Source organism: Streptococcus sp. F2 (assembly GCF_056500955.1).
On the sequence record NZ_JBWKAI010000004.1, the window covers coordinates 1 to 104790 of the forward strand.

Consider the following 104790-nt stretch of genomic DNA (forward strand, 5'->3'; position numbering starts at 1 on the left):
ATATTGCTCTTTATTTTAGTGATGTCAACTTATTGGAAGAACTCCAAGAAAATGGACAGTATTATCAGACTGTTGAAAAATCTAGGGGACAGATTGAAGTTAGAGAATACTGGGTGTCTTCCGAGATTAAATGGTTGTGTTCAAATCATCCCAAATGGCATAAGTTACGTGGTATTGGGATGACTCGTAACACGATTGATAAGGATGGACAGCTGAGTCAAGAGAATCGTTATTTTATCTTTAGCTTTAAGCCGGATGTCCTCACATTTGCCAATTGTGTACGAGGTCATTGGCAGATAGAGAGTATGCACTGGTTATTGGACGTTGTTTATCATGAAGATCATCATCAGACATTGGATAAAAGAGCCGCATTTAACCTAAATCTTATCCGAAAAATGTGCTTATATTTTCTCAAAGTGATGGTATTTCCTAAAAAAGACCTCAGTTATCGTCGCAAACAACGGTATATTTCTGTCCATTTGAAAGATTATTTAGTCCAATTATTTGGAGAAAGAGGCTAAGCAGATGATTGATTTAAAAAGGAATCTTTTCAAAATTGATGTCCGGGCACAAAAGGATGAAGAGAAAGTTTTCATGCGTACGGCGTGAGAAAATCAGATATTTTCATTAACAAGCGGGCGCTTTCATGGTATAATAAAGTGCTAGGACGCAATTCTAATATAAGGGGGAATCATGGAAGCACTCAAAAAAATTGCTGGGGTTACTGCTGCCCAATACGTCACAGATGGTATGACCATTGGATTGGGAACAGGATCAACCGCTTACTATTTTGTTGAAGAAATTGGCCGTCGTGTAAAGGAAGAAGGACTGCAAGTGGTCGGGGTTACGACATCAAGTGTAACCAGTAAACAAGCAGAAAGTCTAGGTATTCCTTTAAAATCAGTAGATGACATTGATAGCATCGACCTCACCGTCGATGGTGCTGATGAAGTTGATAAAGACTTCAACGGTATCAAGGGAGGTGGTGCAGCGTTATTGATGGAGAAGATTGTTGCCACACCAACAAAAGAATATATCTGGGTTGTTGATGATTCTAAAATGGTAGAGCATTTGGGTGCCTTTAAATTACCAGTCGAAGTGGTTCAATATGGTGCTGACCGATTGCTCCGTGTCTTTGAAAAAGCTGGTTACAAACCTTCTTTCCGGATGAAAGGTGACGGTCGTTTGGTGACCGATATGCAAAACTATATTATTGACCTTGATTTGGGTTGCATTGAGGATCCCGTTGCCTTTGGTCACTTATTAGATGGGACAGTTGGTGTTGTGGAACACGGTCTCTTTAACGGTATGGTCGATAAGGTGATTGTCGCGAGCAAATCCGGTGTTACTGTTTTAGAAGCGCCTAAAGTAGGTTAGTCTTAGCATAGTAACTGTGTTAAAAATATTTTATAGGTTTTAGGGAGCCAACCGTAACCTCCCTTAGATTGGAGACTTATGTCAAAATTTAATCGTATTCACTTAGTTGTTTTAGACTCTGTTGGTATTGGCGCAGCGCCTGATTCTGACAAATTCTTTAATGCAGGTGTAGCTGATACAGATTCTGACACCCTCGGCCATATCTCAGAGACAGCAGGCTTAACTGTTCCGAATATGGCAAAAATTGGACTTGGTAATATTCCTCGCCCAGTGCCACTAAAAACCATTCCAGCAGAAGACAATCCTACTGGTTACGTGACCAAATTGGAAGAAGTATCTCTTGGAAAAGATACCATGACAGGCCACTGGGAAATTATGGGCTTGAACATTACAGAACCTTTTGACACTTTCTGGAATGGTTTCCCAGAAGAGATTTTAACTAAGATTGAGGAGTTTTCTGGCCGCAAAATCATTCGCGAGGCCAACAAACCTTATTCAGGAACTGCGGTTATTGATGATTTTGGTCCACGTCAAATGGAAACAGGTGAGTTGATCGTTTACACGTCAGCAGACCCAGTACTTCAAATTGCAGCTCATGAAGACATTATTCCTGTGGAAGAGCTTTACAAGATTTGTGAGTACGCTCGCTCTATTACTCTTGAGCGCCCTGCTCTTTTAGGTCGAATTATTGCACGCCCTTATGTAGGGGAGCCAGGAAACTTTACTCGTACAGCTAACCGTCATGACTATGCAGTGTCTCCTTTCCAAGATACCGTTTTGAATAAACTGGCTGACGCAGATGTCCCAACTTATGCCGTTGGTAAGATTAATGATATCTTCAACGGTTCAGGTGTTACAAATGACATGGGACATAACAAATCAAACAGTCATGGTATTGACACGCTTATTAAGACCCTTCAATTACCTGAGTTCACTAAAGGCTTCTCTTTTACTAACCTTGTTGATTTTGATGCCAACTTTGGTCACCGTCGTGATCCAGAAGGCTATCGTGACTGCTTGCATGAATTTGACAATCGCCTACCTGAAATCATTGCAAATATGAAAGAAGACGATTTGCTTCTCATCACTGCTGACCATGGTAATGACCCAACCTATGCAGGCACCGACCACACTCGTGAATACATTCCATTGCTTGCCTACTCTGCATCCTTTACTGGAAATGGTCTTATTCCACAAGGGCATTTTGCGGATATTTCAGCAACTGTTGCAGAAAATTTTGGAGTTGATACAGCCATGATTGGTGAATCATTCCTCGGTCACTTAAAATAAGAAAGTTAGTAATTGATAATGGAAGAAATCACGATTTATCATAATCCAAACTGTGGCACTTCACGTAATGTTCTTGCCATGCTTCGCCATGCAGGTATTGAGCCTACTATTATTGAGTATTTGCAGACGCCACCTAATCAGGAGACTTTAATTGAGCTCTTACAATCGATGAGAATCTCTGCGCGAGAACTCTTGCGAACCAATGTTCCTGAATTTAAGGCTCATGGATTAGCAAATCAAGCAGTAGCTGAGAAAGACATTATTAATGCCATGTTGGCGGATCCAATTTTGATCAATCGTCCTATTGTTGTGACTCGCAAAGGAGTAAAACTTTGCCGTCCTTCTGAGACCTTACTGGATATTCTTCCTGTTCCCCTGCCTAGTCCTTATATTAAAGAGGATGGCGAGATTGTGAACCCTATTGAGGTAAAAGGAGAAAAAGATGTCATTGATGACTAAAATTAACGAAACAAAAGACTTTTTAGTTGCTAAAGGAATTGAAGCTCCAGAATTTGGATTAATTCTGGGTTCAGGACTTGGTGAACTTGCTGAAGAAGTAGAGAATCCTGTTGTAATTGATTATTCAGATATTCCAAACTGGGGCAAATCAACAGTTGTTGGCCATGCTGGAAAACTAGTCTACGGTGATTTAGCTGGTCGTAAAGTACTTGCCCTACAAGGTCGTTTCCATTTTTACGAAGGAAACCCGCTTGAAGTGGTGACTTTCCCTGTTCGTGTCATGAAAGCTCTGGGATGTGAAGGCGTTCTTGTCACAAATGCTGCTGGAGGTATTGGCTACGGCCCAGGTACCTTGATGGCAATCACAGATCATATTAACATGACTGGAAATAACCCACTAATTGGTGAAAACTTGGACGAGTTTGGTCCACGCTTCCCTGATATGTCCGATGCCTATACTAAGGTTTATCGCGATAAGGCACATGAAGTGGCTGAAAAAATGAACATCAAGCTAGAAGATGGTGTTTATATGGGCTTAACTGGTCCAACTTATGAGACACCAGCAGAAATCCGTGCTTTCAAAGTATTAGGAGCAGATGCTGTCGGCATGTCAACTGTGCCAGAAGTTATTGTGGCTGCTCATTCTGGACTTAAAGTACTTGGTATTTCAGCCATCACTAACTTTGCAGCTGGTTTCCAATCAGAATTGAACCACGAAGAAGTTGTTGAAGTGACTGAACATATTAAAGAAGATTTCAAAGGTCTTGTTAAAGCTATTTTAGCTGAGTTGTAGGATAAAAAAGAGAGTACTCACTGGATTTATCTTTTTAGTGGACTCGCTATAGAATCTACAATTTAGCATCTGAAAATGAAATATTAGCTATCATATTTTTAGGTGCGGGGTTACCCTTCATGCTACTTGCTTTTTCAGAAGAAGAAAATTAGGAAAATATGATAAGTAGGTATCATATTAAACTAAGAAGAATATTCTTTGTTTTATGTATTTTTCTCAGTTTAATTGGTATCGTGTTTGCCATTAAAGGTCTCGTAAAATGTGCTCTTTCCTTTATTATTCTAGGATTAGCATGCAATTTTCTGGGATTATTAATTAACAAAAAATAATAAATGAATAAATGTGCGATGGATTCCATATTCTATATAAGGGAATGTGGGCATCTTTCCCATCCACTTAATTTAAAAATAAGAAAGGAAAGAGAGTTAGTTCTTTCTGATTTGAACTCAAGCGAAAAAACTCGGAAAAAAGGAGAAACTGCCTAAGAAAATGGTGTTTCTTCTCAGTCTTCTATTTTTCAGTCATTTTCTGGTCGCTCTCTGTATCATAACTGATGTCTATTCATATTTCTGCCAAACAAGGCGATATTGCTGATAAAATTCTTCTACCTGGAGACCCTCTACGTGCGAAATTTATCGCGGAAAACTTCTTTGAAGATGCTGTTTGCTTCAATGAGGTCCGTAACATGTTTGGCTACACAGGAACTTACAAAGGCCACCGTGTCTCTGTTATGGGAACGGGGATGGGAATGCCTTCCATTTCCATCTATGCTCGTGAGTTAATTGTTGACTACGGCGTGAAAACATTGATTCGTGTTGGGACTGCTGGTGCCATCGACCCTGATGTTCATGTGCGTGAACTGGTACTTGCTCAAGCAGCTGCGACCAACTCAAACATTATTCGTAACGATTTTCCAGAATTTGATTTCCCGCAAATTGCTGATTTTGGTTTGCTTGATAAGGCTTACCATATTGCCAAAGAAATGGGTGTGACAACTCACGTTGGGAATGTACTCTCTTCTGATGTTTTTTACTCTAACATGCCTGAACGCAACATGGCTCTTGGTAAATTGGGTGTTAAAGCCATTGAAATGGAAGCAGCAGCTCTTTATTACTTAGCGGCTCAACACCAGGTTAAAGCCCTTGGAATCATGACCATCTCAGATAACTTGAATGATCCAACCGAAGATACTACAGCTGAAGAGCGTCAAACCACTTTCACTGATATGATGAAAGTTGGTTTGGAAACTTTAATTGCCAATGATTAATACTCAAACAATAGACATCCTTTTGGATGTCTATGCTTATAATCACGCCTTTAAGATTGCACAAACATTATCGGATTTTCCAGAACCTGCTCTCTATTTATTAGAAATGCTCAAAGAACGGCGAGAATTAAACCTCAATTTCTTGTCAGAGCATCAAGCAGAGAATCAGACTATTGAAAAAACCTATGGTCTGTCAGTATGGCTAAACCAAACACTTGAAGAAGAACAAATTGCCAACTATATTTTAGATTTGGAAGTTAAGGTGAAGAATGGTGCTATCATTGACTTTGTCAGGTCTGTATCACCTATTCTTTATCGGCTTTTTCTCAGATTAATAGAGGCAGAAATTCCAAATATTAAACGTTATATTTTTGACACAAAGAATGACCAATATGATACTTGGCATTTTCAGGCCATGTTGGAATCTGATCACGAGGTTTTCAAAACTTATTTATCTCAAAGACAATCTCGTAACGTTACTACCAAAAGTTTGGCCGATTTATTGGCTTTGACCCATTTACCTCAAGAAATCAAGGATCTTGTTCTTTCTTTGAGAACCTTTGAAAAATCGGTTCGTAATCCCTTAGCACATTTGATTAAGCCCTTTGATGAAGAAGAATTACATCGGACAACTCATTTTTCTTCTCAGACTTTTCTGGAAAATATTATCGCCTTAGCGACTTTTTCAGGTGTGAATTATCAAAGTGAACCATTTTACTTTGATCAAATGAATGCCATTATTAAAACGGAACTGGGTCTTTAAAGATAGCTTAGACTTCATGGCTAACAAAAACACGGTAACTCAACCCTAAAAGGTTTTGCTACCGTGTTTTTTGTGATCTATTAAAAAAGCGGCTGACTAAAAGAGACTTCCTCAATTAGGTATTTAATAAACCGTTCCCCCATTTTAGAAAGATTAGCTTTTTCGTGTTTGATAAAGACAATATCAATAACATCAGGGACATCTAGTGGAATAGCCACAATCTGATCTCCATTGAGGTTACTATTTAAGATACCACTAGCAACTGTGTAACCATCTAAACCAATCATGAGATTAAAGAGAGTAGCACGGTCGCTGACCACGATGGATTTACGATGAGGCATTTGAGCCATCATCTCCTCTGAAAAGTAAAAGGAATTGTGAATGCCTTGATCATAACTCAGATAAGGAAAATCGCTCAAATCATCCAAGCTTAAAAGACTTTTCTTAGCTAAAGGGTTTGACTTGCTGACAAAAATATGAGGATGAGCCTTGAAGAGAGAGGTTACCGTCAAGTGATTATCATCAAAGAGTTTCGTCAAAACATCCCTGTTATAATCATTGATAAACAGAACCCCGATTTCAGAACGAAAGTTTTTAACGTCATCAATAATCTCCCAGGTCCTCGTCTCACGCAAAAATAGCTCGTATTGGGTCATGTCTGTTCGCTTGAGGAGCGACACAAAAGCATTAACCACAAAGGCATAGTGTTGAGAAGAGACACTAAATAATTCTCGGCTGGTGTTCTGATTTTTATAGCGGTCTTCTAAAAGCGAGGTTTGCTCAATGATTTGACGTGCATAAGATAAAAATTCCACCCCGTCTTTTGTTAAGGTAATCCCTTTCGGATTTCTGATAAAAATAGTAATCCCCATTTCAGTTTCCAAGTCCTTGACCGCGTTGGAAAGGCTTGGCTGTGTAATAAATAATTGTTTGGCCGCCTCGTTCATAGAGCCGCATTCGACAATTTTGATAATGTAATGTAATTGTTGGATTCTCATAGATACAGTCTATCTCAAAAAAAATAAAGACGCAAGCACAAATGTTTCGAAAGTATGCCTTAACTGGTGTTGGCTATTTAGTGAGTTTCCCAGCAAATTAGGACTTTAATGTCCCAAGATTTTAAAAATCACTTTCAGCAATTTCGTTGCCCTTTTATTTTTCTTGTGTTATATTAATAGTATTAACAAATCAGTTTTTTTCTAATCAAAGGGTGGTGATCGTGTGAATATGACTCAACAAACTAGTCATCAAAACTTAATCCAAAAATTATTAGTCAGTATCCACTATTTGACCCTTTTTCGTGATGAATTGAAGCTTGTTGAGCGAACACCGTCCATACTTGGAGGTGAATTTCCAACTCATTTGGTTCAATCTGAATTGGGGGACATTGTTGCTGCCATCGATACTTTAGACAAGCAACAACGCTTAATTGAATCGACCTTTTGGTATGAGGAATCAGCGTTTAAACTAATGAATAAAACGCTGGATATTGTTGACAATTGGATCAAGGGGGTAGACCACCTCATTGATTTGTGTCAATCAAAGGAAGTTTTTCAAGCTATTATTGGTGATAAGCGTATTCGAGTTTTTGGTGTATTGATTGATGTCTTCTCATCCTTAAAAATTATTGCCATATCCCTCAAAGAAGAGCCTATTCCAGAGGTGCTTTATGACCACATTAAATTGGTCAACTTAGAAGAAGAAGCCTTTATCAAACATTATCAAAGCCCTAAAGTGGTTGTTGCAGAACATCATCAAGCAATGGATTAAAGCTGATAACGACAGTTGACTTCTGTGACCAAAAAAGATACAATAACTAAAATAATATAAAAACCTTTAAATGACGTCCAGAGAGGCGAACAAGGAATACAGGAGAAAAAGAGGGTGAACTTTCCCTCTTACTTTGGTGTAGCCTCGCTTCTTTGGAAGCGAGGTTTTTTGCTAGTCTAACCCTGTTAAGTGCGCTTAGAAAGGATGAGTTATGCGAGAAGAACGACCGATTATTGCCCTAGATTTTGCAACAGTTGAGGAGGTGACAGCGTTTCTTTCACTTTTTCCAAAAGAAGAAAAACTCTATGTGAAGATTGGTATGGAGTTATATTACGCTCAAGGTCCAGAGATTGTTCGATATGTCAAAAGTTTAGGACATAGTGTGTTCTTGGATTTGAAATTACATGATATTCCCAATACCGTGTATTCTGCAATGAGAGTCTTGAAACAATTGGAAATTGATATGGCAACTGTTCAAGCAGCAGGGGGTGTTGAGATGCTAAAAGAAGCTAGAGAAGGTTTAGGAGAAGGTCCAATCTTGCTAGCAGTAACTCAGCTAACCTCTACCAGTGAGCAACAAATGCGAGAGGACCAAAACATTCAGTCTAGTCTTTTGGAATCCGTTTTACATTATGCCAAGGGAGCAGCTAAAGCTCAACTTGATGGCGTGGTTTGTTCAGCTCATGAAGTAGAACGCATCAAAGCTGAAACCCCTAACGGATTTGTGTGTTTAACCCCTGGAATTCGACCAAAAGGTAGTGCTGTTGGGGATCAAAAACGTGTCATGACTCCCGCTCAAGCAAGAATTATTGGAAGTGACTATATTGTGGTTGGGCGTCCTATTACTCAGGCAGAAGACCCAGTAGCTGCTTACCAAGCCATAAAAGCTGAATGGACAAGTTAAGCCAACACATAATGATGAGTTGACATGGAAAAAACGAACGCATAACAAGGAGATGAAAAGATGACATTAGCAAGCCGAATTGCAGCAGATTTACTTGATATTCAAGCTGTTTATTTAAAACCCGAGAATCCTTTTACTTGGGCCTCTGGGATCAATTCCCCTATTTACACTGATAATCGTATCACCCTATCTTATCCTGAGACACGCAACCTTATTGAAAATGGTTTTGTGGACACTATTAAGGCCCATTTCCCAGAAGTTGAGGTCATCGCTGGTACAGCCACAGCAGGAATTCCCCACGGAGCTATTATTGCTGATAAGATGTCACTTCCTTTTGCTTACATCCGCAGCAAACCTAAAGATCATGGTGCTGGGAACCAGGTTGAAGGGCGAGTCTTGAAAGGTCAAAAAATGGTTATTATTGAAGATTTGATTTCAACAGGTGGGTCGGTACTAGATGCAGTTGCAGCCGCTAAACGTGAGGGAGCAGACGTTTTGGGAGTGGTTGCAATTTTCACTTATGAGTTACCAAAAGCTAGTCAGAATTTTGAAGAAGCAGGGGTGCAACTGATTACCTTGTCAACTTACAGTGACTTAATCCAAGTAGCAAAAGAAAAAGGCTACATTACTGCTGATGGCCTGCAGCTACTTCAAAAATTCAAAGAAGACCAGGAAAATTGGCAAGGGTAAACTATCGTTAATCTCCCTGCTTTACAGAAAGGAATGCACTATGTCTTATAAAGCTCTACTGGAAGCGGGAGAACCTGTTTATCAGAAAACAGAACGCTTCCACCATTATAAAAATCCCACTACCTCAGAACGTTATTTTTCAAATTACCTTAGTTACTATCGTATGCCTACTGTTGTAGAATTAAAAGAGGATTTAGCTTATTTAGCCAAGGAACAGGAAGATTATGACAGTGACTATGCTTTTGTCTTTTTTGCAGAAAATCAGGAACTGCCTGCTGACCTAAAAGCTTTTTTAGAAGAAAAAGGCTTTGACTTTGAGAAACACCTCATCTTTACTAATAGACGTGATCATTTAAATCTAACTTGGCATGATAGTGATTCTATTAGCATTGAGCCACTCTCAGAGGCCACTTTCTCAGATTATCTGGCTTATAAATATGAGGGATACCTTGACTATGGCGAAACCTATGCTAATCAAATGCAAGTTTACAATGAAAGTTACCTAAGGGCTGAGGGCTCTGCTATTTACCTTGCTCTTGATAAAGGTAGTATTGTAGGGGACATCACAGCTTGGGAATGTGGCGATTATATTGAAATGGATGACTTTTATGTGAAAGAAACCTATCGAGGACGCGGTATTGGAACAAATCTGCAGTACCGAGCTAGTCAGGATTATCAGAAGGTGATTTTGATTTCCGAAGAAGAAAATCGTGCCATGTATGAACATCAAGGTTACCAAGAGGTGGCCTACTATTGGACCGTTTTAAAATCGCCTCGAGAAAGATAGTCAAAAAGGAGTGCCGTATGGCAGTCCTTTTTGAGTTGTAATGAATTAGCTGATATCAGGTAAGAAGGACTGCTCCTAGCCTTTTAATGGTGGTTTGATGAGATTTGTGTTTTAATAAAAAAGGATGTTTTAATAAGACAATGTCAGAAAGGAAGAGTTACCATGACTTATCATGATGCAACGGCTATGGCTATGGCAGTTCAAACTGGGGAAATCACCCCCCTAGAGCTGGTCAGTCAAGCCATTCACAAAGCAAAAGAATTAAATCCTACCTTAAATGCTATTACCTCAGAATGCTTTGAAGCAGCTCTAGAAGAGGCCAAACAAAGGGATTTTTCAGGTAAGCCTTTTGCAGGAGTTCCCATTTTTTTGAAAGATTTGGGCCAAGAATTGAAGGGAGACTTATCAACATCAGGTTCTAAGCTATTCAAGGACTATCATGCGACTAAAACGGATTTATTCGTGAATAGGTTAGAAGACTTGGGATTTATTATTTTAGGACGGTCCAACACACCTGAATTTGGTTTTAAAAATATTAGTGATAGTCGGCTCAATGGACCGGTCTCATTACCTCATGACAAAACGCGCAATGCTGGTGGTTCGTCAGGTGGGGCAGCAGCTTTGGTCTCATCTGGGATTAGTCCACTAGCACCGGCCAGTGATGGGGGTGGCTCTATTCGGATTCCAGCCTCGTTTAATGGTTTAATTGGATTGAAGCCTAGTCGTGGACGCATACCTGTTGGGCCTGGTTCTTATCGAGGCTGGCAAGGAGCATCTGTTCATTTCGCCTTGACCAAATCAGTTAGAGATACACGACGCTTGCTTTACCATTTACAGATGGAACAAATGGAAAGTCCATTTCCTCTTGCAAAGTTAGCCAAAGAAACGATTGAGGAGCCGCTAAAGCGTCCTTTAAAAATTGCGTTTTACCAACGGCTAATTGACGGTAGGCCCGTATCAGCAGATACTTCCGAGGCTTTAAGACAAGCTGTAGCTTGGCTAACTGAACAAGGACATCAGCTAGTTGAATTGGAAGAGTTTCCTGTAAACATGACAGAAGTGATTCGTCATTATTACATTATGAATAGTGTGGAAACGGCTGCTATGTTTGCTGGTATAGAAACTGCTTTTGGACGCCCGATGACCAAAGACGATATGGAAACCATGACCTGGGCTATTTACCAATCAGGTAAAGACATCCCTGCTTGGCGTTACTCACAGGTCCTTCAAAAATGGGACGCTTACAGTGCAACCATGGCAACCTTTCATGAGACCTACGACCTATTGCTGACCTTCACCACCAATACACCAGCCCCTAAACACGGGGAACTTGTGCCAGATTCGCAACTCATGGCTAGATTGGCTCAAGCTGAAACCTTCAGTAGTGAAGAGCAATTCAATTTGGTAGAAACCATGTTTGAGAAGAGTTTGGCCATTAACCCCTACACAGCTCTCCCTAATTTAACGGGTCAGCCAGCGATCAGTTTGCCCACTTACGAAACAAAAGAAGGTCTCCCAATGGGCATTCAAATGCTTGCTGCTAAAGGTAGAGAGGACCTATTATTAGGAATTGCAGAGCAGTTTGAGGTGGCGGGTTTATTGAAGACTCCTCAATAATAATCTTATAAAACAGTTGACCTATTATAGAGTACTTTTTGTAACCTTGTGAGCGTTACCAATAACTATCAAATAGTTTGAGTGTTATACTATAGTTTATCTTACTAAAGGAGTTATTATGAAGAAATCAGTTACCTTATTGTCTATCGGACTTGCCAGCCTTTTATTGACTGCCTGTGCGTCACATCAATCTCAAGAATCAAGTTGGGACGCTATCAAAGAAAAAGGTGTGCTCAAAGTAGCCACTCCTGGAACCTATCAACCTACTTCTTTTTATAATGACGACAATGAATTAGTGGGTTATGAAGTAGATATGGTCAAAGAAATCGGTAAACGTCTTGATGTTAAAGTTAAGTTTGTTGAAACTGGTTTTGATCAAGCCTTTACTTCAGTTGATAGTGGCCGCGTGGATATTTCCCTTAATAACTTTGACATTACCCCAAAACGCCAGAAAAAATATAATATTTCGACGCCGTATAAATATGGAGTAGGAGGCATGATTGTGCGTGCTGATGGCAGCTCAAATATGTCTAAAAAAGATCTTAGCGACTGGAAAGGTAAAAAAGCAGCTGGTGCTTCTGGAACAGAATACATGAAAGTAGCGCAAAAGCAGGGAGCCAAACTCGTAACCTATGATAATGTTACAGGAGATGTTTACCTCAACGATGTGGCCAATGGTCGAACAGATTTCATTCCAAATGACTACCCAGCTCAAAAACTATTTGTAGATTATATGCTCTCTCAAAATCCAAACTTAAACGTCAAAATGAGTGATGTTCAGTACAACCCAACCGAACAAGGCATTATCATGAGCAAAAAAGATGACAGCCTTAAGAAAAAAATCGATGCTGTTATTAAAGACATGAAAAAAGATGGTAGCTTGCAGAAAATCTCTGAAACCTACTATGCTGGTCAAGATCTGACAAAACCTTTTGGCAAAGACATGAAAATTCCCGTCATTGATACGAAAGACGTTAACTAATGCTTGAAGTTAAAGGAGTCCTAACCACATGATTAATATCCAGTTAATGAAAGATAGTTTAGGATTTGTGTTATCGGGATTACCTTATACCCTTGGCATATCGTTGCTTAGCTTTTTAACGGGGCTGGTCTTTGGTTTGCTCCTTGCCCTACTAGGAAGGTCACGTCAGCCACTGCTACACTATCTTGTTAGGGCCTACATTTCTATCATGCGGGGTGTGCCGATGATCGTGGTGCTCTTTGTTCTTTATTTCGGGTTGCCTTATTATGGTTTAGAATTACCAGCCTTACTTTGCGCTTACCTTGGTTTTTCTATGGTCAGTGCTGCCTACATTTCTGAAGTTTTTCGCTCTTCTATAGAAGCTATTGACAAGGGACAGTGGGAAGCAGCTAAGGCTTTGGGGTTACCATATTCTCTTATGATTAAAAAAATCATTCTTCCTCAAGCCTTTCGAATTGCAGTTCCTCCTCTAGGCAATGTCATTATTGATATGGTTAAAAGTTCGTCGCTAGCTGCCATGATTACCGTACCAGATATTTTTCAAAATGCCAAAATTATTGGCGGTAGAGAGTGGGATTACATGTCCATGTATATTTTAGTGGCTTTTATTTATTGGCTCATCGCTTTTTTGTTAGAACGTTACCAAGAATTCTTAGAAAATAAGCTAGCACTTGTTTAATATCCTGTAAAAAACGAATATTAACCCTGGAGATATCATATTTTCAGGGTTTTTCTATTTAAAATGTGGTAAACTAGATAGAAAAGGACATCGTATTTAACTTAGAAGCTAACATGATTAGAAAGGAATCTTATGGCTCATTCAATTTGGCATGAGAAAATCAAATCATTTTTGCCGGAGCATTACTATGGTCGCATCAATCACTTTTTAGATGAAGCCTATGCTTCCGGTCTTGTCTATCCTCCACGAGAAAATGTTTTTAAAGCCTTACAAGTCACTCCTTTGGAAAAAACCAAGGTTTTAATTTTAGGACAAGACCCTTATCATGGTCCCAAACAGGCCCAGGGCTTATCATTTTCAGTTCCAGAAGAGATTCCTGCTCCACCATCCCTTATTAATATTTTAAAAGAATTAGCAGATGATATTGGTCCTCGTGACCATCATGATTTAAGCACTTGGGCTAGTCAAGGGGTTCTGCTTTTGAATGCTTGCTTAACAGTGCCAGCAGGTCAGGCTAATGGGCATGCAGGCTTAATATGGGAGCCATTTACAGATGCTGTTATTAAAGTGCTGAATGAGAAAGACAGCCCTGTAGTTTTCATTTTGTGGGGAGCTTATGCAAGGAAGAAAAAAGCCTTCATTACTAATCCAAAGCACCACATCATCGAGAGCCCCCATCCAAGCCCTTTGTCATCTTATCGTGGCTTTTTTGGCAGCAAACCCTTTTCAAGAACAAATGCTATTTTAGAAAAAGAAGGTATGATTGGCATTGATTGGTTGCAATAGGAAGAAGTATTAGTGATTATCAGACAGATGGTTTGAGGTAAACTGCCTATGGGCAAAGTTTCAATATTATTGGCAGACAGGTCTGTCTATCAGTTTTTTTTGTGACAGAGGACTAAAGTCTTGTGAGTAAAACAGATAAGTGAGAAGAAGGAGAGAGCATGTTACTCATTAAAAATGGACGCCTTATGGATCCAAAATCGCAGCGAGATCAAGTGGTAGATGTCTTGATTGAAGGCAAACAGATTGTGAAGATAGCCCCAGCTATTGATTGCCCAGAAGCTCAAGTGATTGATGCTACTGGCCTCATTGTAGCCCCGGGTTTAGTAGATATTCATGTGCATTTTAGGGAACCGGGTCAAACACACAAGGAAGATATTCACACAGGAGCCTTGGCAGCAGCAGCAGGTGGCGTGACGACAGTTGTCATGATGGCTAATACCAATCCTGTCATTTCAGATGTCGAAACTATACAGGAAGTGCTAGCTAGCGCAGCTAAAGAAAAGATTCATATTTACACCAATGCCAGTGTCACCCAAGCCTTTAATGGGAAATCATTAACAGATTTTAAGGCTCTCTTGGCAGCAGGAGCAGTCAGTTTCTCGGACGATGGTATTCCTTTAGAAAGTTCAAAGGTTTTAAAAGAGGCTTTTGACTTGGCTAATACCAACAAGACCTTCATTTCTTTGCATGAGGAAGATCCTCAGTTAAACGGAATTTTAGGATTTAATGAAGGCATCGCTGAGGACCACTTTCGTTTTTGCGGGGCAACTGGTGTGGCGGAATACAGCATGATTGCGAGAGATGTCATGATTGCTTATGATAGGCAGGCACGTGTTCATATCCAGCATTTGTCTAAAGCAGAATCTGTGCAGGTTGTTGCTTTTGCTCAGCAATTAGGAGCCAAGGTGACGGCTGAAGTAGCCCCACAACATTTTTCAACGACAGAGGATCTCTTATTGACCGCAGGCACTAGCGCCAAGATGAATCCTCCCCTACGTACAGAAAGAGATCGTTTAGCCGTCATAGAAGGTTTGAAATCCGGTGTCATCACCGTCATTGCTACTGATCATGCTCCCCATCACAAGGATGAAAAAGCCGTTGAGGACATGACTAAAGCGCCATCTGGTATGACAGGACTTGAAACCTCTTTGTCATTAGGTTTGACACATTTGGTTGAACCAGGTCACCTGTCCCTCATGTCTCTATTGGAAAAAATGACTATAAATCCTGCTTCTCTCTATGAGTTTGAAGCAGGCTATTTAGCTGAAAATGGCCCAGCTGATGTGATAATTTTCTCAGACAAGGAAGAACGTGTCATTACAGACCAATTTGCTTCTAAAGCAAGTAACTCTCCTTTTATTGGCAATCAGCTCAAAGGAGTTGTGAAGTACACCATTGCAAGTGGAGAGATTGTTTATCAAAATACTTAGTAGACAAAGATAGAAAAAAGCCTGACTTTTTCAAGTTAGGCTTTTTAGTTGCTCTTAATCATTTTCTAGGCACTTGTCTGCTTAAATTCAATCCCCAAGGGACTAGATTTTCAGTACGACGTTTAATACGGCGCATATTATCCTGATGTCGGATAATGATAATAGCTGCTAATAGTATTACAATAAATGTCAAAAACCAATCGTAGTGGGGCAGAAGGAAATGAAGGGCTGGAAAAATCAAAACAGTTAGGACAGCTACAACCGCAGAAGTGATGCTAGCCAAAGAAATCATACTAAATAAATAAAGCACTAGTAAGAAAACAAAAGCTAAAAAGACCAGATACAAAGGTGCAAAACCTAGCAGTACACCAGCACTTGTCGCGACAGCCTTCCCGCCTTTGAATTTGGCAAAAATAGGAAAAGTATGCCCTAAAACTGCAAAAAAACCGATGACAATAGGTGATACCGTGGTCAAGCCAAAGAGAACTGGTAGGATGGTTGCCACCGTTCCTTTCAAAATATCAATCGCCAATGTCGTTAAACCAGCCTTGATACCTAAGATACGAAAAGTATTGGTAGTACCAGTATTTCCAGACCCATGTTCCCGAAGATTAATATGATAGAACCGTTGACCAATCCACAAACCCGTTGGAATCGAACCAAGTAAATAAGCTATTAAAATAAAATTTATCAATTTCATACTCCATATTATACCATATTCAGTGATTGAAGAACTAGCGTCTCAAAAGAATTCAGAAAAAATTAGCAAATTACTTTGCAAAATTGGTAAAAAACTTGTAAGATAAAAAAGATGAAAATGTCTGGAGGTCAGTGTTGACTAAGAAAGAAATAACAATTAATAACTATAATGACGATGCTATCCAAGTCTTAGAAGGGTTAGATGCCGTTCGCAAACGTCCAGGGATGTATATCGGCTCAACAGATGCTACGGGATTGCACCATTTAATCTGGGAAATCGTTGATAATGCTGTCGATGAGGCCTTGTCTGGTTTTGGAGATGACATTCGAGTTGTCATTAATAAAGATGGGTCAGTTAGCGTGGCAGACAGTGGACGCGGGATGCCAACTGGTCAACATGCTATGGGGATTCCGACGGTTCAAGTTATTTTTACAATTCTCCACGCAGGTGGTAAATTTGGTCAGGGTGGCTACAAAACGTCAGGTGGTTTGCACGGTGTTGGCTCCTCTGTTGTCAATGCTTTGTCTGCCTGGTTAGAAGTTGAAATCACAAGAGACGGGGCAGTGTACCGTCAACGCTTTGAAAATGGTGGGAAACCTGTCACTACCCTTAAAAAGGTTGGTACAGCTCCTAAGTCTAAATCAGGAACTGTCGTCACCTTTATGCCTGATGATAAGATTTTTTCAACCATTGACTTTAAGTTCAATACCATTGCAGAAAGGCTTAAAGAATCTGCATTTCTTTTGAAAAACGTTAAGATGAGCTTGACAGATCTTCGTGGAGACGAACCGATTGTTGAAGAGTTTCATTATGAAAATGGGGTTCAAGATTTCGTCGAATACCTCAATGAAGATAAGGAAACCTTGACACCTGTTATTTACATGGAAGGTCAAGACCAAGACTTTCAAGTCGAAGTTGCTTTGCAGTATAACGATGGTTTCTCCGACAATATCTTATCCTTTGTAAACAATGTGCGCACCAAAGATGGTGGAAGCCATGAAACGGGACTGAAGTCAGCTATTACCAAAGCGATGAATGACTATGCTCGTAAAACCAATCTCTTAAAAGAAAAGGATAAAAATCTAGAGGGCTCAGATTATCGAGAAGGGCTATCAGCAGTACTGTCTATCTTAGTTCCTGAGCAGCACTTGCAATTTGAAGGACAGACCAAAGACAAATTGGGAAGTCCCTTAGCGAGACCGATTGTCGATAGTATCGTTTCTGAAAAATTAACCTTCTTTTTACTCGAAAATGGAGAACTGGCCTCTAACTTAGTGCGTAAGGCCATTAAAGCAAGGGATGCGCGTGAGGCTGCTCGAAAAGCTCGCGATGACTCACGTAATGGTAAGAAAAATAAAAAAGACAAGGGCCTACTATCCGGGAAATTGACTCCTGCCCAGTCCAAAAATGCCAAGAAAAATGAATTGTATCTCGTCGAAGGAGATTCGGCGGGAGGCTCAGCAAAACAAGGCAGAGATCGTAAATTCCAAGCTATTTTGCCATTGCGAGGCAAGGTGTTAAATACTGAAAAAGCTAAGATGGCTGACATCTTGAAAAATGAAGAAATTAACACTATGGTTTATACCATTGGAGCTGGAGTGGGAGCTGACTTTAACCTCGAGGATATCAACTATGATAAGATTATTATCATGACCGATGCTGATACCGATGGGGCTCATATTCAGACTCTTTTACTGACTTTCTTTTACCGTTATATGCGACCGTTGGTGGAAGCAGGTCACGTTTATATTGCGCTTCCTCCGCTTTACAAAATGTCAAAAGGTAAAGGTAAAACAGAGAAAGTATCCTATGCTTGGACAGATGGTGAATTAGAAGATTTACGTAAGGAATTTGGTAAAGGAGCCATTCTTCAACGCTATAAAGGGTTAGGTGAAATGAACGCCAACCAATTGTGGGAAACCACCATGGATCCTGAAACCAGAACCCTTATTCGTGTTACTATTGATGATTTAGCAAGAGCAGAACGACGCGTTTCTGTTTTAATGGGTGACAAAGCCGCTCCACGCCGTCAGTGGATCGAGGACAACGTCAAGTTTACCCTAGAAGAAAATACGGTGTTTTAGTCGTTTTGTCTCTGAGAATCTCGATGTGAAACTAGTAATCATGTCCTTGTGAAAAGGGGGCCTTTTATGGAATTGGTGATTTGGCAAAACACATACAGTCTTCAGTGGGATGGGACCTATCATTTTGCTTTGGAATCTTACCCGATGATCCAGGATTGGGAATTAGAAAAAATAGCTGCTTTTTGTCATTATGAGAGGATGAATCACCGGCAACCTCAGATCATTTGTAAAGATCAAGTGATAGTAACAAAAATTAATCAGTATTTAAAACATAATAATAGAAAGCCGCCATTTACTCCAAGCCATAAGAAGGTTGCCTCAACCTATGATGTTTCTGGAAAAGCTGTCTATGGTGACTGGCTTAGTCATATATGTACGGTGAAAACGGCAATAGCAGTCTTTAAGTCAGGGAAAACTCCTATCAGCAGTTAAGGCTTTTAACCGTCCGGCTGAGGAACTAGTGAAAGATAGTAGAAATGCTGGAGGAGATCCCGCGGACTACTTTAACTATGTGATGTTGGGGTGGTCAAATACTACCTCAGGTTATCGTTTGGCTATGGAAAGGCTCATTGGCCATTTACCAAATGATAGGGAATTAAATGAGTTATTTATCCCTGGTGTTAGTTTCCATTTTTCTTATGAGGAGGTCTTGGCACAAGATCATTATTTATTTGATGGTTATCACCCTGCCAAAGTTAAAAATCACCTATCACTGGATGCTCTAAAGGCGTGTATTATTCCTCTAGATCAAGCTTCTTTGTTTGAAGCTATTATTCCAGAGGTACTTAAAGCACGATGTTTTTATTTACCTTACCATCAGGAAGGATTGATAGAGTGGACTGATACTGTTTATCACTTTTTAGTAAACCTTGAGATGGCCGACTAGTTTTCCCGATGGCTTACGTTATCGAAGACATCTCTTTTTCCTAAAATCTTGGTTTTCGAGTGATTTTCACGTTCCTCTTGCTTCAACTTTTAAGAAAGGATTTGAACTCAGGTTAACATAATAAAAGACATCAGCGGTTAAGTTGTTTTTGAACGATCGTAGTTGTCCTTCTTGATAGCCTGTGCATCATGAACTTATGTCAAACATTCAGAATATGTCCCTTGAGGACATTATGGGGGAGCGTTTTGGACGTTACTCCAAGTACATTATTCAAGAACGGGCGCTTCCAGATATTAGAGATGGGTTAAAACCTGTTCAGCGCCGCATTCTTTATTCAATGAATAAGGATGGTAATACTTTTGAAAAAGGTTACCGTAAATCAGCCAAATCAGTTGGTAATATTATGGGGAATTTCCACCCACATGGGGATTCCTCTATTTATGATGCCATGGTACGGATGAGTCAAAATTGGAAAAACCGTGAAATTCTTGTGGAAATGCACGGAAATAATGGTTCAATGGATGGTGATCCGCCTGCGGCTATGCGTTATACAGAAGCTCGCTTGTCTGAAATTGCGGGATATCTTCTTCAAGACATTGAAAAAAATACGGTTCCCTTTGCTTGGAACTTTGATGACACAGAAAAAGAACCGACGGTTTTACCAGCAGCATTTCCTAACTTACTTGTCAATGGGTCTTCTGGTATTTCCGCAGGTTATGCGACAGATATTCCACCACACAATTTGTCTGAAGTGATGGATGCCGTTGTTTACATGATTGACCATCCCAAGGCTAGCTTAGAGAAATTAATGGAGTTTTTGCCAGGACCAGATTTCCCAACAGGAGGTATTATCCAAGGAGCTGACGAAATCAAAAAAGCTTACGAAACAGGTAAGGGACGTGTCGTCGTTCGCTCTCGGACGGAAATTGAGGAACTTAAAGGTGGTAAACAACAAATTATTGTCACTGAGATTCCTTATGAAGTTAACAAAGCAGTCTTGGTCAAAAAGATTGACGATGTTCGTGTTAACAATAAAGTCCCAGGCATCGTAGAAGTACGTGATGAATCTGATCGCACAGGTCTTCGCATAGCTATTGAGTTGAAAAAAGATGCAGATAGCCAAACCATTCTAAATTATTTGTTGAAATACACAGACCTTCAAGTTAATTATAATTTTAACATGGTTGCCATTGATCACTTCACACCACGTCAAGTAGGGCTTCAAAAAATACTATCAAGCTATATCAGTCACCGTAAAGATATTATTATCGAACGCTCCAAATTTGATAAAGCCAAAGCTGAAAAACGACTTCACATTGTTGAAGGATTGATTCGTGTTTTGTCCATCTTAGATGAGATTATCGCTCTAATTAGAGCGTCTGATAATAAAGCTGATGCTAAAGAAAATCTGAAAGTTAGCTATGATTTCTCCGAGGAACAAGCAGAGGCCATTGTGACCTTGCAGCTTTATCGCTTAACCAATACCGATATTGTCACGCTTCAGAACGAAGAAAATGATTTGAGAGAATTAATCACGACTCTTTCCGCTATTATTGGTGATGAAGCAACCATGTATAACGTCATGAAACGTGAATTAAGAGAGGTAAAAAAGAAATTCGCCAACCCTCGCTTATCAGAGCTGCAAGCGGAAAGTCAAACGATTGAGATTGATACTGCCAGCTTGATTGCTGAGGAAGAAACTTTTGTCAGTGTGACACGGGGTGGTTACCTCAAGAGAACCAGCCCACGATCTTTTAATGCGTCTAGTTTGGAAGAAGTTGGCAAGAGAGATGATGACGACCTCATCTTCGTTAAACAGGCAAAAACCACAGAACACCTCTTGTTATTTACAACATTAGGCAATGTCATTTACCGACCCATCCATGAATTAACCGATTTACGTTGGAAGGATATCGGTGAGCATCTATCGCAAACCATTTCAAACTTTGCGACAGATGAAGAGATTCTCTACGCAGATATTGTGACTTCCTTTGACCAAGGTCTATACCTTGCTGTCACACAAAATGGTTTTACCAAGCGTTTTGAACGTCAAGAATTGACGCCTTGGCGGACCTATAAATCTAAATCAACCAAGTATGTGAAATTAAAAGATGCTAAAGATCGTGTAGTGACCTTGACACCGATTGTTATGGAAGACCTTTTATTAGTCACCTATAATGGTTATGCTTTGCGATTCTCTAGTCAAGACGTTCCGATTCAAGGATTGAAATCATCTGGTGTTAAAGGGATTAACTTGAAAAATGAGGATAAACTTGTTTCCGCTTTTTCGGTGACAAGTAACTCTTTCTTTGTCTTAACTCAGAGGGGGTCCCTCAAACGTATGGCTGTAGATGATATTCCTCAGACAAGTCGTGCTAATCGTGGGCTATTAGTTCTACGAGAGCTAAAAGCAAAACCTCATAGAGTTTTTCTGGCCGGAGGCGTTCAATCAGATATTTCAGCTGAGCAGTTTGATTTGTTCACTGATATACCTGAAGAAGAAACTAATCAACAAAGGCTTGAAGTCATTAGTAAGACTGGTCAAACCTACGAGATTGCTTTAGAAACGCTTTCGTTATCGGAAAGAACCAGCAATGGCTCCTTTATTTCAGATACTATTTCGGATCAAGAAGTACTGGTAGCTAGAACACGTTAAAAAGAGTGAAAACTCTTTTTAATTTTATGGTAAATTAAGAACATTAAAGTAAAAGAATAAAATAGACTTGAAAATTATTGAAAAAAAGTTACAATAGAAAAAAGTAGAAAAGAGGTACGATGATGACAATAGCAATTGATTGGGACAACCTGGGATTTGAATATCATAAGTTGCCGTTCCGTTACATTTCTTATTACAAAAATGGTCAATGGGACAAAGGTCAATTAACAGAAGATGCCACCTTACATATCTCAGAAAGCGCTCCAGCACTTCACTATGGACAACAAGCATTTGAAGGTTTAAAAGCTTATCGAACTAAAGATGGTTCAATCCAATTGTTCCGTCCAGACCGTAATGCAGCCCGTTTGCAAGCGACAGCAGATCGTCTCTTGATGCCCCAAGTATCAACCGAGCAATTTATCGATGCTGCTAAGCAAGTAGTTAAAGCCAATGAAGACTTTGTACCACCTTACGGAACAGGTGCAACCCTTTATCTCAGACCACTATTGATTGGGGTTGGAGATATTATTGGGGTTAAACCTGCGGAAGAATATATTTTCACTATTTTTGCCATGCCAGTAGGAAACTATTTCAAGGGAGGACTTGCTCCTACAAACTTTATTGTTTCTGAAGAATTTGACCGTGCTGCTCCTTACGGAACAGGTGCTGCCAAGGTGGGAGGAAACTATGCAGGAAGTTTGTTACCAGGTAAAGCTGCTAAAGCAGCTGGCTTCTCTGATGTGATTTACCTAGATCCAGCGACTCATACCAAAATTGAAGAAGTAGGGGCAGCAAACTTTTTTGGCATTACCGCAAATAATGAGTTTATTACGCCACTTAGCCCATCCATCTTGCCATCTATTACGAAGTACTCACTCTTACAATTAGCTGAAGAAAGACTTGGTATGACAGCAATTGAGGGAGATGTTCCAATCGCAGAATTGGATAAATTTGTGGAAGCCGGTGCCTGTGGGACAGCAGCGGTCATTTCTCCAATTGGTGGTATCCAGTACAAGGATCAATTGCATGTCTTTTACAGTGAAACAGAAGTTGGACCAGTAACGCGCCGTTTGTATGACGAGTTAGTTGGTATCCAATTTGGTGACATTGAAGCCCCAGAAGGTTGGATTGTAAAAGTTGATTAAAATGAAGCTTGCTCTTGCAAGCTTTTTTGATTTTGTGTAAAATAGACAAAGTGAGGTAAAGTGATGAGTAAAAAAGATAAAAAGATTGAAATTCAATTAATTGATCATAAAGTAATAGTCAATCAAACTAAAATTGACGGTTATCAGTTGCAGATTGGAAAACGTGTTGTTGGAGAAATTGCAGAGCTTGATGAGAAATTTGCGGTATTAAAAAATGACACTGTGGATAGCTTCTTTAAAACCCTTGAGCAAGCGGTTGAAAATATCATTGAAAACTACAATTTGAATCATTAAAAGTAGGTAAAAACACTTGCCAGCTTACAAAAACTATGATAGAATAGTTTTTGTTGTTACGGAAAGATAGCGAAGAGGCTAAACGCGGCGGACTGTAAATCCGCTCCTTCGGGTTCGGGGGTTCGAATCCCTCTCTTTCCATCTCAGAAAGATGATTTATTAAAAGATTAGATTTCTGTGAAAGACATTTTGGGGTATAGCCAAGCGGTAAGGCAAGGGACTTTGACTCCCTCATGCGTTGGTTCGAATCCAGCTACCCCAGTCAGAGGTATCAGATGTTGTCTGAGACCGTCAAAGATAAGAGTTGTTGTCGTTGCGGGTTACCTTGAGAAAATATATTGTTATCAAAAGCTAGCATTGGCTAGCTTTTGTTGGAGGATTTTTTAGAATGAATGAATTTGAAGATTTGCTAAACAGTGTTAGCGAAGTGAACCCTGGTGATGTTGTCACTGCGGAAGTTTTAACTGTTGATAACGGTCAAGCAAACGTTGTTATCGAAGGAACAGGTGTTGAAGGTGTCTTGACACTTCGTGAATTGACTAACGACCGCGATGCTGATATTAACGACTTTGTTAAAGCTGGCGACACAGTTGAAGTACTTGTTCTTCGTCAAGTAGTAGGTAAAGATACTGATACAGTTACTTTCCTAGTATCTAAAAAACGTTTGGAAGCTCGTAAAGCCTGGGACAAACTTGTTGGTCGTGAAGGCGAAGTTGTCACTGTTAAAGGTACCCGTGCTGTTAAAGGTGGCCTTTCAGTTGAATTTGAAGGACTTCGTGGATTTATCCCTGCTTCAATGATTGACACTCGTTTTGTTCGCAACACAGAAAAATTTGTTGGTCAAGAATTTGATGCTAAAATCAAAGAAGTTGATGCAGCAGAAAACCGTTTCATCCTATCACGTCGTGAAGTGATTGAAGAAGCAGCTAAAGAAGCTCGTACTGAAGTATTTTCTAAACTTTCAGAAGGTGCAGTTGTTACTGGTACAGTTGCTCGTTTGACAAGCTTTGGTGCTTTCATTGACCTTGGTGGTGTTGACGGACTTGTTCACGTGACTGAATTGTCTCACGAACGTAACGTGTCACCTAAATCAGTTGTTTCTGTTGGTGAAGAAGTTGAAGTTAAAGTTCTTTCAATCGATGAAGAAGCTGGTCGTGTATCACTTTCACTTAAAGCAACAACACCTGGACCATGGGATGGTGTTGAACAAAAACTTGCTCAAGGTGATGTTGTTGAAGGTAAAGTTAAACGCTTGACTGACTTCGGTGCTTTTGTTGAAGTATTACCAGGTATCGATGGACTTGTTCACATTTCACAAATTTCACACAAACGTGTTGAAAATCCAAAAGATGTTCTTTCAGTAGGACAAGAAGTGACTGTTAAAGTCCTTGAAGTGAATGCTGCTGATGAGCGTGTATCACTTTCAATCAAAGCTCTTGAAGAACGTCCAGCTCAAGCTGAAGGCGAAAACAAAGAAGAAAAACGTCAATCACGTCCACGTCGTCCAAAACGTGAAGCAAAACGTGACTACGAACTTCCAGAAACTCAAACTGGATTCTCAATGGCTGATCTTTTCGGTGATATTGAATTATAATAAATCTAAAAAGTTGAGGGAAACCTCAACTTTTTTACATATTCTCGTCAGAAAAGTCATTCCCCATTTCATAAATTTATGATATACTATAAAGGTATTGACCACCTTTAGTGTAATGGATATCACGTAAGATTCCGGTTCTTGAGATGGGGGTTCGATTCCCTCAAGGTGGAGTAAAACATATAAAAAAGCCTATTACAATAGGCTTTTTTGTTAGATGTCCAAAATGATTGAGAAGGGTTGACGAACTTTTTCAGAATTTCTCTTTCTCTGACTTTGGTAAAGTCGAGTCTGTTTGTTTAAGGTTCAAGACCTGTCTGAGACATTTCTGTCAGTTGGTTGTTTTCAAAGGCAAGAGAAATATTGGCACCATTTGTTTCGGTTTTTAAGCCGCTAATCCAAATGGCCTGTAAACTTTGATTGTCACTCGAAGAAGCTTGGCTGTAATTATCTGGTTCAGTCAGGATTTGTTTGACTGCTTCATAGGACATACCTTTTTTTAATTTTTGATAATCTTTTTGTGAAAGGTTTAAGTCCCTCACAAAAGCAAAGTTTGATATCGTTTTAACGATGCTACTATTATCATAGAGATTAACATTCAGCGTCACTTGGTCAAATTTCCAAGTATAGGAATCAAGTGTCACACTTCCTGCGGGCCATTTTTCATGTTGAGTAGGTTGTCCAAAAAGTGCTATGAGCTCTTCAAGACTGGTACCACCCTTAAATTCAGCAGCAGCAGTAGCTAGTTTTATTTTTTCAACATTAGCGCGAACATCTTGATGATCTGCCTTTTGGACCTCTGCTGTAGTGGTTGTTTTACTGCTTGGAGGAGTGGTTTTGTCTTTACTGGTGGAACAAGCTGATAAAGATGCCACAAGTAAAGGAAGCATCAAGAAACTAAGCACAGTGTGTTTTTTCATAATCATTTCCTAACTCTTTTCTTTTAACCCATTATAACATATTTTAAACCGAAAAAGAGGAGTTTGAGGAGAAATGGAAACCTCTTTCAAAAAGTCTTTGCTTAAAGTATAACCTGCTAGGAGGCCTCGAAAATGATATCTCAGTTAGATGATAACAGTAACAAAAAGTTTTTAAAGGATGTCAGGTATTCCTTTTTGTTCTTCCTTTTATAGAAAGTTACGGTAACTTATGAACAAGATAAAAAGAAAAAACCTTGATATAACAAGGTTTTAATAAGTTATGGTTACTTACGGTAAGTATTGATGGAGCTGGTGGGAGTCGAACCCACGTCCAAACACCTGCCAACATATTTGTCTACGTCCATAGGTTATGTCTTCATTTAACAAACTAAGGACACATAACTCAAGCCATTAGTTTGCGAGTCTATCAATCTCTTGCCACGAAATTAGACAATTTCGTAACCGTAGCTTGCTATTTTGAGACTTCTAACAGGACACAAGCAATCTTGTAGAAGTCACGCTAACTGGTTTTTAGGCAGCTAAAGCGTAAGAGTTTGTATTTTTTGCAGTTATATTTAACTGGCAATTTACATCTGCCGATGGGACGCAAAACATGCCTCATAATGCCTGTCGAATCCGTAACAACCCCTAATATAAGGTTTATTAATAACTTACTTTATTTATTATATCAAAACTCTTTAGAAATAGCAAAAAATCATAGCTTATGGTATGATTAAGCTATGAAGAATCGACAAAGAAAAGCCTATGAGACTTGGCAAAAAATCATTAAACTTTTAGGAATCCTCGCTTTAATTGGATCCTTTGTCCTTGCCTTTTGGCTTTACAAGTTAGGTATTTTAAATGATAGTAATGCACTAAAAGATTTAGTCCAACAGTATAAGGTATGGGGACCACTTATTTTTATTGTGGTTCAGATTATTCAAATCGTTTTTCCTGTCATCCCTGGGGGACTTACAACTGTAGCAGGCTTTTTGATTTTTGGCCCAATAGCAGGTTTTATTTACAATTATGTTGGTATTATAATTGGCAGTGTGATTCTCTTTTTGTTAGTAAAAACGTATGGCCGCAAGTTTATTTTGCTTTTTATGGATGAAAAGACTTTTTATAAGTACGAGCGTCGTTTAGAAACGCCTGGTTATGAAAAGTTATTTATTGCTTGTATGGCTTCGCCAATTTCTCCGGCGGATATTATGGTGATGATTACAGGCCTAACAGATATGTCTTTAAAGCGGTTCACAACCATTATCTTAGTCACTAAACCTATTTCCATTATTGGTTATAGCTATCTCTTTATCTTTGGTAAAGATTTGGTGTCATGGCTACTACATCGTTAATAAATGTTGTCTCAGTGCTAAACTACCTCGCTTCATGATGGGGTAGTTTTTTAATAGCTTTGACGGAAGTTAGGCATTAATAGCAAATACAAAACCTTCCCTTTAAGTAGCTATCTAAAGGGAAGGTTTGAGTGATTATTGAATATTGAGTTTGTTCTTAATAATAAAATGAGTGCCTAGGTAGCAAATCAGCATCTCAACAAATTCTTCTACAATGATAACATAAAGGTATACATGTTCTTTGTAGGGGAGGACTTCTGAAGTTGATTCAAAGCCAAAAACTTTTAAGTTGAGATAAGTGGTTGCTACGCTAAAGAGGATCATCAAGGCAAAGTAAGCGATAAAAGCCATTAATCCACGACGATTAGAAAAAAGTTGTCCAATTGAAATAGCGAAGTAAAGAAGTAGAATACTTGCTAGGGATGATACAAGTAGATAACTTAAAATGAAAGCATTATCGAGAATATATTCGGCCTTGATAACTTTTGATAGAGTTTCCACAACATCCTTAAAATCAACCATTGGCACGATCAAGATGGCAATTCCAAAAATCAAAATGATCAGATTAAAAAGGCTACAGATGAAAGAAGCCACCAATTTTGAAAGAATAATCTGGTGAGAAGTCACAGGTAGTGTTAAGGTTAAATACCCTTCACGACCAAAAATATTTTTACTAAAGCGATTAATGATAATCAGTAAGGTCGACAAGAGGGAACCTGCAATTAAAGCACCAAAAGTTAATGATAAGGTCAATGGGAGCATTTTATCAATGACTGTTCCAAATGCACCAGCATTATCAGCCTGTTGTGTAAATTGTTTAATGGTAAATGATAAAATGGCAGCAATAGCAATAACAGCTGCGTTGAGAGCAAAGTACCATTTACCGATAGATTTGAATTCGTATTTTAATAATTTTCCAAACATGCTAACCTCCTAGACCTTGTAAGTTTCCCTAAAGAGAGAGTCAATAGACTGCTGATGTTCTTGTCTCAAATCATCAGCGTTTCCACATAGGCAAAGTTTTCCTTTTTTCAAGAAAATCACTTCGTCAAGGATAGGTTCAATGTCTGAAATCAAATGGGTTGAAATAATAACCGATGCGTCTTCAGAGTAGTTATTAATAATGGTTTTAAGGATATAATCTCTAGCAGCAGGATCAACACCACCGATAGGCTCATCTAGAATATAAAGTTTTGCTTTACGGCTCATGACAAGAATCAATTGAGCTTTTTCTTTATTTCCTTTTGAAAGATTTTTAAATCGGTCTTCAGGGTCCAATTCCAAATCCCTTAAAAGGCTAGTGGCTTTGGCTTTATCAAAATCCTTGTAAAAATCACTAAAGAAATCTAACATGTCCTTGATTTTCATGTTTTCATTCAGGTAAGTGGTATCAGGTAAGTAAGAGATAATTTCTTTGGTATTGACAGATGGGCGATAACCATCAATGACGATATCACCTTTGTTTGGTTGTAAAAGACCATTTATTAGTTTGATAAGGGTTGTTTTGCCGCTTCCATTTGGTCCCAATAAGCCAATGATTTTACCGCTTGGAATCGCAACAGTCAAATCGTCAATCGCTTTTTTTCCTCGGTAAGATTTTGAGACATGGTGCAGTTGCAATAGTTGTGCCATTATTCTGAAGCCTCCTCTAAAAAGGTTGTTAAAACTGGAATAATTTCGGTGCGATCAAATCCCATTTTAGTCATGTTATTGACAAATGATTCTAACTCACTAATTGCTAATTCGCGTCTTTTATGGGCAATTAGCTTTTGGTCGTCAGTTACAAAACGGCCAGCAGTACGTTGCGAATAAACCATTCCTTCACGTTCAAGCTCAGTAAATGCCCTTTGCATGGTATTAGGATTGACACCAGCAATTTCAGCATATTCACGAACAGTTGGGAGTTGGTCTCCACTCTTGATTTCTTGGCTGATAATTTGCATCATCACGTGCTGAGCTATCTGCGCATAAATAGGAGATTTTTCATCAAATTTCCAAGACATGTGGTCTCCTCTCTAAATATTATAGATAATTGTACTAAATAAATGGTACAGGAAAAACGCTAAAATGTCAAGTTTTATGCTGTTTTCTTCATATTATAATAGTAAGTTAATAGGCATAAAGAAAAATAGAAGCAGTAAAAGCTTTTTCATAGTATAATAGGTAATATGACAAGTAAAGGAGAAGTTCATGTTTGCTCAATTAGATACCAAAACCGTTTATTCATTTATGGATAGTTTGATTGATTTAAGTCACTATTTTGAACAAGCAAAACAACTTGGCTACCAAACTATAGGAATTATGGATAGAGATAATCTTTACGGAGCTTATCATTTTATTAGAGGTTGCCAAAAACATGGACTTCGACCTGTTTTAGGTTTGGAAGTAGAGGTTGTCTATCAAGAGCAGCAGGTGCTCCTTAACTTAATCGCCCAGAATACACAAGGCTATCATCAGCTTTTAAAAATTTCCACGGCAAAAATGTCGGGCAAGCTTCAGATGGACTATCTCTGCCAACATTTGGAAGGATTAGCGGTTATTATTCCTAGTAGGGTTTGGACTGATACATTAGCGGTTCCCTTTGATTATTATATCGGTGTTGATCAGTATACTGATTTTTCTCGTATGGATTCTAAGAGGCAGTTTATTCCCCTAAAGACAGCTCGTTATTTTGCACAAGATGATATGGAAACCCTACACATGCTGCATGCTATTCGAGATAACCTCAGTCTGGCGGAGACCCCTGTGGTAGAAAGTGATCAAGAGTTAGGAGATTGTCAACAATTAACTGCCTTCTATCAAGCACACTGCCCCCAAGCTTTACAGAATTTAGAAGACTTAGTGTCAGGAATCCACTATGACTTTGATACAGACTTAAAATTGCCTCGTTTTAATCGTGATAAGTCCGCTAAACAAGAACTACAAGAACTGACTCAAGCAGGTTTAGTGGCTAAAGGCTTATGGCACGAGCCTTATCAGACACGGTTGGCTCATGAATTAACTGTTATTTCTGACATGGGCTTTGATGATTATTTCCTTATTGTGTGGGATTTACTTCGTTTTGGACGCAGTAAGGGCTATTATATGGGAATGGGGCGTGGCTCAGCCGCAGGAAGTTTAGTTGCCTATGCTCTGGAAATTACAGGGATTGATCCGGTGCGACATGATTTGCTTTTTGAACGCTTTTTAAACAAAGAACGTTATAGCATGCCTGATATTGATATTGACCTCCCTGATATCTACCGTTCAGAATTTCTTCGCTATGTGCGTAATCGGTATGGCAGTGATCATTCTGCCCAGATTGTCACCTTTTCGACCTTCGGTCCTAAACAAGCGATTCGTGATGTTTTTAAGCGGTTTGGTGTTCCAGAATATGAATTAACTAATCTCACTAAAAAGATTGGTTTTAAAGATAGTTTAGCCACAGTGTATGAAAAGAATATTTCCTTTAGACAAACCATTAATAGTCGAGTTGAATTTCAAAAGGCTTTTACTATAGCTCAACGGATTGAGGGGAATCCAAGACAGACCTCTATTCACGCGGCTGGTATTGTGATGAGTGATGATAACCTAACAAATCATATCCCGCTAAAAGCAGGTGATGAGATGATGGTTACCCAGTATGATGCTAATGCTGTTGAAGCAAATGGTCTTTTAAAAATGGATTTCTTGGGGCTTAGAAATTTAACGTTTGTTCAAAAAATGCAAGAGAAGGTTGCTAAAGAGTATGGTCAACAAATTGACATTGCAGCAATTGACTTAGAAGATTCCCAAACATTAGCCCTGTTTGCTAAAGGAGATACCAGAGGAATTTTCCAATTCGAACAAAATGGGGCTATCAATCTTTTAAAACGCATTAAACCTCAACGTTTTGAAGAAATTGTGGCGACAACCAGTTTAAATAGACCGGGCGCCAGTGATTACACTGTGAATTTTATTAAGCGACGCCAGGGACAAGAAAAGATAGATTTAATTGATCCTGTTATTGCGCCTATTTTAGAGTCTACTTATGGGATTATGCTCTATCAAGAACAGGTTATGCAGATTGCTCAGACCTATGCAGGTTTTACGCTTGGAAAAGCCGACTTGTTACGCCGTGCTATGTCTAAGAAAAATCTCCTTGAAATGCAGAAAATGGAAGAGGCTTTTGTTGCAGGTGCTAAGCAATTAGGGAGATCCGAAGAAACAGCTAAGTTACTTTTTAAGCGGATGGAAAAATTTGCGGGTTATGGCTTTAACCGTAGTCATGCCTTTGCTTACTCAGCCTTAGCTTTTCAATTAGCATATTTCAAGGTTCACTACCCTGCGGTTTTTTACGATATCATGATGAATTACTCTAGTAGCGATTACATTACAGACGCTCTAGAATCGAACTTTCAAGTGGCACAAGTTACTATTAATAGTATCCCATACACTGATAAAATTGAGTCTAATAGTATCTACATGGGACTAAAAAACATCAAGGGATTACCAAGAGATTTTGCTTATTGGATTATTGAACAGAGACCCTTTAGCAGTGTAGAAGATTTCTTGACCCGAGTACCTGAAAAGTACCAAAAGATAGCCTTTTTGGAACCCCTAATTAAAATAGGATTATTTGACTGCTTTGACCCTAATCGAAAAAAGATTTTAGAAAATTTAGAGGGGTTATTAGTGTTTGTCAATGAACTGGGGTCTTTATTTGCGGACTCTTCCTTTAACTGGGTTGACACAGAAGATTACTCAACAACTGAAAAATATTCTTTTGAACAGGAACTCATTGGGGTTGGTATGAGTAAGCATCCCTTAATTGACATTGCGGAGAAAAGTACTCAAGCTTTTACTCCCATTTCACAGTTAGTCAAGGATAAGGAAGCAACCATACTGGTTCAAGTAGATAGCATCAGAACGATTAGGACAAAAACAAGCGGGCAGCAAATGGCGTTCCTATCAGTTAATGACACTAAGAAAAAGCTTGATGTCACCCTTTTTCCAGAAGAATATGCCATTTATAAAGACCAACTGAAAGAAGGAGAACTCTATTACCTAAAAGGTAGAATTAAAGAAAGAGATCACCGGCTGCAGATGGTGTGTCAGCAAGTGCAAATGGCTATTAGCCGAAAATATTGGTTATTAGTTGAAAACCATCAGTTTGATTCACAGATTTCACAAGTTTTGGCAGCTTTCCCCGGAAATACTCCAGTTGTCATTCACTATCAAGAAAATAAGGAAACAATTGAATTAACTAATCTCCAAGTTCAACTGAACCCGACCTTGGAAGAAAAGCTTCATAGCTACGTTTTGAAAACGGTTTTTCGATAAAAATAGTCGAATAGTGAAGTAATTTGCAAACGAATGTGCTATAATAAAAACGTTAAATTAATTAAAGGAGTACCAAAAAATGAAACGTATTGCTGTTTTAACCAGTGGCGGTGACGCTCCTGGTATGAATGCTGCTATTCGTGCAGTCGTTCGTAAAGCAATCTCAGAAGGAATGGAAGTTTATGGTATTAACCGTGGCTACGCAGGCATGGTTGACGGTGATATTTTCCCATTAGGTTCAAAAGAAGTGGGAGATAAAATTTCACGTGGTGGGACTTTCTTATACTCAGCTCGTTATCCAGAGTTTGCTCAACTTGAAGGTCAATTGGCTGGTATTGAGCAACTTAAAAAACATGGTATTGAAGGTGTTGTTGTTATCGGTGGAGATGGTTCTTACCATGGTGCTATGCGCTTGACAGAGCACGGTTTCCCAGCGGTAGGTATCCCAGGAACAATCGATAACGATATTGCGGGAACTGACTACACTATCGGATTTGATACAGCAGTTAACACAGCAGTCGAAGCTATTGATAAACTTCGTGACACCTCATCAAGTCACGGACGTACTTTTGTGGTTGAAGTGATGGGTCGCAATGCGGGTGATATTGCTCTTTGGGCAGGTATTGCTAGTGGTGCTGATCAAATCATCGTTCCAGAAGAAGAGTTTGATATTGAAAAAGTAGTATCAACAATCCAATATGATTTTGAACACAAAGGTAAAAATCACCACATCATCGTCTTAGCTGAAGGTGTTATGAGTGGTGAAGCTTTTGCTCAAAAACTTAAAGAAGCTGGTGATAAGAGTGACCTTCGTGTGACAAATCTTGGCCACATTCTTCGTGGGGGTTCACCAACTGCTCGTGACCGTGTCATTGCTTCTTGGATGGGTTCACATGCCGTTGAGCTACTTAAAGAAGGCAAAGGTGGTTTGGCTGTTGGTATTCACAATGAAGAACTTGTTGAAAGCCCAATCCTTGGTACTGCAGAAGAAGGTGCTTTGTTCAGCTTGACTGAAGAAGGCAAGATTATTGTTAATAATCCACACAAAGCTCGTTTAGACTTTGCAGCTTTGAACCGTTCATTGTCACAATAAGTTTAGTTAAAATTGTTAAATCGTCAATTATTGACAAAAAAATAAGGGAGTTTCAGAGTAAAATGAATAAACGCGTAAAAATCGTTGCAACACTTGGTCCTGCGGTTGAAATCCGTGGTGGTAAAAAATACGGAGAAGATGGCTACTGGGCTGGTCAACTTGATGTTGAAGAATCAGCAAAAAAAATCGCTGAATTAATTGAAGCTGGTGCGAATGTTTTCCGTTTCAATTTCTCACACGGTGACCACAAAGAACAAGGTGACCGTATGGCAACTGTTCGCCTTGCAGAAGAAATTGCTCGTCAAAAAGTTGGTTTCCTTTTGGATACTAAAGGTCCTGAAATGCGTACTGAATTATTTGCAGACGATGCTAAAGAGTTCAGCTATGTTACTGGAGAAAAAATCCGTGTAGCGACTACACAAGGTATTCAATCAACTCGCGATGTTATTGCTTTGAACGTTGCTGGTAGCCTTGACATCTACGATGAAGTAGAAGTAGGTCATACTATTCTTATCGATGATGGTAAGCTTGGTTTGAAAGTGATCGACAAAGATATCGCAACACGTCAATTTATCGTTGAAGTAGAAAACGACGGTATTATTGCTAAACAAAAAGGTGTTAATATCCCTAACACTAAAATTCCTTTCCCAGCACTTGCGGAACGCGACAATGCTGATATCCGTTTTGGTCTTGAACAAGGACTTAACTTTATTGCAATCTCATTTGTTCGTACAGCCAAAGACGTTGAGGAAGTTCGTGAAATCTGTCGCGAAACTGGTAACGACCATGTTCAATTATTTGCTAAGATTGAAAACCAACAAGGTATCGATAATCTTGATGAAATCATCGAAGCTGCTGATGGTATCATGATTGCACGTGGCGACATGGGTATCGAAGTACCATTTGAAATGGTTCCAGTTTTCCAAAAAATGATTATCACTAAAGTGAATGCAGCTGGTAAAGCAGTTATCACAGCAACAAACATGCTTGAAACAATGACTGAAAAACCACGTGCGACACGTTCTGAAGTATCTGACGTCTTCAATGCTGTTATCGATGGTACTGATGCAACAATGCTTTCAGGAGAGTCAGCTAATGGTAAATACCCAGTTGAATCTGTTCGTACAATGGCGACTATTGATCGTAATGCACAAACTCTTCTTAACGAATATGGTCGTTTAGATTCATCTGCATTCCCACGTACAAACAAAACTGATGTGATTGCTTCAGCGGTTAAAGATGCAACTCATTCAATGGACATCAAACTTGTGGTTACAATTACCGAAACTGGTAATACTGCACGTGCGATTTCTAAATTCCGTCCAGATGCGGACATCTTAGCTGTAACATTTGATGAAAAAGTACAACGTGCATTGATGATTAACTGGGGTGTTATTCCAGTTCTTGCTGAAAAACCTGCATCTACTGACGACATGTTTGAAGTAGCAGAACGTGTGGCTCTTGAAACTGGTTTGGTTCAATCTGGTGATAACATTGTTATCGTTGCAGGTGTTCCAGTTGGTACTGGTGGAACAAACACAATGCGTGTTCGTACTGTAAAATAAGTTTATTAAAGTAACTGATCGAGGATTAGAAGAGTTTTCTTCTAACCTCTTTTTTATAGGAAGAGAAATGTTACCCTAACAATGCATACTCTTTTATCTTAGAAATTGTCTGCTTTTTTTCTGATCTATAACATGGTATAATAAGAGAATAGACTAGGAGTTAATATGGTAAAGCGAGATTTTATAAGAAATATATTATTGTTATTAATTGTGATTATTGGCGCCATTTTGTTGAGAATTTTTGTTTTCTCAACCTTTAAGGTGACCCCAGCAACGGCCAATGCTTATTTGAAGAATGGTGATTTAATCACTATTAAGAAAAACATTCAACCTAAATACAAAGATTTTGTGGTTTACAGGGTTGATAAAAAAGATTATGTGAGTCGTGTTGTTGCTGTCGAGGGAGATAGTGTCACCTATATGGATGATATTTTTTACCTCAATAATATGGTGGAATCACAAGCCTATCTTGAAAAGATGAAGACACGTTACTTGAATAACGCTCCTCTTGGAACTTTATACACTGAAGATTTTACAATTTCAACTATTACTGGTGATAAGTATCAAAAGGTTCCTAAAGGAAAATATCTTCTTCTAAATGATAACCGGAAAAATACGAATGACAGTCGTCGCTTTGGGTTAATAGATGCCTCACAGATTAAAGGCTTAGTGACCTTTAGAGTTTTGCCTCTCAGCGATTTTGGATTTGTAGAAGTAGAGTAGTTAACTAACTGCTCTCTTTTTTAATTCATAATCTGTCGATTAGACTATACCAATTTTGTGTTTGACAAGTAGTTAATGATGTTATATACTGTAAACATAATATTTTTATTGGTATCTAAGGACTATACCAATTAATTGAATTTTGAAAGAAAGTAGTAAGGGAACTTACTAAGGTAACTAGAATGTGTGGAATTGTTGGAGTTATTGGGAACCGTAACGCAACAGATATTTTAATGCAAGGTCTTGAGAAGCTTGAATACCGTGGCTACGATTCAGCAGGTATTTTTGTGGCTAATGACAATCAAACAAACTTAATTAAATCAGTTGGGCGCATCGCGGATTTGCGTGCTAAGATTGGCATAGATGTTGCTGGTTCAACAGGGATTGGTCACACACGTTGGGCAACTCATGGTCAATCAACAGAAGACAATGCCCATCCTCACACGTCACAAACAGGACGTTTTGTCCTTGTTCACAATGGTGTGATCGAAAATTATCTCCACATCAAAACAACGTACTTGGCTGGCCATGATTTCAAGGGTCAAACAGATACTGAGATTGCGGTACATCTAATCGGAAAGTTTGTAGAAGAAGAGCAATTATCAGTGTTAGAAGCCTTTAAAAAAGCTCTAGGAATTATCGAAGGTTCCTATGCCTTTGCCTTAATGGATAGCCAGAATACAGATACTATCTATGTGGCTAAGAACAAGTCACCATTGTTGATTGGTCTTGGTGAAGGTTACAATATGGTTTGTTCGGATGCTATGGCCATGATTCGTGAAACCAGTGAATTTATGGAAATTCATGATAAGGAGCTGGTTATTTTAACCAAAGATAAGGTAACTGTTACAGACTACGATGGTAAAGAGCTGGTACGAGATTCGTACACTGCTGAATTAGACTTATCTGATATTGGTAAAGGGACTTATCCCTTCTATATGCTAAAAGAAATTGATGAGCAACCAACTGTAATGCGTAAATTAATTTCAACTTATGCAGATGAAATGGGTAACGTGCAAGTTGATCCAGCTATCATTGCCTCTATCCAAGAGGCTGACCGCCTTTATATTTTAGCTGCAGGGACTTCATACCATGCCGGTTTTGCAACTAAAATGATGCTTGAGCAATTGACAGATACACCAGTTGAGTTAGGAGTGGCTTCTGAATGGGGTTATCACATGCCTTTACTGAGCGAGAAACCGATGTTTATCCTACTAAGCCAATCAGGAGAAACAGCAGATAGTCGTCAAGTTTTGGTTAAGGCAAATGCTATGGGCATTCCGAGTTTGACAGTAACTAACGTTCCAGGATCAACCTTGTCACGTGAAGCAACATACACCATGTTGATTCATGCTGGACCTGAAATTGCTGTTGCGTCTACAAAAGCTTACACTGCACAAATTGCTGCTCTTGCCTTTTTAGCTAAGGCAGTTGGTGAGGCGAATGGTAAGTCAGAAGCTCTTGACTTTGATTTGGTTCATGAGTTGTCATTAGTAGCTCAATCTATCGAAGCGACTTTGACAGAAAAAGACGTTGTGGCAGAAAAAGTAGAAGCTTTGTTAGCTACTACTCGTAATGCTTTTTACATCGGGCGTGGCAATGATTATTACGTTGCGATGGAAGCTGCTTTGAAATTAAAAGAGATTTCTTATATTCAATGTGAGGGCTTTGCGGCTGGTGAATTGAAACATGGCACCATTTCTTTAATTGAAGAGGGAACTCCAGTCATTGGTTTAATTTCATCTAGTGAGTTGGTTGCTTCTCATACGCGTGGTAATATTCAAGAAGTTGCTGCTCGTGGGGCTCATGTTTTAACAATTGTGGAAGAAGGGCTTGACCGTGAGGGAGATGACATTATTGTCAATAAGGTTCATCCTTTCTTGGCGCCAATTGCTATGGTAATTCCAACTCAACTGATTGCTTACTACGCTTCATTACAACGTGGACTTGATGTTGATAAACCGCGTAATCTAGCTAAGGCTGTTACAGTGGAGTAATGAGGGTTAACCATGATAAGGTAGTCACTAGCTAGTGATTGCCTTATTTTTTACCTAATCATCATCAAGGCAGTAAAAAGGGAAATGAAACCTTATTTGAGGACAGAAAAAGCAAATATGATAACGTATTCAACTTGTCAAAACCAGCATTCTAAAGTAAAATGATACCATTAAGAAATTTTTTAGGAGAGTAAGATGTCATTACCAAATTGTTTGCAATGCCAATCCGAATACGTTTATGAAGATGGCCATTTATTAATCTGCCCTATGTGTGCTTTTGAGTGGACACCAGGTGAGGAAGCGACTGAAGAAGAAGGACTTGTTGTTTTAGATAGCAATGGTGTTCGATTATCTGATGGCGATACTATTACTGTTATTAAAGATTTAAAAGTTAAAGGTGCTCCAAAAGACCTGAAACAAGGGACTCGTGTTAAAAATATTCGCCTGGTGGAAGGTGATCATAACATTGATTGTAAGATTGATGGGTTTGGTGCGATGAAATTGAAATCAGAATTTGTCAAGAAAATCTAATAATAATACGCAACCAGCTGATCTGGTTGTATTTTTATAAAAAAATCTCTCCCCAAATACGTTCAAATTTGGTATAATAGTAAAATATTCAGTTTTAGGAGGCAAAATGACCTATATTCAGCAAGTTTTACCCAGCTTATTAGATGGTGCCTTGGTGACCTTACAAGTATTCTTTATTGTTATCATTCTTTCTATCCCCTTAGGGGCTATTTTAGCTTTCTTGATGAAGATTCCCTTTAAACCGCTACAGTGGTTTTTGACCCTATACGTGTGGATGATGCGAGGGACACCATTACTGCTTCAATTGATTTTTTTCTATTATGTTTTGCCAAGTGTTGGGATTAGTTTTGATCGAATGCCAGCTGCTATTTTGGCGTTTACTTTGAATTATGCTGCCTACTTTGCTGAAATTTTTAGAGGTGGGATTGAGGCTATTCCAAAAGGTCAATATGAAGCAGCTAAAGTATTAAAGTTAAAACCTCTTCAAACCATTCGTTATATTATTTTGCCTCAAGTGTTTAAAATTGTGTTACCAAGTGTTTTCAATGAAGTCATTAATTTGGTCAAAGATTCTTCCCTTGTCTATGTACTCGGTGTAGGAGATCTTTTATTAGCAAGTAAGACGGCAGCCAATAGGGATGCAACCTTAGCCCCTATGTTTATTGCTGGTCTTATCTATTTGCTTTTAATTGGACTGGTCACGATTATTTCAAAACAAGTTGAAAAACGGTTTAATTATTATCAGTAAGGAGGCTTCATGTTAGAACTCAAAAATATTTCCAAACAGTTTGGTCAAAAAACCATTTTTGATGGCTTTAATCTAACCGTTCAAGACGGAGAAGTGCTCTCTTTGGTAGGTCCATCAGGTGGCGGTAAGACAACACTCTTACGGATGTTGGCTGGTCTTGAATCTATTGATTCAGGTCAAGTCTTTTACAATGGAGAAGATGTCGGTATTGATCATTTGGAAAATCGTAACTTGCTTGGATTTGTTTTCCAAGATTTTCAATTGTTTCCTCATCTTACCGTTTTAGACAACCTAACGCTGTCTCCAACAATTACAATGGGCAAGCAAAAGGCTGACGCTAAAGAAAAGGCTTTGGATTTACTGGCACGTTTAGGATTAAAAGAACATGCCCAAGTTTATCCCTATTCGTTATCTGGAGGTCAAAAACAACGGGTTGCTTTGGCAAGAGCCATGATGATTGATCCTCAAATTATCGGTTACGATGAACCGACCAGTGCTCTAGATCCAGAATTACGTCAGACGGTAGAAGCCTTGATTATTCAAAACCGTGAAATGGGAATAACTCAAATTGTAGTCACTCACGATCTTGTTTTTGCCGAAGCTATCTCAGATCGTATTATTAGGGTTAATCCTAAATAGAAGAGGAGCGATATGATGACCATGAGAAGAAGTATAAGAATCGTTTTCTTAGCAGCTATTAGTTTACTGTTAGTAGCTTGCGGAACAGCTAATAAAACCGCAAAATCAGGAGATGCTTGGAAAACATACCAAAAAGAAAAAGCCATTACTTTAGGTTTCGACAATACCTTTGTTCCGATGGGGTATAAAGATGAGAGTGGAGACAATAAGGGGTTTGATATCGATTTAGCTAAGGCAGTTTTTAAGCAATATGGCATTACCGTTAATTTTCAAGCTATTAATTGGGATTTGAAAGAAGCCGAGTTAAAAAATGGTAAAATCGATATGATTTGGAATGGCTATTCTATGACGAAGGAACGTCAGGCTAAAGTAGCTTTTACTATTCCTTATATGAAAAATGAGCAAGTGATTGTGGTTAAAAAAACATCTGGAATTACTGACACTTCTGATATGAAAAATAAGGTTCTAGGAGCCCAATCCGGATCGTCTGGTTATGATGCCTTGACAAGACATCCTAAAGTCTTAAAAGATTTGGTTAAAGACCAAGATGCGACTCAGTATGAAACGTTTACGCAAGCTTTTATTGATCTGAAAACGAATCGTATTGATGGTTTACTCATTGATAAAGTTTACGCTAACTACTACCTAAAGCAAGAAAATCAGTTAGATGATTACCAACTGGTCTCGACCGGATTTGACAATGAACAGTTTGCGGTAGGGCTTAGAAAAGAAGACAAGACCTTGCAGAAGAAAATTAATGAAGCCTTGAAAAAAATGTATCAAGATGGTGAGTTCCAAGCCGTTTCTCAAAAATGGTTTGGAGAAGACGTTGCTACAACTCAAATCCAAAACTAAAAGAGACGATAATATCTTTTTGTGTTTCTACAAATGGTCGATTAGAAATTATATGATTCCTTCCTTTGTTAGTCGTATTAGCAAGAAGCCATACAAGGTAACTGAAAAAAAACACTAATCACCAGATTAGTGTTTTTTTATCTGTTTATCCTTTTACAATTCGATAATGGCGTTTTAGGCGCTGCTCTTGTTGAATAGGAGTGATTTGATGGAAGAGTAGACACCAAACTTCATGACGTCTCCAGATGCTAGTATGGCAATTGCCATTTAACTGGTAGGTCACCAACATCGTTTTTTGACTAATGGATTCAATCTGAAAATGCTTGAAGTTACTTGGATAATAAATTTCTTGGTTCAAAAATTGTTCATAGTTAACTGTTTGGCCATTCGCATCAATCAGTTGGAAAGACTTAGCAATGTAGTGGTCATAGTCAGGAACCTTACTCAAAATTAATTTTTCGTAGCGGTAGAGCTTTTTGGCGACATTATCAAAAATCTCGTCTTCGGGAATCATGGCTGGTTCCACATGGATATCAATATCATAGATAGCGAATTGATCACTGAGTAATTGCTCAACCTGTTCGGTGATGGCGTGACTTTCGTAAACAGAAAGGTCAGGATTCATTTCAAGAACAATGTCAAGGTAAACATTGCTCCCATAGGTTCGGCCTCGTTGAGATTTTACAGCAACAATTTTAGGAATTTCTAGAATAGCTTTTTCGTATTTCTTTAAATGACGGCTGTCAAAGCCATCAGATAGGCTAAAAGCACTTTCCATGAAAATATCAAAAGCGGTTTTAAGAATGAAAAAAGTAATAATCAAAGCAGCCAGACGATCAATAATAGGAAGTTTTAATGAAGCTGCTACAATGGCAACAGAAGTTCCAAGAGAAGTCACTGCATCAGACAGATTGTCTTTGGAGGCAGCAACAAGGGCGCTTGATTTAACACGCTTGGAAAGCCGTTTATTGAAAGTATATACCCCAAGCATAATGAGAGCAGAGAGGATACCAACAATAGCACCGATAGGATCAATCGGTGTCTGCTCACCACTAAAAATACTTTGTATGGTTTGGATAAGGACCTGAAAACCAACAATAAACATAATGAAAGAGGTGATAAGGCTTGAGAGATCCTCAATTTTCCAGTGGCCAAATTTGTGATTGGAATCAGCAGGCTGACTAGCTAGGTGAAGCCCGATGAGAAGAGCTACATTTCCTACAATATCTGATAAATTATTAAAGCCATCAGCAATCAGCGAGCTAGCGTTGAGCAGATAGCCAGCTAATAACTTAGCAATGCTTAGCAACAGATAGGCCATAATGCTGACAATTGGTCCTCTTTTGGCCAATTTTAAGTTTTCAATGGGGTCTTGTGTCATGGTTACTCCTTTGATATCAATACCGTATTATACCATAAAAACTAGCTGAACTAAAAAGCCTAGCCCCTTTGAAATAGATGAAAGAAGGCTAGGCAGGTTTGGGTGTTACTGATTGAATTGATGCTTGAGAAAGTAATGTTTTGTTTCATGGATGACTACAGGAGATAAGGCTAAAAGGGCGATAAGATTAGGGAGTGCCATTAAACCATTCACGATATCAGCTAAAATCCAAATAAGCTCTAATTTGAGGAATCCACCAAGACCTACCATTAACACAAAAGCAATACGGAAGTAAGTTAGGTGAGTAATACCAAAGAGAAATTCAAAGCAGCGTTCACCATAGTAGCTCCAACCTAAGATTGTTGTAAAAGCAAAAAGAACAAGGGAAAAGGTCAGTCCAAAAGTTCCTAAATTTCCAAAAACTGAAGCAAAGGCAGATTGCGTTAAAGGTGCTCCCTCTAAAGGACCAGTCCATTGCCCAGTGACTAGGATTGACAATCCTGTTAAAGTGCAAAGAATAATGGTATCGATAAAGGTTCCTGTCATCGAAATTAATCCTTGTTCAACTGGTTCGTTGGTTTTAGCTGCCGCTGCTGCAATAGGAGCAGAGCCTAGTCCAGATTCATTTGAAAAAACCCCGCGTGCAATCCCTTTTTGGATAGCATCTTTAACCATACTACCTGCAAATCCTCCAATAGCAGCAGTTGGTGTAAAGGCGGATTGGAGCACTAAACGAATAACGGGAACAATGTGCTGATAATGTATAAAAATAACAGCCAAACTTGAAAGAATATAGAAAATAGCCATGAAAGGAACGACTTTTTCAGCTACTTTGGAGATAGAATGGATACCTCCGAAAATAATGGCAGCAACAAATATAGCCAAAATAATACTAACAACCTGTGGTGATAAGCCAAAGCTGTGCCCTAGAGAGGAAGTAATGGAATTGACTTGAGCAAAGGTACCAATGCCAAAGAGGGCTACCAGAATACCTGACACAGCAAAAAGAATAGCTAACGGTTTCCATTTTTGTCCCATACCGTTAACGATATAGTACATAGGTCCACCAGAAATATGACCATTGGCATCTCTCGTACGATATTTGATAGCTAATACTCCTTCGGCATATTTAGTCGCCATTCCAAAAAAAGCAGCTACCCACATCCAAAAGAGCGCTCCAGGGCCGCCTGATTTGATAGCAGTGGCGACTCCGACAATATTTCCTGTACCAACGGTAGCGGCAAGTGCGGTTGCAAGGGCAGCAAAGGATGAAATATCTCCGTGACCATCATCATCTGAAAAAATAAGTTTAAAAGCTCTCGGTAGTTTTAAGATTTGGATGAGGCCTAAACGACTCGTAAGGTAAATACCAGTACCAACCAGTAAGATTAACAAGGGCGGTCCCCATACAAAATCATCCATTAGTTTAGCGATTGTAATCATTTGTTTCTCCTAAATTATCGAAGTTGGCAAAAGAAAAAAGCTATCTCTGAGAGACAACTTCTGAAGCAATGATAATATAGCAAACGCAAAAAGACTAAGTGTTGACTTAATGGTTTTTCTATCTTATCTTCTGTCCTTTTGCCTGAGAGATTGAGCAGTTTGCCTTGCCCCTTCGGCGCCTAATAAGGTCTCTCCAGAAGTCCGTCCATCAAACAGTCCCGTCCAATAGGTGGACACCTGAGAGTATAACTCCTTCGGCGAAATAACTTTCTTCTCCTGCATGACATCATTCGGTTTATTAAATTATGTCTATCATACCGGAAAATACGAATGAAGTCAATCAAAATAGAGGAATAATAAGGAATTTTTTGAGAAACCGTTATCATTATGAGCCGCTTATCGCTAAAAAGGGACAAATCTTCTCAGAGGTATTTGAGATCTCCTTTGCTATTTTACAAAGAAACGTGATATAATTTTAGGGTTACTAAAAGAGATGTTAAGGAAAAAATTGAGGAGAAAACATGAATCCTTTATTAAATGGAATGAATGATCGACAGGCTCAGGCGGTTCAAACAACCGAAGGTCCCTTACTCATTATGGCAGGAGCGGGATCCGGTAAGACACGGGTTTTAACCCACAGAATGGCTTACCTCATTGATGAAAAATTCGTGAACCCATGGAATATATTAGCCATCACCTTTACCAATAAAGCTGCGCATGAAATGAAAGAAAGGGCCTTGGCTTTAAATCCAGCTACTAAGGACACATTGATTGCAACTTTCCACTCCATGTGTGTACGGATTTTACGGCGTGAAGCGGATCATATAGGCTACAATCGTAATTTTACCATCATTGATCCAGGTGAGCAACGAACCTTGATGAAACGCATTTTGAAGCAACTTAATCTGGATCCTAAAAAGTGGAATGAACGTTCTATTTTAGGAACCATTTCAAATGCTAAAAATGATTTACTTGATGAGAAGGGATACGAGGCGCAGGCTGCTGATATGTATAGTCAAATAGTAGCGAGATGTTACAAAGCTTATCAGGAAGAATTACGACGTAGTGAAGCATTGGACTTTGATGATTTAATCATGATGACTCTACACCTTTTTGATAGTAATCCTGACGTATTAGCTTATTACCAGCAGCGCTACCAATACATTCATGTGGACGAGTATCAAGATACCAACCATGCCCAATATCAATTAGTCAAGTTGCTAGCCTCTCGCTTTAAAAATATTTGCGTTGTTGGAGATGCTGATCAGTCTATCTATGGTTGGCGGGGAGCTGACATGCAAAATATTCTTGATTTTGAAAAAGATTACCCAGATGCTAAGGTAGTGCTTTTAGAAGAAAACTATCGCTCTACCAAGAAAATTCTGCAAGCAGCTAACGACGTGATTAACAATAACCGTAATCGCCGTCCTAAGAAACTTTGGACACAAAATGCAGACGGGGAACAACTGGTTTATTATAGGGCAAATGATGAGCGAGATGAGGCAGTATTTGTCGCTTCTACCATTAGCAACATGGCTCAAGAGCTCGGGAAAAACTTCAAAGATTTCGCTGTTTTATATCGTACCAATGCCCAATCCCGTACGATTGAAGAAGCGCTCTTAAAATCCAACATTCCTTACACCATGGTTGGCGGAACTAAGTTCTATAGCCGTAAAGAAATTCGCGACTTAATTGCCTACTTAACGATTGTCGCTAACCCAGCTGATAATATTTCCTTTGAGCGGATTGTGAATGAACCTAAACGAGGTGTTGGTCCAGGAACGCTTGATAAACTGCGTCAGTTTGCTTATGAAAGCAATCAATCTTTATTAGAAGCTGCTTCAAACCTCTTCATGTCACCTTTAAAAGGAAAAGCTGCGCAGGCCATGATGGATTTGGCAGGCATCTTAAATCAATTACGACAAGATTTAGAGACCATGAGTATCACTGACTTAGCAGAAGCTTTGTTAGAAAAAACAGGCTATTTAGATAGCTTACGCCTGCAAAATACTTTGGAAAGTCAGGCTCGCATTGAGAATATCGAAGAGTTCTTATCTGTTACCAAAAATTTTGACGAGTCAAGTGCCTCTCAAGAAGACGAAACCGGTGTTGATCGCTTGGGACGTTTTTTAAATGATTTAGCACTGATTGCTGATACAGATGATTCCCAAGCAGAAGCTGCTGAAGTAACCTTAATGACCCTACATGCTGCCAAAGGTTTGGAGTTTCCTGTTGTTTTCTTAATTGGTATGGAAGAAGGTGTCTTCCCCTTATCACGGGCTTCGGAAGATCCTGATGAATTAGAGGAAGAAAGACGCTTGGCCTATGTGGGGATAACAAGGGCAGAAGAAGTTCTCTTTATGACTAATGCCAATACCAGAACCCTCTTTGGAAAAAGTAGTTATAACCGTCCAACACGGTTCTTAAAAGAAATTTCAGAAGAATTACTCTCTTATCAAGGGTTGGCAAGACCAGCACAATCTTCATTTGGTGTGCGTTTCTCTACTGACAAACACACACAGTTTGGACAAGGGATGAGTCTATCAGAAGCTCTCCAAGCTCGAAAGGCTCAGGCTCAAGTAAGACAATCACCACAGCCAATGCAGGCACGTATGATATCATCAGCTTCAACTAGCTCAGGTTTACCGTTTGGTTCTAATCGCTCTTTAGAAGAGGTCACTTGGCAGATAGGCGATATCGCTCACCATAAAAAATGGGGAGATGGCACTGTGCTGGAGGTTTCAGGATCTGGAAAAACGATGGAATTGAAAATCAAATTCCCAGAAGTTGGGTTAAAGAAATTACTAGCAAGTGTTGCTCCTATTGAGAAAAAATAAGAAAAATGAGTTTCCTACTATATAAGTACGTAGGGAGCTTGTTTTTTTATTTTCTTTATAAGAGACGTTCTCAAATAAAAATTAAAAAAATTTTAAGTTTTAGGAGCATATCAGTTGCATTTCACATCTAAAGGTGTATAATAACAATATAAATTAAATAACGAGTGGTCACTTTACAAAAACTCTGTGATAAAGGATTTGTATTCGTTTTATAAGTATCTTTATTCTGACGAATAAAAGAACTAACACTTCATAATTTGGTTTATATAGTCACTTGAAAAGTGATTATTGTTGACAATAACTCGAAGCATGATTACGGTCATGTTTCATCGGACAATAGATACGGGAGTATCTGAAAAGGAGAATTATTATGGGACTTATTTGGACATTACTCGTTGGTGCACTTATTGGTGTTATTGCTGGAGCTCTTACTAAAAGAGGTGGATCAATGGGCTGGATTGCTAACATTGCAGCTGGTTTAATTGGTTCTTACGTTGGTCAAGCCCTACTTGGTGCATGGGGACCTTCATTAGCTGGTATGGCTTTGATTCCATCTATCATTGGTGCAGTTATCGTCGTGATTATCACTTCTTTTGTACTAAGTAAAACTAACAACTAGTTCCTCTACTTTACTTGTAAATAATGACAATAAAGTCGATTAAGTAGGAAAGAGGTTCGTATGTCAAAATTTTTAAAAATAACATATAGTCTCATCGGCCTCGTCCTATTATCCATCCTCGGATGGGTAATAGGGACGACCGGAGATTATGTTAGCTTACCTTATAGCTATCGCTGGTTAAGTTGGGACATTGATAGACTTCCCAATTTCCTAGATCCAGCTTTATACTATTATTATTTCTGGGCGGCGATTGTGATGTTTGTGCTCGTCTTAATCATCCTTTTAGCCGTTATTTTTTACCCTCGTACTTATACTGAAATTCAATTGCGTAACAAGAATGGAAAACTCTTGTTGAAAAAATCTGCTATTGAAAATTATGTTGCAACTGCTATTAAAGTAGCGGGGCTCATGCCTAATCCTAACGTTAATGCTAAACTCTATAAGCGTAAATTTAAAATTGATGTTAGCGGGCAATTAGCGTCACGAGTAGGCGTAACTGACCAAGTTAACGGGATTAAAGAAGGTATTGAGACAGGTTTGAAAGAATTCTTTGGACTTGATCGCCCGGTCAATTTCAAGGTTTATGTGAAAGAAATTGCTGATTCTGACCGCAAGCATGTTGCAAGGAAACGTGTAGAATAGGAGATGTCTGATGGAATTTTATGAAAGATTCAAGTATCCCATTATTGGGGGGCTGGTAGGGTTAATCATTGCCATATTGCTCATGTCTTTTGGCCTATTTAAAACACTGCTAGCAATCATTTTTATTCTCTTAGGAGTATATGGCGGCCTGTATGCCAAGAAAACGGGAATCATCGATCAATTTCTTGGTCGTAAGTAAATAATCAACAAAGGAGACATATCATGACTGAAACATATATTAAGAATACAACTAAAGATTTAGCACCGTCTATTCGTGGTGAATTGACTTATGAAGACAAAGTAATTGAAAAAATTGTCGGTTTGGCTCTTGAAAACGTTGATGGTTTACTAGGTGTTAACGGTGGCTTCTTAGCTAATTTAAAAGATAAATTGGTTAATACAGAATCTGTTCGTGACGGCGTGAATGTTGAAGTTGGTAAAAAACAAGTTGCCGTTGATTTGGATATTGTGGCAGAGTACCAAAAACATGTTCCAACTATTTATGACGCTATTAAATCTATCGTTGAAAAAGAAGTTAAGAAAATGACAGATTTGGACGTTATTGAAGTTAACGTCAAGGTAGTTGATATTAAAACAAAAGCACAATTTGATGCTGAAAAAGTAAGTTTACAGGATAAAGTGACTGATATGGCACGTTCAACCTCTGAATTTACAAGTCACCAAGTTGAAAATGTGAAAACATCAGTTGGGGCAGGAGTTGAAAAACTTCAAGATCAACAAGCTGAACCACGTGTTCAGTAATAGTAATACTTGAACGAAATACTTTGAAGGAGGATTTGCTATGTCAGATGAAAAATGGAATGCAAAATTGGACCAAGCTGGTGGTAAACTAAAAGAAGGTCTTGGTAAAGTTTCTGGAGATAAATCTTTGGAGACCGAGGGCAAGGTTGACCAGGTAGCTGGAAAAGTGAAAGAAGTCGCGGCAGATGCCAAAGATTCCTTAAAAGGGCTCAAGAAGGGCTTAGACGATAACAAATAGACAACAAATAACAATAAAGGAGACACGATGGAAACAAATCAGATTAAAAGTACACTTACCTATGACGACAAAGTGATTGAAAAAATTGTCGGCCATGCCTTAGAAAATGTCGGCGGTTTGCTGGCTGTGACAGGTGGATTTTTCTCAAATATCAAAAATAATTTGGTGAATTCTGATTCTGTTACAGACGGTGTTTCGGTTGAGGTCGGAACTAAGGAAGTTGCCGTAGATCTCGCCATTGTCGTAGAGTATGGCAAAGATATCCCAGCTATTGTTGAATCTATCAAAGCTATTGTTGCCCAAAATGTAGCTAGCATGACACATCTTAAGGTTATTGAGGTAAATGTGAATGTTGTTGATATTCGTACCAAAGCTGAGCATGAGGAAGCTAGTGTTACCGTTCAAGATCGTGTGACTAGTGCCGCTTCATCGACCTCACAATTTGTATCTGAACAAGCTGGAAAACTAAAAGATACTGTTTCTAATACTGTTACTAGTGATGAAGCAGCTAAATAAGTAAACTTGCATAGCAAAATTGCTAAGTGTTAACATTATGGGGCTGGTTATCAACCAGCTTCTTTTTGTTACGGTAAGAAAATGATGATTGTTTTATAAGGAGAAATGTGTTTTAATTAATAGGAACATGAAAGAATGTTAAGTTAAGGAGTATAATGATGCCAAACCGTAAAAAGGAGATAAAAAGCTCAAAGTATCAAAAAATTGCTATTTCAGTAGCTGAACGTATTGCAAAAGGAGAATATGAAGTAGGAGAAAAATTAAAGTCAAGAACGACAATAGCATCTACCTTTAATGTATCTCCGGAAACAGCTCGCAAAGGGTTAAATATCTTAGCAGACTTAAAGATTCTTACCCTAAAGCATGGGAGTGGAGCAATTGTCTTATCAAAAGAAAAAGCTATTGACTTTATTAATCAGTATGAGTCAACACATTCCATCGCTATGATCAAAGAAAAGATTCGAGACACTATTCATGAGCAAGAGAGAGCTATGGAAAAAATGGCTATCTTGGTTAATGATTTCTTAATGCAAAGTCAATCCATTAGTAAGCAGTATCCGCTAGCGCCTTATGAGATTATTTGTAACAATGACTCAGAACACTTTGGAAAATCCATTGGTGCCCTCAATATTTGGCATCAGACAGGTGCAACTATTGTTGCTATTGAACACAATGGTACCTTTGTTATTTCACCTGGCCCTTATTCAGTTATCGAAAAAGGGGATCATATTTATTTTGTAGGAGATGAGTCAGTGATTTCACGAATGAAGACCTTCTTCAATTTACGAAAAGGCTTATGAGTTTGAGGATATCCTCAAACTTTTTGATTTTTAGAAATGAAAAAAGCATCATCTATCTTACTCAAACTTGTGATGTCACACATACATGAGGAAAGAAAAGATTTGGATGCTTTTTTAGGATGGTAGTGAATCAAGAGCAACTGTTTTGAGAATAATATCAGTAACATCTTGAGGAGATTCCTGATAGCCGTTATTAATCCAGTAGGTAATAATGCTTTCAATACTTGCTAAATAAACTTCTAAGGCATAAGGGTAAGGAATATGATATTGATTCACAACAATGATCTGGAACTCCTCGATAGTGGTCAAAAATTGATAACAGAAATCTTTAATCAATTGAGGAAAATTTAAATAAGACGTTGTTGCTAGTGCAGTTACAAACTCTCGATGCAAGAGAAGGTAAGATAAAGTCTGTATCAGAACGGCTCTTGTATCGGTATAAATGCCTGTTTGGTTTAACAGACAATACAAGTCATCTAAGGTCTCGTTTTTCAACTGATTCATCATGTCAAATTTATCTTTGTAATGAAGGTAAAAAGTGCCACGGTTAATACCAGCCTTTTGAGTAAGGTCAGAAACCGTGATGTCTTCGAAATGTTTTTCAGCTAGTAAAGCCGTGAGTGCAGCTTTTAAATAAGTTTTGGTTTCAGTTTTTCTTTGTGTCATGTAGAAGAGCTCCTTAAATCAACAGTTGCTTAGGATTTGTCCTTGTTAAATAGTTGAGGCCATTATATAATAAGTTTGTACTTAAATCAACACTATGTTCATATAAAGGAGAGAACCTCATGGCATTCATTGAAATGAAAAAAGTGTCAAAATCCTATAGGGTTGGAGAATCCCTTGTACATGCTAATCGTGACGTTTCTTTTGACATTAACCAAGGGGAATTAGTGGTCATCCTAGGAGCATCTGGTGCAGGTAAGTCCACAGTGTTAAACATCTTAGGAGGAATGGATACTGCAGATAATGGTCATGTTTTCATCGATGGTAAGGACATTGTAAGTTATAACTCTCGTGCCTTAACAGAGTATCGCCGTAATGATATTGGTTTTGTTTTTCAATTTTACAATTTGGTCCCTAATTTAACAGCCAAAGAAAATGTAGAGTTGGCTGTTGATATTGTATCGGATGCTTTAGATCCTGTAACGATGTTAAAGGAAGTTGGACTTGGTCATCGCCTAAATCATTTTCCAGCACAGTTATCAGGTGGAGAGCAGCAGCGTGTTTCTATTGCGCGAGCTCTAGCAAAAAATCCTAAGCTGTTACTTTGCGATGAGCCAACAGGTGCCTTGGATTATCAGACTGGAAAACAAATTCTAAACCTTTTGCAACAGATGGCACATAATAAGGGAACTACTGTTCTTATTGTCACTCATAATGCTGCGATTGCTCCCATTGCTAATCGTGTAATCCATCTTCATGATGCACAGGTTACTAAGATCACTGTCAATGAAGTACCTGCTAGCATTGACACGATTGATTATTAAGAGGCTTTTATGATGATAACGAAAACTTTATGGAAAGATATGATAAGAGCTATTAAAAAGAGTAAGGGGCGTTTCTTTTCCTTAATGTGTTTAATGGCTTTAGGATCTTTTGCTCTGGTTGGGCTGAAAGTTACAGGTCCAGATATGGAACGCACAGCTAGTCATTATCTTGAAAAGCAACAGGTTATGGATATGGCAGTCCTAGCTTCTCATCAATTTTCTCAAGAAGATCGCAAAGAGCTGAATATCCTAAAGGATGTGGTTTTAGAATACGGTCACCTCGTAGATCTTAATATAACAAACGACCAGCAAGCTCTTAGGTTATACAGTCTTCCAAATAAGCTGTCAAAACCACTTTTGGTTGAGGGGCATTGGCCAAAGCAAGACACAGAAATTGTCTTATCGACTGCACTTGAAAAAAGCTATCAGCTAGGAGACACGATAAGGGTAACACCGCCTAGTAAAGGGCTACTGACTTCAGAGCGGTTTCGAGTTGTCGGCTTTGCCCATTCTTCTGAACTTTGGTCCAAAAGCAATTTAGGGGGGGCTTCGGCAGGTGATGGTAGCCTCTATGCTTATGCTTTTAGTCGGCCCAACGTTTTTAAAGGAGATGCCAATATTCTACGTCTCCGATTTAATAATCTTCGTTTTGCGAACGCCTTTTCTAAACAATACCGTCAAACTGTAACTCAAAACCAGACGACGTGGGATCAGCTACTCCAAGACAATAGCCAACGCCGTTACGAGGAACTACAAGGTCAATATAAACTTGCTTTAACGAATGGCAAAGCAAAACTACAGTCTGAGCAAGCAACCTTAGCGGCTAGAGAACAGGAATTAGGTTTTCTTAAGGGTAGTGCTTTGCAAGAAGCTAAGAACCAACTAGAACAAGCTCATAAGGTATTGGAACAGGAAAAAAGTCGTTTAAGACAGGTTGAACTGGCTCAAAGTAAGCTAGAAAGACCACATTATACCACCTACAATCGATCAACACTGCCAGGTGCAGAAGGTTATCGCACTTATGCGACTTCCATAAGTTCTATTTCAAATGTGGGAAATATTTTTCCCTTAGTTCTCTATTTAGTAGCTGCGCTAGTGGCTTTTACCACCATGACGCGTTATGTGGATGAAGAAAGAACAACCTCAGGTCTTTTAAAGGCTCTCGGTTATTCTAATAGGGAGATCAGCTTAAAATTTTTAGGTTATGGTCTACTAGCTAGTTTTTTAGGAACCAGCTTAGGGATTCTTGGAGGGACTTATGTTTTACCAGCCTTGATTTCAGACATTTTGACGGCACCACTGACTATCGGAAAAACGCACCTTTATTTTTATGATGCTTATAGCGCCTTAGCTTATTTACTGGCCCTATTGTCGACTGTCTTACCAGCTTACCTTGTTGTGAAGAAAGAGTTATTCCTCAATGCGGCTCAGCTGTTACTTCCTAAGCCTCCAAGCAAAGGCGCTAACATATGGTTAGAGCATATCACTATTATTTGGAAACGTCTCTCGTTTAGTCATAAAGTTACTATTCGCAATATATTTCGCTATAAACAAAGGATGCTAATGACCATTATTGGTGTTGCAGGCTCGGTTGCTCTCTTGTTTGCAGGATTAGGCATTCAATCGTCTTTAGCAAAGGTTATTGACCATCAATTTGGAGAATTAACGACCTATGATATTTTAGCAGTAGGTGCAAGCAAGTCAACACTAGCAGAAGAGGCTTCTTTACAAAAGGTTCTCACCGGAAAGGAAATAGCAAGACAAAAAAAGATTTCTTATGCTCAGCTAACTCTTCCTATAAAAGGTATTACTGATAAGCAAACGATTTCTATTCTCTCAACCCCAGCTAAAACACTCTCTCCCTATGTTAATTTGTTAGATAGTCAAAAGCAAAAAGCCGTTGCTATTCCAAAGTCTGGGGTCTTGATTTCTGAGAAATTAGCCTCTTATTACCATGTAAAAGCAGGGGATGAACTGTGGCTTCAGGATAATGGTCTCGAAAACGATAAGATAAAGCTTAAAGTTAAGCAGGTTATTGATATGACTGTTGGGCATTATCTGATCATGTCGGATACTTATTATGCTAAACAGTTTAATAATTTAGAGACTAGCCCTGCTTATTTTATTAATCTAAAAGACTCATCCCACAAGAAGGTCAAACAGCTTGCTAGTAAAATGCTGAGCTTAAAAGCCATTACAGTGGTGTCACAAAATGCTAACCAGATCCAAGCAGTTCAGCTGATGGTTGCTTCTTTGGACCAGGTTATGTCTCTCCTAGTTATCGTGTCTGTTTTATTAGCTATTGTTATTCTTTACAATTTAACCAGTATTAATATTGCTGAGCGTATTAGAGAATTATCAACCGTTAAGGTGCTTGGTTTTTATGATAAAGAAGTGACCTTCTACATTTACCGGGAAACTATTTCCTTATCGCTGATAGGCATTTTGATAGGAATTCTTCTAGGGAAAGCACTACATACCTATATCATGAGAATAATTTCTACAGGGGATATTCAGTTCGGCAATAAGGTTGATGGCTATGTCTACTTGGTTCCTATTGTCATTATTTTGAGTTTATTGCTAGTATTAGGGATTTGGGTTCATCAGCATCTTAAGAAGGTGGACATGTTAGAAGCTTTAAAATTAATTGACTAGGTGGTTAAAATGGTGGTTAAAAAATAGCTCTTGAAATGTAGGATAGAATATGATAGTATCTAAATACTATATTCTAATAGAAAGATACTAAACATGAACAATAACATTGAGGCCTACTTAACAAATGGCAAAGAAAAGGTAGCGTTAGGCGAGGCTGTAGACTGCTTTAAAGGAAAAGCAGTGTCGAGTAAGGCAGAGCCCGGTGATGTGGGATTGATTAATTTATCGGACATGGGAACCTTAGGGATTCAATATCACCAATTAAGAACTTTCCAGATGGATCGTCGACAACTCTTGCGTTACCTTTTGGAAGACGGAGATGTCTTAATCGCCTCTAAGGGAACCCTAAAAAAAGTCTGTGTTTTTCATAAGCAAAATCGAGATGTGGTGGCATCATCAAATATCACTGTCTTACGCCCTCAAAAACTGTTAAGGGGCTACTATATCAAGTTCTTTTTGGACTCACCTATTGGTCAAGCGCTCTTGGACGCAGCGGACCATGGCAAAGATGTGATCAATCTCTCAACGAAAGAATTGTTGGATATTCCAATTCCCGTTATTCCCTTAGTGAAACAGGATTACTTGATTAATCACTACTTGAGAGGATTAACAGATTATCATCGTAAACTCAAGCGAGCAGAACAGGAATGGGAATATATTCAGAATGAAATCCAAAAAGGATTAGGTTAGGAGTCTTGTCATGGGTTCAGTTGAACGTACATTAAAAATGACCTTGGCTACCGTTGTTGCTATTTTAATTGCCTACCAACTTCATTTGGATTATGCGATTTCAGCAGGGATCATTGCCTTATTAAGTGTTTTAGATACCCGTAAGTCCAGTTTGGTAGTCGCTAGGAATCGCTTGCTATCTTTTTTCCTGGCTTTCGGGATTGCGATGATTTGCTTTAGCCTTTTTGGCTACACAACGCTAGCCTTAGCTCTCTATCTAGTGGTTACTATCCCCTTACTTTATCGTTTTGGAATTGAAGCAGGGCTGGTGCCTATTACTGTCCTAGTCACTCACTTAATTGCTGAGAAAAGTATTCAGTTGCCAGTCTTATGGAATGAATGTTTACTTTTCTTTATAGGAACTGGAGTTGCCCTACTTTTCAATACTTACATGAGTTCTCAGGATAAAGAGATTCGACGTTACCATCAAATAGTTGAGGATGATTTAAAGGCTATCTTGTATCGTTTTGAAGAGTTTTTATTGGAAGGACAAGGGCAAAATGATGGGGTGATGGTTAAGGGACTAGATAAGACTTTAGAGGAAGCACTTCAGTTAGTTTACCGTGAGCGTCACAACAGACTGTTCCATCAAACAAACTATCAAGTGCATTATTTTGAAATGCGACGCCAGCAAAATAGATTATTAGGACAAATGGCTATTAATGTTGATAAGATTACTAGTCAGAGTCGAGAAAGTATTCTCCTATCACATCTTTTTCATGAAACAGCTTGTCAGTTAAGTGAAGAAAATTCGGCTTTAACCTTGATTGATGATATCGAACAATTACTTGAAACCTTTCGTCAACGGGACCTTCCTCAAACTCGGGAGGAATTTGAGCGACGTGCGGTTTTATTTCAGCTCTTACAAGACTTAGAGCGTTTTATATTATTAAAGGTAGAGTTTTATCAGGATTATCAAAATGAGTAAATCTCTCTATATATATAGATTGGACACCTCTATCTATGACGGCTTGGGACTTAACTTCCTGAGCTTTTTTGCTATAATAAAAAGAAGAATCTCAGAATGGAGACAAGATGAACGAAATTAAATGCCCTCATTGTCATACCCTATTTACTATCAATGAATCAGAGTATAGTCAATTATTGGAACAAGTCAGAGGGCAAGCCTTTGATGAAGAATTGCAAAAACGGTTAACCAATGAGATAGCCTTGCTGGAAGAAAAAGCGAAACATCAGTTGCACGAGGTTGTCGCAAAAAAAGAAACAGCTATTACCAGCTTGACAAACCAATTAGAGCAAATTGAAAAAGAACAAGCCTATCTCAGACAAGAAGAATTGGCGAAGAAAGACCAAGAAATCGCAGCCTTAGTAGCAAAATTAGATAAATTAGCCTCACAAAATGCTTTGGAACTGGCCAATCAATTAGCTGAGAAGGATAAAGAAGTGGTTAGTTTGACCAATCAGCTGGACAAATTAGCACTTGAAAAAGATGCCACGTTCCAGTCAAAGCTTGCTACAATCGAAAAAGAACGCGATGGGATCAAGAACCAATTGGCGCTTCAAGCTAAAGAAAGTGAATTGTCGTTGGCTTCGGTGCGCAGCGATTACGAAGCCCAGCTAAAAGCTGCTAACGAGCAAGTTGAATTTTATAAAAATTTCAAAGCTCAGCAATCTACCAAAGCAATAGGAGAGAGTCTAGAACTCTATGCTGAAACTGAGTTCAATAAAGTAAGAAGTTATGCTTTTCCCAATGCTAGCTTTGCTAAAGATAATCAATTGTCTAGTCGTGGGTCAAAAGGGGACTATATTTACCGTGAGGTTGATGCCAACGGTGTAGAAATCCTCTCTATCATGTTTGAAATGAAAAACGAGGCAGACACCACCAAAACAAAACATAAAAATAGGGATTTTTTCAAGGAGTTAGATAAAGACCGTCGCGAAAAAGATTGTGAGTATGCTGTCTTGGTAAGCATGTTAGAAGCTGATAATGATTACTACAATACAGGAATTGTTGATGTCAGTCATGAGTATCAAAAGATGTATGTGGTTCGTCCTCAACTCTTTATCCAGTTGATAGGGATTCTGCGAAATGCGGCCATGAATAGTTTACATTATAAGCAAGAGTTGGCCTTGGTTAAGGAACAAAATATTGACATCACTCACTTCGAAGAGGATTTGGAACAATTTAAGAATGCCTTTGCTAAGAACTATCAGTCTGCCAGCAATAACTTTAAAAAGGCTATTGACGAGATTGATAAATCGATTAAACGCATGGAGGAAGTGAAACGCTTTTTAACCACTAGTGAAAATCAGTTACGCTTAGCTAATAATAAATTAGATGATGTTTCAGTTAAAAAACTGACCCGCCAAAACCCAACCATGCGAGAGAAATTTGAAGCCCTCAAGGACCAGTAAGCCTGAAAGTGAGTCTTTCCCTGCTAAAATTGGTTAAGCGTTTATTTTGGCAAAATTGATGATAAAGCGGTAGAATAGAATCAGTAACAATTACTAATTAGAGAGAAAAATAGACATGATAAATGGAATCATTAATTTAAAAAAAGAGGCCGGCATGACCTCTCATGACGCAGTTTTTAAATTACGAAAGTTATTACAAGAGAAAAAGATTGGACATGGAGGGACCTTAGATCCTGATGTGGTCGGTGTTCTACCAATTGCAGTTGGTAAGGCTACTCGTGTGATTGAATACATGACAGAAGCTGGTAAAGTTTATGAAGGGCAAGTTACTCTCGGTTACTCAACAACGACTGAGGATGCTAGTGGAGAGGTAGTTGCGAGGTCCTCTTTGCCAGCGACGCTAACAGAAGAACTCGTTGATCAAACGATGACGACTTTCCTTGGAAAAATCACACAGACCCCACCTATGTATTCAGCCGTAAAGGTTAATGGCCGTAAATTATACGAGTATGCGCGTGCTGGTGAAAGTGTCGAACGTCCTAGAAGAGAAGTGACCATTTCCCAATTTGAACGCACCAGCCCTTTAAATTTTACTGAAGACGGTCTCTGCCGATTCTCTTTTAAAGTTGCTTGTAGCAAGGGAACTTATGTGCGGACCTTAGCAGTTGATTTAGGTCGAGCTCTAGGGGTAGAGAGTCACATGTCCTTCTTGCAGCGATCAGCTTCAGCAGGATTAACCCTGGAGACTGCCTATACTTTGGGAGAAATTGCTGAGTTATTGTCTCAGAATGACATGCGCTTTTTATTGCCGATTGAATACGGAGTCAATGACTTACCTAGAATGGTGATTGACGAACACGAGATGACGGAAATTTCATATGGCCGACGACTTGCCTTGCCTAGTCAGGAACCGTTATTAGCAGTCTTTCATGTCGAAAAATTAATTGCCATTTTAGAAAAACGTGATTCAGATTATAAACCACGAAAAGTTCTCATTTAAAACTATCAATATGTAGAATGGAAAATTATGGACATTGAATATATTAAAGGCTATCAGGATATTCATCAAGAAGAAGACACCATATTAGTGTTGGGGTACTTTGATGGCTTACATCGAGGGCATAAGGCCTTATTTGATAAAGCTCAAGAAATTGCAAGAGCGGAAAACTTAGCAGTCGTGACCTTAACGTTTAACGAATCTCCTAGACTAGCGTTTTCTCGATTTTTACCTGATTTGCTACTTCATATTACTTATCCAGAAAAACGGCATGAAAAATTTGCAGAGTACGGTGTTGATCGGTTGTATCTGATTGATTTCACGTCTGCCTTTTCAATGGTATCTTCGGATGATTTTATCGCCCATTATATCAAACGTCTCAAAGCTAAACATATAGTTGTTGGGTTTGATTATAAATTTGGTCATAATCGTACGGATAGTGATTATTTAGAGCGAAACTTTGAAGGTAATGTTTACACGATTCCAGAAGTCACCGAGGATCAGGAAAAGATTTCCTCAACACGTATTAGGAAATTAATCTTAGAAGGTGAAGTGGCAAAAGCGAATCAATTGTTAGGCTATGAGCTATCTACTCGGGGAATGGTTGTACACGGTGACGCGCGCGGTCGAACCATTGGTTTTCCAACAGCTAATTTGGCTCCTATTGATAGGACCTACTTACCAGCTGATGGTGTTTATGTAACAGACGTACTTGTTAATGGGAAAAAACACCGTTCCATGACGAGTATTGGAAAAAATGTTACTTTTGGCGGAAAGGAGTTGCGTTTAGAAGCTAATATTTTCGGTTTTGAAGGAGATATTTACGGCGAATCCATCGAGATTATTTGGTTAGACAAGATTAGGGACATGGCTAAATTTGATGGCATTGAAGATTTAGTAGAGCGGTTAGAACTTGATAAAGAAACTGCACTAAATTGGAAAAAAGATAGCCAACTGATTTAATTTTTTGTATAATAAGGTAAGTAAAATTGACAGAGGAAAAATATGGTTACCTTATTTTTATCACCCAGTTGCACGAGTTGCCGCAAAGCAAGAGCGTGGCTAGTAAAACACGAAGTTGACTTTCAAGAACATAATATTATCACAAGCCCATTGAGCCGTGACGAACTCATGTCCATTCTTTCTTTTACAGAAAACGGGACGGAAGATATTATTTCCACGCGTTCGAAAGTCTTTCAAAAACTTGATATTGATGTGGAAGAACTGTCGATTTCAGATTTAATCGACTTAATTGCTAAAAACCCAAGCCTTCTTCGCCGTCCTATCATTATGGATAAAAAACGCATGCAAATCGGATTTAACGAAGACGAAATTAGAGCCTTTTTACCAAGAGATTACCGTAAACAGGAATTACGTCAAGCGACTATAAAAGCAGAGATTGAGGGATAATATGTCAGGTAATTATCATTATCCACTTGACTTGAGTTGGAGCACTGAAGAAATTTCCTCAGTGCTTCATTTTTTGACCAGAGTGGAATTAGCTTACGAGGACAAGGTTAAGGCAGAAGACCTTTTAGAGAGTTACAAAGCCTATAAAGAGATTGTCAGAAGCAAAGCGCAAGAAAAGCAAATCGACCGTGATTTCCAAAAAGCAAGTGGTTATTCCACTTATCAAGCGGTTAAAAAAGCAAGGGCTATAGAGAAAGGATTCTTTTCACTTGGAAACTAAATACGCATTTGCCAAGCAAATCATTAGAGAAGCTGGGCAATTTATCAAAAGTAAGATGACGCAACAGTTAGACATACAAGTGAAAGCGCAATCTGATGATTTGGTGACAAATGTGGATCAAGACACTCAACAATTCTTGATTGACCGTATCAAGTCGTCTTATCCTGATGATGCTATTTTAGCTGAAGAAAATGATGTCCGTCATCCAATTAATCAAGGAAATGTTTGGGTGATTGATCCCATTGATGGCACCGTTAATTTTATCGTCCAAGGGTCACAGTTTGCTATCATGATTGCCTATTATGAAGAAGGTCAAGGCCAATTTGGTCTCATTTATGATGTCATGGCAGGTCAATTGCTAGCTGGTGGAGGTCACTTTGATGTCACTTTAAACGGTGATAAGTTGCCTATCTACCAAGAAAAGCCTTTAGAGCGTAGTTTAATTGGCTGCAATGCAGGGATGTTTGCTAGGAATGATAACAACCTTGCCAATCTGATTTCCCACACTCTAGGAGTAAGGGTCTATGGCGGAGCAGGTATTTGCATGGTCAAGGTGATGAAGCAGGATTTATTAGCCTATTTTTCAACCATTCAACCATGGGACTACGCAGCCGCAAAAGTGTTGGGTGAAAAGTTGGGGTATGTTCTTTTAACTTTGAACGGTCAGGAACCTGACTTTGCATCACGCCAAAAAATAATGTTTGTTCCAAAATGTCAGCTCACTAAGATTGAGTCTTTTTTAAAAACTGACTCATCTATCACAGAATAATAAATAGTAGTAAAAATGATGCCATTACCAAAAGAATTTATTGATATTTATCACTCTATCTTAGGCCATGAAACTCAAGCCTTTTTGGCTAGTTTTCAACAAGAAGCGGTAAATGCTTTTCGGGTTAATCCTTTAAAAAAACAGTCCAAATCCTTTGAAGATCCCATCCCCAATACACTATGGGGATATTATGGAAAAGTCTCTGGCAAGTCACCAGAACATGTTTCTGGTTTAGTTTATTCGCAAGAACCGGCTGCTCAAATGGTAGCCCAAGTAGCGGCTCCCAAAAAGGGTAGCCGTGTTTTAGACTTGGCAGCTGCACCAGGAGGAAAATCAACTCACTTACTTTCTTATTTAGATAACACCGGACTTCTTGTCAGCAATGAAATTTCTAAGAAGCGCAGTAAGATTTTGGTTGAGAATATTGAACGCTTTGGGGCACGAAATGTCATTGTAATGAACGAATCCGCAGATCGTCTTGCAAAGGTCTTTACACAATACTTTGATATGATTGTTTTTGATGGTCCATGTTCTGGTGAGGGAATGTTTCGTAAAGACCCAGATGCCATTCAGTATTGGCACCAAGATTACCCTGCAGAGTGTGCTGTCCTTCAAAAGTCCATCTTAGAAGATACCTTATCAATGTTGAAACCTGGCGGAGAGTTAATCTATGCCACCTGTACCTGGTCTTTTGAAGAAAACGAAGGGGTAGTCAAATGGTTATTAGAGACTTATGACTTTTTAGAATTGGTCGACATTCCCAAAGTAAATGGAATGGTAGAAGGAATTGCTTTTTCAGAACCTGCGAGAATGTATCCGCATCGCTATAAAGGAGAAGGGCAATTTGTTGCCAAGTTCAAGGATAAGCGTCCACCTGAGTCTGTACCAAAGCGTAAAGTGCCGAAAAGCAACTTGAACAAGGAACAACTGCAACTTTGGAAAACTTTCGAAAAAAACCATTTAAACCTAGTGTTGTCAGGGACTCTGCAAACCTTTGGTGATTACTTATATCTCCTACCAGATGGGCTTCCAGCTTTAGAGGGCCTAAAAATTGCTCGAAATGGTTTAGAATTGGGAGTCTTCAAAAAGAAACGGTTTGAACCTTCCTATGCTTTAGGAGTGGCTCTGCATTCTAACGACGTGAAATCCTCCATTACGTTAACAGAGGATGATTTTAAGCGCTATGTCTCTGGTCATACCATCAGCTTATCTCAATACTATCCAACGGGATGGTACCAGTTACTTATCGATGGCAATGGGTTAGGTTTTGCTAAAGTTGTCGATAAGACCGTTAAAAATCATTTCCCGAAAGGGCTTCGTTTTTAGCGCAAAAAATGAGATTAAAATGTTACAAATTTAAATAAAAAATTCTTTCAAAGCATAGGTAGATATGTTACTATAAAGAATATGTGGAATTTAGTTTCTACATATATACCCTTTATTTTTACGAATAGGAAATACAATAATGAAAATGAAAAAGAAATTCTTTTTGTTAAGTCTTTTGGCCCTATCAACTCTCTTTTTATCTGCATGTTCTAGCTGGATTGATAAAGGTGAGTCGATAACTGCCGTAGGATCAACAGCGCTACAACCCTTAGTGGAAGCAGCAGCTGATGAATTTGGAAGCAGTAACCTAGGGAAATCAGTTAATGTGCAAGGAGGTGGCTCAGGTACAGGATTATCTCAAGTCCAATCAGGAGCTGTCCAAATTGGTAATAGTGATGTCTTTGCGGAAGAAAAAGATGGGATTGATGCTAACAAACTAGTCGATCATCAAGTTGCTGTTGCTGGTCTTGCTGTCATTACCAACTCTAAAGTTAAGGTTTCCAACCTTAGTAGCCAGCAGTTACAAAAGATTTTTTCAGGGGAATACACTAACTGGAAACAAGTTGGGGGCCAAGATCTTGAGATTTCAGTTATTAATCGTGCGGCGAGTTCTGGCTCACGTGCAACGTTTGACAGTGTTATCATGAAAGGGGTCAACGCTAAACAAAGTCAGGAACAAGATTCCAACGGGATGGTTAAGTCAATAGTTTCTCAGACACCAGGCGCTATTTCGTACCTCTCATTCGCCTATGTTGATTCCTCAGTGAAGTCATTACGATTAAATGGTTTTAAGGCGGATGCAAAAAATGTTGTGACAAATGATTGGCCAATCTGGTCTTACGAACACATGTATACTAAAGGTAAACCAACAGGACTGACCAAAGAATTTCTCGACTACATGTTATCAGATGAAGTCCAAAACAAAATCGTTACCCATATGGGCTATATTTCGACAACTGACATGAAAGTCATCAAAACCCATGATGGCAAAGTCATGGATAAATAATGGGGGAATTATGAAAAATCAGGAATTGGCTAAAAAATTAGTCTCACCATCAAAGAATTCAAGGCTAGAAACCTTTGGCCGTACCATCACGTTTTTGTGCTTGGCTTTGATTGTTTTTATCGTTGCGATGATTCTAATCTTTGTTGCTCAGAAAGGTCTGTCAACTTTCTTTGTGGACAAGATCAATCTTTTTGATTTCTTATTTGGTAAAGAATGGCAACCTAGTGTCAAAAATGCAGCTGGTGTTCCTTATCTTGGAGCGCTCCCAATGATTACAGGGTCTTTTTTGGTCACTATTTTATCTGCTATTATTGCAACACCATTTGCCATTGGAGCAGCTGTCTTTATGACGGAAATTTCACCCAAATATGGCGCTAAGCTATTACAACCTGCAGTGGAACTTTTGGTAGGCATCCCTTCCGTGGTATATGGGTTTATTGGCTTACAAGTGATTGTTCCTTTTATGCGCTCTATATTTGGTGGTACAGGTTTCGGGATTTTATCTGGGGTTTGTGTCTTATTTGTTATGATTTTACCAACCGTAACCTTTATGACAACAGATAGTTTGCGCGCTGTGCCTCGTCATTACCGTGAAGCATCGATGGCTATGGGAGCAACACGTTGGCAAACCATTTGGCGTGTTGTTCTTAATGCAGCTCGTCCAGGTATTTTTACTGCCATTATTTTCGGGATGGCGAGAGCTTTTGGTGAAGCCTTAGCCATTCAAATGGTCGTCGGTAACTCTGCTGTAATGCCAAGTTCACTAACGACACCAGCCGCAACCTTAACGTCTGTCTTGACAATGGGTATTGGTAACACGGTTATGGGAACTGTTCAAAATAATGTCCTTTGGTCACTTGCTTTAGTCTTGTTATTAATGAGCCTAGCTTTCAATTCCCTTGTCAAATTAATCACGAAAGAGAGAAAGAGAAATTATGAACGCTAAAAAAGTCGATAAATTAGCGACTGGTACCCTCTATACCATTGCTGGAATTATTGTAGCTATTTTGGCTTCCTTAATTCTGTATATTCTTGTCCGTGGCTTGCCACACATCAGCTGGTCCTTTTTAACAGGAAAATCGTCTTCGTACGAAGCTGGTGGGGGAATTGGTATCCAGTTGTATAATTCCTTCTTCCTATTGATTGTTACCTTGATTATTTCCATTCCTCTTTCAACAGGAGCGGGGATTTACTTGGCTGAATATGCCAAGAAAGGATCTGTTACCAACTTTATTAGAACCTGTATTGAGATTTTGTCTTCTCTACCATCTGTGGTTGTGGGGCTCTTTGGTTACTTGATTTTCGTTGTGCAGTTTGAATATGGCTTTTCTATTATTTCAGGAGCTCTTGCTTTGACGGTCTTTAACCTTCCTCAAATGACCCGTAACGTTGAAGATAGTTTACTTCATGTACACCACACACAACGTGAAGCAGGATTAGCTTTAGGCCTATCACGCTGGGAAACAGTCTTCCATGTGGTTATTCCAGAGGCATTGCCAGGAATTGTCACTGGTATTGTTTTGGCTTCTGGCCGTATTTTTGGTGAAGCAGCAGCGCTCATTTATACTGCAGGTCAATCAGCACCTGCTCTTGATTGGTCAAATTGGAACCCGCTTAGTGTCACCAGTCCAATCTCTATCTTCCGTCAATCGGAAACCCTAGCTGTTCATATTTGGAAAGTTAACAGTGAAGGAACAATCCCTGACGCCACACTTGTTTCCGCAGGAAGTGCAGCAGTACTGTTAGTCTTTATTCTTTTGTTTAACCTTTCAGCTCGCTTTATTGGGAAGAAACTTCATTCTAAAATGACAGCAGCGAAATAAGATATTGGAGAAATCATGACAGAATATAATTGGAATGAACGTCATATCATCACATTCCCTGAAGAAACGATTGCTCTAGCTACCAAGGATTTACATGTCTACTATGGTGCGAAGGAAGCTATCAAAGGGATTGATATGCAGTTTGAAAAAAATAAAATTACCGCCTTGATTGGTCCGTCTGGATGTGGCAAATCAACTTATCTTCGCAGTCTTAACCGTATGAATGATACCATTGATATTGCCAAGGTTACAGGTGAAATCCTTTATCAAGGGATTGATGTTAACCGTCAAGACATGAATGTCTACGAAATTCGGAAGCATTTGGGAATGGTTTTCCAAAGACCTAATCCTTTTGCAAAATCCATTTATAAAAACATTACCTTTGCCCACGAAAGAGCTGGTGTTAAAGACAAGAAAGTTTTGGATGAAATTGTTGAGACTTCACTGAAACAAGCTGCACTTTGGGACCAAGTGAAAGATGATCTTCATAAATCAGCCTTTACCTTGTCAGGTGGGCAACAACAACGCTTATGTATTGCGAGAGCTATCTCTGTGAAACCTGATATTCTTTTAATGGATGAACCAGCCTCAGCCTTGGATCCAATTGCAACGATGCAACTGGAAGAAACCATGTTTGAATTGAAGAAAAATTACACCATTATTATTGTGACACATAACATGCAGCAAGCTGCTCGCGCTAGTGACTACACTGCCTTCTTCTATTTGGGCGACCTCATTGAATACGATAAGACACGTAATATTTTCCAAAATGCGAAATGTCAGTCAACAAACGACTATGTTTCCGGGCACTTTGGTTAGAAAGGGGACATGATGACAGAACCTATTTTACAAATCAGAGACCTTTCTGTTTACTATAACCAAAAGAAAACATTAAAAGATGTCTCTTTGGATTTTTATCCAAATGAAATAACAGCTTTAATTGGACCTTCTGGATCTGGGAAATCTACTCTCTTGAGGTCTATCAATCGTATGAATGATTTGAACCCCGAAGTGACGATTACTGGGTCAATCGTTTATAATGGTCACAATATTTATAGTCCAAGAACAGATACTGTCGATTTACGAAAAGAAATTGGAATGGTTTTTCAACAGCCGAATCCATTCCCAATGTCTATTTATGAAAATGTTGTTTATGGATTGCGCTTAAAAGGTGTTAAGGACAAGGCAATTTTAGACCATGCCGTTGAAAGTTCTCTCAAAGGGGCTTCGATTTGGGATGAAGTAAAAGACCGTCTACACGATTCTGCGGTCGGCCTCTCAGGAGGTCAGCAACAGCGTGTCTGTGTTGCGAGGGTGCTTGCAACAAGTCCTAAAATCATTCTTTTAGATGAACCTACCTCGGCTCTCGATCCAATTTCAGCTGGTAAAATCGAAGAAACTCTTTTCTCTTTGAAAAAAGATTATACCATGGTTATCGTTACCCGCTCCATGCAACAGGCATCACGTTTATCAGACCGGACAGGTTTCTTCTTAGAAGGAGATTTACTAGAATTTGGCCCTACAAAAGCTATGTTCATGAACCCTAAACGTAAAGAAACTGAAGATTACATCTCTGGTAAATTTGGCTAATCATCACTAGTAGATGGTTGTGTCCAACACCAGTTAGCCCTATAGCAATGATCAAGAAATCATAGAAAGTTAAACCGATGTTAAGAACGAAATTTGAAGAAGAATTAGACAAGTTACACAATCAATTTTACTCGATGGGGACAGAAGTATTGGCCCAAATCAATAAAACGGTACGTGCTTTTGTAAGCCATGATCGTGAATTGGCCAAGGAAGTTATCGAAGAGGATGATACCATCAATGAATTTGAAACCAAGTTGGAAAAGAAGTCGCTTGAAATCATCGCTTTACAACAACCCGTTTCAAATGACCTTAGAACCGTCATCACTGTTTTGAAAGCCTCAAGTGATATTGAACGTATGGGAGATCATGCTTCATCGATTGCTAAGGCCACCATTCGTATGAAGGGTGAAGAGCGTATCCCAGTGGTTGAAGAACAAATCAATCTGATGGGTAAAGCCGTTAAACACATGGTTGAAGAAGCCTTGAACGCCTACATCAATGCGGACGATGCTAAGGCTTATGAAATTGCAGCTTCTGATGAAGTAATTGATAACTATTTCCGTGAAATCCAGGCTTTGGCAGTAGAGGAAATCCGTAAATCTCCAGACACTGTTTTTGCAGGTAAAGAGTACTTCCAAGTTTTAATGTATTTGGAACGTATCGGGGACTATGCTCGTAATATTTGTGAGTGGATTGTTTACCTCAAAACTGGAAAAATTATTGAATTATAAGAAAATATGCTATAATGGGACTGGGAAAAACTTGCCAGTCCCTAATTTTATACGAAATAGGCAAGTTAAATAGAACCAACAAGATAAACTGGCTTTTGCCAATCGTGATTTTGCTGGGCTAACAAGGAAAGAAGACAAAGGTGATATTTGATATCATCTCTTAGCCTACTATTCCTTGTTATTAGAATTAAGGAGTTATATGAAGACAGTAGAACATCTCATCGAGACATTTGTCCCTGAAAACTATAATATCTTTTTAGATATCAACCGTCAGACAAAAACATTTACAGGGAATGTTGCGATTAATGGTGAAGCTTTAGATAATCATGTGGCTTTCCACCAAAAAGATTTAGATATCAAGTCTATTTTACTCGATAACGAAGCTATTGTTTATCAAGTAGATAACGACAATGAAGTTGTTCGTGTTGAATTGCCAGAGACGGGAATGATGACACTTGTTATTGAGTTTTCAGGTCATATCACAGATAATATGACAGGGATTTACCCGTCATATTACACTAAAGATGGTGTGAAAAAAGAAGTGATTTCAACTCAGTTTGAAAGTCACTTTGCACGTGAAGCCTTCCCATGTATTGATGAACCACATGCAAAAGCGACCTTTGACTTAAGTTTGACCTTTGATCAAGTAGCTGGTGACATCGCCTTATCTAACATGCCAGAAATCAATGTCGATCGCCGTGAGGAAACTGGCCTTTGGACATTTGATACCACTCCGAGAATGTCATCTTACTTGCTAGCCTTTGCTCTAGGGAATCTTCATGGAAAGACTGTAAAGAGTAAAAGAGGAACTATTGTAGGTGCCTATGCCACTACAGCTCATCCCCTTAGTTCTCTTGATTTTTCATTAGACATTGCTGTACGTGCTATTGATTTTTATGAAGATTATTTTGGTGTTCATTATCCTATTCCGCAATCACTTAATATTGCCCTTCCAGATTTCTCATCTGGTGCCATGGAAAACTGGGGCTTGATCACTTACCGCGAGATTTATTTGCTCGTTGATGATAACGCTACAGCTCAGAGTAGACAACAGGTGGCCCTTGTTGTCGCACATGAGATTGCTCACCAATGGTTTGGTAATTTAGTTACCATGAAGTGGTGGGATGACCTTTGGCTGAATGAAAGTTTTGCCAATATGATGGAATATGTGGCTATTGACGCTATTGAGCCATCTTGGAACATATTTGAAGATTTTCAAACAGGAGGCGTTCCATTAGCTTTGAAACGCGATGCCACTGATGGTGTGCAATCTGTCCATGTAGGTGTCAATCATCCAGACGAGATTAATACCTTGTTTGATCCTGCTATTGTTTACGCCAAAGGTAGCCGTCTCATGCACATGTTACGTCGATGGATTGGGGATCGTGATTTTGCCGCGGGCTTACAACACTATTTTGACAAGCATCAGTACCGTAATACCGTTGGACGTGACCTGTGGGATGCCTTGTCGGACGCTTCAGGAAAAGATGTAGCTGCCTTTATGGACGCTTGGCTAGAACAACCAGGCTATCCTGTGTTAACCGCTCGTCTTGATAATGACCAACTGATTCTGAGCCAAAAACAATTCTTTATTGGTGAAGGGAAAGATCAAGGTCGCCTCTGGCCGATTCCACTCAACAGCAATTGGAAAGGCCTCCCTGAAACTCTAACAGAAGCTGAAGTTATCATTCCAAACTTTAGTCAATTAGCAGCTGAAAACCAAGGAGCACTAAGGTTCAATACAGAAAATACTGCTCATTATATCACGGACTACCAAGGGTCATTATTAGATGCCTTAGTAACTGATTTGTCCCACCTAGACAATACCTCTGCTCTTCAAGTTATTCAAGAGCGCCGATTATTGGCTGATAGTGGCTTGATTTCTTACGCAGAATTGGTAGACTTGGTTGCCCAATTAGATACTCCTAAGTCTTACATGGTAGCTGAAGCTGTGCAACAAGTTGTCACTGGATTGAAACGCTTTGTGGATGAAGGAAGTTTGGCTGAGAAATCCTTTAACCGTCTTGTAACGTCTATTTATCAGGAAGATTTTTACCAGCATGGTTTTGAGAAAAAAGTAGACGAATCAGACCAAGATGAAATGGCGCGTCAAGTTGCGTTAGGCCAGTTATGGTCAGCAGATAATCAAGCTGTTATTGATGGTGCTAAAGCTATTTTTGAAGCACATACTGATAATCTTTCAAGCATCCCAGCTGCTGTTCGCCGCTTGGTTCTAGCTAATCAGATGAAACATTTCGAGACTGAACAGTTAGTGGATACTTACTTCGACACTTACGTAGTGACAACTGATAACAACTTACGTAATGACTTGACGGTTGCTTTAAGTAAAACCAGTCAGTCATCAACCTTAAAACGTATCTTGGTGAGCTTGAAAGACAAAGATATTATCAAACCTCAAGACTTATCATTCTGGTACAATGCACTGCTGGGACAATCTTTCACTCAAGAAACCATCTGGGAATGGGCGAGAGAGAACTGGAACTGGATCAAAGCCGCCCTTGGTGGAGACATGAGTTTTGATAAATTTGTCATTTACCCTGCAGGTAATTTTAAAACCCAAGAGCGTTTAGATGAATTTAAAGCCTTTTTTGAGCCTCAACTAGAGGATATGGCTATTAGTCGTAATATTGCGATGGGAATTAACGAGATTGAAGCACGCGTTGCTCTTATTGCTAAAGAAAAAGCAGCTGTTATAGAAGCTCTCAGTCATTATTAAAACCATAAAAAGAGTTGGAGAGCCTTATCCAGCTCTTTTCCCTTAATCTAATCGTCATATCTTTAATTAGAATAGAAAAATAGTGTCAACGTTTAGTAAAGGTTAAGCTTTCTATGATATAGTCTCAATAGAAATGAAATAAAGTAAGAACGTCATAAACGATTGTCTTAGCTGCTTTAGTGACGTTGATAAGAGGTAGAAACATGATCAAACTATTATTAGTAGAAGATGACTTAAGTTTATCCAATTCCATTTTCGATTTTTTGGATGATTTTGCTGATGTCACACAAGTTTTTGATGGCGATGAAGGCTTATATGAAGCCGAAAGTGGCATTTACGATTTGATTTTACTTGACCTTATGTTGCCAGAAAAAAATGGCTTCCAAGTCTTGAAAGAATTGCGAGAAAAAGATATTAAAATTCCTGTGTTGATTATGACAGCCAAAGAAAGCCTAGATGATAAGGGACATGGCTTTGAATTAGGAGCAGATGATTACCTCACTAAGCCTTTTTACCTGGAGGAACTCAAGATGCGAATTCAAGCCCTGTTAAAACGTACGGGGAAATTCACGGATAAAAATCTAGCCTTTGGGAATGTCGTAGTGGATTTAGGACAAAAAGAAGTTCAAGTGGATGGCCAGTCGATAGAACTATTAGGTAAAGAGTTTGATTTGTTGGTCTACCTTTTACAAAATCAGAATGTTATTTTACCTAAAACACAAATTTTTGATCGCTTATGGGGTTTTGATAGCGATACGACCATTTCAGTAGTTGAAGTTTACGTTTCTAAAATTAGAAAAAAACTGAAAGGTACAGATTTTGTGGACAAACTGCAGACATTGAGAAGCGTGGGGTATATTCTAAAAAGCCATGAATAAATTAAAAAAAGAAGTCTTCTCTGACCAATACACCCATTTTTTTCATTTTTTTGCGGTTTTTACAGGTATTTTTGTTGTGATGACCATCATTATTTTGCAGATTATGCGATTTGGTGTGTATTCTTCTGTCGATAGTAGTCTGATTTCTGTTAGTAATAATGCAAGCAGTTATGCTAATCGTACTATGGCTAGAATATCCTCTTTTTACTTTGATGCAGAAAATAATGTCATTAAACCTTTGCCTGATTCAGATAATTCAAAGCTAGTAGGAACACCGGCGGCAAACACAGATATTATCCTATTTAGTGCCAATGGCACAATTTTGAATTCCTTTGATGCTTTCTCCAATTATCAAAATTTTCATTTAGACAAGCGACAATTAGGGACGATTGTTACCACTAGCCTGATGAATTTTTACGGTCAAGAGGAGAAGTATCATACCATAACAGTAAGGGTTCATATTAGAAATTACCCAGCTGTGGCATATATGATGGCAGTTGTCAACGTCGAGCAGTTGGACAGTGCCAACGAACGCTACGAACAAATTATTATCATTGTGATGATTATCTTCTGGTTAATTTCTATTTTGGCAAGTATTTATTTGTCCAAGTGGAGTCGAAAGCCGATTTTGGAAAGTTATGAAAAACAAAAAATGTTTGTGGAAAATGCTAGTCATGAATTAAGAACCCCATTGGCTGTTTTGCAAAATCGCTTAGAGTCCCTTTTCCGGAAGCCTAATGAAACCATATTGGAAAATAGTGAACATTTGGCTTCGAGTCTAGATGAAGTTCGAAATATGCGTATTTTAACAACTAATCTCTTAAATTTAGCAAGACGAGATGACGGGATCAACCCTCAGTGGACTGACTTAGACGCTACCTTTTTTGATGCTATTTTTGAGAATTATCAGCTAGTTGCTGAAGAAAATGGCAAGGTATTTCTTTTCGAAAATCAAGTTAACCGCATCTTGAGAATGGACAAGGCTCTTTTGAAACAATTGATGACGATTTTATTTGATAATGCAATCAAATACACGGATAAAGAAGGCGTTGTTGACATTAAGGTCAAGACAACAGAGAAAAATCTCTTGATTTCAGTCATTGATAACGGTCCAGGAATTAAAGATGAGGAAAAGAAAAAGATTTTTGACCGTTTTTATCGCGTTGATAAAGCTAGAACCCGTCAGACTGGAGGCTTTGGCTTAGGCTTGTCTTTAGCTCAACAGATTGTGATATCACTCAAAGGAAGTATCAGCGTTAAGGATAACCTTCCTAAGGGAAGTATCTTTGAAGTCAAACTATAAACATAATAAAAGGGCAGCCTATCTGGTTGCCCTTTTACTATGTTTTATTAAATCTTTACTTATTTAACGATTGAAGAAGTTGGAGAAGACGTCGAATGGCCTTCTTTTCATAAAACAAAAAGAAAAAACTCCTGTTGGAGTTTTCATTGGATATTTATTAGCCAAGTTTTGCAGCAAGACGTGCTTTATCGCGGCTAGCTTTGTTTTTGTGAATCAAACCTTTTGATTCGGCTTTGTCGATGCTTGAAGAAGCAGCGCGGAAAAGCTCTTCAGATGGGTTAGCTTCAAATGCTTTGATAGCAGTACGCATAGCTGATTTTTGTGCTGAGTTTTTTTCGTTTGCTTTAACGTTAAGTTCAGCGCGTTTAATAGCTGATTTAATATTTGCCAATGTTTTCACCTCCAAATTAATCTAACTACATTATTATATAGAAAATATATGCGTTTGGCAACCCTTTATCACTTTTTGAGGTAAATTTCATCAATTTTGTGATCAGCGGCTTTATGTAAAATCAATTCTGCTCGATTTCGCGTCGGTTCAATGAATTTTTCAAGATTTTCTAAATTAACTGTTTTCCAAACATTGCGGGCAAAGGCTACAGCCTCATCCTGAGGAAGAGTGGTGTATTGGGCATAGTAACTGTTAGAATCTTGTTTTGCCATGTTCAAAATACTGAGAAAGCGTTCAATATACCAGTGTTCTATATGGGCGCTATCAGCATCAATATAAATGGAAAAATCAAAATAATCACTCATATATAAGCGGTTATTTTGCTGGTTTTGGAAAACGTTTATACCCTCGACGATTAGAAAATCAGGACTGTCAACCGTTTGTTCCTGATCAGGGACAATATCATAAATATCATGAGAGTAAAGTGGTATGGTAGCTGATTGCCCACTTTTAATAGTATCCAAAAAATTCAACAGCAGTTCCATATTGTAGGATTCTGGAAAGCCTTTACGATTGAGGATCCCTCGTTCAATCAAAACCTGATTAGGGTATAAAAAACCGTCAGTAGTAACTAGTTCGACACGACTATTTGGGTGAGTACGTGAGAGAAGTAATTGTAAGAGTCGGCTGGTTGTTGATTTACCAACAGCGACAGAGCCAGAAATTCCAATAATAAAGGGCCTCAATTGAATGTCTTTCTTTAGAAAGAGACTTTTAGAAAAGGAAAGGTTCTCTTGAGCAATTTTGTAAATCTGAATTAAATTAATCAAAGGGAGATAAACATCAACCACATCTGTGATGTTAATATTATCATTTAGACTCGTAATACTTTTTAGTTCTTCTTGTGTCAATAAAGGTTTGGTTTTTTGGTGCAACATTTTCCAAGACTCCCTTGAAATCTTTTCAAAGTTGATAAATTCGTTTGACATACTAACTCCTAATCATTTGACAGTGCTTACATTATAACATTTCAAGGAAAAAAATGAAAAATTTTTCGTTTGAATTCGTGTGAAAATGTGTAGTATTTCGAGAAAAATATCGAACATTCCCTAGGCATTTTTCTGAAAATTAAAAAGCATGCAGTTAATGTTCGGTTTTACCGATTAATCCCCTTGGAAACCTTTAAAAACAGGCGTCTTGTAAACCGTTTCAAAGTGTGATAGAATGAAAAAGCATCTTAAAAAGATAGGAAAAACGATGACAAACATGTATTACGACGAGAACCCAGATAGCCTTCATGATATTCATGAATTGAATGTAACATTACTCGGTTTTCCGTTTACTTTCTTAACAGATTCTGGTGTTTTTTCAAAGAAAATGATTGATTTTGGCACCCAAGTCTTACTAAACACACTTCATTTTAATAAAGGTGAGCGGGTTTTAGACTTAGGTTGTGGTTATGGCCCTTTGGGAATAAGCCTAGCTAAAGTTCAAGAAGTAGAATCTACTTTGGTTGATATTAATAATCGAGCAATTGATTTGGCTCAAAAAAATGCACGTCAAAACCAAGTTGACGTTACTATTTTTCAATCTAACATTTATGAAAACGTTAGGGGATCATTCAACCATATCATTAGTAACCCTCCTATTCGAGCGGGTAAGAAGGTTGTCCATGAGATCATTGAAAAAAGTATTGATTTTTTAGATGATCAGGGTGATTTAACCATTGTGATTCAAAAGAAACAAGGGGCGCCTAGCGCTAAAGAAAAGATGGCAAATGTTTTTGGCAATGTTGACATTATCAAAAAAGATAAAGGCTACTATATTCTAAGGAGTACAAAACATGAGAACAGTTGATTTAATTCAAAAAAAACGTGATGGAGAGGAACTGACTACAGAGGAAATCAATTGGTTAATTAAGGGATATGCTAATGGTACTGTCCCAGATTACCAAATGGCTGCTTTTGCTATGGCAGTTTATTTCAAAGGAATGACAACCCGTGAGACACGAGATTTAACCATGAGTATGGTTGAGACTGGAGAACAGATTGACCTGTCAGCAATTGCTGGTATTAAAACAGATAAGCATTCCACAGGTGGGGTGGGCGATAAGGTAACCTTGATTTTAGCTCCGCTTGTAGCAAGTTTTGATGTTCCAGTTGCTAAAATGAGCGGTCGTGGCCTAGGTCATACTGGAGGAACCCTAGATAAACTTGAAGCCATTAAAGGTTTTCAAATTGACCGTAGCCAAGATGACTTTATTAAACAAGTGCAAGACATTGGCATCTCTGTTATCGGTCAATCCGATAAACTGGTTAAGGCGGATAAACTGTTATACGCTCTAAGAGATGTTACGGCAACCGTTGATATTATTCCTCTAATAGCAAGCTCAGTCATGAGTAAAAAAATTGCCGCCGGTGCGGATAGCATTCTCTTAGATGTTACTGTTGGGGATGGGGCTTTCATGAAGACCATCGAAGACGCAGAAAAGCTTTCCCGTCTAATGGTAGATTTAGGAAAAGAAGTTGGTCGTAAAACAGTTGCTGTCATTACTAATATGAGTCAGCCCCTAGGGCGAGCTATCGGGAACCGTCTTGAAGTTTTAGAAGCTTTAGAAATCATGCAAGGTAAGGGACGTGAGGACATCACCCATTTCATTTGTGAACTGGCTCAGATTATGTTACGTCTAGCAGGTGTTGATAAGTCACTAGAAGACATCAGAAAAAATCTGGTTGATGGAACAGCTTTAGCGAAATTTGAAGAAATGGTTACCTATCAAGGTGGTGATCTCAAAGACCTTTATAGAGAGTCAGCGTCACCTGTTCAAACAGAAGTGTTTGCTGATGAAGATGGCTATATCACAGAATTGCCAGCACTAGAATTCGGACTCTTTGCGATGAGATTAGGAGCTGGTCGAGCAGTAAAAACTGACCCATTGGATTATGAATCAGGGATTGTTTTTGATAAGAAAATTGGTGACCCTGTAAGCAAGGGAGACCGCATTGCTGTCATCTTTTCACAAGAAGTTTTACCGAAAAAAGTGCTTACAGAATTCGAAAAAAATGTTAAAATAGGTGTAGAACAATTTGAGCCTAAAGAGATCATTAAAATCATTTCCTAAGGAGGAATTACCACAATGAAAATTAATAAATACATCGATCATACGTTGCTAAAAGCAGATAGCGTTCAATCACAATTTGATCAATTGATTGATGAAGCAAAGACTTATGATTTTGCTAGTGTCTGTGTGAATCCATGTTGGGTTGCTTATGCTGCAGAAGCACTAAAAGATTCTGATGTTAAAGTTTGTACCGTTGTCGGTTTTCCTCTAGGAGCAACAACATCAGCAACTAAAGCTTTTGAAACAAAAGATGCCATTGCAAATGGCGCTGATGAAATTGACATGGTCATTAATATTGGTCTTTTGAAACAAGGCGATGATCAAGCTGTTGAAGACGATATGCGAGCTGTTGTTGAAGCAAGTGGGGACAAACTTGTGAAAGTCATTATTGAAGCTTGCCTTCTAACAGATGAAGAGAAAGTTAGAGCATGCCAATTGGCTGTTAAAGCAGGTGTTGATTTTGTTAAAACATCCACAGGATTTTCAACCGGTGGAGCAACAATCTCAGATGTTAAATTGATGCGTCAAACAGTCGGTCCTGATATCGGCGTTAAGGCTGCTGGTGGTGCGCGTTCATTAGAAGACGCTATGGCATTTATCGAAGCAGGTGCTACTCGTATTGGAACGTCTGCTGGCGTAACCATTATGAAAGGTGAAGTTGCAAATGGTGGCTACTGATTTAGTTTCTTTAGCTATTGATGCCAGTAAACACGCTTATGTTCCTTATTCCCACTTCCCTATTGGTGCAGCCTTAAAAACAAAAGATGGTACAATCTATACTGGTTGTAACATTGAAAATGCTAGTTTTGGATTAACCAATTGTGGTGAGCGAACAGCTATTTTTAAAGCTGTTTCTGACGGGTATAAAGAACTGGCAGAAATTGCGATTTATGGTGAAACGCAGGAACCTGTATCTCCTTGCGGTGCTTGCCGACAAGTAATGGCGGAGTTCTTTGAACCAAGCTCTCTTGTTACCTTAATTGCCAAAAACGGTCAAACCCTTGAAACGACTGTTGGTGATTTACTTCCCTATTCATTTACAGATTTATCATAATCTGGCTTAATTCTTGTTATCTAGCCGTCTTGGCTTTATATTTACTTTCAGCAACCTGGTTGCTAGAAATATTTTTTAGGAGGGTTCATATTCATGAACAAGAAATTTATTGGTCTTGGTTTAGCTTCAGTAGCTTTACTAAGTTTAGCTGCTTGTGGTAACCGTGGTGCTTCTAAAGGTGGAGAAGCAGGGAAAACTGATTTAAAAGTTGCAATGGTTACTGATACTGGTGGTGTTGATGATAAATCATTCAACCAATCAGCTTGGGAAGGTTTACAAGCTTGGGGTAAAGAAATGGGCCTTAAAAAAGGTGCTGGTTTTGATTACTTCCAATCTACAAGTGAATCTGAGTATACAACTAATATTAATACAGCTATTTCAGGTGGCTATCAGGTTGTCTATGGTATCGGTTTTGCTTTAAAAGATGCGATTTCAGAAGCAGCTACTAATAATGATAATGTGAAATTTGTTATTATTGATGATGTTATCGACAATAAAGCTAATGTCGCTAGTGTTACGTTTGCTGATAATGAAGCAGCCTATCTTGCAGGAATTGCTGCTGCAAAAACTACAAAGACAAAAACTGTCGGATTTGTAGGGGGGATGGAAGGAACGGTTGTTAAACGTTTTGAAAAGGGATTTGAAGCAGGAGTTAAGTCTGTTGATGATTCAATTCAGATTAAAGTTGACTATGCTGGATCGTTTGGTGATGCTGCTAAAGGAAAAACAATCGCTGCTGCACAGTATGCTTCGGGCGCGGACGTTGTCTATCAAGTAGCGGGTGGAACAGGTGCTGGGGTCTTTAATGAAGCAAGAACTATCAATGAAAAGCGTGATGAAGCTGATAAAGTTTGGGTTATTGGTGTTGATCGTGATCAAGAAGAAGAAGGTAAATACACTTCCAAAGACGGGAAAAAATCAAATTATGTTCTTGTTTCTACTTTAAAAGGTGTTGGAAACGCAGTTGAATTAATTAACAAACAAGTAGCAGATAAAAAATTCCCAGGCGGAAAAACAACTGTCTACGGTTTAAAAGATGGCGGTGTTGAAATCGCAACTACAAATGTTTCAAAAGAAGCTCTTAAAGCTATCGAAGAAGCGAAAGCAAAAATTAAATCTGGTGACATTAAAGTTCCTGAAAAATAATGTTTAAAAACAAAAAGCGCGACCTTTGTCGGTCGCCCTTTTTGGACTGAGATAACTTTTATCTCAGTAAAGCTTGTGACAAATGACAAGCTTTACTGAAATAAAAGATTGAATTGAAAGGAAATTATCCTATGACACAGCATGTCATTGAAATGAGAGAAATCACGAAAAAATTTGGTGATTTTGTTGCAAATGACCACATTAATTTGAATGTCAGAAAAGGTGAGATTCATGCCTTGTTGGGTGAAAATGGGGCAGGTAAATCAACCTTGATGAATATGCTAGCTGGTCTCTTGGAGCCAACTAGTGGAGAAATTGTCATTAATGACAAGCCAGTTCTGATTGATTCGCCATCTAAATCCGCTAAACTTGGTATCGGAATGGTCCATCAGCACTTTATGTTGGTAGAAGCCTTTACAGTTGCAGAAAATATTATTTTAGGTAACGAAAAGGTGAAAAACGGGCGCTTGGATCTTAAACAAGCATCGAAAGAAATCAAAGAACTGTCTGAAAAATATGGCCTTGCAATCAATCCGTCAGCTAAAGTTGCTGATATTTCAGTTGGAGCTCAACAACGTGTTGAGATTTTAAAAACCTTGTATCGTGGTGCAGATATCTTGATTTTTGATGAGCCTACAGCTGTTTTAACGCCAGCTGAGATTCAAGAATTAATGGGCATCATGCGCAATTTGGTTAAAGAAGGCAAATCAATTGTCTTAATCACACACAAGTTAGATGAAATTAGAGCTGTTGCGGATCGAGTTACGGTTATTCGCCGTGGTAAGAGTATTCAAACAGTTGATGTAGCTGGTGCGACTTCACAAGATTTAGCGGAAATGATGGTTGGGCGTTCTGTTTCATTTACAACGACTAAAAAACCATCTGAACCTAAGGACATTGTTTTGTCTATTAAAAATCTAGAAGTAGATGAAAACCGTGGGGTTCCAGCAGTTAAAGGCTTGTCTTTGGATGTAAGGGCAGGTGAAATCGTTGGTATTGCAGGTATTGATGGTAATGGTCAATCAGAATTAATTCAGGCTATCACTGGTCTTCGTAAGGTAAAGTCAGGAAGCATCATGATTAAAAATCAAGAAGTAACACATTTGACTTCTCGAAAAATCACTGAATTATCAGTAGGACATGTCCCAGAAGACCGTCATAGAGATGGTTTGGTATTGGATTTATCACTAGCTGAAAATACAGCCTTGCAAACCTACTACAAAGAACCGCTAAGTAAAAATGGTATTTTAAACTATAATAAAATTAATGAGTACGCCCGTAACTTGATGAGTGAATTTGATGTTCGTGGTGCTAATGAACTGGTTCCTGCTCGAGGGTTTTCAGGTGGTAATCAACAAAAAGCCATCATTGCTCGTGAGGTAGACCGCGATCCTGATTTATTGATTGTTAGCCAACCAACACGTGGGCTAGATGTTGGAGCTATTGAATATATCCATAAGCGTCTGATCGAAGAACGTGATAAAGGCAAAGCTGTTCTCGTCGTTAGTTTTGAACTTGATGAAATATTGAATTTATCAGACCGTATTGCAGTTATTCATGACGGTAAAATTCAAGGTATCGTATTACCACAAGATACTAACAAGCAAGAACTTGGTATCTTGATGGCTGGTGGTTCAATTCATGAGGAGGAAAGTCATGTCTAAAAATGCACAAAAAATTGCTGTGCCAATGATTTCCGTCTTATTAGGATTTTTACTTGGCGCCATTATCATGTTTATCTTTGGCTACGACCCAATTTGGGGTTACGAAGGCCTGTTCCATATCGCTTTTGGTAGTATCAAAAATATAGGGGAAATCTTCCGAGCAATGGGCCCACTGATTCTAATTGCACTCGGATTTACTGTTGCTAGTCGCGCTGGTTTCTTCAACGTCGGATTATCAGGTCAAGCCTTAGCAGGTTGGATTGCTGCCGGATGGTTTGCATTAGTCAATCCAGATATGCCGCGCCCTCTTATGATTATCATGACTGTTTTGATTGGTATGATTGCTGGAGGAATTGCGGGTGCTATTCCAGGTATTTTGAGAGCTTACCTTGGTACCAGTGAAGTTATTGTTACCATTATGATGAACTATATTATTCTTTATGTTGGTAATGCTATCATTCAAAAAGGGTATCCGGAAAGTGTCAAACAAAGTATTGACTCAACGATTCAGGTGAGCGATAATGCAAGTTACCAAACTCACTGGTTATCTGCTTTAACAAACAATTCGCGGATTAATATTGGTATTTTCTTTGCCATAGTAGCTATTGCAGTGATTTGGTTCTTGTTGAACAAAACAACACTTGGATTTGAAATTCGTTCAGTAGGGCTTAACCCACATGCCTCAGAATACGCAGGGATGTCATCAAAACGTACTATTATTTTATCAATGATTATCTCTGGAGCTCTTGCAGGTCTTGGAGGAGTAGTTGAAGGACTAGGAACCTTTGAAAATGTCTTTGTTCAAGGATCTTCTTTAGCAGTTGGTTTTGATGGTATGGCGGTAAGCTTGCTTGCAGCAAATTCTCCAATCGGTATTTTCTTCTCCTCATTCTTATTTGGTGTCTTAAATATCGGTGCTCCAGGAATGAATATTGCAGGTATTCCACCAGAACTTGTTAAGGTAGTGACCGCTTCTATCATCTTCTTTGTTGGTGCCCATTACCTCATTGAACGTTACATTATTCGCCCTAAAAAATTAGTGAAAGGTGGTAAATAAGATGAGTTTAGTAACGATTTTTGCCTTATTGGTGTCATCTATGCTTATTTATGCAACACCACTCATTTTCACAAGTATTGGGGGAACTTTCTCAGAACGTTCTGGTGTTGTTAACGTCGGTTTAGAAGGTATCATGGTTATGGGAGCCTTCTCAGGAATTGTCTTTAACCTTGAATTTGCTCAAACGTTTGGAAAGGCAACGCCTTGGATAGCCGTTTTAGTCGGTGGTATTGTTGGTTTGATTTTCTCTTTGATTCATGCTTTAGCAACCATCAACTTTAGAGCTGACCATATTGTCAGTGGTACAGTATTAAACTTGTTAGCGCCTTCCTTTGCGGTCTTCTTGGTTAAAGTGATGTACGGTAAGGGACAAACAGATAACATCCAACAATCTTTTGGGAAATTCGATTTCCCAGGTCTATCACAAATTCCTGTGATTGGTGATATTTTCTTTAAAAATACTAGTCTAGTTGGTTATCTTGCAGTTGCCTTCTCATTCCTTGCTTGGTTTGTTCTTTACAAAACAAGATTTGGTTTACGCTTACGTTCAGTTGGTGAGCACCCACAGGCAGCAGATACACTTGGTATTAATGTTTATTTGATGAAATACTATGGTGTGATGATCTCAGGTTTCCTAGGGGGAATAGGTGGAGCTGTTTATGCTCAGTCAATCTCAGTTAACTTTGCCGTAACAACTATCTTAGGTCCTGGATTTATCGCTTTGGCAGCTATGATATTTGGTAAATGGAATCCAGTTGGCGCCATGTTATCTAGTCTTTTCTTTGGTTTATCGCAAAGTTTAGCAGTTATTGGAGCACAATTGCCAGTATTGGAAAAAATCCCAACCGTTTACTTGCAAATTGCACCATATGTTGTCACTATCGTTATCCTTGCAGCCTTCTTTGGACAAGCTGTTGCTCCAAAAGCAGATGGTATTAATTACATCAAATCAAAATAAAAGAATTAGATTTAAACCCTTTATGAGTTTTAATAGTAGCACCCCTAATGTTAGCACTTTGATGTCTAACATTAGGGGTGTTTTTTGATGGTAATATTGTTAACGGTGTAATGAAGCATAAAGAACACATCAAAAAGCCATCAGTTGTTACTGATAGCTTTTATCTTATTATTGACCAACAAAAGCGTTGATTTCCGCTTCAATATTAGCAATTTTTTCTTCAGCACTGTTAAGGGTATCACCTACTGTAGCGATATAGAATTTAATTTTTGGTTCAGTGCCAGATGGTCTAACTGCGAACCAACTATCATCTGCTAATGTATATTTCAAGACATTACTTGGAGGAGTTGTTAACGTTGTCTGGCCATCTTTAGAACTTGCAGTTTGTGCAAGGAAATCCTCTGTTAACACAATATCAGTTTGGTTAAATTGACTTGGGGCATTGTCACGGAATTTATCCATGATTTTCTTAATTTCAGCAGCACCATCGACACCTGATAGGGTAACTGAAATGGTTTTTTCGGCAAAGTAACCATACTCTTTAAAGATTTCATCGATACCGTCAGCTAAAGTTAGGCCGCGGGAACGATAATAAGCTGCAATTTCAGCAACGAGGAGAACAGCTTGAATAGCATCTTTGTCACGAACAAACGGTTTAATAAGGTAACCAAAGCTTTCTTCAAAACCAAACATGTAGGTATGGTTATGTTTTTCCTCAAATTCTTGGATTTTCTCAGCGATGAATTTGAAACCTGTTAACACGTTAAACATGGTTGCACCATAGCTTTCCGCAATTTTGGTTACTAATTCAGTTGATACTATTGATTTTGCTAATGCAGCATTCTCTGGGAGAGTCCCAGCTTGTTTGTGAGCTTCTAAAATGTATTTGGCGATAAGAGCACCGATTTGGTTACCAGAAAGGTTCCAATAACTGCCATCAGCTTGACGAATTTCAACACCGAGACGGTCAGCATCAGGGTCAGTCGCCACTAATACATCAGCATCGACTTGACGCCCTAGTTCTTCAGCTAAGGCAAAGGAAGCTTGACTTTCAGGGTTTGGTGATGCAACTGTTGAGAAGTCTGGGTCTGGTTTTGCTTGAGCTTCGACAACTTGAACAGATTCGAAACCAGCTTGTGCTAAAGCTCGACGTGCTAGCATTTCTCCAGTACCATGAAGGGGTGTGTAGACAATTTTCATATCGCGACCGTGTTGGTCAATCAAATCTTGATTGATATTAACGCTTTTAACCTCTTCAAGGTAGGCAGTATCGAGAGCTTCACCAATTACTTCAATAAGACCAGTTGATTTAGCTTCTTCTAAGTCAGCAAGGGCTATAGCAAATGGATTATCAATCGCACGAATATAGTCAGTTAAAGCATCAGCATCAGCTGGAGGCATTTGCCCACCATCAGAACCATAAACTTTATAACCATTAAAAGGAGCAGGGTTATGACTGGCAGTTACCATAATACCAGCAAATGCTCCGAGATGACGAACAGCAAAAGACAGCTCAGGAGTAGGGCGTAGGCTTTCAAAAACATAAGATTTAATGCCATGGGCCGCTAATACTTGGGCAGATTCGAAAGCGAATTCTGGTGAAAAATGTCGTGAGTCATAGGCAATAGCAACCCCAGCTTTTTTGGCCGTTTCGCCTTTTGATTCAACTAATTTGGCAAGGCCTTCTGTAGCTTGACGAACCACATAGATATTAATACGATTTGTCCCAGCGCCAATATAACCACGCATACCAGCTGTTCCAAATTCAAGGTTTGTGTAAAAAGCATCTTCTTTGGTTTTTTCATCCATATGGAGTAATTCATCTTTTAGATAAGTTGGCAGATCAGGAACATCAAGCCATTTTTGATAATTTTCTGTATAAGTCATAGGTGTCTCCTTATATATTTTTAACCGCTTTCATTATATCACGTTGAAAGGAAAAAATCACTAATTTTTTGCAGGGGTTTGCAAGCTTCTTTTCAATTTTTCAGATAATCAATAGGATTTTAAAAACATGCCCTCTTGCGCAGGAGGACATGTGACTAGTTTATGACATTTTACGATTTAACTTCGATAAGGTTGGGATAAGAGTGAAGGTAACGAGTGCTGAAATAATCATTTCAACAATAGCATTTGTTGAGACAATCGTTGCCAGTAAAGCTTTGATATTACCACCAAAAACAGTTGAGAAGAAGACGAAAATACCCGATAAGACAAAAACAGTATTGGTCAATGAACCCACAAGTCCAGAAAGGACTAAACCAAATTTATTGTGAATAAACTTGTAGCAGTAATAAGGAGTGATACCAATCAACAAGCGAGGTACCATAGCAATCATGAGAGAAGCTAGATTTCCTTGATCCACAAAAGGTGAAAAGAGATAATTAGTAGGTAGAAGAACCACAGTATTGGTTACAACACTGATTACTCCCATCAAGCCCCCTAAAAGGGTACCGATACGCGGACCATACATAATAGAGGCGACAATAACTGGAATGTGAACTAATGTTGGCTTGATTGGTACTGGCCAAAGGTTGAATACCAGACTACTGATAAAATGGATGACTAACATGATGGCAAAAAAGATAGCCACTCGGGAAATATCTGATGATTTATGGCGATTCATTTCATTCTCCAATAAGTTTTTATATTATAATACCTAATTTTGAACTAGGTGACAAGGGCAAACAGATTAGGATTTTAACGTCTTTTCGATAGCTTCTAAAATGACATCAAGATCAGCTAAAGCACCAGGACCAGTATCCCCACAAGCTAGTAGGCTTGTCTTAGGAGGGATTTCAGTAAAACCTAATTGAGACAAGCGTTTTATATTGTCTTGGGTAATCGGATTTTGGTACATTTTAGTGTTCATGGCTGGAGCTATTAACTTAGGGGTTGTCACTGGTAACGCAAGGGCGACACTGGTGACAATATTATCTGCAAATCCATAAGAAAGATGAGCTAAGGTATTGGCACTAGCTGGTGCAAGGATAAATAGGTCGGTTTGTTTGGCCAATTCAATATGGTTGACAATCTTAACGTCATTTTCTGCCATCACATCTAGATGAACAGGATTTTTGGATAATACTTGCAGTGTTAAAGGCGTGATAAAAGCAGTAGCGGCTTCTGTCATTAAAATGGTAACCTCATGCCCTTTTTTCACCAATTGACTCGTTAAGTCTGCGGCCTTATAGGCAGAAATACTACCAGAGACTGCTAAAGTAATGTGTTTAGTCATTTCCAACAACCCTTTCATATAATAAACTTGCAATGGCTTCTTTGGTATTAGCAGCAACCACTTCCTTCTCTGAAACAAGGAGCGCCTTATGTTGGCCAGGTTGAATGTTGGCTAAATCGTTAGCTAGGATATAATCGGCCTTATTTTTACGGAGGCTTTCACGAGCCACCTTAACCAATTCCTCCTCGGACACATTGACCAATAATTTAAAACCAATCAATTTTATCTGAGGATTCCATTTTTTGACATAAGCAATAACTTTAGGTGTTTTTTTCAAAAAGAGAACCTGATGTTCAGAGTGTGATAAGATTTTTTGTTCTCCATTTTGATACGTTAAAAAACTATCAAGATTCTCTGCTTGAGCCACCTCTTCGAGATCTGTCATATAGACAGGGGTGTAGTCGGAAACAGCCATGCTATGGATAAGGAGATCATGATGGGGAACTTGCTCTTCTAAAACAGTCATCAAGTCTTTAACTGTCTTGATTTCAATGAGGGTTAGCTTATCAGAAGTTGCTGGTTTGACAGCTGCCTTAGTTGTCACCAACGTCACCTCATGCTGATGTTTTAAAAATGTTTCAGCTACTAATTTGCCAAGCTGCCCGGTTGAATGATTGGTGATACCTCTGACGGCATCAATTGGCTCGGTTGTACCGCCTGATGTGATTAATAATTTCATAGCCATATTTTATCAGAAAAGCCCTTAATAGTAAACGAAAGTTACTGTTGCTTTAGGAAAGTATCTCGTTATCTAAATACTCAACTAAACGGTTACATTGGTTGGGATTTGAAAAAACATGAAAATAAGAGAAAAATAAGGAAAAGGAAGATTCAATAGTGGTAAAATAATGTATTTTGCGTTAAAATAGGGGAAGCGGTTTCAGCTAAGAAAGGAAAAATTGTGATAGACATCAGAGATTTAAAGCACTTGCCTGTCTCTATATACGATGAGGGAATGATTGAAGCAAAGGATGCTTTACGACCTTTTGCGTGGACAGAAGTGTTTTTAAGGGAGATTAATCGACATCCCCAGCAACTTATTTTGCATATTTGGCCCATGGCAAAAACAGTTATTTTAGGCATGTTAGATCGACAGCTGCCTTATATAGAACTGGCGAAGCTAGCACTTCAAGAAAAAGGTTATCTTCCGGTTGTACGCAATATTGGCGGTCTAGCTGTTGTGGCAGATGAAGGGATTTTAAATTTTTCACTCGTTATTCCAGATCAATTTTCAGAACGGATTAGCATTGCAACTGCCTATTTGATGATGGTTGATCTTATTAGGGCAACCTTTTCAGATTATTATCAGGCGATTGACTATGTGGAGATTGAAAGGTCTTATTGCCCTGGTAATTATGATTTGAGTATTGCAGGCCGTAAATTTGCAGGTATTGCTCAGCGTCGGATTAAAAACGGTATAGTCGTTTCCATTTACCTAAGTGTTTGTGGTGACCAATCAGCTCGTGGAGAATTAATCAAAACATTTTATGACACTGGTAAACAAGGAAAACCAACAAAGGTTCATTACCCAGATATTGATCCAGAATGTATGGCTAACCTCTCAGAACTCCTAGGGACGCCATTTACAGTAGGTGACGTTACTGAACGTTTACAATTGACCTTGAGACAACTCGGATTTTCTCTGTCACAACAGTCTCCAAGCCAAGCTCTGATGGGTGAATATGATGCCATTTATGAGCGTATGTAAGCAGAAGTGTCTAGAAAGGAAGCCTGATGAAAGAAAGTTTTGGTCCCTTATATCAGCCTTTAACATTGCCAAATGGGGTTCGTTTGGCTAATCGTTTCGTTCTGTCACCTATGGTGACGAATTCCTCAACTGCAGACGGATTTGTGACCAAAGACGATTTGTTATATGCTTCACGACGAGCAGGATCAGCCCCTTTACAAATTTCAGGGGCAGCCTATATTGACCCTTATGGACAGTTATTTGAATATGGTTTTAGTGTCGCCAAAGATGCTGACATTCCTGGCTTGAAAAAATTAGCTCAGGCAATGAAAGAACAAGCGGGAAAAGCTGTCTTACAACTGACTCATGCGGGTCGTTTTGCTAGCCATACCTTAACCAAATATGGTTTTGTCTATGGTCCTAGTGAGATGAAGCTGAATTCTCCAAAACCTCACGAAGTCAAGACTCTCTCGCTTCAACAGATAGAAGGACTTATTGAATCATATGCGCAGGCGACTCGGCGAGCGCTTCAAGCAGGCTTTGACGGTGTGGAAATTTCATCTGCCCAGCGCTTACTGATTCAAACCTTTTTCTCCACTTTTTCTAACCAGCGGACCGATTATTATGGTTGTCAATCACTTGCCAGCAGGGCTAAATTAACTCTGGAGGTCTTGCAAGCTGTTCAACAGGTGATTGATCAGGAAGCTCCAGATGACTTTATCTTTGGCTTCAGGGCAACGCCAGAAGAGACTAGAGGACATAGTATCGGTTATTCGATTGAAGACTTTTTACAATTGATGGATTGGGCACTAGAAGTGGCAAAACTTGATTACTTGGCCATAGCAAGCTGGGGGCATCACGTGTTTCGTAATACAGTTCGCTCATCTGGTCCTTATCACGGACAACTCGTGAATCAAGTAGTCTCGAATCATCTCAACAAACGGTTACCAGTTATGGCTACTGGGGGAATTAATACGCCTGAGAAAGCCATTGAAGCTTTAGCCCATTCAGACTTTGTGGGTGCCTCGACTCCTTTTGTGGTTGACCCAGAATTTGCGACTAAAATCAAAGAAGGACGAGAGGATTCTATTCATCTGAAGATTAGGATGGAAGATTTGGAAAGCTTAGCGATTCCAAAAGCTTCCTTCAAAGACATTGTTCCTTTGATGGATTACGGTGAATCCTTGCCTAAAGAATCCCGAACCCTCTTTCGCAGTCTTGCTCAATATTACGAGGAGGATAAATAAAATTCAGAGTACTTGATTATGGGGAATTGACTAAGAAGAAGTCCTCAAGAAACATGTTACCTAACCCAGACAGCAGAAAACCTTGGTTTTTCTTGGTTCTGTGGGGAGTCCGAACATCAACATATTATTGAGGAAACTCACAACGATTCTCTAAAGCAAAACCAGCGTGAAACCAGCGCTGCCAATCGTCGTCACTTTATTAATATAACTCTCTAAAGAGAAAGGAAAGAAAATGAAAAAATTTGCGAACTACTTACTAATTGAGAAAAAAGAAGACCGTTATACCATCAGCATGACACCCGAATTGCAAGATGATATTGGAACTATTGGTTATGCCGAATTTACTGAAAATGACACCTTAGCGGTTGATGACATTATTTTGAATTTAGAAGCGTCTAAAACAGTTATGTCTGTTTTGTCACCATTAGCAGGGACTGTTGTGGAACGTAATGAGGCAGCAACGCTAACGCCAACCCTCTTGAATTCTGAAAAAGCTGATGAAAACTGGATTGTAGTCTTGGCAGATGTTGACCAAGCAGCTTTTGATGCCTTAGAAGATGCCTAAGTCATTTGAGTTATTAGGCAAGATGATTGCGCAGCTACAAGCAGAAGAATGGGTTGGTGATTCTCAGGTTTCTGCCTTGCCTGCCACCTTAGAAGGACGGGAAATTTTATGGCGGTCGCTTATCAACCAGCGGCCTGCTCTTCCCTTGTCTCAAAACTACCTTGTCTTGGAAGATACTTATTTGGATGCTTGGCAGAATTCTATTCGTCCGATAAGCCTTGAAGGTTGTCAGAAAACTGCTCATGATCAGATTTTTCTTTACCACGGAGATATTAGGCACCTTGCTGTGGATGCTATTGTCAATGCAGCAAACAGTGAATTATTAGGATGTTTTATTCCTAATCATGGCTGTATTGATAATGCCATTCATACCTTTGCTGGGAGCAGATTACGTTTAGCGTGTCAGTCTCTCATGGTTGAACAAGGGCACAAAGAAGCTATTGGTCAGGCTAAGATGACCAGTGCCTACCATTTACCAGCTTCATCGATTATTCATACCGTCGGGCCAAGAATTGCTAAAGGACAACCGCTTTCGCCTATTCGAGCAGGTTTACTAGCTCGCTGTTACCAATCCTGCCTTAATTTGGCAGCTCAATCAGGACTTGTGAGTTTAGCTTTCTGTTCCATTTCAACAGGTGAATTTGGTTTTCCTAAAAAAGAAGCCTCACAGATTGCTATTAAGACGGTCTTAAAATGGCAAGAACAACACCCAAATCAGCGAATAGCTGTTATTTTTAATACTTTTACCTTAGAAGATAAGGCTTTGTATGATATGTATTTACAAAAGGAGAATGATTGTGAGTAATTGGAAAACTTATCCCAATGAAGACCTCACCCAGGCAGAACAGCTAGCTCAATTGATTAAAGAAGCCGATGCTCTTGTTGTTGGGATTGGTGCTGGTATGTCAGCAGCTGATGGCTTTACTTATATAGGGCCACGTTTTGAAACTGCTTTTCCAGATTTTATTGCCAAGTACCAATTTTTGGATATGTTGCAAGCTAGTCTCTTTGATTTTGAAGACTGGCAAGAATACTGGGCTTTTCAAAGTCGCTTTGTGGCTTTGAATTACCTTGACCAGCCTGTAGGCCAATCTTATCTTGATTTACGGAACATTTTGGAAACCAAAGCTTATCATATTATTACTACCAATGCTGATAATGCTTTTTGGGTAGCTAATTATGACCCAGAAAAGATCTTTCATATTCAAGGGGAATACGGTTTGTGGCAATGCAGTCAACACTGTCATCAGCAAACTTACAAGGATGATTGTTTAATACGTCAAATGATTGCTGAGCAAGCAAATATGAAAGTTCCAGATCAATTAATTCCGCATTGTCCTAAATGCGCAGCTCCTTTTGAAATTAATAAACGTAACGAAGAAAAAGGAATGGTTGAAGATGCGGATTTCCAGGCACAAAAAGAACGCTATGACACTTTTCTATCAGAACACGAACATGGCAAAGTGCTTTATTTAGAGATTGGTGTGGGGCATACCACACCTCAATTCATTAAACACCCTTTTTGGAAGCGCGTGTCAGAAAATCCTGATGCTTTATTTGTGACCTTGAACCACAAACACTATCGTACCCCTCAACAGTTAAGATCACAGAGTTTAGAACTAACAGATCATATTGCCCAATTGATTAAGGACGCAAAAACTATATACCAAACACTATAAACCATACGAGCTAACTCACAATAGAGAGGACAACTAACATGTATCTTATTGAACCGATTCGTAACGGTAAACGAATTACTGACGGAGCTGTCGCTCTAGCTATGCAAGTGTACGTCCAAGAAAATTTATTTTTGGATGACGATATCTTATTTCCATACTATTGTGATCCCAAAGTTGAGATTGGAAAATTTCAAAATGCAGTCGTCGAAACCAATCAAGATTACTTAAAAGAACATCATATTCCTGTTGTTCGCCGAGATACTGGTGGTGGAGCTGTGTATGTTGATTCTGGAGCTGTTAACATTTGTTATCTTATTAATGATAATGGGATTTTTGGGGATTTCAAACGAACCTATCAACCTGCTATTGAAGCACTTCACCATTTGGGAGCGACAGGTGTGGAAATGACCGGACGAAATGATTTGGTCATCGATGGTAAAAAAGTATCTGGAGCTGCAATGACCATTGCCAATGGCCGTGTCTATGGGGGTTATTCGCTACTTTTAGATGTGGATTTTGAAGCTATGGAAAAGGTACTGAACCCTAACCGAAAAAAAATTGAATCAAAGGGTATCAAGTCAGTGCGAAGCCGAGTAGGTAATATCAGAGAACATTTAGCACCGCAGTATCAAGGTATCACTGTTGAGGAATTTAAAGATTTGATGGTTTGTCAGTTATTAAAGATTGAAACCATTAGTCAGGCAAAACGCTATGACTTGACGGAAGAGGATTGGCAACAGATTGATGCCTTAACAGAGCGTAAGTATAAAAATTGGGAGTGGAACTATGGCAATTCTCCACAATACCGTTACCACAGAGATGGCCGCTTTGCTGGAGGAACGGTTGATGTACATCTTGATATCGTAAAAGGTTCGATTGCTGACTGTCGCATTTATGGAGACTTTTTTGGAAAAGCAGATATTACAGAACTGGAACACCTCTTGATTGGCACCAGAATGGAAAAAGAAGATGTGCTTGCTGTTCTGGAATCCACTCATTTAACGCCTTATCTAGGGGCTATTACAGCAAGAGAATTGGTGGATTTGATGTTTTCCTAGTAAGTTTAACTTGGAGTAGGTGAAAACAAACTAAAAAAACGAACATTCTTTGTTATGGTTCAAATAAATGTACGCCTAACTTAAAATGTGATATAATGACGACATTACATAAAATTGAGGAGTTATCATGAAATCAGATATCGAAATCGCCCAAAGTGTCACCTTACAACCAATTACTGATATTGTTAACAAAATTGGAATAGAGGCTGATGATATTGAGCTTTATGGTAAATATAAAGCTAAATTATGTTTTGAGAAAATCAAATCCGCCTCAACAAATGAGCCTGGAAAATTAATCTTGGTAACTGCTATTAACCCTACTCCAGCAGGCGAAGGGAAATCAACCATGTCCATTGGATTGGCAGACGCTTTAAATCAAATTGGTAAAAAAACCATGATTGCTTTACGCGAGCCTTCCCTTGGCCCTGTTATGGGGATTAAAGGAGGTGCAGCAGGCGGGGGCTACGCCCAAGTCTTGCCAATGGAAGATATCAATCTTCACTTCACAGGTGATATGCATGCCATTACCACAGCCAACAATGCCTTGTCAGCTTTGATTGATAATCATTTACAGCAAGGAAATGATTTAGGAATTGATCAACGTCGTATTATATGGAAGCGCGTGGTAGATCTTAATGATCGTGCTCTTCGCCAAGTAATTGTCGGCTTAGGCGGTCCTGTGAATGGTGTGCCACGCGAAGATGGATTTGACATCACAGTAGCTTCTGAAATCATGGCTATCCTATGTTTAGCGACTGATTTAAAAGACCTGAAAGAACGATTGGCAAACATTGTGATCGCTTATACCTATGATCGTAAGCCTGTCTATGTTCGTGACTTGAAGGTTGAAGGAGCATTAACATTAATTCTAAAAGATGCTATCAAGCCAAATTTAGTACAGACTATTTATGGAACACCAGCCCTTGTTCATGGGGGACCATTTGCTAATATTGCCCATGGATGTAACTCTGTCCTTGCTACCTCAACAGCGTTGCGATTGGCAGATTACACCGTTACAGAAGCTGGATTCGGTGCTGATTTGGGTGCTGAGAAGTTCCTCGATATTAAAGTTCCTAACCTTCCTAAAGCACCAGATGCTATTGTGGTGGTTGCTACCTTACGTGCTCTTAAGATGCACGGAGGGGTTGATAAGGCCGATTTGTCGACTGAAAATTGCGAAGCTGTTCGGTTAGGTTTTGCCAATTTAAAACGTCATGTCGACAATATGCGTCGCTTCGATGTACCAGTTGTTGTGGCAATCAATGAATTTGTCGCAGACACTGAAGCTGAAATTGCGACTTTAAAAGCTCTCTGTGCTGATATAAATGTTCCTGTAGAATTAGCCAGTGTTTGGGCTAATGGAGCTGAAGGAGGCGTAGAACTAGCCAAAACAGTGGTTCGTGTGATTGATCAAGAGTCCTCTGATTACAAGCGTCTTTATGCAGATGAAGATTCATTGGAAGAAAAAGTGACCAAGATCGTTACCCAAATTTATGGGGGTAAAGCTGTTCAATTTGGCCCAAAAGCCAAAACACAATTGAAGCAGTTCGCAGCATTCGGTTGGGATAAATTGCCTGTTTGTATGGCTAAGACACAATACAGTTTCTCCGATACCCCTTCCTTGTTAGGAGCACCGACAGATTTTGACATCACTATCCGTGAATTTGTTCCTAAAACAGGAGCAGGATTTATTGTTGCTTTAACAGGAGATGTGATGACTATGCCTGGCCTACCAAAAGTTCCAGCAGCAATGGCAATGGACGTTACTGAAGACGGGACAGCAATTGGTCTGTTTTAATCAAAACTAATCTAAATCTTAATAAAGTGAAAAAACCTGATGGATTAATCATCAGGTTTTTTAGGTGCGCTTTCCTTTGTTAACGCTTATTTCAAGTTATGGTAACATTCCAGCAGCTAATTAACTGCTTTCAGTGATATCAAAAAAGTTAATGATAAGAAAAATAAATTAATTTTTAGTAAATCTATTGTTAATTTTTTAATAATGTTGTATCATTATATTCACACGTTATTGGAGGTATTGTAGTGACCATGAAAAATCACTCTAAGAAAAAAATAGTATGTCAATTGACGCTTGCAACAACAAGCCTTTTATTATTAAATTATCACTCTGTGTTAGCCGATGAACAAGTTACTGAAGAAACAGTCCTTCAGCCTAACTCAGCAGCAACCCCAGCTGTTGATGAAAAAACTGAAACTTCAACAATAGCTACTAACTCAGAAACTAGTTCTGAAACAGAAGAAAGCGGAGCAGCAGCTGACGAAGCAAAAAAAGAGGCTCCTAAGGCAGACGAAACTATCTCAAAAGAGCAAGAGCCAATCTCAGCTTTTGCTGAAAAAACAGAATCTCTTCCTAGTCAACTGTCTAAAAATGATTTGACGAAAATACAAGAATTGCAATTAAAGACAGATAAGGGAAGTGGTCAGATTATTGCAATTATTGATGATGAATTTGATCCAGAACATGAGGTTTTCAAGCTAGATCATCAGTTACAAGAATATCCTAATCTCTTAACCAAAGAAAAATTCTCCAAGATTAAAGAAGAACAAAAGATTTCTTATGGTCGATGGTATAATGAAAAGGTTATTTTTACTTACGATTACTCTAAAGAAACAGATGAGATTTTTGATCCTAAAGCAAGTAATGTCCATGGGACACATGTTGCAGCGATTGCTACAGGTAATGGAGAAAAAGCAACTGAAAATAGTCTTCGTATGGAAGGAATAGCGGCCAATGCTTCTATTTTGATGATGAAAGTGAAGAGCGGAGGGCAAAAAGATTCCTTTGCTGCTTCTTATGCTAAAGCTATTCAAGATGCGGTTAAACTTGGAGCAACAGTTATCAATATGAGTTTTGGTAAAACAGCTGATTCGCTAAGTGATTTACACCCAGATGTTAAGGCAGCCATTAAGGCAGCTAAAGAAAAAGGTGTTTTACTCGTTGCTGCAAGTGGTAATGAGGGAGCTGTTGGTATGGGAAGTCGTTTGCCATTATCTAGCAACCCTGACTTTGGAACGTTAAATAGCCCAGCTATCTCTGATGATGTGATTAGTGTGGCGGCTGCAAACCCAATGTCTATTATTAGCCAATCGCTTCAAGTCAAAACAACTGAACACTCACAAAAGCTACCAATTTTCCTTTCTGCTCACAAGAGCTTTGATGCAGGAAAAGAGTACACTTTAGTAGATGCAGCTTTGGGAGAAGAAGCTGATTTTAAAGGAATTGATGCCAAAGATAAAGTCGTGATGATCAAACGTGGCGGTCGTCTGAATTTCTCTCAGAAAATCGAAAACGCGATGAAGGCAGGAGCAACAGGAGTTGTTATTTCTAATGACGATGCTCTCCAAGGAAATTTCACTATTGCTAATTATTTTATTCCAAAGGACTGCTCTATTCCAGTAGGGTTTATCAGTCTTAAAGATTCAGCGGTATTGAGAGGAGTCACTAGTTTTACTTTTAATCAAGCCTTTGATGTTTTTGAGAACAATGCTGGGTCTCGTCCTATCAGCCAATCAAGCTGGGGGGTCACAGCTGAAGGCATGATCAAACCAGATGTTGCTGCCCCAGGATTCAATATTCTTTCAGCAACAGAAGGAAAACAATATGGCTACGAAAGTGGAACAAGCATGGCGACGCCACATGTTTCTGGAATTTTATCACTTCTTCAAAAAGCTTATAAAGATAGATTCCCAGATTTAACAGATGCCCAACGTGCACAGTTGATTAAGGCTGTGGTGATGAGTTCTGCAACAGCTCTGTATAGTCCTGAAGAAAAAGCTTACTTTTCACCACGTCATCAAGGTGCTGGTCATATTGATGCTCAAAAGGCTCTAAAAGCCGACTATTACTTAACAGATGCAGCTGGTCAAGCAAAAATTAATCTTGGTAACATCCAAGACAAGTTTGTGGTAACCCTTAATGTAAAACGCCTTACAAAAGATCAAGCGCCTAAAACCCTTTATTTCCAATTGAATTTAGGGACTGATAAAACAAAAGATGGTCACTTCGAATTGCAACCGAAGGCCTTGCAATCATCTGAATGGCAAGCTATTACTATCACGAATGATGTGGAAGAGATTCAAATTGCCGTTGATGCTTCAGCCTACGCTGCAGATTTGTTAAAAGAAATGCCAAACGGCTATTTCCTTGAAGGATTTGTTCGTTTTACAGATAACTTAGATCGTCAAGATGAACTAATGAGTATTCCATTTAGTGGATTTAGAGGCGACTTTGCTAATCTTCCTGCTTTGGATACACCAATTTATGATACCCTCGAAGCAGGTGCTTTCTATCAAAAACTTGAGAAAGATGATGAAACAGGTAAGTACTTGCTTCCTGAAAAAGATAGCAAGGTAACCGCACTGGTTAGTGTCGCTACACCTTACTTCTTAGCTCAAGAAACTAAGGCAGGTGAAATCAACGAACTAGGTGCTGAAGCGGGACGTAATATTATTTTAGGCACAGAGGCTTTAGAAGGTGAAAGGGATGTCATTGCACCAATGGCAGAACGCATCTTCCAAATTTCGCCAAATGGTGATGGGCACAAAGACAGTATTCTTTTCCATGGAATCTTCCTTCGTAATGTTAAGGATATTAAGGCACAAGTACTTGATAAAGATGGTAACCTTGTGTGGGAAAGTTCAACCGTTGCTACACGTAAATACTTCCAAGACTTAGACGAAAGTGCTAAAGTCATGCATCGTTTTGAAAACACTGAATGGAGTGGTCAATCAAGTGATAACGAAACTGTTGCAGATGGGCTATACACTTACCGAGTACTCTATACACCAGTAGCAGAAGGTGCAAAAGCTCAAATTCAAGATTTCAAAGTAGAGGTGAAAACAAGTCTACCTGAACTTCCAACGGAAGCGTCCTATGATGCAGAAACAGGTAAATTCAGGATTGATGTGAGTCAATTAACAGAAGGTGTTCGTTTCCAAATTGGTTATAATACTGAAATTCCAGCTGAAGTTGAAGAGGGTGAAGAACCTTATAATGATCAGGTTGTTCACTATATTCCAATGCAGGCAGATGGAAGCTTTGATATTCCAAAAACAATTGAAAGAGAATTATCAGAAGAACCACTGACAGTTGACTTTAGCAAACTTGTTTTAATTGCAGAAGATCGTTTCGGCAATTACCATGCTGTTTCTCTTGAAAAACTGTTACCTAAAGGTCAATCAGATCAGCCTACAGAAAACGAGAATGTTGAAAAAGAAACGCCAGAAGAGGTTGAAAAAGAGTCTTCTCAACCAATGACAAATGAAGAAGAACAGTCTTCAGAAGCATCTACAGATCCTGAAATGACTGATGAGCAACTCAAAGAATCCATTGATCGTATGATCGATGACGCTAATCTCTTGATGCTTACGGAAACAAAATCGGACCAACCTAACGTATTAGCTCCAAAAGGCTTAGATGAAAAAGAAAATGCTGACACATTCCACTACAATATGGAATCTCAGCCATCTTCAGCAAAAGTACTGCCTAAGACAGCAGAACGTTCAAACCTTTCTCTTTTAGCTGGACTAGGACTTCTATGCTCGACAGTTTTTGTAGCTCTTTTCAAAAAGAAAGAAAAACACTAAATCCTTTTCATAAAACAAATCACTAATAATTTAGCTTAGTATTAGTCATCGACTAATTTAGTTTAATCCTTTAGTGAATTCTGCTGATTTGTTAGTTAAGAGGCTAGATTTCAAAAAAGAAGCAAGACAATCTCTCTGTCTTTTTAGCGAGGAGAAATTGATCTGCTTCTTTTTTATCATCATGCCAGAATCATTTATTTAGAGAGAGTTACAGTTGAAACATAGACTTTTAGAGGAGAAATAGTTAAATACTAGAAAAAAGCTATTGTCACCAATACTATTAGTGAGCTATTTAAGAGAGTAAGGCTATTAATCAAACTAATCAGATTATAAGTGACTCGCTTCCTTCATTACTATGATATAATATGTAAAATGATATTTGTGAAGATGGAGGATTGGTTATCAAAAAGAAAGCAAAAGTAAAATATTTGCTCCATAAAGGGAGACGAGGAGTTTTACGAGGCATTTTTAGTCGAACAACTGTTATTGTTTTATTAATTATCCTTCAGCTAGTTTTCTTATTTCTAACCTATGCTTGGATGGAGCAATACCGTGTTTGGATTACTATTTTAGAAGGTATTTTTGCTATTGCTATCGTCTTGTATCTGGTTAATAGTGAAATGGATGCTATTTCAAGAATGACTTGGTTAATTTTAATTATGATTGCCCCCTTGTTGGGTTCGCTTTTTCTCATCTACACCAAATTAGACTGGGGTTATCGCGGACTCAAACAAAGAATCAGCTATTTAGTGGATCTTTCTGCTCCTTACCTAAGAGATGACGAAGCCATTTTGGAAGTCCTTAAAGATAATACCTCAACCACTTATCACCTGGTGCAGTATTTGGAAAGAAGCCGCGGCAATTTTCCAATCTATAACAACACAAGAACAACTTATTTTCCAACAGGGGAAACGTTTTTCAAACGGTTAAAAGAAGAGTTGCTTTTGGCCCAAAAATATATTTTCTTAGAATTTTTCATTATTGCTGAAGGGCAAATGTGGGGAGAAATTTTAAGCATTTTAGAGAAAAAAGTAAAAGAGGGTGTGGAAGTAAGAGTCTTGTTTGATGGAATGAATGAATTGTCAACCCTATCACCAGACTATGCGGTAAGATTGCAACAACTAGGAATCAAGGCAAAGTCATTTTTACCGATCTCACCATTTATTTCCACCTATTATAATTACCGAGACCACCGAAAAATAGTGGTCATTGATGGAGACGTTTCGTTTACGGGCGGTGTGAATTTAGCTGATGAATACATTAACGAGATTGACCGTTTTGGCCACTGGAAAGATGCTGGATTGATGTTAGAAGGTGAAGCAACCGATAGCTTTTTAATTCTCTTTTTACAGATGTGGTCTATCACTGAAAAAGAGTTGATTATCGATCCCTATCTTTCGAAACATACTCCCTCTCTTCCATCGGATGGCTACGTGATTCCTTATGGAGACTCACCTTTAGATACCGATAAAATTGGAGAGAATATTTATATTGATATTTTGAACCATGCCAAAAATTATGTCTACATCATGACCCCTTACTTGATTTTAGACAGTGAGATGGAACATGCTCTGCGATTTGCTGCAGAACGTGGTGTAGATATTCGTATTATTATGCCTGGTGTTCCTGACAAAGGCGTTCCCTATGCCTTAGCTAAAACATACTACAAAGCTCTAATGACGTCGGGGGTTAAGATTTATGAATACCAGCCAGGATTTGTCCACTCCAAGATTTTTGTATCAGATAATACTAAAGCAGTCGTTGGGACAATTAACCTAGATTATCGCAGTTTATATCATCATTTTGAATGTGCGACCTATTTGTATCGTGTGTCTGCCATCGCAGAAATTGTCAAGGATTTTAAGGAAACACAAGAAAAATCAGTTTTAGTAACACAAGAACAGCTCAAGGCCCGCCCTTGGTATCAAAAATTAGTTGGACTGTTAGTCAGAACCATTGCTCCTCTCTTGTAATTTAGGACATGTTCTGTTAGAATGGTAGTATGCGATGAGTCGATTGTGGTTGAAAAACCACTTTTGCGCAGGGGAGGTCATTAAGGCAGGAAGCCGACTTTGATAATTTGTGTGAACCTTTTTATCACGTTCTTACTTAGTAAGAACGCCCCTAGGATTGAGATATTCTCAATCCTTTTTTTGTGCTTTTCTTTTAAAATAAAATAAGCTATAATAGCTCTATTATAAAATTTTAGAAAATTACAAAAAGAATGTCTGGTAAAGACTTCAACGTAAGAGGTGATTGTATGGTCTATACTGTAGCTATTGTGGGGGCAACAGGAGCTGTTGGCCGCCAAATGATTAAGATGTTAGAAGAATCCGATCTCCCTATTTCAAAACTCAAACTTCTGGCATCGGCACGTTCTGTAGGTAAGACCTTGCCATTCAAGGGGCTAGAAATTCCAATTGAAGAAACAAATGAAACAGCCTTTGATGGGATTGATCTTGCTCTATTTTCAGCAGGTGGTAGCGTCTCAGAGCGATTCGCACCTTATGCGGTTCAGGCAGGTGCAGTAGTTGTTGATAATACCTCCCATTTTCGCCAACATCCAGAAGTCCCTTTGGTCGTTCCAGAAGTCAATGCAGAAGCTCTCGATCATCATAAAGGTATTGTGGCCTGTCCTAATTGTTCAACCATCCAAATGATGATTGCACTTGAACCCATTCGCCAACGGTGGGGGATAGAACGCATCATCGTTTCAACTTATCAAGCTGTTTCAGGAGCTGGTCAGTCCGCTATTGCAGAGACACTTTCTCAATATGAACAAATCCTTCATCAAGGCAAAACTCCAAAGGAAGTAACAGCAGCTATTTTACCTTCAGCTGGAGATAAAAAACATTACCCTATTGCTTTTAACGCTCTGCCTCAAATTGACCTCTTCACAGAAAATGATTACACTTATGAAGAAATGAAGATGACCATGGAAACCAAGAAAATTATGGCAGATCCTACAATCAAAGTCTCTGCCACTTGTGTTCGTATCCCAGTCTTATCCGCTCACTCTGAATCTGTTTATATCGAAACAAAAGTACCAGCCCCAATTGATCACGTCAAAGAGGCTATCCGTCAGTTCCCTGGAGCGGTTCTGCAAGATGATGTGAGCCAGCAACTCTATCCTCAGGCTGTTAATGCCGTAGGGAGCCGTGATACCTTTGTGGGTCGTATTCGTAAAGACCTCGACATTGCTAATGGTCTTCATCTATGGGTGGTTTCGGATAATTTATTAAAAGGTGCTGCTTGGAATGCAGTTCAAATTGCAGAACGTCTGCATGAGAAAGGGTTAATTGTCCCAAGTGATTTAGGTGTTTTCCCTATACATTAAGGTTTTTTCATTTGATGAATAAAACAAAGAAAGTCAAGAAACCTTGTTATATCGCTAGTTTGAGTGCTATGACTTGACAAATCGTGAAAACATTTGCATAATGTAAGTAGAGATGAAAACTAATGAAAAGAGGCGCTCTTATGCAAATTATTAAGCGTGATGGTCAAGTCGCTGAATTTGACCCCGATAAAATTTATCAAGCGATTATCAAAGCAGCAAGAACGGTATATGTTATCGATGATACCTGGCGACAAAATCTCGCTCAAGTTACTAAAAAGGTCATCATTGATTTAGAAGAAGTGCATGCTGAACGCCCTACCATCAACATGATTCAATCCCTCGTTGAAAATCGTTTGATGGATGCAGGTTATATCACCATTGCAGAACATTACATTTCTTATCGCCTACAGCGCGATCTTGAACGGAATGGTTATGGTGATAACATTATTGTCCACTTGCGTTTTGAGCAAACAAAATAAACCCAAATCCCCCAAAGGCTATCCTTTGAGGGATTTTTAGTGTCTTGTTAAAAATAGCTCTTACAAGGAGTTATTGAGAGTGTCAAAAAATAACCTTAACTGATGTAGGGTGTTTTGATGAATAGTCATTATCAGATAACGACTGTTACCATTTATGAGAAAAGAACTCTTTTCAGGGAGCAACGCCTGAGGGAGAGTGGGAGAGTTATCAGTATTGATAATGAGATGGGTCGGAGTCAAACGATACTGCTTCTTCAATAAGTGAGTTGTTAGAACTGTGTCTAAACCATCTTCCCTCTCCTTTAACAAATGCTTGATGTGTTTGAGATTTTTATAAAACATGCCATTTTCCAAATAGAGTGCCAAAGCTTTTTGCATCAACAAATTGGTATCCAAATCAATCATTGATTTTTGAGTCAGAAACTGTGACTTTAAAGTTTGGGGTAAAACAAGTGTAGCTATTCTAAGTGCTGGAAAAACACTCATGGAAAATGACTTGAGGTAAATCACACGCTGATGAGTATCATAATAGTGAAGAGGAGGTTCCTTTGCTTTAACAAAGTCACCTAGGTAATCATCTTCTAAAATATAGACATGGTATTGTTCTGCCAAGCGAACAATAGCCTCTTTCTCTTTGGTCGTGTAAGAAAGCCCTAAAGGATTTGAAAAGCGTGAGATAGTATAAAAAAACTTAATCTCTCCAGACTGAAAAAGGGATTCTAGGACCCCTAAATCCAGCCCATTAAACCCTCGATTAATGGTTTGATAGGGTACTCCTGAATGATTAAGCAGAGATTCCATACGATGATAGGTTGGCTTTTCAATAAGAATGGTCTGCCCAGCGGTTGGGAAAGGCATTTGCGATAATATATAGAGAGCCTGCTGTGTCCCAGAAGTAATAAGAAGTTGCTCCTTGCAGCTATAAATACTATTGTCTGCCAGATAAGGCACCAAAGCATCTCGCAAATCGTCTAGCCCTTCGGCCTTGTGGTAGTAGTGAAAGAGATAAGAATCTCTAGCTTCCAGAGCTTCATTGAGGCAAAGCCGAAAGTCTTCGTAAGCAATGTTATTATAGTCCTCGAGACTTAAATCGACAGCAGTATCTTCTTCAGACACTTTTCCTAGAACATAATAACCACTTTTTGGTACTGCATAAACGAGGTGTCTATATTTTAGTTCTAATAGAGCACGTTGCACAGTGTCTTTGCTGCACCGATAATGGTCACTTAATTGCCGAATGGAAGGGAGTTTATCTCCTTTTTTTAATGCTTGCGTTTGGATAGCTTGGTCCAAATCTGAAATGATGGTTTGGTATTTACTTGTCATAGTTGTCCCCATACAGTTAATCATTAACTCTATTGTACCGAATAACACTTTTCCTTACAATTGTTACTAAGGAAAAGAGGTATGTGAGTATGAAACGTATTATGGTGGCCAACGACTTAGTTGGCATAGGAAAAGTAGGACTATCAGCCAGCATTCCTGTGATGGCAGCCTGTTGCATGGAGCAAGCCTTATTACCAACCTGTCTCTTATCGGGGCATACAGGTGGGGGAAACAAGCCTGTGAAATGGGAAACTTCAGATTTAGTGAAGGCTTTTTTAACAGAGTGGAGAGAAAGAGGTGCTGATTGTCATGCCATAGTTGTAGGTTATCTTAGCCAAACAGGAGACGCTGAGAAGATTTTGGATTTTCTGTCGCAACAACAAGTGCCTCTGATTCTTGATCCTATTATGGCGGATCAGGGAAAACTTTACACTGGCTTCACAAGCCAACATGTAGCTGTGATGACTCAACTGGCAGGCCAAGCGGACTTGTTAATACCTAATGTGAGCGAAGCTTGCCTGTTAACGCAAACTCCCTATTTAGGCACACATTACAGTGAAGTGGATGTGAAACAACTAGTCATAAAATTAGCAGCTCTTGGACCTCGACATATTGTCATTAGCGGAATCTCTTTCCAAGAAGGAGAAATTGGTTTTGCTTACTATCAATCGTCTAAAAATCACTTAAGCTATTATTTTGGAACTCAGTTTCCTCAACAATTTTATGGGACAGGAGATATCGTTTCAGCTATTATAGCGTCTGGTTTTTGTTATGAATTGCCTATGAAAGATGTTCTTAACCTTGCTATTTCCTTTATCGAAAAAGCCTTGCAAACGACTCTTATGCTAAAAGAAGATATCTCTTTTGGAATTGCCTACGAACCGCATTTAGCCTATCTGAGCACATCATTTCAACAATTAATGGAGGAAAACAAATGACATCATCTAAACTAGCTCATCACATTGAGTTGAGTCTCTATGCTAGCCTAATTTTTATAGCTGTCCAATTGCTACGTATTCCAGTGGGCGCTCAATTTGTTCATCTTGGAAATGCCTTGGTGGTGGTTGCTGTTCTTCTATACGATAGTAAAGAAGCAGCTCTGATGGCCAGTCTGGGATTGGGCATTTTCGATATTTTAAACGGTTATGCCCCTGTTGTCTGGATAACCATTTTGGAATCTATGATAATCTGTCTTATCCTACACCTTATTTATGAAAAAGGAATGCAGTCAAGTCAGCACCCAACAGCTATTATAGCATTGGGAGCCATAGCAGGCTTGGCAAAATTGCTCCTTAATATCATCAAATACAGCTTGCTTCATTATGCTGTGGGTCAACTTTCTTTTCCAGCAGCTTTCTTCGTAGCACTTGGAAAGGTTGGAGGTAGTTTTGGGACGACACTCGTCACCATAGTAGCAGTACCTATTCTCTACCCTATACTACAAGGATTGAGAGCTAAATGGCGTCAGAAAAAACCAGATAATGATATTATCTAAAAATAAAAAATAAATTATTTTTTAGATAAAAATATTTTAAACTTTCTCACATTTTAAATTTACAAAGAACTGATAGCGGTATCATAAAAAGCGATTATATTTTCAGATAATTGCTTTTTTAATTGTATTTTACCAAAACTCCAAAATGAGAGTGCTTTATTTTCTAATAATGATAATGTATAACGATGAGGAAAGGGAGGTTTTTTTATGAAAAAACATTTAGGATTATTAGGCGTTACACTATTGAGCGCCACAGTATTTGCACATGCTAAACCGGTACAGGCTATTGCGGGGCCTGGCTTACCAGAGGAACCACAAAAGTACCCTACGTTAATCATTAGCGTCGATGGTATTCTAGAGGGGCAAGACAAAGAATTCTACATTAAATATTTAGACTACGATTTAAAAAGTCCTCGTGTAGAAAAAAAAGAATTACTAGATTTAATTAAAGCTCACTTCGCTTCACATCCAGTCACTCAAAACTATGAAGTAGTAGATTTTGCTCCTAACGCAAGAATTACAAATAAAGACAACGATTTATATATTGCACCTGAAGATGGTAGCGTAGACTTTGGCAACATGTCCATTCAAAATTATATGCTAAATGGACATGTCATTGTTAGACCTAAAGTCGAAGCACCTATTACAAATCCTGCAAAAGGTGTTGCTTTTCTATACAGTTTAAATTTTGTAGATGAAAGTGGTGGGTCAAGAAAAGTGTTTAATGCACCAATTATCGAAGGGACAAAACCATGGGAAGTTGGCACGCAAATTGATTCTAAAGACTTACGTCAACTCGCTGAAAGGGTTTTAAATCAGTACCATGGGGAATATGTTCTTCTAGATCGTGAAAGTGCAAGAGTTCTTCATGATAATAATAGAATGGCTACTCATTTATCTTGGGGTGCAGAGTATGATTATGCTATTAAAGAAAGAAACATTATCAAGAAAGTTAATAGTAAAACTGGTATAGAAGAGGGTGCTTCTGAAAATAACGATATACTTGAAGAGTACTATTTTGTTGTGAAGAAAGACGACTTACAAAATCCTAAAGATAATAATCATATGGTAAGTATTTACTATCGTGATGTTGCAACAGGAGAAATTGTTAACAAGCAAACATATAATACTCCAGATAATGCTGAAAATTATGACTTTAACAGTATTCACTTTGCTTATGATAATCATAAACTATTTAATAATGATGTTTATAACAACAATCAGCATTATGTTGCTACTGGAAAATTTGAAGAAAACAAAGAATCTGACCATCATTATTTCAATATCGATGTTGTGAAGTACACTGAGAATAATGATGATGCTACCAAATACGAATACAAAGATGGGTATAACGAGGAACGAAAGCTTGAGTACAGCTACCTACATAATGACCAATCTATTCCAGCTTCTAATGATAAAAATCAGCCAACTTCACTACCTCTAGAAAAATAACTAACTATGAACTATTCCCGTTGTTGTTTATCCCAATTATGATAAGGGTTTGCTGAACAGTAAAAAGAAAAATCGCCACGATAAAGTAGCGATTTTTCTCTTTTATGAGCCTCAAAAAACGTCAAAGCGTTATAATAGTTAGTGCAAATATCTCTATTAACGAGGTCTCACTATGCACATTATAACACAACTCAATCTCTTTGAAGACCAAGAA

97 protein-coding genes, 3 tRNA genes, 1 other RNA gene, 1 pseudogene and 1 riboswitch are annotated in these 104790 nt (G+C 38.8%); of the genes and pseudogenes, 85 read left to right on the forward strand and 17 right to left on the reverse strand.

The annotated features are described in order from the left end of the window. The 7 genes from ACYTR8_RS02195 to ACYTR8_RS02225 form a co-directional block, all read left to right on the forward strand. Positions 1 to 521 (forward strand): ISAs1 family transposase (locus ACYTR8_RS02195; RefSeq protein WP_479650921.1); only part of this gene is annotated, 521 nt, incomplete at its 5' end. 172 nt (positions 522 to 693) lie between these two features. Beyond that, a complete protein-coding gene (gene rpiA, locus ACYTR8_RS02200; RefSeq protein WP_111716630.1) occupies positions 694 to 1377 on the forward strand; it encodes a ribose-5-phosphate isomerase RpiA in 684 nt (227 codons plus the stop codon). Positions 1378 to 1455: 78 nt separating this feature from the next. Continuing rightward, entirely contained in the window at positions 1456 to 2667 is a 1212-nt protein-coding gene (locus ACYTR8_RS02205; protein WP_479641600.1) for a phosphopentomutase, read from the forward strand. 18 nt (positions 2668 to 2685) lie between these two features. Next, the gene (gene arsC, locus ACYTR8_RS02210) at positions 2686 to 3126 is read left to right on the forward strand and encodes an arsenate reductase (glutaredoxin) (RefSeq protein WP_479641601.1); all 441 of its coding nucleotides are present in this window, start codon (positions 2686 to 2688) and stop codon (positions 3124 to 3126) included. Continuing rightward, entirely contained in the window at positions 3110 to 3919 is an 810-nt protein-coding gene (locus ACYTR8_RS02215; RefSeq protein ID WP_111716622.1) for a purine-nucleoside phosphorylase, read from the forward strand. The genes arsC and ACYTR8_RS02215 overlap by 17 nt, the downstream gene beginning before the upstream one ends. Positions 3920 to 4472: 553 nt before the next feature. Continuing rightward, positions 4473 to 5186: a purine-nucleoside phosphorylase gene (deoD, locus tag ACYTR8_RS02220; protein WP_479641602.1), complete on the forward strand. Its 714-nt coding sequence runs from the start codon at positions 4473 to 4475 to the stop codon at positions 5184 to 5186. After that, entirely contained in the window at positions 5179 to 5949 is a 771-nt protein-coding gene (locus tag ACYTR8_RS02225) for a LytR family transcriptional regulator (RefSeq protein WP_111716618.1), read from the forward strand. The genes deoD and ACYTR8_RS02225 overlap by 8 nt, the downstream gene beginning before the upstream one ends. 80 nt (positions 5950 to 6029) lie before the next feature. On the opposite strand, the gene ACYTR8_RS02230 is transcribed toward ACYTR8_RS02225, so the two are convergent. After that, positions 6030 to 6947, reverse strand: a complete 918-nt coding sequence (locus ACYTR8_RS02230; protein ID WP_111716615.1) for a LysR family transcriptional regulator — start codon at positions 6945 to 6947, stop codon at positions 6030 to 6032. A 223-nt stretch (positions 6948 to 7170) separates the two neighbouring features. Between ACYTR8_RS02230 and ACYTR8_RS02235 the strand changes: the two genes are divergently transcribed. From ACYTR8_RS02235 to ACYTR8_RS02275, 9 genes are all read left to right on the forward strand, one after another. Continuing rightward, the gene (locus ACYTR8_RS02235; protein WP_111716613.1) at positions 7171 to 7719 is read left to right on the forward strand and encodes a hypothetical protein; all 549 of its coding nucleotides are present in this window, start codon (positions 7171 to 7173) and stop codon (positions 7717 to 7719) included. A gap of 211 nt (positions 7720 to 7930) precedes the next feature. Continuing rightward, on the forward strand, positions 7931 to 8623 hold the full coding sequence (gene pyrF / locus ACYTR8_RS02240; RefSeq protein WP_443597787.1) for an orotidine-5'-phosphate decarboxylase: 693 nt from the start codon (positions 7931 to 7933) through the stop codon (positions 8621 to 8623). A gap of 60 nt (positions 8624 to 8683) precedes the next feature. Further along, positions 8684 to 9313, forward strand: a complete 630-nt coding sequence (pyrE, locus tag ACYTR8_RS02245) for an orotate phosphoribosyltransferase (RefSeq protein WP_111716607.1) — start codon at positions 8684 to 8686, stop codon at positions 9311 to 9313. Positions 9314 to 9353: 40 nt separating this feature from the next. Next, positions 9354 to 10100, forward strand: a complete 747-nt coding sequence (locus ACYTR8_RS02250; protein ID WP_111716605.1) for a GNAT family N-acetyltransferase — start codon at positions 9354 to 9356, stop codon at positions 10098 to 10100. A 162-nt stretch (positions 10101 to 10262) separates the two neighbouring features. After that, the gene (locus tag ACYTR8_RS02255; protein WP_479641603.1) at positions 10263 to 11717 is read left to right on the forward strand and encodes an amidase; all 1455 of its coding nucleotides are present in this window, start codon (positions 10263 to 10265) and stop codon (positions 11715 to 11717) included. 118 nt (positions 11718 to 11835) lie between these two features. After that, the gene (locus ACYTR8_RS02260) at positions 11836 to 12699 is read left to right on the forward strand and encodes a transporter substrate-binding domain-containing protein (protein ID WP_111716600.1); all 864 of its coding nucleotides are present in this window, start codon (positions 11836 to 11838) and stop codon (positions 12697 to 12699) included. Positions 12700 to 12727: 28 nt separating this feature from the next. Beyond that, positions 12728 to 13378 carry an amino acid ABC transporter permease gene (locus tag ACYTR8_RS02265; protein ID WP_269760465.1) on the forward strand — a complete coding sequence of 217 codons (651 nt, stop codon included), beginning with the start codon at positions 12728 to 12730 and terminating at the stop codon, positions 13376 to 13378. A 132-nt stretch (positions 13379 to 13510) separates the two neighbouring features. Then, positions 13511 to 14164 (forward strand): uracil-DNA glycosylase, encoded by a 654-nt coding sequence (locus tag ACYTR8_RS02270; RefSeq protein WP_111716595.1) that lies wholly within the window; start codon positions 13511 to 13513, stop codon positions 14162 to 14164. 158 nt (positions 14165 to 14322) lie between these two features. Next, positions 14323 to 15594 (forward strand): dihydroorotase, encoded by a 1272-nt coding sequence (locus tag ACYTR8_RS02275; protein WP_479641604.1) that lies wholly within the window; start codon positions 14323 to 14325, stop codon positions 15592 to 15594. Positions 15595 to 15652: 58 nt separating this feature from the next. Here ACYTR8_RS02275 and plsY read toward each other — a convergent pair whose 3' ends face one another. Continuing rightward, positions 15653 to 16294: a glycerol-3-phosphate 1-O-acyltransferase PlsY gene (plsY, locus tag ACYTR8_RS02280; RefSeq protein WP_479641605.1), complete on the reverse strand. Its 642-nt coding sequence runs from the start codon at positions 16292 to 16294 to the stop codon at positions 15653 to 15655. Positions 16295 to 16428: 134 nt separating this feature from the next. Here plsY and parE point away from each other — a divergent pair, with 134 nt between their 5' ends. From parE to ACYTR8_RS02325, 9 genes and pseudogenes are all read left to right on the forward strand, one after another. Then, the gene (gene parE / locus ACYTR8_RS02285; protein WP_154412240.1) at positions 16429 to 18378 is read left to right on the forward strand and encodes a DNA topoisomerase IV subunit B; all 1950 of its coding nucleotides are present in this window, start codon (positions 16429 to 16431) and stop codon (positions 18376 to 18378) included. Positions 18379 to 18444: 66 nt separating this feature from the next. Continuing rightward, positions 18445 to 19264 (forward strand): annotated as a pseudogene (locus ACYTR8_RS02290) (phosphate ABC transporter ATPase). 196 nt (positions 19265 to 19460) lie between these two features. Then, positions 19461 to 21920, forward strand: coding sequence for a DNA topoisomerase IV subunit A (gene parC / locus ACYTR8_RS02295; protein ID WP_479641606.1), 2460 nt, complete (start codon positions 19461 to 19463; stop codon positions 21918 to 21920). A gap of 122 nt (positions 21921 to 22042) precedes the next feature. Beyond that, a complete protein-coding gene (locus ACYTR8_RS02300; RefSeq protein WP_111717931.1) occupies positions 22043 to 23065 on the forward strand; it encodes a branched-chain amino acid aminotransferase in 1023 nt (340 codons plus the stop codon). Between the two features lie 63 nt (positions 23066 to 23128). Then, positions 23129 to 23359 carry a DUF2969 domain-containing protein gene (locus tag ACYTR8_RS02305; protein ID WP_111716582.1) on the forward strand — a complete coding sequence of 77 codons (231 nt, stop codon included), beginning with the start codon at positions 23129 to 23131 and terminating at the stop codon, positions 23357 to 23359. Positions 23360 to 23419: 60 nt separating this feature from the next. Then, positions 23420 to 23500, forward strand: a tRNA-Tyr gene (locus ACYTR8_RS02310). A gap of 49 nt (positions 23501 to 23549) precedes the next feature. Next, positions 23550 to 23621 (forward strand) — tRNA-Gln (locus ACYTR8_RS02315). Between the two features lie 126 nt (positions 23622 to 23747). Then, on the forward strand, positions 23748 to 24953 hold the full coding sequence (gene rpsA / locus ACYTR8_RS02320; RefSeq protein WP_003057625.1) for a 30S ribosomal protein S1: 1206 nt from the start codon (positions 23748 to 23750) through the stop codon (positions 24951 to 24953). Positions 24954 to 25054: 101 nt separating this feature from the next. Continuing rightward, a tRNA-Arg gene (locus ACYTR8_RS02325) sits at positions 25055 to 25126 on the forward strand. Between the two features lie 126 nt (positions 25127 to 25252). Here ACYTR8_RS02325 and ACYTR8_RS02330 read toward each other — a convergent pair. After that, on the reverse strand, positions 25253 to 25873 hold the full coding sequence (locus ACYTR8_RS02330) for a DUF3862 domain-containing protein (protein ID WP_479641607.1): 621 nt from the start codon (positions 25871 to 25873) through the stop codon (positions 25253 to 25255). Between the two features lie 301 nt (positions 25874 to 26174). Continuing rightward, positions 26175 to 26522: a transfer-messenger RNA gene (gene ssrA / locus ACYTR8_RS02335) on the reverse strand. 91 nt (positions 26523 to 26613) lie between these two features. Here ssrA and ACYTR8_RS02340 point away from each other — a divergent pair. Further along, positions 26614 to 27228, forward strand: a complete 615-nt coding sequence (locus tag ACYTR8_RS02340) for a TVP38/TMEM64 family protein (RefSeq protein WP_003053567.1) — start codon at positions 26614 to 26616, stop codon at positions 27226 to 27228. Positions 27229 to 27363: 135 nt separating this feature from the next. On the opposite strand, the gene ACYTR8_RS02345 is transcribed toward ACYTR8_RS02340, so the two are convergent. From ACYTR8_RS02345 to ACYTR8_RS02355, 3 genes are read right to left on the reverse strand one after another with little or no spacing between them, the layout of a single operon-like run. Continuing rightward, the gene (locus ACYTR8_RS02345) at positions 27364 to 28152 is read right to left on the reverse strand and encodes an ABC transporter permease (protein WP_479641608.1); all 789 of its coding nucleotides are present in this window, start codon (positions 28150 to 28152) and stop codon (positions 27364 to 27366) included. 9 nt (positions 28153 to 28161) lie between these two features. Then, positions 28162 to 28860, reverse strand: a complete 699-nt coding sequence (locus ACYTR8_RS02350) for an ABC transporter ATP-binding protein (protein WP_111716572.1) — start codon at positions 28858 to 28860, stop codon at positions 28162 to 28164. After that, complete coding sequence (locus tag ACYTR8_RS02355; protein WP_003051027.1) at positions 28860 to 29231, reverse strand: GntR family transcriptional regulator; 372 nt, start codon at positions 29229 to 29231, stop codon at positions 28860 to 28862. The genes ACYTR8_RS02350 and ACYTR8_RS02355 overlap by 1 nt, the downstream gene beginning before the upstream one ends. A 187-nt stretch (positions 29232 to 29418) precedes the next feature. Between ACYTR8_RS02355 and ACYTR8_RS02360 the strand changes: the two genes are divergently transcribed. From ACYTR8_RS02360 to ACYTR8_RS02400, 9 genes are all read left to right on the forward strand, one after another. Next, the gene (locus tag ACYTR8_RS02360) at positions 29419 to 32529 is read left to right on the forward strand and encodes a DNA polymerase III subunit alpha (RefSeq protein WP_479641609.1); all 3111 of its coding nucleotides are present in this window, start codon (positions 29419 to 29421) and stop codon (positions 32527 to 32529) included. A gap of 79 nt (positions 32530 to 32608) precedes the next feature. Continuing rightward, entirely contained in the window at positions 32609 to 33622 is a 1014-nt protein-coding gene (gene pfkA / locus ACYTR8_RS02365) for a 6-phosphofructokinase (protein WP_003053569.1), read from the forward strand. 62 nt (positions 33623 to 33684) lie between these two features. Further along, positions 33685 to 35187: a pyruvate kinase gene (pyk, locus tag ACYTR8_RS02370; protein ID WP_003053551.1), complete on the forward strand. Its 1503-nt coding sequence runs from the start codon at positions 33685 to 33687 to the stop codon at positions 35185 to 35187. A 165-nt stretch (positions 35188 to 35352) separates the two neighbouring features. Continuing rightward, a complete protein-coding gene (gene lepB / locus ACYTR8_RS02375; protein WP_015017061.1) occupies positions 35353 to 35910 on the forward strand; it encodes a signal peptidase I in 558 nt (185 codons plus the stop codon). A 182-nt stretch (positions 35911 to 36092) separates the two neighbouring features. After that, a complete protein-coding gene (gene glmS, locus ACYTR8_RS02380; RefSeq protein ID WP_269760330.1) occupies positions 36093 to 37907 on the forward strand; it encodes a glutamine--fructose-6-phosphate transaminase (isomerizing) in 1815 nt (604 codons plus the stop codon). A gap of 195 nt (positions 37908 to 38102) precedes the next feature. Further along, positions 38103 to 38438 carry a zinc ribbon domain-containing protein YjdM gene (locus ACYTR8_RS02385; RefSeq protein WP_003053558.1) on the forward strand — a complete coding sequence of 112 codons (336 nt, stop codon included), beginning with the start codon at positions 38103 to 38105 and terminating at the stop codon, positions 38436 to 38438. 106 nt (positions 38439 to 38544) lie between these two features. After that, positions 38545 to 39186 carry an amino acid ABC transporter permease gene (locus ACYTR8_RS02390; RefSeq protein ID WP_002992417.1) on the forward strand — a complete coding sequence of 214 codons (642 nt, stop codon included), beginning with the start codon at positions 38545 to 38547 and terminating at the stop codon, positions 39184 to 39186. A 9-nt stretch (positions 39187 to 39195) separates the two neighbouring features. Continuing rightward, on the forward strand, positions 39196 to 39825 hold the full coding sequence (locus ACYTR8_RS02395; RefSeq protein ID WP_111716565.1) for an amino acid ABC transporter ATP-binding protein: 630 nt from the start codon (positions 39196 to 39198) through the stop codon (positions 39823 to 39825). A 12-nt stretch (positions 39826 to 39837) separates the two neighbouring features. Further along, entirely contained in the window at positions 39838 to 40680 is an 843-nt protein-coding gene (locus ACYTR8_RS02400; RefSeq protein WP_479641610.1) for an amino acid ABC transporter substrate-binding protein, read from the forward strand. A 145-nt stretch (positions 40681 to 40825) separates the two neighbouring features. Here ACYTR8_RS02400 and ACYTR8_RS02405 read toward each other — a convergent pair whose 3' ends face one another. Next, a complete protein-coding gene (locus ACYTR8_RS02405) occupies positions 40826 to 42061 on the reverse strand; it encodes a cation diffusion facilitator family transporter (RefSeq protein WP_111716557.1) in 1236 nt (411 codons plus the stop codon). Between the two features lie 105 nt (positions 42062 to 42166). Then, positions 42167 to 43504, reverse strand: a complete 1338-nt coding sequence (locus ACYTR8_RS02410; protein WP_111716554.1) for an alanine/glycine:cation symporter family protein — start codon at positions 43502 to 43504, stop codon at positions 42167 to 42169. Positions 43505 to 43624: 120 nt separating this feature from the next. Continuing rightward, positions 43625 to 43711, reverse strand: a riboswitch (glycine riboswitch). 314 nt (positions 43712 to 44025) lie between these two features. On the opposite strand from ACYTR8_RS02410, the gene pcrA reads away from it, so the two are divergent. The 8 genes from pcrA (at position 44026) to ACYTR8_RS02450 (ending at position 49918) form a co-directional block, all read left to right on the forward strand. Then, positions 44026 to 46341 (forward strand): DNA helicase PcrA, encoded by a 2316-nt coding sequence (gene pcrA, locus ACYTR8_RS02415; RefSeq protein ID WP_479641611.1) that lies wholly within the window; start codon positions 44026 to 44028, stop codon positions 46339 to 46341. 370 nt (positions 46342 to 46711) lie between these two features. Then, complete coding sequence (locus ACYTR8_RS02420; protein ID WP_111716550.1) at positions 46712 to 46960, forward strand: GlsB/YeaQ/YmgE family stress response membrane protein; 249 nt, start codon at positions 46712 to 46714, stop codon at positions 46958 to 46960. A 60-nt stretch (positions 46961 to 47020) separates the two neighbouring features. Continuing rightward, positions 47021 to 47602, forward strand: coding sequence for an alkaline shock response membrane anchor protein AmaP (gene amaP, locus ACYTR8_RS02425; protein ID WP_111716547.1), 582 nt, complete (start codon positions 47021 to 47023; stop codon positions 47600 to 47602). Between the two features lie 10 nt (positions 47603 to 47612). Continuing rightward, positions 47613 to 47801, forward strand: coding sequence for a DUF2273 domain-containing protein (locus ACYTR8_RS02430; protein ID WP_003050987.1), 189 nt, complete (start codon positions 47613 to 47615; stop codon positions 47799 to 47801). A gap of 23 nt (positions 47802 to 47824) precedes the next feature. After that, the gene (locus ACYTR8_RS02435; RefSeq protein WP_003057774.1) at positions 47825 to 48364 is read left to right on the forward strand and encodes an Asp23/Gls24 family envelope stress response protein; all 540 of its coding nucleotides are present in this window, start codon (positions 47825 to 47827) and stop codon (positions 48362 to 48364) included. A gap of 40 nt (positions 48365 to 48404) precedes the next feature. After that, entirely contained in the window at positions 48405 to 48602 is a 198-nt protein-coding gene (locus ACYTR8_RS02440; RefSeq protein WP_003050983.1) for a CsbD family protein, read from the forward strand. A gap of 27 nt (positions 48603 to 48629) precedes the next feature. Then, complete coding sequence (locus ACYTR8_RS02445) at positions 48630 to 49118, forward strand: Asp23/Gls24 family envelope stress response protein (RefSeq protein ID WP_003050981.1); 489 nt, start codon at positions 48630 to 48632, stop codon at positions 49116 to 49118. Between the two features lie 158 nt (positions 49119 to 49276). Next, positions 49277 to 49918, forward strand: a complete 642-nt coding sequence (locus ACYTR8_RS02450; protein WP_138125703.1) for a GntR family transcriptional regulator — start codon at positions 49277 to 49279, stop codon at positions 49916 to 49918. A gap of 114 nt (positions 49919 to 50032) precedes the next feature. On the opposite strand, the gene ACYTR8_RS02455 is transcribed toward ACYTR8_RS02450, so the two are convergent. Further along, a complete protein-coding gene (locus tag ACYTR8_RS02455) occupies positions 50033 to 50584 on the reverse strand; it encodes a TetR/AcrR family transcriptional regulator (protein WP_479641612.1) in 552 nt (183 codons plus the stop codon). Between the two features lie 119 nt (positions 50585 to 50703). On the opposite strand from ACYTR8_RS02455, the gene ACYTR8_RS02460 reads away from it, so the two are divergent. The 20 genes from ACYTR8_RS02460 to ACYTR8_RS02555 all read left to right on the forward strand — a co-directional run bounded on the left by ACYTR8_RS02460 (position 50704) and on the right by ACYTR8_RS02555 (position 72015). After that, positions 50704 to 51405 carry an ABC transporter ATP-binding protein gene (locus ACYTR8_RS02460; protein ID WP_479641613.1) on the forward strand — a complete coding sequence of 234 codons (702 nt, stop codon included), beginning with the start codon at positions 50704 to 50706 and terminating at the stop codon, positions 51403 to 51405. Positions 51406 to 51417: 12 nt separating this feature from the next. Then, positions 51418 to 54060, forward strand: coding sequence for an FtsX-like permease family protein (locus ACYTR8_RS02465; RefSeq protein ID WP_479641626.1), 2643 nt, complete (start codon positions 51418 to 51420; stop codon positions 54058 to 54060). A gap of 93 nt (positions 54061 to 54153) precedes the next feature. Beyond that, on the forward strand, positions 54154 to 54750 hold the full coding sequence (locus tag ACYTR8_RS02470; RefSeq protein WP_003057769.1) for a restriction endonuclease subunit S domain-containing protein: 597 nt from the start codon (positions 54154 to 54156) through the stop codon (positions 54748 to 54750). Positions 54751 to 54760: 10 nt separating this feature from the next. After that, complete coding sequence (locus tag ACYTR8_RS02475) at positions 54761 to 55717, forward strand: aromatic acid exporter family protein (RefSeq protein ID WP_269760027.1); 957 nt, start codon at positions 54761 to 54763, stop codon at positions 55715 to 55717. Positions 55718 to 55824: 107 nt separating this feature from the next. Continuing rightward, the gene (locus tag ACYTR8_RS02480) at positions 55825 to 57165 is read left to right on the forward strand and encodes a DUF2130 domain-containing protein (protein WP_479641614.1); all 1341 of its coding nucleotides are present in this window, start codon (positions 55825 to 55827) and stop codon (positions 57163 to 57165) included. 115 nt (positions 57166 to 57280) lie between these two features. After that, entirely contained in the window at positions 57281 to 58165 is an 885-nt protein-coding gene (gene truB / locus ACYTR8_RS02485) for a tRNA pseudouridine(55) synthase TruB (protein ID WP_479641615.1), read from the forward strand. 27 nt (positions 58166 to 58192) lie between these two features. After that, entirely contained in the window at positions 58193 to 59125 is a 933-nt protein-coding gene (locus ACYTR8_RS02490; protein ID WP_111716527.1) for a bifunctional riboflavin kinase/FAD synthetase, read from the forward strand. 42 nt (positions 59126 to 59167) lie between these two features. Further along, on the forward strand, positions 59168 to 59572 hold the full coding sequence (locus tag ACYTR8_RS02495; RefSeq protein WP_003050964.1) for a Spx/MgsR family RNA polymerase-binding regulatory protein: 405 nt from the start codon (positions 59168 to 59170) through the stop codon (positions 59570 to 59572). Between the two features lies 1 nt (position 59573). Next, on the forward strand, positions 59574 to 59852 hold the full coding sequence (locus tag ACYTR8_RS02500) for a UPF0223 family protein (RefSeq protein WP_065358606.1): 279 nt from the start codon (positions 59574 to 59576) through the stop codon (positions 59850 to 59852). Further along, on the forward strand, positions 59842 to 60621 hold the full coding sequence (locus tag ACYTR8_RS02505; protein WP_479641616.1) for an inositol monophosphatase family protein: 780 nt from the start codon (positions 59842 to 59844) through the stop codon (positions 60619 to 60621). The genes ACYTR8_RS02500 and ACYTR8_RS02505 overlap by 11 nt, the downstream gene beginning before the upstream one ends. Positions 60622 to 60639: 18 nt before the next feature. Then, positions 60640 to 61947: an RsmF rRNA methyltransferase first C-terminal domain-containing protein gene (locus ACYTR8_RS02510; protein ID WP_332460906.1), complete on the forward strand. Its 1308-nt coding sequence runs from the start codon at positions 60640 to 60642 to the stop codon at positions 61945 to 61947. A 139-nt stretch (positions 61948 to 62086) separates the two neighbouring features. Continuing rightward, positions 62087 to 62953 (forward strand): phosphate ABC transporter substrate-binding protein PstS family protein, encoded by an 867-nt coding sequence (locus ACYTR8_RS02515; RefSeq protein WP_269760031.1) that lies wholly within the window; start codon positions 62087 to 62089, stop codon positions 62951 to 62953. Positions 62954 to 62963: 10 nt separating this feature from the next. Then, the gene (pstC, locus tag ACYTR8_RS02520) at positions 62964 to 63899 is read left to right on the forward strand and encodes a phosphate ABC transporter permease subunit PstC (RefSeq protein ID WP_022554676.1); all 936 of its coding nucleotides are present in this window, start codon (positions 62964 to 62966) and stop codon (positions 63897 to 63899) included. Then, positions 63889 to 64776 carry a phosphate ABC transporter permease PstA gene (pstA, locus tag ACYTR8_RS02525; RefSeq protein ID WP_111716518.1) on the forward strand — a complete coding sequence of 296 codons (888 nt, stop codon included), beginning with the start codon at positions 63889 to 63891 and terminating at the stop codon, positions 64774 to 64776. The genes pstC and pstA overlap by 11 nt, the downstream gene beginning before the upstream one ends. Before the next feature lie 15 nt (positions 64777 to 64791). Next, a complete protein-coding gene (pstB, locus tag ACYTR8_RS02530) occupies positions 64792 to 65595 on the forward strand; it encodes a phosphate ABC transporter ATP-binding protein PstB (protein ID WP_003050950.1) in 804 nt (267 codons plus the stop codon). A 12-nt stretch (positions 65596 to 65607) separates the two neighbouring features. Next, positions 65608 to 66366 carry a phosphate ABC transporter ATP-binding protein PstB gene (gene pstB, locus ACYTR8_RS02535; protein WP_003057749.1) on the forward strand — a complete coding sequence of 253 codons (759 nt, stop codon included), beginning with the start codon at positions 65608 to 65610 and terminating at the stop codon, positions 66364 to 66366. Positions 66367 to 66443: 77 nt separating this feature from the next. Continuing rightward, positions 66444 to 67097 (forward strand): phosphate signaling complex protein PhoU, encoded by a 654-nt coding sequence (gene phoU / locus ACYTR8_RS02540; protein ID WP_111716515.1) that lies wholly within the window; start codon positions 66444 to 66446, stop codon positions 67095 to 67097. 199 nt (positions 67098 to 67296) lie between these two features. Continuing rightward, positions 67297 to 69834 carry a M1 family metallopeptidase gene (locus ACYTR8_RS02545; protein ID WP_479641617.1) on the forward strand — a complete coding sequence of 846 codons (2538 nt, stop codon included), beginning with the start codon at positions 67297 to 67299 and terminating at the stop codon, positions 69832 to 69834. 203 nt (positions 69835 to 70037) lie between these two features. After that, positions 70038 to 70712: a response regulator transcription factor gene (locus tag ACYTR8_RS02550; protein ID WP_111716510.1), complete on the forward strand. Its 675-nt coding sequence runs from the start codon at positions 70038 to 70040 to the stop codon at positions 70710 to 70712. Beyond that, positions 70705 to 72015 carry a sensor histidine kinase gene (locus tag ACYTR8_RS02555; RefSeq protein WP_143927516.1) on the forward strand — a complete coding sequence of 437 codons (1311 nt, stop codon included), beginning with the start codon at positions 70705 to 70707 and terminating at the stop codon, positions 72013 to 72015. The genes ACYTR8_RS02550 and ACYTR8_RS02555 overlap by 8 nt, the downstream gene beginning before the upstream one ends. 157 nt (positions 72016 to 72172) lie before the next feature. Here the strand turns inward: ACYTR8_RS02555 and rpsT are convergent, their stop codons facing one another. Both rpsT and coaA read right to left on the reverse strand, forming a co-directional pair. After that, on the reverse strand, positions 72173 to 72421 hold the full coding sequence (gene rpsT, locus ACYTR8_RS02560) for a 30S ribosomal protein S20 (protein ID WP_009881183.1): 249 nt from the start codon (positions 72419 to 72421) through the stop codon (positions 72173 to 72175). Between the two features lie 53 nt (positions 72422 to 72474). Further along, a complete protein-coding gene (coaA, locus tag ACYTR8_RS02565) occupies positions 72475 to 73395 on the reverse strand; it encodes a type I pantothenate kinase (RefSeq protein ID WP_111716505.1) in 921 nt (306 codons plus the stop codon). A 268-nt stretch (positions 73396 to 73663) separates the two neighbouring features. Here coaA and ACYTR8_RS02570 point away from each other — a divergent pair, with 268 nt between their 5' ends. The 8 genes from ACYTR8_RS02570 (at position 73664) to ACYTR8_RS02605 (ending at position 81406) form a co-directional block, all read left to right on the forward strand. Further along, positions 73664 to 74263: a class I SAM-dependent methyltransferase gene (locus tag ACYTR8_RS02570; RefSeq protein WP_479641618.1), complete on the forward strand. Its 600-nt coding sequence runs from the start codon at positions 73664 to 73666 to the stop codon at positions 74261 to 74263. After that, the gene (locus ACYTR8_RS02575) at positions 74250 to 75527 is read left to right on the forward strand and encodes a pyrimidine-nucleoside phosphorylase (RefSeq protein ID WP_111716503.1); all 1278 of its coding nucleotides are present in this window, start codon (positions 74250 to 74252) and stop codon (positions 75525 to 75527) included. The genes ACYTR8_RS02570 and ACYTR8_RS02575 overlap by 14 nt, the downstream gene beginning before the upstream one ends. Before the next feature lie 15 nt (positions 75528 to 75542). Further along, entirely contained in the window at positions 75543 to 76205 is a 663-nt protein-coding gene (gene deoC / locus ACYTR8_RS02580; RefSeq protein ID WP_003058850.1) for a deoxyribose-phosphate aldolase, read from the forward strand. Further along, complete coding sequence (locus tag ACYTR8_RS02585; protein ID WP_269760034.1) at positions 76192 to 76581, forward strand: cytidine deaminase; 390 nt, start codon at positions 76192 to 76194, stop codon at positions 76579 to 76581. The genes deoC and ACYTR8_RS02585 overlap by 14 nt, the downstream gene beginning before the upstream one ends. A gap of 93 nt (positions 76582 to 76674) precedes the next feature. Further along, positions 76675 to 77727: a BMP family lipoprotein gene (locus ACYTR8_RS02590; RefSeq protein WP_111716500.1), complete on the forward strand. Its 1053-nt coding sequence runs from the start codon at positions 76675 to 76677 to the stop codon at positions 77725 to 77727. Between the two features lie 131 nt (positions 77728 to 77858). Beyond that, positions 77859 to 79391, forward strand: coding sequence for an ABC transporter ATP-binding protein (locus tag ACYTR8_RS02595; protein WP_003058849.1), 1533 nt, complete (start codon positions 77859 to 77861; stop codon positions 79389 to 79391). After that, complete coding sequence (locus ACYTR8_RS02600) at positions 79384 to 80448, forward strand: ABC transporter permease (RefSeq protein WP_479641619.1); 1065 nt, start codon at positions 79384 to 79386, stop codon at positions 80446 to 80448. Before ACYTR8_RS02595 ends, ACYTR8_RS02600 begins: the two co-directional genes overlap by 8 nt. A gap of 1 nt (position 80449) precedes the next feature. Continuing rightward, positions 80450 to 81406 (forward strand): ABC transporter permease, encoded by a 957-nt coding sequence (locus ACYTR8_RS02605; RefSeq protein ID WP_111716497.1) that lies wholly within the window; start codon positions 80450 to 80452, stop codon positions 81404 to 81406. A gap of 168 nt (positions 81407 to 81574) precedes the next feature. Here ACYTR8_RS02605 and ACYTR8_RS02610 read toward each other — a convergent pair whose 3' ends face one another. From ACYTR8_RS02610 to ACYTR8_RS02625, 4 genes are all read right to left on the reverse strand, one after another. Continuing rightward, the gene (locus ACYTR8_RS02610; protein ID WP_111716495.1) at positions 81575 to 83293 is read right to left on the reverse strand and encodes a phospho-sugar mutase; all 1719 of its coding nucleotides are present in this window, start codon (positions 83291 to 83293) and stop codon (positions 81575 to 81577) included. A gap of 160 nt (positions 83294 to 83453) precedes the next feature. After that, positions 83454 to 84032, reverse strand: coding sequence for an ECF transporter S component (locus tag ACYTR8_RS02615; RefSeq protein ID WP_269760037.1), 579 nt, complete (start codon positions 84030 to 84032; stop codon positions 83454 to 83456). A gap of 66 nt (positions 84033 to 84098) precedes the next feature. Further along, positions 84099 to 84644: a phosphopantothenoylcysteine decarboxylase gene (gene coaC / locus ACYTR8_RS02620; RefSeq protein WP_111716490.1), complete on the reverse strand. Its 546-nt coding sequence runs from the start codon at positions 84642 to 84644 to the stop codon at positions 84099 to 84101. Next, positions 84637 to 85323, reverse strand: coding sequence for a phosphopantothenate--cysteine ligase (locus ACYTR8_RS02625; RefSeq protein WP_281429732.1), 687 nt, complete (start codon positions 85321 to 85323; stop codon positions 84637 to 84639). Before ACYTR8_RS02625 ends, coaC begins: the two co-directional genes overlap by 8 nt. A 222-nt stretch (positions 85324 to 85545) precedes the next feature. Here ACYTR8_RS02625 and ACYTR8_RS02630 point away from each other — a divergent pair, with 222 nt between their 5' ends. From ACYTR8_RS02630 to ACYTR8_RS02680, 11 genes are all read left to right on the forward strand, one after another. After that, positions 85546 to 86352 (forward strand): lipoate--protein ligase family protein, encoded by an 807-nt coding sequence (locus ACYTR8_RS02630; RefSeq protein ID WP_111716485.1) that lies wholly within the window; start codon positions 85546 to 85548, stop codon positions 86350 to 86352. A gap of 26 nt (positions 86353 to 86378) precedes the next feature. After that, on the forward strand, positions 86379 to 87578 hold the full coding sequence (locus ACYTR8_RS02635) for an NADH-dependent flavin oxidoreductase (protein ID WP_479641620.1): 1200 nt from the start codon (positions 86379 to 86381) through the stop codon (positions 87576 to 87578). Positions 87579 to 87810: 232 nt separating this feature from the next. After that, entirely contained in the window at positions 87811 to 88143 is a 333-nt protein-coding gene (locus tag ACYTR8_RS02640) for a glycine cleavage system H family protein (RefSeq protein WP_003050906.1), read from the forward strand. Then, positions 88136 to 88948, forward strand: a complete 813-nt coding sequence (locus ACYTR8_RS02645; protein ID WP_479641621.1) for a protein-ADP-ribose hydrolase — start codon at positions 88136 to 88138, stop codon at positions 88946 to 88948. Before ACYTR8_RS02640 ends, ACYTR8_RS02645 begins: the two co-directional genes overlap by 8 nt. Then, complete coding sequence (locus ACYTR8_RS02650) at positions 88941 to 89822, forward strand: SIR2 family NAD-dependent protein deacylase (protein WP_111717927.1); 882 nt, start codon at positions 88941 to 88943, stop codon at positions 89820 to 89822. Before ACYTR8_RS02645 ends, ACYTR8_RS02650 begins: the two co-directional genes overlap by 8 nt. 38 nt (positions 89823 to 89860) lie before the next feature. Next, entirely contained in the window at positions 89861 to 90880 is a 1020-nt protein-coding gene (locus ACYTR8_RS02655) for a lipoate--protein ligase (protein WP_143927507.1), read from the forward strand. Positions 90881 to 91007: 127 nt separating this feature from the next. Then, complete coding sequence (locus ACYTR8_RS02660) at positions 91008 to 92678, forward strand: formate--tetrahydrofolate ligase (protein WP_479641622.1); 1671 nt, start codon at positions 91008 to 91010, stop codon at positions 92676 to 92678. Between the two features lie 251 nt (positions 92679 to 92929). Next, positions 92930 to 96487 carry a S8 family serine peptidase gene (locus ACYTR8_RS02665; protein ID WP_479641627.1) on the forward strand — a complete coding sequence of 1186 codons (3558 nt, stop codon included), beginning with the start codon at positions 92930 to 92932 and terminating at the stop codon, positions 96485 to 96487. A 395-nt stretch (positions 96488 to 96882) separates the two neighbouring features. Continuing rightward, the gene (cls, locus tag ACYTR8_RS02670; protein ID WP_111716468.1) at positions 96883 to 98460 is read left to right on the forward strand and encodes a cardiolipin synthase; all 1578 of its coding nucleotides are present in this window, start codon (positions 96883 to 96885) and stop codon (positions 98458 to 98460) included. Between the two features lie 287 nt (positions 98461 to 98747). Further along, positions 98748 to 99824 (forward strand): aspartate-semialdehyde dehydrogenase, encoded by a 1077-nt coding sequence (locus ACYTR8_RS02675; protein ID WP_111716466.1) that lies wholly within the window; start codon positions 98748 to 98750, stop codon positions 99822 to 99824. 140 nt (positions 99825 to 99964) lie between these two features. Continuing rightward, positions 99965 to 100303, forward strand: coding sequence for an ATP cone domain-containing protein (locus ACYTR8_RS02680; RefSeq protein ID WP_111716463.1), 339 nt, complete (start codon positions 99965 to 99967; stop codon positions 100301 to 100303). Between the two features lie 60 nt (positions 100304 to 100363). Here ACYTR8_RS02680 and ACYTR8_RS02685 read toward each other — a convergent pair whose 3' ends face one another. Further along, positions 100364 to 101629, reverse strand: coding sequence for an aminotransferase-like domain-containing protein (locus ACYTR8_RS02685; RefSeq protein ID WP_479641623.1), 1266 nt, complete (start codon positions 101627 to 101629; stop codon positions 100364 to 100366). An 89-nt stretch (positions 101630 to 101718) separates the two neighbouring features. On the opposite strand from ACYTR8_RS02685, the gene ACYTR8_RS02690 reads away from it, so the two are divergent. From ACYTR8_RS02690 to ACYTR8_RS02700, 3 genes are all read left to right on the forward strand, one after another. Continuing rightward, the gene (locus ACYTR8_RS02690) at positions 101719 to 102567 is read left to right on the forward strand and encodes a pyridoxamine kinase (RefSeq protein ID WP_479641624.1); all 849 of its coding nucleotides are present in this window, start codon (positions 101719 to 101721) and stop codon (positions 102565 to 102567) included. After that, the gene (locus tag ACYTR8_RS02695; protein WP_269760047.1) at positions 102564 to 103124 is read left to right on the forward strand and encodes an ECF transporter S component; all 561 of its coding nucleotides are present in this window, start codon (positions 102564 to 102566) and stop codon (positions 103122 to 103124) included. The genes ACYTR8_RS02690 and ACYTR8_RS02695 overlap by 4 nt, the downstream gene beginning before the upstream one ends. 207 nt (positions 103125 to 103331) lie before the next feature. Beyond that, positions 103332 to 104576 (forward strand): staphylokinase domain-containing protein, encoded by a 1245-nt coding sequence (locus ACYTR8_RS02700; protein WP_479641625.1) that lies wholly within the window; start codon positions 103332 to 103334, stop codon positions 104574 to 104576. Positions 104577 to 104790: the final 214 nt, after the last annotated feature.

Coding starts and splice junctions, on each gene's coding strand:
- rpiA (WP_111716630.1), top strand. CDS start 694: ATGGAAGCACTCAAAAAAATTGCTGGGGTTACTGCTGCCCAATACGTC.
- ACYTR8_RS02205 (WP_479641600.1), top strand. CDS start 1,456: ATGTCAAAATTTAATCGTATTCACTTAGTTGTTTTAGACTCTGTTGGT.
- arsC (WP_479641601.1), top strand. CDS start 2,686: ATGGAAGAAATCACGATTTATCATAATCCAAACTGTGGCACTTCACGT.
- ACYTR8_RS02215 (WP_111716622.1), top strand. CDS start 3,110: ATGTCATTGATGACTAAAATTAACGAAACAAAAGACTTTTTAGTTGCT.
- deoD (WP_479641602.1), top strand. CDS start 4,473: ATGTCTATTCATATTTCTGCCAAACAAGGCGATATTGCTGATAAAATT.
- ACYTR8_RS02225 (WP_111716618.1), top strand. CDS start 5,179: ATGATTAATACTCAAACAATAGACATCCTTTTGGATGTCTATGCTTAT.
- ACYTR8_RS02230 (WP_111716615.1), bottom strand. CDS start 6,947: ATGAGAATCCAACAATTACATTACATTATCAAAATTGTCGAATGCGGC.
- pyrF (WP_443597787.1), top strand. CDS start 7,931: ATGCGAGAAGAACGACCGATTATTGCCCTAGATTTTGCAACAGTTGAG.
- pyrE (WP_111716607.1), top strand. CDS start 8,684: ATGACATTAGCAAGCCGAATTGCAGCAGATTTACTTGATATTCAAGCT.
- ACYTR8_RS02250 (WP_111716605.1), top strand. CDS start 9,354: ATGTCTTATAAAGCTCTACTGGAAGCGGGAGAACCTGTTTATCAGAAA.
- ACYTR8_RS02255 (WP_479641603.1), top strand. CDS start 10,263: ATGACTTATCATGATGCAACGGCTATGGCTATGGCAGTTCAAACTGGG.
- ACYTR8_RS02260 (WP_111716600.1), top strand. CDS start 11,836: ATGAAGAAATCAGTTACCTTATTGTCTATCGGACTTGCCAGCCTTTTA.
- ACYTR8_RS02265 (WP_269760465.1), top strand. CDS start 12,728: ATGATTAATATCCAGTTAATGAAAGATAGTTTAGGATTTGTGTTATCG.
- ACYTR8_RS02270 (WP_111716595.1), top strand. CDS start 13,511: ATGGCTCATTCAATTTGGCATGAGAAAATCAAATCATTTTTGCCGGAG.
- ACYTR8_RS02275 (WP_479641604.1), top strand. CDS start 14,323: ATGTTACTCATTAAAAATGGACGCCTTATGGATCCAAAATCGCAGCGA.
- plsY (WP_479641605.1), bottom strand. CDS start 16,294: ATGAAATTGATAAATTTTATTTTAATAGCTTATTTACTTGGTTCGATT.
- parC (WP_479641606.1), top strand. CDS start 19,461: ATGTCAAACATTCAGAATATGTCCCTTGAGGACATTATGGGGGAGCGT.
- ACYTR8_RS02300 (WP_111717931.1), top strand. CDS start 22,043: ATGACAATAGCAATTGATTGGGACAACCTGGGATTTGAATATCATAAG.
- ACYTR8_RS02305 (WP_111716582.1), top strand. CDS start 23,129: ATGAGTAAAAAAGATAAAAAGATTGAAATTCAATTAATTGATCATAAA.
- rpsA (WP_003057625.1), top strand. CDS start 23,748: ATGAATGAATTTGAAGATTTGCTAAACAGTGTTAGCGAAGTGAACCCT.
- ACYTR8_RS02330 (WP_479641607.1), bottom strand. CDS start 25,873: ATGAAAAAACACACTGTGCTTAGTTTCTTGATGCTTCCTTTACTTGTG.
- ACYTR8_RS02340 (WP_003053567.1), top strand. CDS start 26,614: ATGAAGAATCGACAAAGAAAAGCCTATGAGACTTGGCAAAAAATCATT.
- ACYTR8_RS02345 (WP_479641608.1), bottom strand. CDS start 28,152: ATGTTTGGAAAATTATTAAAATACGAATTCAAATCTATCGGTAAATGG.
- ACYTR8_RS02350 (WP_111716572.1), bottom strand. CDS start 28,860: ATGGCACAACTATTGCAACTGCACCATGTCTCAAAATCTTACCGAGGA.
- ACYTR8_RS02355 (WP_003051027.1), bottom strand. CDS start 29,231: ATGTCTTGGAAATTTGATGAAAAATCTCCTATTTATGCGCAGATAGCT.
- ACYTR8_RS02360 (WP_479641609.1), top strand. CDS start 29,419: ATGTTTGCTCAATTAGATACCAAAACCGTTTATTCATTTATGGATAGT.
- pfkA (WP_003053569.1), top strand. CDS start 32,609: ATGAAACGTATTGCTGTTTTAACCAGTGGCGGTGACGCTCCTGGTATG.
- pyk (WP_003053551.1), top strand. CDS start 33,685: ATGAATAAACGCGTAAAAATCGTTGCAACACTTGGTCCTGCGGTTGAA.
- lepB (WP_015017061.1), top strand. CDS start 35,353: ATGGTAAAGCGAGATTTTATAAGAAATATATTATTGTTATTAATTGTG.
- glmS (WP_269760330.1), top strand. CDS start 36,093: ATGTGTGGAATTGTTGGAGTTATTGGGAACCGTAACGCAACAGATATT.
- ACYTR8_RS02385 (WP_003053558.1), top strand. CDS start 38,103: ATGTCATTACCAAATTGTTTGCAATGCCAATCCGAATACGTTTATGAA.
- ACYTR8_RS02390 (WP_002992417.1), top strand. CDS start 38,545: ATGACCTATATTCAGCAAGTTTTACCCAGCTTATTAGATGGTGCCTTG.
- ACYTR8_RS02395 (WP_111716565.1), top strand. CDS start 39,196: ATGTTAGAACTCAAAAATATTTCCAAACAGTTTGGTCAAAAAACCATT.
- ACYTR8_RS02400 (WP_479641610.1), top strand. CDS start 39,838: ATGATGACCATGAGAAGAAGTATAAGAATCGTTTTCTTAGCAGCTATT.
- ACYTR8_RS02405 (WP_111716557.1), bottom strand. CDS start 42,061: ATGACACAAGACCCCATTGAAAACTTAAAATTGGCCAAAAGAGGACCA.
- ACYTR8_RS02410 (WP_111716554.1), bottom strand. CDS start 43,504: ATGATTACAATCGCTAAACTAATGGATGATTTTGTATGGGGACCGCCC.
- pcrA (WP_479641611.1), top strand. CDS start 44,026: ATGAATCCTTTATTAAATGGAATGAATGATCGACAGGCTCAGGCGGTT.
- ACYTR8_RS02420 (WP_111716550.1), top strand. CDS start 46,712: ATGGGACTTATTTGGACATTACTCGTTGGTGCACTTATTGGTGTTATT.
- amaP (WP_111716547.1), top strand. CDS start 47,021: ATGTCAAAATTTTTAAAAATAACATATAGTCTCATCGGCCTCGTCCTA.
- ACYTR8_RS02430 (WP_003050987.1), top strand. CDS start 47,613: ATGGAATTTTATGAAAGATTCAAGTATCCCATTATTGGGGGGCTGGTA.
- ACYTR8_RS02435 (WP_003057774.1), top strand. CDS start 47,825: ATGACTGAAACATATATTAAGAATACAACTAAAGATTTAGCACCGTCT.
- ACYTR8_RS02440 (WP_003050983.1), top strand. CDS start 48,405: ATGTCAGATGAAAAATGGAATGCAAAATTGGACCAAGCTGGTGGTAAA.
- ACYTR8_RS02445 (WP_003050981.1), top strand. CDS start 48,630: ATGGAAACAAATCAGATTAAAAGTACACTTACCTATGACGACAAAGTG.
- ACYTR8_RS02450 (WP_138125703.1), top strand. CDS start 49,277: ATGCCAAACCGTAAAAAGGAGATAAAAAGCTCAAAGTATCAAAAAATT.
- ACYTR8_RS02455 (WP_479641612.1), bottom strand. CDS start 50,584: ATGACACAAAGAAAAACTGAAACCAAAACTTATTTAAAAGCTGCACTC.
- ACYTR8_RS02460 (WP_479641613.1), top strand. CDS start 50,704: ATGGCATTCATTGAAATGAAAAAAGTGTCAAAATCCTATAGGGTTGGA.
- ACYTR8_RS02465 (WP_479641626.1), top strand. CDS start 51,418: ATGATAACGAAAACTTTATGGAAAGATATGATAAGAGCTATTAAAAAG.
- ACYTR8_RS02470 (WP_003057769.1), top strand. CDS start 54,154: ATGAACAATAACATTGAGGCCTACTTAACAAATGGCAAAGAAAAGGTA.
- ACYTR8_RS02475 (WP_269760027.1), top strand. CDS start 54,761: ATGGGTTCAGTTGAACGTACATTAAAAATGACCTTGGCTACCGTTGTT.
- ACYTR8_RS02480 (WP_479641614.1), top strand. CDS start 55,825: ATGAACGAAATTAAATGCCCTCATTGTCATACCCTATTTACTATCAAT.
- truB (WP_479641615.1), top strand. CDS start 57,281: ATGATAAATGGAATCATTAATTTAAAAAAAGAGGCCGGCATGACCTCT.
- ACYTR8_RS02490 (WP_111716527.1), top strand. CDS start 58,193: ATGGACATTGAATATATTAAAGGCTATCAGGATATTCATCAAGAAGAA.
- ACYTR8_RS02495 (WP_003050964.1), top strand. CDS start 59,168: ATGGTTACCTTATTTTTATCACCCAGTTGCACGAGTTGCCGCAAAGCA.
- ACYTR8_RS02500 (WP_065358606.1), top strand. CDS start 59,574: ATGTCAGGTAATTATCATTATCCACTTGACTTGAGTTGGAGCACTGAA.
- ACYTR8_RS02510 (WP_332460906.1), top strand. CDS start 60,640: ATGCCATTACCAAAAGAATTTATTGATATTTATCACTCTATCTTAGGC.
- ACYTR8_RS02515 (WP_269760031.1), top strand. CDS start 62,087: ATGAAAATGAAAAAGAAATTCTTTTTGTTAAGTCTTTTGGCCCTATCA.
- pstC (WP_022554676.1), top strand. CDS start 62,964: ATGAAAAATCAGGAATTGGCTAAAAAATTAGTCTCACCATCAAAGAAT.
- pstA (WP_111716518.1), top strand. CDS start 63,889: ATGAACGCTAAAAAAGTCGATAAATTAGCGACTGGTACCCTCTATACC.
- pstB (WP_003050950.1), top strand. CDS start 64,792: ATGACAGAATATAATTGGAATGAACGTCATATCATCACATTCCCTGAA.
- pstB (WP_003057749.1), top strand. CDS start 65,608: ATGACAGAACCTATTTTACAAATCAGAGACCTTTCTGTTTACTATAAC.
- phoU (WP_111716515.1), top strand. CDS start 66,444: ATGTTAAGAACGAAATTTGAAGAAGAATTAGACAAGTTACACAATCAA.
- ACYTR8_RS02545 (WP_479641617.1), top strand. CDS start 67,297: ATGAAGACAGTAGAACATCTCATCGAGACATTTGTCCCTGAAAACTAT.
- ACYTR8_RS02550 (WP_111716510.1), top strand. CDS start 70,038: ATGATCAAACTATTATTAGTAGAAGATGACTTAAGTTTATCCAATTCC.
- ACYTR8_RS02555 (WP_143927516.1), top strand. CDS start 70,705: ATGAATAAATTAAAAAAAGAAGTCTTCTCTGACCAATACACCCATTTT.
- coaA (WP_111716505.1), bottom strand. CDS start 73,395: ATGTCAAACGAATTTATCAACTTTGAAAAGATTTCAAGGGAGTCTTGG.
- ACYTR8_RS02570 (WP_479641618.1), top strand. CDS start 73,664: ATGACAAACATGTATTACGACGAGAACCCAGATAGCCTTCATGATATT.
- ACYTR8_RS02575 (WP_111716503.1), top strand. CDS start 74,250: ATGAGAACAGTTGATTTAATTCAAAAAAAACGTGATGGAGAGGAACTG.
- deoC (WP_003058850.1), top strand. CDS start 75,543: ATGAAAATTAATAAATACATCGATCATACGTTGCTAAAAGCAGATAGC.
- ACYTR8_RS02585 (WP_269760034.1), top strand. CDS start 76,192: ATGGTGGCTACTGATTTAGTTTCTTTAGCTATTGATGCCAGTAAACAC.
- ACYTR8_RS02590 (WP_111716500.1), top strand. CDS start 76,675: ATGAACAAGAAATTTATTGGTCTTGGTTTAGCTTCAGTAGCTTTACTA.
- ACYTR8_RS02595 (WP_003058849.1), top strand. CDS start 77,859: ATGACACAGCATGTCATTGAAATGAGAGAAATCACGAAAAAATTTGGT.
- ACYTR8_RS02600 (WP_479641619.1), top strand. CDS start 79,384: ATGTCTAAAAATGCACAAAAAATTGCTGTGCCAATGATTTCCGTCTTA.
- ACYTR8_RS02605 (WP_111716497.1), top strand. CDS start 80,450: ATGAGTTTAGTAACGATTTTTGCCTTATTGGTGTCATCTATGCTTATT.
- ACYTR8_RS02610 (WP_111716495.1), bottom strand. CDS start 83,293: ATGACTTATACAGAAAATTATCAAAAATGGCTTGATGTTCCTGATCTG.
- ACYTR8_RS02615 (WP_269760037.1), bottom strand. CDS start 84,032: ATGAATCGCCATAAATCATCAGATATTTCCCGAGTGGCTATCTTTTTT.
- coaC (WP_111716490.1), bottom strand. CDS start 84,644: ATGACTAAACACATTACTTTAGCAGTCTCTGGTAGTATTTCTGCCTAT.
- ACYTR8_RS02625 (WP_281429732.1), bottom strand. CDS start 85,323: ATGAAATTATTAATCACATCAGGCGGTACAACCGAGCCAATTGATGCC.
- ACYTR8_RS02635 (WP_479641620.1), top strand. CDS start 86,379: ATGAAAGAAAGTTTTGGTCCCTTATATCAGCCTTTAACATTGCCAAAT.
- ACYTR8_RS02640 (WP_003050906.1), top strand. CDS start 87,811: ATGAAAAAATTTGCGAACTACTTACTAATTGAGAAAAAAGAAGACCGT.
- ACYTR8_RS02645 (WP_479641621.1), top strand. CDS start 88,136: ATGCCTAAGTCATTTGAGTTATTAGGCAAGATGATTGCGCAGCTACAA.
- ACYTR8_RS02655 (WP_143927507.1), top strand. CDS start 89,861: ATGTATCTTATTGAACCGATTCGTAACGGTAAACGAATTACTGACGGA.
- ACYTR8_RS02660 (WP_479641622.1), top strand. CDS start 91,008: ATGAAATCAGATATCGAAATCGCCCAAAGTGTCACCTTACAACCAATT.
- ACYTR8_RS02665 (WP_479641627.1), top strand. CDS start 92,930: ATGAAAAATCACTCTAAGAAAAAAATAGTATGTCAATTGACGCTTGCA.
- ACYTR8_RS02675 (WP_111716466.1), top strand. CDS start 98,748: ATGGTCTATACTGTAGCTATTGTGGGGGCAACAGGAGCTGTTGGCCGC.
- ACYTR8_RS02680 (WP_111716463.1), top strand. CDS start 99,965: ATGCAAATTATTAAGCGTGATGGTCAAGTCGCTGAATTTGACCCCGAT.
- ACYTR8_RS02685 (WP_479641623.1), bottom strand. CDS start 101,629: ATGACAAGTAAATACCAAACCATCATTTCAGATTTGGACCAAGCTATC.
- ACYTR8_RS02690 (WP_479641624.1), top strand. CDS start 101,719: ATGAAACGTATTATGGTGGCCAACGACTTAGTTGGCATAGGAAAAGTA.
- ACYTR8_RS02695 (WP_269760047.1), top strand. CDS start 102,564: ATGACATCATCTAAACTAGCTCATCACATTGAGTTGAGTCTCTATGCT.
- ACYTR8_RS02700 (WP_479641625.1), top strand. CDS start 103,332: ATGAAAAAACATTTAGGATTATTAGGCGTTACACTATTGAGCGCCACA.